This window comes from Streptomyces sp. NPDC056480, from assembly GCF_042795405.1.
Taxonomy (GTDB): Bacteria; Actinomycetota; Actinomycetes; order Streptomycetales; family Streptomycetaceae; genus Streptomyces.
This window is the reverse complement of record NZ_JBHTSA010000001.1, coordinates 168,778-281,348: the sequence shown is the minus strand read 5'-3', so window position 1 is coordinate 281,348 and position 112,571 is coordinate 168,778. Positions and strand designations below refer to the sequence as shown.

General features: G+C 71.4%; 108 protein-coding genes, 4 tRNA genes, 1 pseudogene and 1 riboswitch (2 of these 114 only partly in view). Of the genes and pseudogenes, 61 read left to right on the top strand and 52 right to left on the bottom strand.

The genetic code is table 11. The features are described 5' to 3' along the window. Nucleotides 1-476 carry the beginning of a helicase HerA-like domain-containing protein gene (locus tag ACFQ79_RS01355; RefSeq protein WP_383578671.1) on the bottom strand. 1,108 nt of this gene lie to the left of the window's left edge, so 476 of the gene's 1,584 nt are visible here — the first part of the coding sequence; its start codon is at nt 474-476; its stop codon lies off the left edge, out of view. Nucleotides 477-572: 96 nt separating this feature from the next. Between ACFQ79_RS01355 and ACFQ79_RS01350 the strand changes: the two genes are divergently transcribed. Together ACFQ79_RS01350 and ACFQ79_RS01345 are read left to right on the top strand one after the other, a co-directional pair. Beyond that, a complete protein-coding gene (locus ACFQ79_RS01350; protein ID WP_015034993.1) occupies nt 573-869 on the top strand; it encodes a type II toxin-antitoxin system VapB family antitoxin in 297 nt (98 codons plus the stop codon). A gap of 116 nt (nt 870-985) precedes the next feature. Next, complete coding sequence (locus ACFQ79_RS01345) at nt 986-1,615, top strand: LytR C-terminal domain-containing protein (protein WP_383578668.1); 630 nt, start codon at nt 986-988, stop codon at nt 1,613-1,615. Nucleotides 1,616-1,660: 45 nt separating this feature from the next. On the opposite strand, the gene upp is transcribed toward ACFQ79_RS01345, so the two are convergent. Further along, on the bottom strand, nt 1,661-2,296 hold the full coding sequence (gene upp / locus ACFQ79_RS01340; RefSeq protein ID WP_024756127.1) for a uracil phosphoribosyltransferase: 636 nt from the start codon (nt 2,294-2,296) through the stop codon (nt 1,661-1,663). A gap of 93 nt (nt 2,297-2,389) precedes the next feature. Here upp and ACFQ79_RS01335 point away from each other — a divergent pair, with 93 nt between their 5' ends. From ACFQ79_RS01335 to ACFQ79_RS01320, 4 genes are all read left to right on the top strand, one after another. Next, nucleotides 2,390-2,599 (top strand): hypothetical protein, encoded by a 210-nt coding sequence (locus ACFQ79_RS01335; RefSeq protein ID WP_266967309.1) that lies wholly within the window; start codon nt 2,390-2,392, stop codon nt 2,597-2,599. Nucleotides 2,600-2,939: 340 nt separating this feature from the next. Beyond that, nucleotides 2,940-3,473 carry a hypothetical protein gene (locus ACFQ79_RS01330; protein WP_319315034.1) on the top strand — a complete coding sequence of 178 codons (534 nt, stop codon included), beginning with the start codon at nt 2,940-2,942 and terminating at the stop codon, nt 3,471-3,473. Between the two features lie 62 nt (nt 3,474-3,535). After that, nucleotides 3,536-3,964 (top strand): tRNA adenosine(34) deaminase TadA, encoded by a 429-nt coding sequence (gene tadA / locus ACFQ79_RS01325; RefSeq protein WP_383578754.1) that lies wholly within the window; start codon nt 3,536-3,538, stop codon nt 3,962-3,964. Between the two features lie 55 nt (nt 3,965-4,019). Continuing rightward, nucleotides 4,020-4,104 (top strand) — tRNA-Ser (locus ACFQ79_RS01320). A gap of 85 nt (nt 4,105-4,189) precedes the next feature. Here the strand turns inward: ACFQ79_RS01320 and ACFQ79_RS01315 are convergent. After that, a pseudogene (locus ACFQ79_RS01315) lies at nt 4,190-4,741 on the bottom strand (GAP family protein); the annotation flags it as partial. Nucleotides 4,742-4,750: 9 nt separating this feature from the next. Further along, nucleotides 4,751-5,194 carry a hypothetical protein gene (locus ACFQ79_RS01310; RefSeq protein ID WP_383578666.1) on the bottom strand — a complete coding sequence of 148 codons (444 nt, stop codon included), beginning with the start codon at nt 5,192-5,194 and terminating at the stop codon, nt 4,751-4,753. Nucleotides 5,195-6,097: 903 nt separating this feature from the next. On the opposite strand from ACFQ79_RS01310, the gene ACFQ79_RS01305 reads away from it, so the two are divergent. The 5 genes from ACFQ79_RS01305 to ACFQ79_RS01285 all read left to right on the top strand — a co-directional run bounded on the left by ACFQ79_RS01305 (nt 6,098) and on the right by ACFQ79_RS01285 (nt 9,689). Then, entirely contained in the window at nt 6,098-6,262 is a 165-nt protein-coding gene (locus ACFQ79_RS01305) for a hypothetical protein (protein ID WP_167346861.1), read from the top strand. A gap of 9 nt (nt 6,263-6,271) precedes the next feature. Continuing rightward, on the top strand, nt 6,272-6,565 hold the full coding sequence (locus ACFQ79_RS01300; protein ID WP_055599441.1) for a Dabb family protein: 294 nt from the start codon (nt 6,272-6,274) through the stop codon (nt 6,563-6,565). A 223-nt stretch (nt 6,566-6,788) separates the two neighbouring features. Then, complete coding sequence (locus tag ACFQ79_RS01295) at nt 6,789-7,634, top strand: RNA polymerase sigma factor SigF (protein ID WP_030318136.1); 846 nt, start codon at nt 6,789-6,791, stop codon at nt 7,632-7,634. Nucleotides 7,635-7,869: 235 nt separating this feature from the next. After that, nucleotides 7,870-8,775: an RNA polymerase sigma factor SigF gene (locus ACFQ79_RS01290; protein ID WP_356549621.1), complete on the top strand. Its 906-nt coding sequence runs from the start codon at nt 7,870-7,872 to the stop codon at nt 8,773-8,775. A gap of 50 nt (nt 8,776-8,825) precedes the next feature. Next, nucleotides 8,826-9,689, top strand: a complete 864-nt coding sequence (locus tag ACFQ79_RS01285; RefSeq protein WP_383578663.1) for a hypothetical protein — start codon at nt 8,826-8,828, stop codon at nt 9,687-9,689. On the opposite strand, the gene ACFQ79_RS01280 is transcribed toward ACFQ79_RS01285, so the two are convergent. Beyond that, nucleotides 9,676-10,614: an oxidoreductase gene (locus tag ACFQ79_RS01280; protein WP_383578661.1), complete on the bottom strand. Its 939-nt coding sequence runs from the start codon at nt 10,612-10,614 to the stop codon at nt 9,676-9,678. The two genes, ACFQ79_RS01285 and ACFQ79_RS01280, sit on opposite strands and share 14 nt — an antisense overlap. A 101-nt stretch (nt 10,615-10,715) precedes the next feature. Between ACFQ79_RS01280 and ACFQ79_RS01275 the strand changes: the two genes are divergently transcribed. Further along, on the top strand, nt 10,716-11,450 hold the full coding sequence (locus ACFQ79_RS01275) for a TetR family transcriptional regulator (protein ID WP_383578658.1): 735 nt from the start codon (nt 10,716-10,718) through the stop codon (nt 11,448-11,450). A gap of 113 nt (nt 11,451-11,563) precedes the next feature. Here ACFQ79_RS01275 and ACFQ79_RS01270 read toward each other — a convergent pair whose 3' ends face one another. After that, on the bottom strand, nt 11,564-11,791 hold the full coding sequence (locus ACFQ79_RS01270; protein WP_383578656.1) for a hypothetical protein: 228 nt from the start codon (nt 11,789-11,791) through the stop codon (nt 11,564-11,566). A 190-nt stretch (nt 11,792-11,981) separates the two neighbouring features. On the opposite strand from ACFQ79_RS01270, the gene ACFQ79_RS01265 reads away from it, so the two are divergent. Beyond that, nucleotides 11,982-12,449 (top strand): MarR family winged helix-turn-helix transcriptional regulator, encoded by a 468-nt coding sequence (locus tag ACFQ79_RS01265; protein ID WP_383578654.1) that lies wholly within the window; start codon nt 11,982-11,984, stop codon nt 12,447-12,449. 15 nt (nt 12,450-12,464) lie between these two features. Then, nucleotides 12,465-14,084, top strand: a complete 1,620-nt coding sequence (locus tag ACFQ79_RS01260) for an MDR family MFS transporter (RefSeq protein WP_383578652.1) — start codon at nt 12,465-12,467, stop codon at nt 14,082-14,084. An 81-nt stretch (nt 14,085-14,165) separates the two neighbouring features. Here the strand turns inward: ACFQ79_RS01260 and ACFQ79_RS01255 are convergent, their stop codons facing one another. The 12 genes from ACFQ79_RS01255 to ACFQ79_RS01200 form a co-directional block, all read right to left on the bottom strand. After that, nucleotides 14,166-14,990, bottom strand: a complete 825-nt coding sequence (locus tag ACFQ79_RS01255; protein ID WP_383578649.1) for a TetR/AcrR family transcriptional regulator — start codon at nt 14,988-14,990, stop codon at nt 14,166-14,168. A gap of 35 nt (nt 14,991-15,025) precedes the next feature. Beyond that, nucleotides 15,026-16,552, bottom strand: coding sequence for an MFS transporter (locus ACFQ79_RS01250; RefSeq protein WP_383578646.1), 1,527 nt, complete (start codon nt 16,550-16,552; stop codon nt 15,026-15,028). 79 nt (nt 16,553-16,631) lie between these two features. Then, a complete protein-coding gene (locus tag ACFQ79_RS01245) occupies nt 16,632-18,845 on the bottom strand; it encodes an ArnT family glycosyltransferase (RefSeq protein ID WP_383578643.1) in 2,214 nt (737 codons plus the stop codon). Then, a complete protein-coding gene (locus ACFQ79_RS01240; protein WP_383578640.1) occupies nt 18,842-20,125 on the bottom strand; it encodes a glycosyltransferase in 1,284 nt (427 codons plus the stop codon). The genes ACFQ79_RS01245 and ACFQ79_RS01240 overlap by 4 nt, the downstream gene beginning before the upstream one ends. Nucleotides 20,126-20,151: 26 nt before the next feature. Continuing rightward, a complete protein-coding gene (locus ACFQ79_RS01235) occupies nt 20,152-21,660 on the bottom strand; it encodes a sensor histidine kinase (RefSeq protein ID WP_383578752.1) in 1,509 nt (502 codons plus the stop codon). 198 nt (nt 21,661-21,858) lie between these two features. Continuing rightward, nucleotides 21,859-22,602 carry a response regulator transcription factor gene (locus ACFQ79_RS01230; protein WP_383578637.1) on the bottom strand — a complete coding sequence of 248 codons (744 nt, stop codon included), beginning with the start codon at nt 22,600-22,602 and terminating at the stop codon, nt 21,859-21,861. A gap of 85 nt (nt 22,603-22,687) precedes the next feature. Beyond that, nucleotides 22,688-23,587, bottom strand: coding sequence for an amidohydrolase family protein (locus ACFQ79_RS01225; RefSeq protein WP_383578750.1), 900 nt, complete (start codon nt 23,585-23,587; stop codon nt 22,688-22,690). A gap of 46 nt (nt 23,588-23,633) precedes the next feature. Continuing rightward, nucleotides 23,634-23,969: an antibiotic biosynthesis monooxygenase family protein gene (locus ACFQ79_RS01220; protein ID WP_383578634.1), complete on the bottom strand. Its 336-nt coding sequence runs from the start codon at nt 23,967-23,969 to the stop codon at nt 23,634-23,636. 85 nt (nt 23,970-24,054) lie between these two features. Next, on the bottom strand, nt 24,055-24,969 hold the full coding sequence (locus ACFQ79_RS01215) for a DUF2797 domain-containing protein (RefSeq protein ID WP_383578632.1): 915 nt from the start codon (nt 24,967-24,969) through the stop codon (nt 24,055-24,057). Between the two features lie 47 nt (nt 24,970-25,016). Then, a complete protein-coding gene (locus tag ACFQ79_RS01210; RefSeq protein ID WP_383578630.1) occupies nt 25,017-25,841 on the bottom strand; it encodes a BRO family protein in 825 nt (274 codons plus the stop codon). 142 nt (nt 25,842-25,983) lie between these two features. Beyond that, nucleotides 25,984-26,349 (bottom strand): PH domain-containing protein, encoded by a 366-nt coding sequence (locus ACFQ79_RS01205; protein WP_030318096.1) that lies wholly within the window; start codon nt 26,347-26,349, stop codon nt 25,984-25,986. A gap of 302 nt (nt 26,350-26,651) precedes the next feature. Continuing rightward, nucleotides 26,652-27,176, bottom strand: coding sequence for a hypothetical protein (locus ACFQ79_RS01200; protein WP_383578627.1), 525 nt, complete (start codon nt 27,174-27,176; stop codon nt 26,652-26,654). Between the two features lie 237 nt (nt 27,177-27,413). Between ACFQ79_RS01200 and ACFQ79_RS01195 the strand changes: the two genes are divergently transcribed. After that, entirely contained in the window at nt 27,414-28,217 is an 804-nt protein-coding gene (locus tag ACFQ79_RS01195) for a hypothetical protein (protein ID WP_383578624.1), read from the top strand. Between the two features lie 2 nt (nt 28,218-28,219). Beyond that, a complete protein-coding gene (locus ACFQ79_RS01190; RefSeq protein ID WP_383578622.1) occupies nt 28,220-29,389 on the top strand; it encodes a helix-turn-helix domain-containing protein in 1,170 nt (389 codons plus the stop codon). An 85-nt stretch (nt 29,390-29,474) separates the two neighbouring features. Here ACFQ79_RS01190 and ACFQ79_RS01185 read toward each other — a convergent pair whose 3' ends face one another. Beyond that, the gene (locus tag ACFQ79_RS01185) at nt 29,475-30,149 is read right to left on the bottom strand and encodes an AAA family ATPase (RefSeq protein ID WP_383578619.1); all 675 of its coding nucleotides are present in this window, start codon (nt 30,147-30,149) and stop codon (nt 29,475-29,477) included. After that, the gene (locus tag ACFQ79_RS01180; protein WP_383578617.1) at nt 30,146-30,904 is read right to left on the bottom strand and encodes a GntR family transcriptional regulator; all 759 of its coding nucleotides are present in this window, start codon (nt 30,902-30,904) and stop codon (nt 30,146-30,148) included. Before ACFQ79_RS01180 ends, ACFQ79_RS01185 begins: the two co-directional genes overlap by 4 nt. A 503-nt stretch (nt 30,905-31,407) precedes the next feature. On the opposite strand from ACFQ79_RS01180, the gene ACFQ79_RS01175 reads away from it, so the two are divergent. The 14 genes from ACFQ79_RS01175 to ACFQ79_RS01110 all read left to right on the top strand — a co-directional run bounded on the left by ACFQ79_RS01175 (nt 31,408) and on the right by ACFQ79_RS01110 (nt 41,855). Further along, on the top strand, nt 31,408-31,674 hold the full coding sequence (locus ACFQ79_RS01175; RefSeq protein ID WP_383578615.1) for a DUF6284 family protein: 267 nt from the start codon (nt 31,408-31,410) through the stop codon (nt 31,672-31,674). Beyond that, nucleotides 31,671-32,009, top strand: a complete 339-nt coding sequence (locus tag ACFQ79_RS01170; protein ID WP_383578613.1) for a hypothetical protein — start codon at nt 31,671-31,673, stop codon at nt 32,007-32,009. Before ACFQ79_RS01175 ends, ACFQ79_RS01170 begins: the two co-directional genes overlap by 4 nt. Further along, complete coding sequence (locus ACFQ79_RS01165; RefSeq protein ID WP_383578611.1) at nt 32,006-33,004, top strand: DUF2637 domain-containing protein; 999 nt, start codon at nt 32,006-32,008, stop codon at nt 33,002-33,004. The genes ACFQ79_RS01170 and ACFQ79_RS01165 overlap by 4 nt, the downstream gene beginning before the upstream one ends. After that, the gene (locus ACFQ79_RS01160; RefSeq protein ID WP_383578609.1) at nt 33,001-33,330 is read left to right on the top strand and encodes an RRQRL motif-containing zinc-binding protein; all 330 of its coding nucleotides are present in this window, start codon (nt 33,001-33,003) and stop codon (nt 33,328-33,330) included. The genes ACFQ79_RS01165 and ACFQ79_RS01160 overlap by 4 nt, the downstream gene beginning before the upstream one ends. Before the next feature lie 14 nt (nt 33,331-33,344). Continuing rightward, entirely contained in the window at nt 33,345-33,560 is a 216-nt protein-coding gene (locus tag ACFQ79_RS01155) for a hypothetical protein (RefSeq protein WP_383578607.1), read from the top strand. A 70-nt stretch (nt 33,561-33,630) separates the two neighbouring features. Continuing rightward, entirely contained in the window at nt 33,631-34,080 is a 450-nt protein-coding gene (locus ACFQ79_RS01150) for a hypothetical protein (RefSeq protein ID WP_383578605.1), read from the top strand. Between the two features lie 17 nt (nt 34,081-34,097). Then, nucleotides 34,098-34,670 carry a plasmid transfer protein TraA gene (gene traA / locus ACFQ79_RS01145; RefSeq protein WP_383578602.1) on the top strand — a complete coding sequence of 191 codons (573 nt, stop codon included), beginning with the start codon at nt 34,098-34,100 and terminating at the stop codon, nt 34,668-34,670. Between the two features lie 17 nt (nt 34,671-34,687). Further along, nucleotides 34,688-36,730, top strand: a complete 2,043-nt coding sequence (gene traB, locus ACFQ79_RS01140; RefSeq protein ID WP_383578600.1) for a plasmid transfer protein TraB — start codon at nt 34,688-34,690, stop codon at nt 36,728-36,730. A gap of 169 nt (nt 36,731-36,899) precedes the next feature. Next, the gene (locus tag ACFQ79_RS01135) at nt 36,900-37,397 is read left to right on the top strand and encodes a hypothetical protein (protein ID WP_383578597.1); all 498 of its coding nucleotides are present in this window, start codon (nt 36,900-36,902) and stop codon (nt 37,395-37,397) included. A 55-nt stretch (nt 37,398-37,452) separates the two neighbouring features. Further along, nucleotides 37,453-37,806 carry a hypothetical protein gene (locus tag ACFQ79_RS01130; protein WP_383578594.1) on the top strand — a complete coding sequence of 118 codons (354 nt, stop codon included), beginning with the start codon at nt 37,453-37,455 and terminating at the stop codon, nt 37,804-37,806. An 85-nt stretch (nt 37,807-37,891) separates the two neighbouring features. After that, nucleotides 37,892-38,821: a bifunctional DNA primase/polymerase gene (locus ACFQ79_RS01125; protein ID WP_383578592.1), complete on the top strand. Its 930-nt coding sequence runs from the start codon at nt 37,892-37,894 to the stop codon at nt 38,819-38,821. Nucleotides 38,822-39,005: 184 nt separating this feature from the next. Next, nucleotides 39,006-40,199 carry a DUF3631 domain-containing protein gene (locus tag ACFQ79_RS01120; protein ID WP_383578590.1) on the top strand — a complete coding sequence of 398 codons (1,194 nt, stop codon included), beginning with the start codon at nt 39,006-39,008 and terminating at the stop codon, nt 40,197-40,199. A 175-nt stretch (nt 40,200-40,374) separates the two neighbouring features. Next, complete coding sequence (locus tag ACFQ79_RS01115; RefSeq protein WP_383578588.1) at nt 40,375-40,572, top strand: helix-turn-helix domain-containing protein; 198 nt, start codon at nt 40,375-40,377, stop codon at nt 40,570-40,572. Beyond that, entirely contained in the window at nt 40,572-41,855 is a 1,284-nt protein-coding gene (locus ACFQ79_RS01110; protein WP_383578585.1) for a tyrosine-type recombinase/integrase, read from the top strand. The genes ACFQ79_RS01115 and ACFQ79_RS01110 overlap by 1 nt, the downstream gene beginning before the upstream one ends. Nucleotides 41,856-41,935: 80 nt before the next feature. Here the strand turns inward: ACFQ79_RS01110 and ACFQ79_RS01105 are convergent. Both ACFQ79_RS01105 and ACFQ79_RS01100 read right to left on the bottom strand, forming a co-directional pair. Continuing rightward, a tRNA-Arg gene (locus ACFQ79_RS01105) sits at nt 41,936-42,008 on the bottom strand. Between the two features lie 233 nt (nt 42,009-42,241). Further along, nucleotides 42,242-42,332: transfer RNA gene (locus ACFQ79_RS01100), tRNA-Ser, on the bottom strand. Between the two features lie 389 nt (nt 42,333-42,721). Between ACFQ79_RS01100 and ACFQ79_RS01095 the strand changes: the two genes are divergently transcribed. Together ACFQ79_RS01095 and ACFQ79_RS01090 are read left to right on the top strand one after the other, a co-directional pair. Then, nucleotides 42,722-43,147, top strand: a complete 426-nt coding sequence (locus ACFQ79_RS01095; RefSeq protein WP_383578583.1) for an SSI family serine proteinase inhibitor — start codon at nt 42,722-42,724, stop codon at nt 43,145-43,147. Nucleotides 43,148-43,294: 147 nt separating this feature from the next. Further along, on the top strand, nt 43,295-47,308 hold the full coding sequence (locus ACFQ79_RS01090; RefSeq protein WP_383578581.1) for a PAS domain-containing protein: 4,014 nt from the start codon (nt 43,295-43,297) through the stop codon (nt 47,306-47,308). 98 nt (nt 47,309-47,406) lie between these two features. Here ACFQ79_RS01090 and ACFQ79_RS01085 read toward each other — a convergent pair whose 3' ends face one another. The 11 genes from ACFQ79_RS01085 to ACFQ79_RS01035 form a co-directional block, all read right to left on the bottom strand. Further along, complete coding sequence (locus ACFQ79_RS01085) at nt 47,407-49,059, bottom strand: long-chain fatty acid--CoA ligase (RefSeq protein WP_383578578.1); 1,653 nt, start codon at nt 49,057-49,059, stop codon at nt 47,407-47,409. A gap of 156 nt (nt 49,060-49,215) precedes the next feature. Further along, nucleotides 49,216-49,761, bottom strand: a complete 546-nt coding sequence (locus ACFQ79_RS01080; RefSeq protein ID WP_073908966.1) for a SigE family RNA polymerase sigma factor — start codon at nt 49,759-49,761, stop codon at nt 49,216-49,218. Nucleotides 49,762-49,886: 125 nt separating this feature from the next. Continuing rightward, nucleotides 49,887-51,119, bottom strand: a complete 1,233-nt coding sequence (locus tag ACFQ79_RS01075) for a DUF1906 domain-containing protein (RefSeq protein ID WP_383578576.1) — start codon at nt 51,117-51,119, stop codon at nt 49,887-49,889. 52 nt (nt 51,120-51,171) lie between these two features. After that, a complete protein-coding gene (locus ACFQ79_RS01070) occupies nt 51,172-52,338 on the bottom strand; it encodes a lipid-transfer protein (RefSeq protein WP_383578573.1) in 1,167 nt (388 codons plus the stop codon). Further along, nucleotides 52,335-52,742 (bottom strand): MaoC family dehydratase, encoded by a 408-nt coding sequence (locus ACFQ79_RS01065; protein WP_383578570.1) that lies wholly within the window; start codon nt 52,740-52,742, stop codon nt 52,335-52,337. Before ACFQ79_RS01065 ends, ACFQ79_RS01070 begins: the two co-directional genes overlap by 4 nt. Next, the gene (locus ACFQ79_RS01060) at nt 52,739-53,767 is read right to left on the bottom strand and encodes an acyl-CoA dehydrogenase family protein (RefSeq protein ID WP_383578568.1); all 1,029 of its coding nucleotides are present in this window, start codon (nt 53,765-53,767) and stop codon (nt 52,739-52,741) included. Before ACFQ79_RS01060 ends, ACFQ79_RS01065 begins: the two co-directional genes overlap by 4 nt. A gap of 1 nt (nt 53,768) precedes the next feature. Next, nucleotides 53,769-54,737, bottom strand: a complete 969-nt coding sequence (locus ACFQ79_RS01055) for a bifunctional MaoC family dehydratase N-terminal/OB-fold nucleic acid binding domain-containing protein (RefSeq protein ID WP_383578565.1) — start codon at nt 54,735-54,737, stop codon at nt 53,769-53,771. After that, nucleotides 54,734-55,900 (bottom strand): acyl-CoA dehydrogenase family protein, encoded by a 1,167-nt coding sequence (locus tag ACFQ79_RS01050; RefSeq protein WP_383578562.1) that lies wholly within the window; start codon nt 55,898-55,900, stop codon nt 54,734-54,736. Before ACFQ79_RS01050 ends, ACFQ79_RS01055 begins: the two co-directional genes overlap by 4 nt. A gap of 199 nt (nt 55,901-56,099) precedes the next feature. Next, the gene (locus ACFQ79_RS01045; protein ID WP_150161174.1) at nt 56,100-56,405 is read right to left on the bottom strand and encodes a hypothetical protein; all 306 of its coding nucleotides are present in this window, start codon (nt 56,403-56,405) and stop codon (nt 56,100-56,102) included. 434 nt (nt 56,406-56,839) lie between these two features. Continuing rightward, entirely contained in the window at nt 56,840-57,364 is a 525-nt protein-coding gene (locus tag ACFQ79_RS01040) for an O-acetyl-ADP-ribose deacetylase (protein WP_383578560.1), read from the bottom strand. Between the two features lie 164 nt (nt 57,365-57,528). Beyond that, entirely contained in the window at nt 57,529-57,738 is a 210-nt protein-coding gene (locus ACFQ79_RS01035) for an antitoxin (RefSeq protein WP_383578558.1), read from the bottom strand. 380 nt (nt 57,739-58,118) lie between these two features. On the opposite strand from ACFQ79_RS01035, the gene ACFQ79_RS01030 reads away from it, so the two are divergent. Next, nucleotides 58,119-58,310, top strand: coding sequence for a hypothetical protein (locus ACFQ79_RS01030; RefSeq protein WP_383578556.1), 192 nt, complete (start codon nt 58,119-58,121; stop codon nt 58,308-58,310). 117 nt (nt 58,311-58,427) lie between these two features. Here ACFQ79_RS01030 and ACFQ79_RS01025 read toward each other — a convergent pair. Together ACFQ79_RS01025 and ACFQ79_RS01020 are read right to left on the bottom strand one after the other, a co-directional pair. After that, nucleotides 58,428-58,515, bottom strand: a tRNA-Ser gene (locus ACFQ79_RS01025). 48 nt (nt 58,516-58,563) lie between these two features. Next, the gene (locus ACFQ79_RS01020; protein WP_383578554.1) at nt 58,564-60,066 is read right to left on the bottom strand and encodes a S1C family serine protease; all 1,503 of its coding nucleotides are present in this window, start codon (nt 60,064-60,066) and stop codon (nt 58,564-58,566) included. Nucleotides 60,067-60,272: 206 nt separating this feature from the next. On the opposite strand from ACFQ79_RS01020, the gene ACFQ79_RS01015 reads away from it, so the two are divergent. The 3 genes from ACFQ79_RS01015 (at nt 60,273) to ACFQ79_RS01005 (ending at nt 63,164) form a co-directional block, all read left to right on the top strand. Next, nucleotides 60,273-61,094 carry a glycerophosphodiester phosphodiesterase gene (locus ACFQ79_RS01015; protein WP_383578552.1) on the top strand — a complete coding sequence of 274 codons (822 nt, stop codon included), beginning with the start codon at nt 60,273-60,275 and terminating at the stop codon, nt 61,092-61,094. 102 nt (nt 61,095-61,196) lie between these two features. Continuing rightward, on the top strand, nt 61,197-61,799 hold the full coding sequence (locus ACFQ79_RS01010) for an ATP-binding protein (RefSeq protein ID WP_383578549.1): 603 nt from the start codon (nt 61,197-61,199) through the stop codon (nt 61,797-61,799). 387 nt (nt 61,800-62,186) lie between these two features. Beyond that, on the top strand, nt 62,187-63,164 hold the full coding sequence (locus tag ACFQ79_RS01005; RefSeq protein WP_383578547.1) for a DUF5926 family protein: 978 nt from the start codon (nt 62,187-62,189) through the stop codon (nt 63,162-63,164). 219 nt (nt 63,165-63,383) lie between these two features. Here ACFQ79_RS01005 and ACFQ79_RS01000 read toward each other — a convergent pair whose 3' ends face one another. Beyond that, on the bottom strand, nt 63,384-64,022 hold the full coding sequence (locus tag ACFQ79_RS01000) for a hypothetical protein (RefSeq protein ID WP_383578545.1): 639 nt from the start codon (nt 64,020-64,022) through the stop codon (nt 63,384-63,386). Between the two features lie 158 nt (nt 64,023-64,180). Next, entirely contained in the window at nt 64,181-64,861 is a 681-nt protein-coding gene (locus ACFQ79_RS00995) for a bifunctional DNA primase/polymerase (protein ID WP_383578543.1), read from the bottom strand. Between the two features lie 565 nt (nt 64,862-65,426). On the opposite strand from ACFQ79_RS00995, the gene ACFQ79_RS00990 reads away from it, so the two are divergent. Further along, the gene (locus ACFQ79_RS00990; protein ID WP_383578541.1) at nt 65,427-66,878 is read left to right on the top strand and encodes a PP2C family protein-serine/threonine phosphatase; all 1,452 of its coding nucleotides are present in this window, start codon (nt 65,427-65,429) and stop codon (nt 66,876-66,878) included. A 139-nt stretch (nt 66,879-67,017) separates the two neighbouring features. After that, nucleotides 67,018-68,478, top strand: a complete 1,461-nt coding sequence (locus ACFQ79_RS00985) for an aminopeptidase P family protein (RefSeq protein WP_383578538.1) — start codon at nt 67,018-67,020, stop codon at nt 68,476-68,478. Nucleotides 68,479-68,666: 188 nt separating this feature from the next. On the opposite strand, the gene ACFQ79_RS00980 is transcribed toward ACFQ79_RS00985, so the two are convergent. Continuing rightward, entirely contained in the window at nt 68,667-69,116 is a 450-nt protein-coding gene (locus ACFQ79_RS00980) for an ATP-binding protein (RefSeq protein ID WP_383578535.1), read from the bottom strand. Between the two features lie 213 nt (nt 69,117-69,329). On the opposite strand from ACFQ79_RS00980, the gene ACFQ79_RS00975 reads away from it, so the two are divergent. The 9 genes from ACFQ79_RS00975 (at nt 69,330) to ACFQ79_RS00935 (ending at nt 79,266) form a co-directional block, all read left to right on the top strand. Next, nucleotides 69,330-70,124, top strand: coding sequence for a hypothetical protein (locus tag ACFQ79_RS00975; protein ID WP_383578533.1), 795 nt, complete (start codon nt 69,330-69,332; stop codon nt 70,122-70,124). Between the two features lie 111 nt (nt 70,125-70,235). Next, on the top strand, nt 70,236-71,033 hold the full coding sequence (locus ACFQ79_RS00970; protein ID WP_383578531.1) for a YcnI family protein: 798 nt from the start codon (nt 70,236-70,238) through the stop codon (nt 71,031-71,033). A 47-nt stretch (nt 71,034-71,080) separates the two neighbouring features. Continuing rightward, a complete protein-coding gene (locus tag ACFQ79_RS00965; protein ID WP_383578529.1) occupies nt 71,081-71,812 on the top strand; it encodes an SCO family protein in 732 nt (243 codons plus the stop codon). Further along, nucleotides 71,809-72,276 carry a copper chaperone PCu(A)C gene (locus ACFQ79_RS00960; protein ID WP_383578527.1) on the top strand — a complete coding sequence of 156 codons (468 nt, stop codon included), beginning with the start codon at nt 71,809-71,811 and terminating at the stop codon, nt 72,274-72,276. Before ACFQ79_RS00965 ends, ACFQ79_RS00960 begins: the two co-directional genes overlap by 4 nt. Before the next feature lie 45 nt (nt 72,277-72,321). Further along, nucleotides 72,322-74,385 (top strand): copper resistance CopC/CopD family protein, encoded by a 2,064-nt coding sequence (locus ACFQ79_RS00955; protein WP_383578525.1) that lies wholly within the window; start codon nt 72,322-72,324, stop codon nt 74,383-74,385. Between the two features lie 3 nt (nt 74,386-74,388). After that, complete coding sequence (gene efeB / locus ACFQ79_RS00950; protein WP_383578522.1) at nt 74,389-75,660, top strand: iron uptake transporter deferrochelatase/peroxidase subunit; 1,272 nt, start codon at nt 74,389-74,391, stop codon at nt 75,658-75,660. 81 nt (nt 75,661-75,741) lie between these two features. Next, a complete protein-coding gene (pheA, locus tag ACFQ79_RS00945; protein ID WP_055602630.1) occupies nt 75,742-76,677 on the top strand; it encodes a prephenate dehydratase in 936 nt (311 codons plus the stop codon). Nucleotides 76,678-77,173: 496 nt separating this feature from the next. Continuing rightward, the gene (gene serS / locus ACFQ79_RS00940; RefSeq protein ID WP_329280882.1) at nt 77,174-78,463 is read left to right on the top strand and encodes a serine--tRNA ligase; all 1,290 of its coding nucleotides are present in this window, start codon (nt 77,174-77,176) and stop codon (nt 78,461-78,463) included. Then, nucleotides 78,460-79,266, top strand: a complete 807-nt coding sequence (locus ACFQ79_RS00935) for an HAD family hydrolase (protein WP_383578520.1) — start codon at nt 78,460-78,462, stop codon at nt 79,264-79,266. The genes serS and ACFQ79_RS00935 overlap by 4 nt, the downstream gene beginning before the upstream one ends. Nucleotides 79,267-79,369: 103 nt before the next feature. Here ACFQ79_RS00935 and ACFQ79_RS00930 read toward each other — a convergent pair whose 3' ends face one another. Together ACFQ79_RS00930 and lpdA are read right to left on the bottom strand one after the other, a co-directional pair. Next, complete coding sequence (locus tag ACFQ79_RS00930; RefSeq protein ID WP_383578517.1) at nt 79,370-80,029, bottom strand: rhomboid-like protein; 660 nt, start codon at nt 80,027-80,029, stop codon at nt 79,370-79,372. A 64-nt stretch (nt 80,030-80,093) separates the two neighbouring features. Then, nucleotides 80,094-81,497, bottom strand: coding sequence for a dihydrolipoyl dehydrogenase (lpdA, locus tag ACFQ79_RS00925; RefSeq protein ID WP_383578515.1), 1,404 nt, complete (start codon nt 81,495-81,497; stop codon nt 80,094-80,096). A 123-nt stretch (nt 81,498-81,620) separates the two neighbouring features. Here lpdA and ACFQ79_RS00920 point away from each other — a divergent pair, with 123 nt between their 5' ends. Together ACFQ79_RS00920 and ACFQ79_RS00915 are read left to right on the top strand one after the other, a co-directional pair. Continuing rightward, entirely contained in the window at nt 81,621-82,301 is a 681-nt protein-coding gene (locus tag ACFQ79_RS00920; RefSeq protein WP_383578512.1) for a FadR/GntR family transcriptional regulator, read from the top strand. After that, nucleotides 82,298-83,614 (top strand): CynX/NimT family MFS transporter, encoded by a 1,317-nt coding sequence (locus ACFQ79_RS00915; protein WP_383578509.1) that lies wholly within the window; start codon nt 82,298-82,300, stop codon nt 83,612-83,614. Before ACFQ79_RS00920 ends, ACFQ79_RS00915 begins: the two co-directional genes overlap by 4 nt. A gap of 84 nt (nt 83,615-83,698) precedes the next feature. Here ACFQ79_RS00915 and ACFQ79_RS00910 read toward each other — a convergent pair whose 3' ends face one another. The 4 genes from ACFQ79_RS00910 to ACFQ79_RS00895 are packed head-to-tail and all read right to left on the bottom strand — an operon-like array spanning nt 83,699 to nt 87,264. Continuing rightward, a complete protein-coding gene (locus ACFQ79_RS00910; RefSeq protein WP_383578507.1) occupies nt 83,699-84,418 on the bottom strand; it encodes an ABC transporter permease in 720 nt (239 codons plus the stop codon). Nucleotides 84,419-84,432: 14 nt separating this feature from the next. Beyond that, complete coding sequence (locus ACFQ79_RS00905) at nt 84,433-85,344, bottom strand: ABC transporter ATP-binding protein (protein ID WP_383578504.1); 912 nt, start codon at nt 85,342-85,344, stop codon at nt 84,433-84,435. A 49-nt stretch (nt 85,345-85,393) separates the two neighbouring features. After that, nucleotides 85,394-86,305 (bottom strand): ABC transporter permease, encoded by a 912-nt coding sequence (locus ACFQ79_RS00900; protein WP_383578501.1) that lies wholly within the window; start codon nt 86,303-86,305, stop codon nt 85,394-85,396. Next, nucleotides 86,302-87,264 (bottom strand): ABC transporter ATP-binding protein, encoded by a 963-nt coding sequence (locus ACFQ79_RS00895; protein ID WP_383578748.1) that lies wholly within the window; start codon nt 87,262-87,264, stop codon nt 86,302-86,304. Before ACFQ79_RS00895 ends, ACFQ79_RS00900 begins: the two co-directional genes overlap by 4 nt. Before the next feature lie 285 nt (nt 87,265-87,549). Between ACFQ79_RS00895 and ACFQ79_RS00890 the strand changes: the two genes are divergently transcribed. The 6 genes from ACFQ79_RS00890 (at nt 87,550) to ACFQ79_RS00865 (ending at nt 93,361) form a co-directional block, all read left to right on the top strand. After that, a complete protein-coding gene (locus ACFQ79_RS00890; protein ID WP_319315192.1) occupies nt 87,550-88,383 on the top strand; it encodes a M24 family metallopeptidase in 834 nt (277 codons plus the stop codon). Continuing rightward, nucleotides 88,383-90,176, top strand: a complete 1,794-nt coding sequence (locus tag ACFQ79_RS00885; RefSeq protein WP_383578498.1) for an SDR family oxidoreductase — start codon at nt 88,383-88,385, stop codon at nt 90,174-90,176. The genes ACFQ79_RS00890 and ACFQ79_RS00885 overlap by 1 nt, the downstream gene beginning before the upstream one ends. 134 nt (nt 90,177-90,310) lie before the next feature. After that, nucleotides 90,311-91,258 (top strand): MerR family transcriptional regulator, encoded by a 948-nt coding sequence (locus ACFQ79_RS00880; protein WP_383578495.1) that lies wholly within the window; start codon nt 90,311-90,313, stop codon nt 91,256-91,258. 122 nt (nt 91,259-91,380) lie between these two features. Next, a complete protein-coding gene (locus ACFQ79_RS00875; RefSeq protein ID WP_383578493.1) occupies nt 91,381-91,953 on the top strand; it encodes an RNA 2'-phosphotransferase in 573 nt (190 codons plus the stop codon). A 36-nt stretch (nt 91,954-91,989) separates the two neighbouring features. Further along, the gene (locus ACFQ79_RS00870; protein WP_383578492.1) at nt 91,990-92,442 is read left to right on the top strand and encodes a hypothetical protein; all 453 of its coding nucleotides are present in this window, start codon (nt 91,990-91,992) and stop codon (nt 92,440-92,442) included. A gap of 25 nt (nt 92,443-92,467) precedes the next feature. After that, nucleotides 92,468-93,361: an LLM class flavin-dependent oxidoreductase gene (locus tag ACFQ79_RS00865; RefSeq protein WP_383578489.1), complete on the top strand. Its 894-nt coding sequence runs from the start codon at nt 92,468-92,470 to the stop codon at nt 93,359-93,361. 83 nt (nt 93,362-93,444) lie between these two features. Here ACFQ79_RS00865 and ACFQ79_RS00860 read toward each other — a convergent pair whose 3' ends face one another. Beyond that, the gene (locus ACFQ79_RS00860) at nt 93,445-93,966 is read right to left on the bottom strand and encodes a DUF6083 domain-containing protein (protein WP_383578487.1); all 522 of its coding nucleotides are present in this window, start codon (nt 93,964-93,966) and stop codon (nt 93,445-93,447) included. A 259-nt stretch (nt 93,967-94,225) separates the two neighbouring features. Here ACFQ79_RS00860 and ACFQ79_RS00855 point away from each other — a divergent pair, with 259 nt between their 5' ends. Next, entirely contained in the window at nt 94,226-95,107 is an 882-nt protein-coding gene (locus tag ACFQ79_RS00855; RefSeq protein ID WP_383578485.1) for an HAD hydrolase family protein, read from the top strand. A gap of 79 nt (nt 95,108-95,186) precedes the next feature. Here the strand turns inward: ACFQ79_RS00855 and ACFQ79_RS00850 are convergent, their stop codons facing one another. Genes ACFQ79_RS00850 through ACFQ79_RS00835 form a run of 4 tightly spaced genes read right to left on the bottom strand, consistent with a single transcriptional unit; the run spans nt 95,187 to nt 103,086 of the window. Next, the gene (locus ACFQ79_RS00850) at nt 95,187-96,899 is read right to left on the bottom strand and encodes a GAF domain-containing sensor histidine kinase (RefSeq protein WP_383578483.1); all 1,713 of its coding nucleotides are present in this window, start codon (nt 96,897-96,899) and stop codon (nt 95,187-95,189) included. Nucleotides 96,900-96,947: 48 nt separating this feature from the next. Beyond that, nucleotides 96,948-100,538 (bottom strand): thiol reductant ABC exporter subunit CydD, encoded by a 3,591-nt coding sequence (gene cydD, locus ACFQ79_RS00845; RefSeq protein ID WP_383578481.1) that lies wholly within the window; start codon nt 100,536-100,538, stop codon nt 96,948-96,950. Between the two features lie 19 nt (nt 100,539-100,557). Further along, nucleotides 100,558-101,559, bottom strand: coding sequence for a cytochrome d ubiquinol oxidase subunit II (gene cydB, locus ACFQ79_RS00840; protein WP_383578478.1), 1,002 nt, complete (start codon nt 101,557-101,559; stop codon nt 100,558-100,560). An 18-nt stretch (nt 101,560-101,577) separates the two neighbouring features. Continuing rightward, nucleotides 101,578-103,086 (bottom strand): cytochrome ubiquinol oxidase subunit I, encoded by a 1,509-nt coding sequence (locus tag ACFQ79_RS00835; RefSeq protein WP_383578476.1) that lies wholly within the window; start codon nt 103,084-103,086, stop codon nt 101,578-101,580. A gap of 204 nt (nt 103,087-103,290) precedes the next feature. Here ACFQ79_RS00835 and ACFQ79_RS00830 point away from each other — a divergent pair, with 204 nt between their 5' ends. Then, entirely contained in the window at nt 103,291-103,671 is a 381-nt protein-coding gene (locus ACFQ79_RS00830; RefSeq protein WP_383578474.1) for a cyclophilin-like fold protein, read from the top strand. Between the two features lie 117 nt (nt 103,672-103,788). Here the strand turns inward: ACFQ79_RS00830 and hisC are convergent, their stop codons facing one another. Then, a complete protein-coding gene (gene hisC / locus ACFQ79_RS00825) occupies nt 103,789-104,892 on the bottom strand; it encodes a histidinol-phosphate transaminase (protein ID WP_356549651.1) in 1,104 nt (367 codons plus the stop codon). A 614-nt stretch (nt 104,893-105,506) separates the two neighbouring features. Between hisC and ACFQ79_RS00820 the strand changes: the two genes are divergently transcribed. The 3 genes from ACFQ79_RS00820 (at nt 105,507) to ACFQ79_RS00810 (ending at nt 109,260) form a co-directional block, all read left to right on the top strand. Then, a complete protein-coding gene (locus ACFQ79_RS00820) occupies nt 105,507-106,613 on the top strand; it encodes a LacI family DNA-binding transcriptional regulator (protein ID WP_041130217.1) in 1,107 nt (368 codons plus the stop codon). A gap of 273 nt (nt 106,614-106,886) precedes the next feature. Continuing rightward, nucleotides 106,887-108,440: a metallophosphoesterase gene (locus tag ACFQ79_RS00815; protein ID WP_383578472.1), complete on the top strand. Its 1,554-nt coding sequence runs from the start codon at nt 106,887-106,889 to the stop codon at nt 108,438-108,440. Between the two features lie 160 nt (nt 108,441-108,600). Continuing rightward, nucleotides 108,601-109,260: a hypothetical protein gene (locus ACFQ79_RS00810; protein ID WP_383578470.1), complete on the top strand. Its 660-nt coding sequence runs from the start codon at nt 108,601-108,603 to the stop codon at nt 109,258-109,260. Nucleotides 109,261-109,371: 111 nt separating this feature from the next. On the opposite strand, the gene ACFQ79_RS00805 is transcribed toward ACFQ79_RS00810, so the two are convergent. Next, the gene (locus tag ACFQ79_RS00805) at nt 109,372-109,863 is read right to left on the bottom strand and encodes a hypothetical protein (protein ID WP_383578468.1); all 492 of its coding nucleotides are present in this window, start codon (nt 109,861-109,863) and stop codon (nt 109,372-109,374) included. Nucleotides 109,864-110,013: 150 nt separating this feature from the next. Beyond that, complete coding sequence (gene thiC, locus ACFQ79_RS00800; RefSeq protein ID WP_383578465.1) at nt 110,014-111,813, bottom strand: phosphomethylpyrimidine synthase ThiC; 1,800 nt, start codon at nt 111,811-111,813, stop codon at nt 110,014-110,016. Further along, a riboswitch (TPP riboswitch) is annotated at nt 111,807-111,954 on the bottom strand. Its footprint overlaps the gene before it by 7 nt. A gap of 38 nt (nt 111,955-111,992) precedes the next feature. Here thiC and ACFQ79_RS00795 point away from each other — a divergent pair. After that, nucleotides 111,993-112,571: the 5' portion of a YibE/F family protein gene (locus ACFQ79_RS00795; protein ID WP_383578463.1), read on the top strand. Its footprint extends 936 nt past the window's final position; the window shows 579 of its 1,515 coding nt (coding positions 1-579); it begins with the start codon at nt 111,993-111,995; its stop codon lies off the right edge, out of view.

Below are 112,571 nucleotides of genomic sequence, written 5' to 3'. Positions count from 1 at the left end.
TGGTTGAGCTGGAGCACCTTCGACAGCAGCACGGGACCGAAGCCGGTCACCGTGGCGCGCACCGGGATGCCGGGGCCGGTCCCGCCGAGCCCGTAGAACTCGCAGGGGAAGCCCGTCGCCCGCCACTCCTGACCGACCTGGGCGGCCCGCTCCCGGACCTTCTCGCCGTCCACGCCGGGGGCGGAGACACCGGAGACGTCGCCCTTGATGTCGGCGAGGAAGACCGGCACTCCGTTCGCCGAGAGCTGCTCGGCGATCAGCTGGAGCGTCTTCGTCTTGCCGGTGCCGGTCGCGCCGGCGACCAGTCCGTGCCGGTTGAGCACGGGCAGCGGGATGCGGATCGGCGCGTCCGGGTGACATGCGCCGTCCCAGAGCAGTGCCCCCAGATCGAGTGCCGCGCCCTCGAAGGCGTACCCGGCGGCGATCTCGGCGGCAGGGCCGCCCAGCGCGGCCGGTGGCTGCTCGCTCACGCTCATCACGACACCCCAATTCCGGTTTGTCACGGTTCGCACCAGCATCCCACTGCCCGTGCATGGCTGCGCCGGGAGCCGCTCGCCCGGTAGGCTTTCCGTGTGATCTTCAAGCGCATCGGAAACGGAAAGCCGTATCCCGACCACGGCCGGGAAAGCACCCGGCAGTGGGCGGACGTCGCCCCGCGCCCGGTCCGCCTCGATCAGCTGGTCACCACCAAGGGCCAGCTGGACCTGGAGACGCTGCTCGCCGAGGACTCCACGTTCTACGGCGACCTCTTCGCGCACGTCGTGAAGTGGCAGGGCGATCTCTACCTCGAGGACGGACTGCACCGCGCCGTCCGCGCGGCGCTCCAGCAGCGCCAGGTGCTGCACGCCCGCGTCCTGGAAATGGACTGAGCGGCGCCGACCGGCCCCGCACGCGCTGACCCTTTCGGGGTCAGTTCGCCCCCATCCGGACGCGATCACATGATCATCAAGTAGGCATCGCCGACGGGCGGCATTACGCTGCGTTCATGAGCATGCTCACTCCCCCCGGAATGGGCGGAAAGTACCGCATCACGGGGGACGTCTACCCGCGCATGCGCCGCCCCCACCGCCGGCGCAGGATCATCCTCGCGTCCGCCGCCGCCGTGGTCGTGCTCGGCGCGGCCGGCTGGGGCACGCTCCAGCTCGTCGACGTCTTCTCCGGCGACGAGGGCACCAAGGCGACCGCCGGGAAACAGGCCGACTGCAAACCCGTCGCCCGCGCGACGACCGCACCCGCGGCCGCCCTCCCCAAGCCCGCCCAGATCACGGTCAACGTCTACAACGCGACCCCGCGCAGCGGGCTCGCCAAGACGACCGCGGACGAACTCAAGAAGCGCGGCTTCAAGATCGGCAAGGTGGGCAACGCACCCGCCGCCTACGACAAGAAGGTCCCCGGCGCCGGTCTGCTCCTCGGCGCCACCACCGCCACCAAGGGCGTCTTCCCGGTCCTCGGCACCCAGCTCGCGGGCGCCACGACGAAGACGGACACCCGGGGCACGGCGGACGTGGACCTGATCATCGGGACCGCCTTCAAGAACCTGGCCCCGAAGACGACGGCGGACGCGGCCCTGGTCGCCCTGACCAAGCCCGCGCCCGTACCGACAGGAAAGTGCTGACGTAGCTGCTGGGGGCCTTTCGGCGGGGCCGAGAGCCGGCGGCGACTATTCGGCGGAGCCGTACATGCGGTCGCCCGCGTCGCCCAGGCCCGGAACGATGTAGCCGTTCTCGTTGAGACGCTCGTCGACCGAGGCCGTCACGACGGTGACGGGGGTGCCCGCCAGCTCGCGCTCCATGATCTCGACGCCCTCCGGGGCGGCGAGGAGCACGACCGCGGTCACGTCGTCGGCGCCGCGCTTGATGAGTTCCCGGATGGCCGCGACGAGCGTGCCGCCGGTCGCCAGCATCGGGTCGAGGACGTACACCTGGCGGCCCGAGAGGTCCTCCGGCATCCGCGTGGCGTAGGTCGACGCCTCCAGCGTCTCCTCGTTGCGGATCATGCCCAGGAAGCCGACCTCGGCGGTCGGGAGCAGCCGGACCATGCCGTCGAGCATGCCCAGCCCGGCGCGCAGGATCGGGACCACCAGCGGACGCGGGTACGACAGCTTCACGCCGGTCGTGGGCGTGACGGGGGTCTCGATGTCCACCTGCTCGGTCCGGACGTCCCTGGTGGCCTCGTAGGCGAGCAGGGTGACCAGCTCGTCGGCGAGCCGACGGAAGGTCGCGGAATCCGTGCGCTTGTCGCGCAGCGTGGTGAGCTTGTGGGCGACCAGCGGGTGATCGACGACGTGGAGACGCATGACTCAACAGTAGCCCGCCCCGCACTGGCATCGACCCACGCCACTGGGGGAAGGTGGGTGGCACGGGGACCCAGCGATGGGGTGGAGTGGCCGATGCCCGACCTGGAAGAACCGGCCGACGGCGCCGCCGAGGGGGCGGCCCGGACACCGGCACCGGAGACCGACGCGGAGCGCCGCAGGCGCCGCGCCCAGTTCCTGCGTGAACTCGGCGAGGCGAAGGCGCTGCGCGAGCGCGTCCAGCCGCGACGCGCGCGGGCGGCCCGGATGCGCCAGGCCATGCGCATGCGCACGTTCCGCTGGTGAGGAGCCCGCCGGAGGCCGGCTCGAAGCCCGCCCGAAGCACCTCGGGATCCCGTCAGGAGCCCGTCAGGAGTCCATCAGGGGCCCGCGGAGTCCTCCCGGGCCCCCGGGCGGACTTCCGCCCGGTCCGCCCCCGGACGCGCCCCCGTCCCGTCCTTCTGTGCGCCCCCTGCGTGCGCCGGGGTCGCACGCCCGCCCGATAGCGGGGTCGTTCAGACTGATGCACGACGCAAGAGCCGAAGACCTCTCCTGTGGGCGCCGTATCTGTCACGATGCCGATTGGGCGGGGCATCAGGTGAGCGCCGCCGGATCGTCACACCTCTGATCAGTGGGAGAGAGTCAGGTGTACTTCGCCGCACTGCTCGCGCGCACCGAAGACGGGTGGGAAGCGAGCGACACGGAGCTCGACGACGTGGAGACCCTGTCGGATCTGACCGAGCTCGCCCGCGAGGCCTCGGACGACGACACGGTGATCGTCTTCATCGAGCAGGAGGACGCGTGGTTCGGGATCGTACGGATCGAGGGTGAGGAAGACCCTCGCATCTACGTCTCGGACGGCGCCGCCGCCGCCCGTTCCTCGTACGGGGAGATCCTCACCCGGGAGATCCTCGGCGACGACCTGGACGACATCGTCGACGAGCTCGAATCGCTGGACCTGGACGGCACGGAGGACGGGGAGCCGCTCGACGGCGACACGGACGACGACGAGGAGACGAGCGTCGCGGCCGAGGCCGTGCCGGCCGCTCCGGTCGGGGACCGGCTGATCCTGGCGGACCTCGGCATGTCCCCGGCGGATCTGCTGGCGCTCGACAGCGACGCGCTCGCGGAGATCGCGGACGCGCTGGGGGCCGCCGAGGTCCTGGAGGCCGTCCGCTAGTGGCACGCGCCGTACCTGTCGTACCCGAGCCCGACCCCGTTCGGGACCCGTGGGCGGACGCCATGCGGCTCGCCCTCGCCGAGGCCGACGCGGCCGTGCCGGCCGGTGACGTACCGGTCGGCGCGGTCGTGCTCGGCCCCGGCGGCGCCGTGCTCGCCCGCGGGCACAACGAGCGGGAGGCGACCGGTGACCCCACCGCGCACGCCGAGGTGCTCGCCCTGCGCCGGGCGGCCGCGGCGACCGGGGAATGGCGCCTGACGGGCTGCACGCTGGTCGTGACCCTGGAGCCGTGTGTGATGTGCGCGGGGGCACTCGTCCAGTCGCGGGTCGAGCGGGTGGTGTTCGGCGCGCCCGACGAGAAGGCGGGCGCGGCGGGTTCGCTCTGGGACCTCGTACGGGACCGTCGGCTCAACCACCGGCCCGAGGTGATCCAGGGCGTGCTCGGCGTGGAGTGCGCGGAGCAGCTCACGGCCTTCTTCCGCACCCGCTGACCTGCCACGGGATACGGATTTCATCGCAGCGCGAGTTTCGGCTAAGCTCTCTCTCGGTAGCGTGTCCGAGCGGCCGAAGGAGCTCGCCTCGAAAGCGAGTGTGGGGAAACTCACCGAGGGTTCAAATCCCTCCGCTACCGCCGGTAAGAACCCCCTCCGATCCGTGGAAACGGATCGGAGGGGGTTCTTCTTTTGCCGCCGGCCCCCTGACGCGTCCTTCGACCCCAGCCGGGCCAGGGTCACGAGCACGGCCGGGGCGACCATCACCAAGCAGTGGACCGCCAGGACGGCCGCCCGGGACGGCCACGGCAGCGCCGAGTCGTCCAAGATTCCGATGGCCGCCAAGTAGGGGAACATCGTCGCCGCTTCGAGGACGACGGCCAGGGCGGAGACGGTGATCAGGCCCTTCGCCGTCGAGGACCGGCCCACCGCCTGTTCCCGCCGGCGGGCGAGCCGGCCGGAGCCGGGCCTCTCCCGGCGCAGCAGTCCGTACCAGGCGGCGAGGAGCAGCAGGGCGCCGCCCGCCAGCCCCGCCGCCGTGTCGCCGGCCGGTGATTCCAGCGCGCTCCTCAGGTCCGCGCGGACCGCCGCCAAAGTGCTCAGGAGCACCAGGCCGAGCACGAGATGGCCGAGTGAGACGAGGGCGAGGTAGCCGAAGACCCGGTCGTACCGCAGCCCCGACGGGAGGAGCAGGAACCAGACGGGGATCGCGATCGTGGACACGCCGAGGGTGTCGAGCAGGGCCAGGGGAAGGACCTGGCCCAGGACGTCACCCACCGGCCGGGCTCAGAGGCCGGGGTGGCCGCGGTGCTTCCGCGCCTCCCGCTCCACCTCCTGGTCGGACTCCCGCACCATCTCCCGGTCGTGGTCGCGGTCCCGGTCCCGGTCACGGTCACGGTCGTGGTCGTGGTCCCTGCCGTGGTCCCGGTCACGGTCGTGGTCCCTGCCGCGGCTCCCGCCCCGGTCCGCGTCCCGGTCCTCGTCCCGGTCCTCGTCCCGGTCCTCGTCCCGGTCGCGGTTCCGCGAACCGAACCCGAGGTCGTCGCGCAGCTCCTCGACCAGACCCTTCGGCTTGCGGCGGCGCGTGCTCTCCAGGAGTTCGATCCCGCCGATGACGACCAGGACGATTCCCAACGGACGCCCCTTGAACCAGCCGAATTCGAGATCCGGGAAGAACAGGGCCAGCACTCCGCCCGCGACGATTGCCGCGAGGCCGAAAATTCGCTTCATACCTGTGATCCCCCTGGGGTATGTCTGCGCTCGGGTAAAGAAACCGCCAACTTGGCTCCACCGTACGTCATATGAGGTGCTCGACACCCGGACCGATGGCCGAATTGCAGAGGGCAGGCCGAAAACCGACTTCCTGGGCAGACCGATTCCCGGAGACCCGGCGAACACCGGGCAGGATCGTCACCTCGATGCCGCCGGAGCCCGTGACCGCCACGGCCGACAGGCGCCCTGCGGCTGGGGCTGGGGCTACGGCTACGGCCACGGCCACGGCCACGGGACGAACTCGGTGCGCAGGCGGGCGTGCTCAACGGAACCGGACGATGCGGGACGTCGTCCATGGCGGAATACCTCGATGGGCCGGGGAGGAATTCCCCCGATCCCGCGCAGTCGCCGCACGAGGTTCCGGCCGCGGCCGCCCTCGTGTCCGTCGGTGGAATTCCGCGAAGCGCTGTGCGGCGGTCCGAATCCGATCAGGGAAATGCCGCTCCGTCGACGGTCCGCGGCGCATTCCCCTCCGCGTCCCCTCCGCATTCCCCTCCGCATTCCCGCAACACCAGGGAATCGCCCTCTTCGATGAGGGCCTCGGGGCCGGACCGGGAAGGTCCGGCCCGGAGCTAGGACGGGGGGAGCGGCATCGGGGGGACAAGCCGCTCCCCCCGATGAGAACCGGTCCTACCGGCCCGCGCCGCAGTCAGGGGGAAGCTCGCGGCGCGGACCCCGCAGTGCGGGCCGGTTCCAGGAGCCCTTCCGATTCCTGCCAGATCCTCCGGGCTCGACATCCATCCTGCTCCGCCGTCACCCTTCCGGGGGACGGCGAAAGGCCTGGATCGCCGGGCCCTTGGTCCATAAAGCCTCGGTTAGAGTGGCGCGGTCGTACGGCGGGGGAACAGGGGAGGGCTGGCAATGGCGCAGGCGAAGAAGGTCGCGCTCTACGCGGTCTCGGTCTTTGTGCTGTACACGATCATCACGTCCCCGGCCCGGGCCGCCGATCTCGTGCAGGTAGGGTTCGAGGGCATTTCCAGCGCCGCCCAGGGTGTCGGCGAGTTCATGACCGAACTCATCAACTAGGAGCCCTTCGTGATCCGCCATCTGGTCCTCTTCAAGCTCAACGACGGTGTCGCACGCGACGAGCCGCGTGTCGTCGCCGGTGTCGAGGCGTTCCGCGCACTCGGCGACCAGATCCCGGAGCTGCGCTTCTGGGAGTGCGACTGGAACATCACGGACCGGCCGATCGCGTACGACTTCGCCATCAACTCGGCCGTCGAGGACACCGACGCGCTCCAGCGCTACCTGGACCACCCCGCGCACCAGGCGGGTGTCGCCCAGTGGCGCGAGTTCGCCACCTGGGTGATCGCGGACTACGCGTTCTAGTCCGAGGTCGACACCAGGCCCCCCGCCGTGGAGGTGGGGGGCTTTTCCGTGCCTGATTCCACGCGTGACCTCCCCTTTTTCCGTCAGTATGCCCTCAACACGTCAGTATGCGGTGCTTGCACACAGTGGACATGTCTTGTGATGCTATGACCGCTTTTGACGGATGAGTTGACCGTAGTTGACCCAGTCGACCAGCAAGACCAGCCAAAGGGGTGGCGTGAACGTGCCGGCCAGTACAGCGCCTCAGGTCCCGCCCCAGCACGAGGCAGGCGGCGCGGAGACCCCCCGCCCCCGGCCCCAGAGCACCCGTGGCGCCGACACCCGCGCCCTCACCCAGGTGCTCTTCGGGCAGCTCAAGAACCTGGAGCCGGGCACTCCGGAGCACCACCGGGTGCGCGGGGCCCTCATCGAGGCCAACCTGCCGCTCGTGCGGTACGCGGCGGCCCGCTTCCGCTCCCGCAACGAACCGATGGAGGACGTCGTCCAGGTCGGCACCATCGGCCTCATCAACGCCATCGACCGCTTCGACCCCGACCGCGGCGTCCAGTTCCCGACGTTCGCCATGCCGACCGTCGTCGGCGAGATCAAGCGGTACTTCCGCGACAACGTGCGCACCGTGCACGTGCCCCGCCGCCTGCACGAGCTCTGGGTCCAGGTGAACGGCGCCACCGAGGACCTCACGACCGCCCACGGCCGCTCCCCCACGACCGCCGAGATCGCCGAGCGGCTGCGGATCGGCGAGGACGAGGTGCTCGCCTGCATCGAGGCCGGACGCTCGTACCACGCGACCTCCCTGGAGGCCGCGCAGGAGGGCGACGGGCTGCCCGGACTGCTCGACCGGCTCGGCTACGAGGACCCCGCCCTGGCCGGCGTCGAGCACCGCGACCTCGTCCGGCACCTGCTCGTCCAACTGCCCGAGCGGGAGCAGCGGATCCTGATGCTGCGCTACTACAGCAATCTGACGCAGTCCCAGATCAGCCAGGAACTCGGCGTCTCCCAGATGCATGTGTCAAGGCTCCTCGCCCGCAGCTTCGCGCGTTTGAGATCCGCAAACAGAATCGAGGCGTAGCTGAATCGGGTAGACCGGTTCGGAGCAGTTCTGCGGCGCCCCAAATGCCGTACACCCCTTGTTTCCTGCGGATATACACCCTCGGCTTGTCGACAAGTCACTACAGCGTGTTGCCGACATGTGACATTCTGCTGGAACCGAGTTTGCCGCAGCCCCGCCGCCGGTATTCAGGTGGTGGCTGCGTTCCTCAGATGGTCGCGGCCACCGCGACCGTCCGCGACCTCAAGGGGGTGGCATGTCCACAGAACTGGGCAGCTCGAAGGTGCTCACGCTCACGCCCGTTCCCGTGCCCACGCAGACGACGGCGCCGACCGCGACCGACAGCGCCGAGGCCACGCCTCCGCCGATGGCCGTCACGTCGGGAGCCCTCGACACCCGCACCCTCTCGCGCTCCCTCTTCCTGAGGCTGCGCGCCCTCGACACCGAGGGCGCCGCCGCGGACAGCCCGGAGCGGACCTACGTCCGCGACACCCTCATCGAGCTCAACCTCCCCCTCGTGCGGTACGCGGCGGCCCGCTTCCGCTCCCGCAACGAACCGATGGAGGACATCGTCCAGGTCGGCACCATCGGCCTGATCAAGGCGATCGACCGCTTCGACTGCGAACGGGGCGTGGAGTTCCCGACGTTCGCGATGCCGACGGTCGTCGGTGAGATCAAGCGCTTCTTCCGCGACACGTCCTGGTCGGTCCGCGTCCCGCGCCGGCTCCAGGAGCTGCGCCTCGCTCTCACCAAGGCCAGCGACGAGCTCGCGCAGAAGCTCGACCGCTCCCCCACCGTGCCCGAACTCGCCGCCGTGCTCGGGGTGTCGGAGGAGGACGTCGTCGACGGCCTCGCCGTGGGCAACGCGTACACCGCCTCGTCGCTCGACTCCCCCTCGCCCGAGGACGACGGCGGCGAGGGCTCCCTCGCCGACCGCCTCGGCTACGAGGACACGGCGCTCGAAGGCGTCGAGTACCGCGAGTCGCTCAAGCCGCTGCTCGCCAAACTCCCGCCCCGGGAGCGGCAGATCATCATGCTGCGCTTCTTCGCCAACATGACCCAGTCGCAGATCGGCGAGGAGGTGGGCATCTCCCAGATGCACGTCTCCCGGCTGCTCACCCGCACCCTCGCCCAGCTGCGCGACGGCCTCATCGCCGACTGAGTTCCGCGAAGGGCTCCCTTGTTGACGGATCGTCAGACAGACTGGCGGTCATGAGGCGAAGGAAGCCCGGACTCGTAGCGGTGGCGCTCTGCCTCGGCGGGGCGCTGACCGCCTGTGGCGGCGGAGGAGACGGCGAGGGGTACGCGGCGGTGGGCGCCGGCCCCTCCCCGGGAGCGGCGGGCACCCCCTCGGGCTCGGTCACCCTGGTGCCGTTGGACGGCCCCACGACGAGCGACACGTCCAGCACGTCGTCCCCGTCACCGGAACCGGGCACGGACCCGGACGGGTCGGCCACGCCACCGCCGGCGGACGGCACCACGACACCCCCGGGCTCACCCGGGTCCTCCGACGCCGGATCGAGTACGGGGTCGGGCACGGGATCGGGATCGGGTACGGGGTCGGGCACGACCGCACCGGGCGGCTCGGGCACGGACTCGGGATCCGGCTCCGGATCGGGCTCCGGCTCCGGCTCCGGCGGTACCTCCTCGCCTCCCGGCGCCGGCACACCTCCCCGCACGCCTTCCGCACCGCCCTCGAAGCCCGCGCCCGGCTCCACCTCCCCCGCGCCCCCCGCGACCACGGCACCCACGCCGACGCCCGCCCCCGGGCCCGCCGTGGTCACCGTCTCCGCGCCCGTCCTCGCCGACGGCGACCGGCGCTGGTGCGAGAAGGTGACGGTCACCTTCCGGAACAGCGGGGGAACGGCGGCCCGCTCGGGCACGGTCTCCTTCGCCACCCATGTCATCGGGGCCCTCGGCGTCGACTGGGCGACGCTCACGTCCACCCAGCCGCTGCCCGCGCCGATCGCCGCAGGAGCGGCGCGGACGGAGACGTACACGGTGTGCGTGGACTCCTGGCGGGTGCCGCTCGGGATGCGGATCGACACCCGGAAGGTCTCCGCTACCTGGCGGTGACGGGGAAGTTCACCTCGGTCAGGCCCTCCGAGAGCTCCCACAGCGCGCGACCCGTCCCGGGGTCGGACGCCGCTGCCGAGAGACGTACCCGCGTGGGTGCGCCGCGCAGCTCGCCCACGCCGTCGGGTCCGATGAACTCGCCGCCCTCCAGGTCCGGTTCGGTCGCCGCGTACAGCTGCGGGAGCGCGCCCCGCTCGGGGCGCTGGGCGAGCAGCGGGTTGCCGATGCGACCGAAGACCAGCTTCACCAGGCCTGAGGTGTCCCGGGTCTGGAGCCGGGTCGCCGTGTAGCCGGGGTGGGCGAGGACGCTCAGGACCGGGCTGCCGGACGCGCTCAGGCGGCGGTGCAGCTCCTGCCCGAAGACGGCGTTGGCGAACTTGGACTGGTTGTAGAAGGCCATGGGCGCGTAGCCGCGCTCGCCGGTGAGGTCGTCGAGGTGGAGGCGGCCCTGACGGTGGTTGATCGAGCTGACCGTGACCACCCGGGGGTCCCGGCCGGCGGCGAGCAGGTCGAGCAGCAGCCCGGTGAGCGCGAAGTGGCCGAGGTGGTTGGCGGCGAACTGGACCTCGTGGCCCTGGGGGCTCAGCGTGCGGGGCGGCGCCATCACTCCCGCGTTGTTGACGAGGACGTCCAGCCGGGGATGCTCCTCGCGCAGCCGGCCGGCGAAGGCGCGTACCGAGTGGAGGTCCGCGAGGTCGAGCGGGCGTACGGCGAGCAGGCCGGGCGCGATCCCGGCCGCGACGAGCTCGTCGACGGCACGGCGTCCCTTCTCCTCGTCCCGTGCGGCGAGGATCACGCGGCCGCCCCGGCGGGCGAGCTCACGGGTGGTGGCGAGGCCGAGTCCGCTGTTGGCCCCGGTGACGACGAAGAGCCGCCCGGTCTGGTCCGGTATCCGGTCGGCGGTCCAGCGCTGCTTCTTGGTCATACGGCACACGCTGCCGCCTGTGTCACCGAGTGTCAAGCATGCACTTGGGTGCCATGGAAGTGTCCTGGTGTCGTCGAGGGCACCGCGTTACGATTCCGACCGTGAGCACCCGCCCCGACGTCACCCCCGGTCCCGGCCGAGCCGCCGGCCCCGCATCCGTCAGCCTGGCCCAGCGCAAGCGTCAGCTCGTCGCGACCGAACTCACCGAGGCGGCCCTCCAGCTGCTCGCCCTCAAGGGCTTCGACGCCGTCACCGTCGACGAGATCGCGACCACCGCCGGGGTCTCCAAGCGGACCTTCTTCCGGTACTTCGCGTCCAAGGAGGACGTGGTCGTCCAGTTCCTGGCCGACATGGGCGCCGACATGCGCGCGGACCTCGCCGCCCGGCCCGCCGGGGAGCGCCCCTCCGAGGCGCTTCTGCACGCCGTCTCCGTACCCCTGACGATCTGCGACGCCCACGCCGACCGCGCCCTGCCGGTGGTCCGGCTGATCCTGCGCACCCCGGCCCTGCTCGCCCGCTTCCTGGAGCACCAGGCGCGGTGGCGGGAGGACCTGACGGAGGAGCTGGCGGCCCGCCTGGGCCGCGACCCCCGGGCCGACCTCTACCCGCGGCTGGCCGCGGGCATGGCGCTCACCGCCTTCGACGCCGTACTGCACCGATGGAGCGAGGGCGAGGGCGTCCGGAGCGAGGGCGAGGGCGAGGACGTCCGGAGCGAGGGCGGGGACGAGGACGTCCGGACCGAGGGCGGGGGCGCCGGCCGCGCCGCGGACCCGGGCACCCTGATCGGAGAGGCCTTCGCGGTACTCGCGCCCGCCCTGGACTCCGTCACGCCCTGAGCACGCGAACCGGGCTCCCGGAAAGCGCCCGCCGAGCACGCGTAAAGAAAGGTGGGCCGGGTCCGCGTGACGCGGATCCGGCCCACCCGGGGGCTCGGTGAAGGACGGGTCGGTCAGCCCAGGGCCAGCCAGGCGACGGCCGCCAGGACGACGATCACCGCGACGACGCCGACGATCAGGCCGACCTTCGGGCCGCCCGACGTGGCCGCGGCCTGCGGCTGCCGCTGCTGCGGGGCGCCCTCGTCGACGAAGGCGCGGAACATCTGCGTGTTGCCGGCGGGGTCGTAGGAGCCCTCGGGGCCCTGGCCCTGGCCGTACGGTGCTTGGGGGTTGTGTGCCATGGGTCAGGACCCTAGCGAAGTACGGGTGAGGGTCCCAAGCCCCGTACCCCCACCTCTGCGGAACCGTCCGCGACCCACACCTCCGCTCCACCTTTGCCTATTCTTTAGCGCCGTTTGACCGATTTAGTTTGCCTGGAGCAACCATCCATCTCTATGGTTGCCCTAAGCAACAACATCTGTGGAGTGCCTGATGGACGACTCGATGGACAGCTCGACGGACCGGAGCAACCGCTACGAGAACCTCGCCCGCCAGGTGAGCGCCATCGGAGCGGTGAAGCGCGGACTCGCGCGGGTCCTGCCCGCCGAGTGCCCCGGCGGATCCGCCATCGTCCTCGCCCTGCTCAACCACCACGGCGACATGCGGATGGGCCGGGTGTCCGAGCTGATGGCCGTCGACATGTCGGTCAGCAGCCGGCACGTGGCCCACACCGTGGACCGCGGCTGGGTCGAGCGCCTGCCCGACCCCGCCGACCGGCGCTCCCGGATCCTGCACCTGACCCGGGCGGGCGAAGACATGCTCGCCGTCCTCGACCGACGGCTGACCGACATGCTCGCCCGCACCCTCGCGGAGTGGTCCGACGACGACGTCGAACTGCTCACCACCCTGCTCGCCCGCCTCCGCGATTCCTTCGGGGACTGCCGGGCCCACCACGCTTGAGAACGAAGGAACTTGATGGCTACGACCACCACACCAGAGACCGGTGTGAGCGGCGGGAGCGCCAAGCAGGGGGACACCGCCTCCGGCGGCGCCCCGATGACGCACAAGCAGATCATGGAGGCGCTGTCCGGGCTGCTGCTCGGCATGTTCGTCGCCATCCTGTCCTCGACGATCGTCTCCAACGCCCTCCCCCAGATCATCACCGACCTGGGCGGCGGCCAGTCCGCCTACACCTGGGTGGTCACCGCCGCACTCCTCTCGATGACCGCGACCACCCCGCTCTGGGGCAAGCTCGCGGACCTCTTCTCCAAGAAGCTGCTCGTCCAGATAGCCCTGATCATCTACGTGGCGGGCTCGGTCGTCGCCGGTCTCTCGCAGAGCACCGGCATGCTCATCGCCTGCCGTGTCGTGCAGGGCATCGGCGTCGGCGGTCTGACCGCCCTCTCCCAGATCATCCTGGCCGCGATGATCGCCCCGCGTGAGCGCGGGCGCTACAGCGGCTACCTCGGCGCGACCTTCGCCGTCGCCACCGTCGGCGGTCCGCTGCTCGGCGGCGTCATCACCGACACCGACTGGCTCGGCTGGCGCTGGTGCTTCTACGTGGGCGTGCCCTTCGCGATCATCGCGCTGGTCGTCCTGCAGAAGACCCTCAAGCTTCCCATCGTGAAGCGCAAGGTCAAGGTCGACTGGGCCGGCGCCTTCTTCATCAGCGCCGCGGTCTCGCTGCTGCTCATCTGGGTCACCTTCGCGGGCGACAAGTACGACTGGATGTCCTGGCAGACGGCCGCGATGGTGCTCGGCGCGATCGCACTCGGCGGGATCTTCCTGCTCGTCGAGTCGAAGGCGAGCGAGCCGATCATCCCGCTCCGCCTCTTCCGCAACCGCACGATCACCCTCGCCTCGCTCGCCTCGCTCTTCGTGGGTGTCGCGATGTTCGCCGGCACGGTCTTCTTCAGCCAGTACTTCCAGCTGGCGCGGAACGAGTCGCCGACGATGTCCGGCGTCCTCACCATCCCGATGATCGCGGGCCTGTTCGTCTCCTCCACCGTCTCGGGTCTGGTCATCACCAAGACCGGCCGGTGGAAGGCGTGGCTGGTCAGCGGCGGCGCCCTCGCCGCGGGCGGTCTCGGCCTGCTCGGCACGATCCGCTACGACACGACGTACTGGCACATCGCGCTGTTCATGGCGGTCCTCGGCCTCGGCCTCGGCATGATGATGCAGAACCTGGTGCTCTGCACCCAGAACCAGGTGGCCCCCGCCGACCTCGGCGCCGCCTCCTCCGTCGTCACCTTCTTCCGCTCCCTGGGCGGTGCGATCGGTGTCTCGGCGCTCGGCGCGGTCATGGCCCACCGGGTCACGGACTACGTCAAGGAGGGCCTGGCCGAGCTCGGCCCGAAGGCCGCGGCCGCCATGGGCCAGGGCGGCACGGGCGGTGGCATCCCCGACATGGACAAGCTGCCGGCCCCGATCCGCACGGTCATGGAGAGCGCCTACGGACACGGCGTCGGCGATGTCTTCCTCTACTCGGCGCCGTTCGCGCTGCTCGCCTTCGTGGTGACGCTCTTCATCAAGGAAGTCGCCCTGAAGAGCAGCTCGGTGAAGGCCGACGAGAAGCCGGTGGCCGCGGAGGCCTAGAAAGACTCCCGGCCGCGCTTCGAGCGGAGGCGCGGCCGGGTCCAGTACGGAGCGGCGGGCAGGGGACGGCCCGCCGCTCCGTCATTCTCCGGTTTCAGGGGTCCCAGCCGCCTCGGTCCCACCCGCCTCGGTCCCACCGGCCTTGGTTTCACGGGAAACCATCGTCTCGATGCCGGCGACCAGGACGTCCAGCGCGTAGGCGAAGTCGCGGTCCCAGATCTCGGTGACGCTGCCGTGCGAGGCCCGTTCGTCGAGGATCTCCGCCATGGGTTCGAGGGCGTCCGCGAACCCGGGGTCGTCGCGGAAGGCCTTGATCGACTCCACGTAGAAGTCGTCCTGCGACATCCCGGCCTCGGCCGCCCGCCGCCCGAACTGGGACTCGATCGTCCCGTAGCCGTAGACGAACTGGAAGACCGCCGACGTCGCGCTGGGCTGACGGTCCATCGGCAGACCGGTGTCCCCGATCGCCTCCTGGATCTTGGCACCGACGGCGATCGCATGCGGGCCGATGTTCAGGTACTGCCCGGCACTCGGGGACATCCACGGGTGGCGGACCAGCATCCGGCGGTATTCCAGGGCGAGCACCCGGATCATGTCCCGCCAGCCGTCCGCGGCCTCCACCGCCCCGAGGCCGAACTCGCCGTAGACGCTGTCCATGGCGAACTCGATGATGTCGTCCTTGGTGTCCACGTACCAGTACAGGGACATCGCGGTGACGTTCAGCTCGGCCGCCAGCTTGCGCATCGACAGCTTGGCCAGACCCTCCTCGTCGAGCATCCGGATCGCGGCGGCGACGATCCGGTCCCGGTCGAGACCGGCCGGACCGCCGCCGCCGCGCGGGGTCCGGGTCTCCAGCCAGACGCTGGAACGCGCCGGGTTCTTGGCCCGGTCGGCTGCCTTGACCATCGCGTTCCTCCGTCTGTCAGTTCTCCGTGACCATGCTAGGCAGCGATCGGCTGCTCGGGCGTCAGGGCCTTCTCCGTCCGCTCGGCCCGTCGGAGCAGGGCCGCCGCCACCAGACCGCCGGCGAAGACGGCGATGGCGCCGACCAGCTGGCTGGTCTGGAGGCCGGAGGCGAAGGCGTCCGCGATCTCCCGCCGCTCGGCCTCGCCGCCGGCTGCCGCCAGGGCGGCCGGGAGGGAGGTCGCGGTGACGGCGACGAGGGCCGCGAAGCGCGCGTTGAGGACGGCGCCGAGGACGGCGACACCGAGGCCGTTGCCGAACTCGGCGAGGGTGCCGTTGATTCCGGCGCCCACGCCCGCCTTCTCCGGCGGGATCGAGCTCATGATCGCGTTGGCCATGGCCGGGGAGGAGACGGCGATGCCGCCGCCCATCAGGACCAGGCCGAGGAGCATGCCCGCATAGCTGCCGTCCGTGCCGCCGCCGAGCAGCGAGATCGAGGTCAGACCACCGGCGACCAGGGTCATGCCGAGGACGACGGTGGGCGGGGTGCCGAGCTTCATGACGATCTTCGGGCCGATGCCGGTCAGGTTGAGACCGACGATCGTCAGCGCGAGCGGCGCCATCCGCAGACCGGCCTCGAGCGGCTCGTAGCCGAGCACGAACTGCAGGTGCTGGGTGAGCAGGAAGAGCGAGCCGCCCATGCCGAAGACGACCAGGATCGAACCGCCGATGGCGCCGATGAACTTCTGGTTCCGGAAGAAGTGCATGTCGAGCATCGGGTACGGGGTGTGCAGCTCCCACAGCGCGAACGCGCCGAGACCGAGCAGCCCGATCGCGGCCGGGACCAGCACCTGGGCGGAGACCCAGCCGTGCTCGGGGCCGCTGATGATCGCGTACACGACGGCGGTCATGCCGATGGTGGAGAGCAGCGCGCCGAGCAGGTCGGGGCGCTCGCCCTGCGGGTTCTTGGACTCCGGTACGAGCTTCAGGACGGCGACCAGGGCCACGACCGCGACCGGGATGTTGATCAGGAAGATCATTCCCCACCAGAAGTGGTTCAGGATCACGCCGCCGATCAGCGGTCCGCCGGCGAAGCCGAGGGAGGCGACGGTGGACCAGAGCGCGATGGCCTTGACCCGCTCCGAGTCGTCGAAGATCTGCATGACGACGGCGAGGGTGGTGGTCATCAGGAGCGCGCCGCCGACGCCCATGCCCGCGCGGGCGGCGATCAGCTGCGTGGTGGAGTCGGCGATTCCGGCGGCGAGCGAGCCGATGCCGAAGAGCGCGAGTCCGATCGCGAGCAGCTTCTTGCGTCCGTAGCGGTCGGCGGCGTTGCCCGCGCTGAGCAGCAGGCCGGACTGGACGAGCGAGTACGCGTTGATCATCCACTGGATGTCGGTGGTGGTCGCGTGGAGTTCGGAGGTCAGCGACGGGATGGCGACGCTGAGGACGGTGTTGTCGAGCAGCACGGTGAGCTGGGCGAGGCAGATGACGCCGAGGATCAGCCAGCGCTGAGGGTGACCGCCGGTGGCGGTCGGTTCGGTCGCGGCGGTCGTCGCCGTCATGGGCAGGGCTCCTTGTACGGTGTACGGGACTAGGTCTCGTACACCGTACAAGGACTCTCTTACGCTGTATAGCGCTTATCTACTTCGGGGCTGTCAGGTCGTAGAAGGTGGCGTTGCCGACCGTGACCTTCTCGAAGTTCTCCGCCACCCAGGCGGAGATCTCCGAGTTGCCGCCGGGGCCACCGCCGCCGCCCATGCGACCCCCGCCGCCCTCGCCGGCGCCGCCCTCACCGGTGCCGATGAAGTAGTGGATCCGCCCGTCGGCGACGTACTGCTGGAACTGCGCGAGCGTCGGGGACGGGTCGCTGCCGTTGAAGCCGCCGATCGCCATGACCGGCTTCTCGGTGGCGAGCTGGTAGCTGGCCGCGTTCTGGGCGCCGACCGTGGCCGCCACCCAGGTGTAGGAGTCGGCGTCCTCGAGGAGCGCGCTCTTCGCCTCCGTACCGACGCTGGCGCCGTTGAGCAGACCGCCCATGCCGCCGCCACCGCCACCGAAGCCCTCGCCCCGGGTCATGCCCGGCGGCGGGGTGCCGCCGGGCAGCCGGCCCTGAGCCTGGCCCCGGCCCTGGCCGTCGGGCAGCTGACCGCCGCCCTGACCACCCGGCAGCTGACCGCCCTGGCCACCGGGACCACCAGGCATCTGACCGCCCTGGCCACCGGGACCACCGGGCATCTGACCGCCCTGGCCACCGGGCAGCTGTCCGCCGCCGGGGAATCCCCCGCCCTCGGACATCCGCATGCCGCCACCGCCGCCGGGACCCCGGCCGCCCATCGCGCCGCCCGCCGGGCCCGCCGTGACGATCGAGCCCTGGTGCCCGGCGTCCACCGTCGCCAGGGTGTACGCGAACGGACCCGCGAGTCCCGCAGCCAGGCCGAGGCCCGCGACCCCGAGGCCGAGCCGCCGGTCCACCCGGCCCGCGAACAGCAGCCCGAGCGCGGCGACCGCGCCCGCGACCAGGACCGTCCAACGCAGCCACGGCAGCCAGTCCGGCGTCCGCCCGAGCAGGGTCCAGCCCCACCAGGCGGTCACCGCCACCGTCACCGCGAGGGCCGCCGAGGCGAGCAGCCTGCCGCGCTCCTCCCAGAGCACGGCCGCGCCCATGCCGACGAGCGCCGCGAGGTACGGGGCCAGGGCCACCGTGTAGTACTCGTGGAAGATGCCGGCCATGAAGCTGAACACGGCCAGCGTGATCAGCAGCGAACCGCCCCACACCAGGAATGCCGAACGTGCCGTGTCCGTCCTGGGCGCCCGCCAGGTGACGACGAGCCCCGCGACGAGCAGGATCAGAGCGGCCGGCAGGAGCCAGGAGATCTGGCCGCCGACGGAGTCGTTGAACATCCGGAGGACGCCGGTCTCACCCCATCGGCCGCCCCCCATGCCACCGCCGCCACCGCCGCCGACGCTGCCGGTCTCGTCGCCGTTGATGCGGCCGAGGCCGTTGTAGCCGAAGGTCAGCTCCAGGAAGCTGTTGTTCTGCGAGCCGCCGACGTACGGGCGGGAGGACGCCGGCCACAACTCGACCAGCGCCACCCACCATCCCGCCGACACCAGCATCGCGAGCCCGGCGAGGGCGAGACGCCCGGTCCGGCGCCCGATCCCGCCGGGCGCGCACACCCCGTAGACGAGGGCGAGCGGCGGCAGGATCAGAAAGGCCTGGAGGGTCTTCGCGAGGAACGCGAACCCGAAGGCCACCCCGGCCCACACGAGCCACTTCGCCGCGCCCCGGTCCTGTTCGAGGGCGCGCAGCACGCAGTACACCGCCACCGTCATGAGCAGGGCGAGCAGCGCGTCCGGGTTGTTGAAGCGGAACATCAGCGCCGCCACCGGCGTGAGCGCCAGGACGACTCCCGCGATCAGGCCTGCGCCCGCGCCGAACCGGCGCCGTACGGCCGCGTAGAGCACGGCGACGGTCGCGACGCCCATGAGGACCTCGGGCACGAGGATCTGCCAGGAACCGAGGCCGAAGAGGCGGACGGAGAGGGCCATCGGCCAGAGGGCGGCGGGCGGCTTGTCGACCGTGATGGCGTTGGCCGCGTCCAGCGAGCCGAAGAAGAAGGCCTTCCAGCTCTCGCCGCCCGCCTGGACGGCCGCGGAGTAGAAGGAGTTGGCGTAGCCGGAGGCGCTCAGGTTCCACAGGTAGAGCGCGGCGGTGACGGCGAGCAGGCCGAGGAACGCGGGCCGGACCCAGCGGGCGTCCTCGGCGCGGCCGCGCCACAGCCGGGTGAGCGGGCCGCCGCGGTTCGGCGCGGCATGGGCCGCGCCGACCGGTGCGGCCAGGGAGGTCGAAGTCATCGGTCGTTCCTTGGGTCGTTCCTTGAGGCGGACCGCTCGGGGAAGACCCAGAGCCGGAAGAGGAGGAAGCGCAGGACGGTCGCGGCGAGGTTGGCGACGACCAGGACGGCGAGTTCGGTGGAGTGCGCCGGATCGCCGGTCGCCGCGCCGAGGGCGGCGAGCGAACCGCTGGTCAGGGCCAGGCCGATGGCGAAGACCACGAGCCCCTGCGCCTGGTGGCGGACGGCCCGGTCCCGGCCCCGTACCCCGAAGGTGAGCCGCCGGTTGGCCGCCGTGTTGGCGACGGCGGAGACGAGCAGCGCGGCGGCGTTCGCGATCTGCGGGCCGACGCCGAGCCGGAAGAGCGAGTACAGGGCGATGTAGAAGAGCGTCGACAGGGCCCCGACCGCGCAGAAGCCGACCAGCTGCCGGGCCAGGCCGCCCGGCACACCGGCGAGTTCACGGTCTCGGGGGTCGTCGCCGAAGGGCCTGGCCAGCCGGTCGAGCGGCAGCGAACCCGTCGCGAGGGCCCGGCCCACCCGCCAGACGCCCTTCAGGTCGTCGGTGGCCGTGCTCACGATGTGCACGGTCGAGTCGGGGTCGTCGACCCAGTCGACGGGGACCTCGTGGATGCGCAGCCCGGCCCGCTCGGCGAGGACCAGCAGCTCGGTGTCGAAGAACCAGCCGGTGTCCTCGACCATCGGGAGCAGCCGCTCGGCGACGTCGCGCCGGATCGCCTTGAACCCGCACTGCGCGTCGGAGAACCGGGCGGCGAGCGAGCCGCGCAGGATCAGGTTGTACGCGCGGGAGATGAACTCCCGCTTCGGTCCGCGCACCACCCGCGAGGAGCGGGCGAGCCGGGAGCCGATCGCCAGGTCGGAGTGGCCGGAGATGAGCGGTGCGACCAGCGGGAGCAGGGCGTTCAGATCGGTCGACAGATCCACGTCCATGTACGCGAGGACGGGCGCGTCCGAGCCCGACCACACCGTCCGCAGCGCCCGGCCGCGTCCCTTCTGCTCCAGCCGTACGGAGCGCACCTCGGCCACCTCGGCGGCGAGACCGGCGGCGACCTCGGGGGTGGTGTCGGTGGAGGCGTTGTCGGCGACGGTGATGCGGAAGCCGTACGGGAAGGTCCGGAGGAGGTGTTCGTGGAGCCGGCGGACGCACGGCTCCAGGTCCTTCTCCTCGTTGTAGACGGGGATCACCACGTCGAGGACGGGCCGTCCCGCGATGTTCACCGGCAGGTGTTCCCGGGCGGGGAGGGCCCCGGAGGTGGGCCCCGCGATCGTTGGGGTTCGCATGCCACCGACACTCGCCGGGGCCGCTGTCACGGCTGTGTGATGAGCCTGTGGCCTGCCTGTGAGGGGGCTTCCGCCGGGGACGCGGCGGGCAGCCGGACGGTGAAGACGGTCCGGCCCGGGGCGCTCTCGACGCCCACCTCGCCCCCGTGCGCGCACACGACCGCCCGCACGATGGCGAGCCCGAGGCCGGTGGATCCGGCGTTGCGGGAGCGGGAGGCGTCGCCGCGCGCGAACCGTTCGAAGACGGAGGGCAGGAGCGCGGCCGGGATGCCGGGCCCGTCGTCCTCGATCCGGACGACCACCGCGCCGGGTTCGGTACGGACCCGCGCGATGACCTCGGTCCCGGGCGGGGTGTGCGTACGGGCGTTGGCGAGGAGGTTGACGAGGACCTGCTGGATCCGGGGGCCGTCCGCCCGTACGGGGCCGGCGCCGTCCTCGGGCAGTTCGAGGGACCAGCGGTGGTCGGGCCCGGCGGCGCGGGCGTCGCTGACGGCGTCCACGACCAGCGGGACGAGGTCGGTGGGCTCGTACGAGAGGGGGCGTCCGGCGTCGAGCCGGGCCAGCAGCAGCAGGTCCTCCACGAGGCCCGTCATGCGGGTCGCCTCGGACTCGATGCGGCCGAGGGCGTGCCGGGTGTCGGGCCCGCACTTCTCGCGGCCCCGCCGGGTCAGCTCCGCGTACCCCCGGATCGAGGCGAGCGGGGTGCGGAGTTCATGGCTGGCGTCGGCGACGAACTGCCGGACGCGGGTCTCGCTCTGCTGGCGGGCGTCGAGCGCGGAGTGGACGTGGTCGAGCATCCGGTTGAGGGCGGCGCCGACCTGGCCGACCTCGGTCCGCGGATCGGCCTCCGCGTCGGGGACCCGCTGGTGGAGCGCCACCTCGCCGCTGTGCAGGGGCAGCCGGGCGACCTGCCGTGCGGTGACGGCGACCCGGTGCAGCGGCCGCAGGGCGACGCGGACGAGCACGGTTCCGGCGAGCGAGGCGGCGAAGAGCCCGGCGCCGGTGACGCTCAGCTCGACGAGGACCAGGGTGGAGAGGGCGTCCTCGACCTCGGTGAGGGGGATTCCGGTCAGGAAGGCGCCGCGGCTGCCCTCCGCGTACTCGACCCGGTAGGAGCCCAGGCCGCCGGGGAGATCGACGGTGTGCGGCCGTCCGTCGCGGGGCACGGCGGCAAGCGCCGACCGCTGGGCGGCGTCGAGCTCCTTGATGGGGAACAGGGGCGGGTCCGCGCCCTCCTCCCCTGCCTCCTCCGTCGAGTAGCCGGCCGCGGAGACCTCCCCGTCGGTGAGGACCGCCCCGAGCGTCCCTATCGGCGCGCCGGGGTCTTTGAGGAAGCCGAGCGGCGGCCTCTCCCTGTCCGGATCGGGCAGGCCGACCCGGGCCGGCGGGCCGGCGGCCCGGGTGGACAGGCTGCGGACCTCGTCGTCGGCCTGGTCGTACAGGTACGAGCGGAACGCGATCGTCGTGACCGTGCCGATGACGGCCGCGACGACCGCGATCAGCGCGACCGCCGAGACGACGAGACGGGTCCGCAGCGACCACGGCCCCCGGGTCCGCGAGGACCGAGTCCGCGAAGACGGGGCCCGCGGAGGCTGTGCCTGCGAAGACCGGGTCCGCTGAGGCTGTGCCTGCGGAGACCGTGCCTGCGAAGACCGGGTCCGCTGAGGCTGTGCCTGCGGAGGCTGCGCCCGCGAGGACCGGGTCCGCCGCCCTGCGCCTCTCACCACGAGCCGCTACTCCCCCGGCTTGATGAGGTAGCCGGCCCCGCGCCGGGTGTGGATCATCGGGGTGCGCCCCGCGTCGATCTTCCGCCGCAGGTACGAGATGTAGAGCTCGACGACATTGGCCTGGCCGCCGAAGTCGTACGACCAGACCCGGTCGAGGATCTGCGCCTTGCTGAGCACCCGCCGCGGATTGCGCATCAGATAGCGCAGCAGCTCGAACTCCGTCGCCGTGAGGTGGATGGAGTCCCCGCCCCGGGTGACCTCGTGGCTGTCCTCGTCGAGCGTGAGGTCCCCGACGGCGAGCAGCGACTCGCTGCGCGCGAGGGCCGCCCCCGACCTGCGGATGAGCCCGCGCAGCCGGGCGACGACCTCCTCCAGGCTGAACGGCTTGGTGACGTAGTCGTCGCCGCCGGCCGTGAGTCCGGCGATCCGGTCCTCGACGGCATCCTTCGCCGTCAGGAACAGCACCGGTACGTCCGGCAGTTCGCGCCGGATCCGGCCGAGCAGGCTCAGCCCGTCGACATCGGGCAGCATGATGTCGAGGATGACGGCGTCGGGCCGGAACTCACGCGCGGAACGCAGGGCGGCGGCCCCGTCCCCGGCACTGCGCACCTGCCAGCCCTCGTAGCGCAGGGCCATGGAGAGCAGCTCGGCGAGCGAGGCCTCGTCGTCGACGACGAGAACACGGACGGCGGTTCCGTCGGCACGGAGCAGGTCGGCGCGGGTGCCGGTACGGCGTGTGGTGACGGTCATGGAACCCACGCTGTCGGCCGCCGCTGAGAGGCCTCTTGCTCTTTCCTGTGAATTCCCTGAGAAAGGGGCGGCGAGGCCGTGGCCCTCAGGGTTTCACGTGAAACAACGCGGCGCCGTTCTCGTACAGGACCCCCCGGAGCCAGTCGTCGCCGAGCCCGAGACGGTCGAGGGCGTGGAGCTGGTGCACGTACGGGTACGGGATGTTCGGGAAGTCGGACCCGAGGAGGATCCGGTCCCCGACGTCCACGAGCCGCTTGAGCTCCGCCCGGGGAAAGGGCGCGAGCCGCTCGCTGAAGTCGGTGAAGGCCATGGTGGTGTCGAGGTGGACGCCCTCGTACCGCTGGACGAGGTCGAGGAACTCGCCGTACTCGGGCATCCCCATATGGGCGACGATCACCCGGAGCCGGGGGTGGCGGGCGAGCAGCCGCTCCATGGGCCCGGGTCCGGTGAACCTGCCCGGGGTGGGCCCGGAGCCGCAGTGCACCACGACGGGGGTACCGGAGTCGGCGAGGGCTCCCCACACCGCATCCAACTGCTCGTCGTTCGGGTCGAAGTCACCGACCTGGAGGTGCACCTTGAAGACCCTGGCCCCCGCGTCGAGCGCCTCACGGACGTACCGCTCGGCGCCCGGCTCGGGGAAGAAGGTCGCGGTGTGCAGACAGTCGGGGGTACGGGAGGCGAAGTCTGCGGCCCAGGAGTTCAGCCAGGCGGCCATGCCGGGCTTGTGCGGATAGAGCATCGCGGTGAACGCGACCGCCCCGAAGCCCCGCAGGAGGGCGAGCCGGCGCTCCTCCTCCTCGCGGTAGGTGATGGGCCACTCCATACCGGTCAGCGGACCGACGGCGTCGAAGTAGGCCCAGACCTTGTCGAGGACGTTCTGCGGCATGAAGTGCGTGTGCACGTCGACGAGCCCGGGAATCCCGAGCCGCCCGACGAGCGCCCGAATGTCCTCGCTCTCGCCGCGCTCGCGGTTCTCGCCGCTCAGGGCGCTTCCGCGGTTGTCGCCGCTCCGGTCGCCTGCGCCGCTCTCGCTACTCGCGCTCAAAGCTGTAACTCCGCTCGACCTTGCCGATGTGGACGCTGTAGCTCTCGTACCAGTGCGCACGCCCGTGCGCCTTGGCGGCCCGGTGCTCGGCGTGCACCCTCCAGGCGTCGAGCCCCTCCAGGTCACGGAAGTAGGCGACGGTGATGCCGATGCCACCGGGAGTGCGGGCGGACTCGTGGCCGAGGAAGCCGGGCATCTCTCTGGCGAGTTCGTCCATCCGGGCGGCCGTCTCGGCGTAGCCCTCGGGGGCGTCGGGCCGGATCGAAGTGAACACAGCGGTGTAGTAGGGCGGTTCGAGGTCCGCCACCAGCTTGGGGGTCATGTGATCACCCTCGCCGGGCCGGGGCGCCGATGTCCACGGGGCCCGGGGAAAGGGATCCAAGACTTTACGAAGGGGCCGCGGGCCCTCAGAAGAGCTCCCCCTGGCTGCTCGGGTCGACGGCTGCCACCGCTTCCGACACCGGAGCGGTGAAGGCGTCCCCCTCCCCGGCGCCCTGGAGCACCCACCCGCCCATCAGTCGGGTGTCGAGCGCGACACAGCGCCCCTCGGGGTCGAGCAGGTGCAGGTCGGGCCCGGCCGCGGCGAGCAGCCGCCCGCTGACGACACCTCCGTCGACGAGCTCCGTGACCGTGCCCGCGAACGGCGGCAGTCCGTCGAGGGCGAAGGCCGCGGCGTGGTCGCGGGCGGCGAACTCCAGCGGCTCCAGGGTCTCCGTCCAGCCACCGACCTCCCGCGCCCGCCCGTACAGCTCCTGGACCTCCCGGGCCCGGTCCGGGGCGGGCGGCAGGGTGTGCCGGGCGGCGCGCTTCCGCTCGTACGCCACCCGGTCGGGAACCCCCAGCGCCTGCCGCAGCACCTCCTCGGTCCGCCGGGCGGCCATCAAGGGCCCCCGCCCGAGCCAGCTGAACGTGACGGCGCCCTGTTCGAGCAGCCGGGCCTCGCCCCGGGCCTCCGCGGTGATCCCGACCTTGGTCATCCCGGGCCCGAACCAGGCCAGGTAGACGCGGTACGGCTGGGGATCGTCCAGGAAGGTGTCGGCGGCGACGGAGTGGGCCCGGTCGAGCCGCGCGCACTCCGCGCACCGCCCTCCGGTGGACCGGCCGGGCACGACGGCCTCCAGCGGGCAGGGATTCCCCCGGGCCCCCGGGCACCGCCGCTCCCCCACGGCCCGGAAGGCGAGCCGCTGCCCGTACGCGAGGGCACTGACCCGCCCGCCCCGCCACCGCAGTCCGGGCAGGCCTCCGCTCCAGGTGATTCCCCGACACCGCCACTCCACGTCCGCGCCTCCCTGTGCTCCCCGGATGTCCAGTCTCCGGCACATCCGGTTCCGATTCCCGGCCCCGGGCCCGGGGGCAACCACGTCCCGGCTCAGGGCAGGACGTAGATCCGTGCCCCGTCGGGGTCGGGCCCGGCGACCTCCCGCATGTACCCGCGTTCGATCAGGAGACGCACGCAGTCCCGGACGCGCTCGCCGGAGAGGCCGGTGCGCCGGGTGATGTCCTGGGCCCGGTAGCGGACGCCGCCGCGGACCAGGGCGGGGGCGAGGCAGCTCGCGACCGTGCGCAGGTCCCCGGTGACGGCCCAGGACTCGACGAGCTGCTGCGGGGTGAGCGCGACGGCGGCGCCGGCGCGCTGGCGGGGCACGGAGAGCCGTTCAAGGGAGTCGGCGACCCTTGAGAGGCTTCGCCGGGTCTCGCGGAGCAGCTCCGCGTACTCGGTGTGCTCGCGGTGCTCGACGGCCCGCTCGTCGAACTGCCCGTCGAGCCGTACGAGGACGTCGACGAGCTCCGGCGGGAGCACGAACCCGCTGTGCACGGGAGAGGGTTCGAGCCCGTACCCGCCGTACCGCTGGACCGCCGCTATGACCTCGGCCGTCCACGCACGGAACGGCCCGGCCTCCGGTCTCCGGCAGGCCCCGACGAGCTGGACGAGCCCCTGCAGGCTCACCATCCGCGTCGACGCCCTGATCCCGCCCCGGCCGGCGAATTCCTCGCCCCCGGCGAGCTCCCGCGCGGACGCCAGGCACGTCCCGGGCAGCGCCACCGTCCGCAGCGCCTCCCGGCTCCCCGCGTACCCCAGCCGCTTCGCCACGTCCACGACGGGGAACCAGTGGGTCCCGTCGTACGCGGTCAGCCTCCGCAGGGGCGCACCGGTGGCGGCGTACACCAAGTCATCGATGTCGATCGCGTCCATCGATCATCACCTCCGCCTCGCAAGCTAGGACGAAGGCATATTCAACTGACATGCAAATCAGACAGGTTCACCCAAAAGGGGAGGGATTCCCGGGTATACCCCCGGAAATCCCTCCCCCACGCCTATGCGGGCGGGCTGCCGCCTAGCGGGCGACGAACTGCGTCAGGATCGCCTGCACCTCGTAGATGTCGACACCCTTGGTGAAGGTCTTCTGGACGGGCAGCTGGCTGCCCGAGATCCAGATCTTCAGCTCGGCGTCCAGATCGAAGGTGCCGGCGGTCTCGACCGCGAAGTGCGTGATGCTCTTGTACGGGATCGAGTGGTACTCGACCTTCTTGCCGGTGATGCCCTGCTTGTCGACCAGCACGAGACGCCGGTCGGTGAAGAAGATGGTGTCGCGGATCAGCAGGTACGCGGCGTGCACCTGCTCCCCCTGCCCGAGCAGCCGCGCGTAGTCCTGCTGCGCCTGCGCCGGATCAATCGCGTGCGCGTTCCCGAAGAGCGCCATGCCCCAACCCCCACATCGAAGAGAAAAGAACGATCATCCGACCCTAACCCCCCGCCCCCACAACGCCGAAGGCCCCGGACTCACGTCCGGGGCCTTCGATCCACTGTGCACTCGGCAGGATTCGAACCTGCAACCTTCTGATCCGTAGGCGCGTGCTGCAGATGCGAACACGCCTGAGTCTCACAGCCAGAGGGCGAGAGACGGCCTCAGCACGCCCACGCGCATGCCGTAGACGTCCATAGCTGTCCACCGATGTTGATGTCAGCCGTTGATGTCAGCCCGCTGACTGGAGACGAGTCCAACTACGCGCCCGCCTTGGCGATTCGGACCAGCTCGTTAGTTCGATCAATCGCCTTCACTACAAGGCTTCGACCACTCCGGGCAGCGTCCACCTGTTCTTGAACTCTTCCGAGGTCTACAGCCTCTGGAGAGCCAGCCAGAGCGAAGCACGACTGGTACTCGGCACGGGCCTGGCCAACAAGCTGATTCAAGTCGTCATCCATGATCAAACCTGCGTAGGCGGCGAGCATCTGCTCCTCTCTCCGCTGCTCCAGCGCCAAGAACCATGCGGACGGCTTACCTCCCTCGGCAATGATGTCCCCGAACCGCTCCTCCAGCCGAAGCAGGAAAGGCTGCAGCTCAGGAGAGGGAACACGGCTCATCAAACGCGCCTCCGCCCGTCCCTCGCGCTGCGCCGCAATGCTGATCCAGAGAGCCGCGAAGGCGGCAATGGTCGCAAGCGCGCTGACGATCCCCGCGATCGCTTGGATCCAGTCAGTTACGGATGGAGGGTCGGCCTGAGCTATGAGCCATTCCTGACGTGTCATGACAGAAGTCTGGCAGTCACGCCCTCCCCTCTTCGATACCTATGACCACCTTGGGGTGCGCGGGAGAGGACCTGCTTCTCAACCGGTGCGCAAGACAACAGAGTTCACAGCCAACGGACTGTCAGTGGGACGGCGTAGGCTGGAAGCAACCGTCGAGCACGGTTCAGTTCGAAGCCGAAACCCTCAACTAGGGTTCACTTTCACGCATCTGATACTGCAATCGGGTACAGTGTGGCCATGACAGAGCAGCTGGAGGTCATCGGCGACCTCTCTGAGTCAGGTGTGCTTGCTGGCATTACCTGGGCTGTGACCTCCGCGTACGCGGAGACGATGCGGGACTTCGACCCGCGTCGTGGGTACGGGCCGGGCTGGATCGGATACACAGCTCATGGCCTCATCTGTGATCGCATGAACCGAGTCTTCTCGTGCGGCGACTTTCACCTCCCCAGCGGCCTGCCTGCGGAAGCCGGGATGGACGCCGTCCGAGACGGCCTGCACGCCGACGACTTCCGCACGATGCCCCACCTCGACCCGGACCTCGTGTCGTACTCTCCGCTGAACAACTCTCCTGGCTGGAGACACCGTTCGACGCGCTGGCTCTTGCAGTCATACGAGTTCGGTCAAAGCCAGAGGATCCCCTGGGCAAGGAAGAGCGCCACCAAGCGCCGCGTCGCCTCCCACCCGAACCCGGACCAGCCCGGCTTGTTCACTCTCGGCGAGCTCACGCTGGACGTGGAGGCTGGACCTGCTCTTCTTTCCGCTCGGGACGACGAAGAAGCGGACACTTTCGTCCTCGGCCATAGCATCCACAAAGACCTTCGCGAGCGAGAGCTGTACTTCGGCCGGCCTAACCTCGTGAGTCAGCAGGCGTGGCACTGGAAGCACAATCTGATGACTCATCGCCAGGATCCCGGAGGGGGCATGCCGGTCGGCTACGACCCGCAGCCGTACACTCCGAACCCGAACGCAGTTGTCTCTGACGCTCCGGTGCGCCTGCGCACGACGCCCAAGGAGCACAACAGTAACGAAACGAGTGGTTGAGCATGAATTCCCGTCACCGATCCACAGTCCAGATCGGTGATGTCGCGCAGCTCTTCGACGGACGGCGACTGCGACTGGCCCGCCAACTGGCGGGCCTCCGCAAGAACGGTCTTGCCGACAAAGTCGGCAAGACGCCCACTGCGATCGCATCGTACGAGAAGAACACGAAGCGCCCAGCGCCTACCACCGTGGCACAGCTCAGTCTGGCTCTAGGGGTGGACCCGTCATTCTTCCTCCCCGGACGAGTTGAGCTTGAGTTCTCCGACGTTGTGGCGCACTTCCGCTCACTGCGCTCGACGACCCAGCTGGCCCGGGACCAGGCTTTGGCGTACGGACTGGCCACGGTCGAGGTTTCCGCAGCGTTGGAGCGCCACGTAGAGTTCCCGCCTGCAGAAATCCAGAACTTCGGCATGGAGGAGGAGAACGCTCCCGAGGAAGCCGCCAAGCGTCTGCGCGAAGCATGGGGCATGCCGGTCGGCCCACTCCCCCACCTCATCCGCAGCGCGGAGAACCACGGGGTCCTAGTGGTTTTCAGCCCACCCGGAAGCGCGAGTGTCGACGCCTACTCCTTCGAAGGAATGGCCCGTCCCGTAGTCGTACTGAATCCAACCAAACGCGACTACTACCGCCAAAGGTTCGACGCTGCCCATGAACTTGGACATCTAGCCATTCACGCGGACGCAGAACCGGGTTCAGCGAAGATCGAAGCACAGGCCGATCGTTTCGCTGCCGAATTCCTGATGCCGAGAGACCAAATCGTCGACCTTCTCCCCAGCAAGGTCGACTGGGGCCAGCTACAGCGCCTAAAGGAGGCATGGGGGGTCAGCCTTCAAGCGCTCTTGTATCGATCCCGAGCATTGGGCGTAATGTCTGACGTGACATACCGGAACGCCATGATGTTCCTGAGCTCAAAGGGATGGAGGCGGCAAGAACCAGGCGTGATGCCCATCCTGGAGCAGCCATCCCTATTGCCTGGCGCCGTCGCACTGCTTGAGGCCTCAGGAATTAGCCAGCGTGCACTGTCAGAAGAATCGAGAGTTCCCCTGAGCCTGTTCCAGCAGATCTGTTCGAGGTTTCCGGAAGCGGACGGGTTCAGCGACTCTCGGGATGCTCCTTCTGACCTGCCCGCCGGAGTTGTGTCGCTCTTTTCAGGACAGTCGCAGAACACCTAACAGAACGGGGCGGCACCCCTCTCAGGGACGCCCGGCGTCACGCGCCTAACGGAGCGTCCATGCCTCGACGCCCTCACGGACAGGCTCAGCGAGGGTTTTCCAACACTGAGATCACGGTCGCGGGGTCACCGGCGTACTGCACATGCGGTTCATCCGCCTGGGGAGGGAAGAACCGGGTGCGATACCGCTGCAGGTCGCTCTCAGAGAAGTAGATCGAGTTCGCGTCGTTTGAATGGAACTCGTTGCGCTTGCTGATACGCGCCCACAGCTCGTCGTGACTGGCTGCAAGGTAGACGAGCACAGGGTCTGCTCCCGCATCGGTAGCGATCGCGCGCCACCCCGCCCTGTCCTCCGGGGTCCAAAAACCGTGGTCAACGACGACATCCCGCCCGGCCCTCAAGTGCTCTTTGAGCTCGGCTGCAACGTCTTCGAGCACCGGCCGCTCCAGGGTGGGAAAGACGCCCCTCGGGAAGTCCACCCCATAGACCCCATGCCGGCGAAACATCTCCTCGTCTGGACACAGCCGCACGAACCCACGAGCAGTGAGAGCGCGAGAAAGGGTGGTCTTGCCGGAGCCAGGGAGCCCTGCCATGAGCACGCAGAACGGCGGGCGGGACAGTGCAGGGGTCGCTAGCGCTCGCCCGATGGCAGCCACCTCCGCCTTGGCATCAGGCGTGCTGTCCCCAGCCCTGCATGCCTCGAGCAGCGTGTTCAGGCGGCCCTCAAGCACGTGCACCAATGTGTCATCCATGCCGCTCACGGGGCGACCTCCGATTGCGTCCGCCACGTCCGACCGGGCCCCCCTAGGTCTACGCCGTACTCCACCACGTCGCCTTCGCTGTCGACGAACTTCGCTGTCATAACGACGACCGGCTCCGCAGGCGGGTTGTCGGGATCTAGCTCCAGGAGCCGCGCATACTCCGCTGTCAGGAAGGAGGCGGACGCCGTGTCGACACGGTGGCTGATCGGATGCCCGGTCGCCTGTGCGATGAGCTGCAGCGAGGTTCCCCCCGTCAGCCGCTCGCTCGCCGCCAGCTGAGGAATCAGCCTGCTGTACCGAGCGGGGATCCAAGACGTGCTGTGAGCCACGATTCCGTGCCGGTCCCGGTACACGCGGCTGCGGCGGACCACTTCGGCGCCCGGCTGGATGTCTAGCGCTTGCGCCACATCGGCGGGCGCTGGCACCACGGCCGCCTGATGCGAATCAGACCTCTCGCCGTCCCCCCAGCTGGACCCGGTACGGCGTCCCCGGTCCTGCCTCTGGGAACCAGACGACATAGAGGCGGGCTGGTCCAGGACCTCAGTTCCGATGCCATGGATGCCTCGGACGAACCCCTCGTTGCGCAGTTTCCGCAAGGCCTTCTCAGCTGTAGCGGTGCTCACCTTCCACTCTTCCGAGAGGTTCTTGATGCTCGGCAAGAGGGTTCCTGGCTGGAGCTGACCAGACGCAATCAGCTCGGCGTAGTGGGCGGCAATCCTCGCGTAGGGCGCCCGATTATCGGCCTGGCCTGCCATGTCGCTCGCTCCCTGTCGTCACTTGCCTGAGGTTCCCTAGCTTACTGCTTGACACCGCAGGGAACCCTAGGGAACCTTAGGGACGTGCTCATCGGGCAGCTCAACCGCCTATCGAGTGCGAAACCTCAACGTGCCCTAACTCAGGGGCTAGTCGGGGTCAAGGGGCCCGGGATAGAGCGGGCCGAGGATGCCGGGCAGCCGCAGTAGTTAGGCGGTCCTTGTCAGCCCGGACGGCAGGTCTCTGCCTAAGACGGGGCCCTAGCGGCTGTCCCTTGAACCGGCAGACGCGTCCCCGAAAGAGACCACTGATCTACCCAACTCCGCAGCCCTCTGGCTGCGGCCGGTTGCCTCCTCCGCCCGTCCGGCCCCCATACCTGGGGTTCCGTACGGGCGGGGTTGAGGGGAGCCGGAGGAGATGCCCCTGGTTCTAACGGCGAGACCCCCCGGTGTTGGAGCACCGGGGGGTCGTTTCGGGCCGTTCCTGGATGAGAGGAACACACCCAATGAAGTCCATCGCTGCACTTCAGGCCGTTGTTACGGCCAACCCGTTCGACGGTGAGCCGTCGGACGCGGAGCTGGACGCGATCGAGTGGGAGATGCCGCTGATCCTGGCGGACGTCGAGCTGCTCGACGTGGTGATCAAGACGCTGGACCGCCCGGCGACCAAGCTGGACGAGCGGCGGATCCGCCGGGCCCGTCACCGGGTCATGGCGGCCCGCCGAGACCTCACCAACCGTGTCGGCGTGGTGCTGACGGGCGGTGCCGCGTGAGCCCGCTGACGCTGGCGGACGTGTCCGCCCCGCTGATCGCGCTGCGGCTGCTCGCGGCGGAGTTCCCGCGTCTGCCGGCGCCGACGGTGGAGGTGTCGCCGATCTACCCGGAGCGGCTGGAGCTGTCGTTCCACGACAACTTCGCCGGTTTCGAGGCGTGGCGCGAGGCCTTGAACATCGCCTCCGGGTCGGTCGTTCACCGCGTTCAGGCTGGCGGTCAGACCGGCGTCCTGCGCGTTCACGCGATGTTCGGCGGGGCGGAGCTGGAGCTGGTCGGCTACGCGAAGGTTCCGGCCGTGGTGCCGGTGCTGGCGGGTTCGGGGGTCGGGTCGTGAACGATGTTCAGATCCGTTCAGCGGAGCGGGCTCTGTCGGTCGGGACGTGGCTGATCGTGGCGGGGGCGATGCTCTATTCGGTCCTCACGGTGACGCCGTTGGCGGCCGCTCACACCCCGGACGAGTGGGACTGGACGGCGCCGATTCTGCCGATCGTGGTGGACGCGGCGGTCGTCATCGTGGTCCGCCTGGACTCGGTCCTCGCTCGTCTCGGCGGGCACGGTGGCCGGTGGCCGGTCGTGCTGCGGTGGATGACCGGCGGCATGACGCTTGCGCTGAACGTCGCCGACTCTGCCCTCAAGAAGGACCTGGTGGGAGTGGCGGTCCACGCGGTTGCGCCGCTGCTGCTGATCGTCACGTCCGAGGCGGGGCTCGCCTATCGCAGCGCGATCACGAACGTGCTCATGGCCATGCAGGAGCGTGAACGCGCTGAGCGGGTCGAGCGGGAGAGGGCGGCGGTCGAGCGGGCTGAAACGGCCGAGCGGCGGGCCCGTGAGGCGCGTGAGTTCGAGGCCCGGATGGCGCGTGAACAGCGCGAGCATGAGGCCTCCCTGGCCCGTGAACAGTCTGAGCGTGAGGAGCGCGTACGGCGTGAGGAGCGCGAGCGGGTCGAGGCTGCTGAGAGGGCGGAGCGGGCCGAGCGTGAACGTCGTGAGCTCGAGCGTGAACAGCAGCGGATCGAGCGTGAACGACTTGAGCGCGAGGCTGCTGCGCGTGCCGAGCGTGAGCGTCGGGAGCTGGAGGCTGCGCGGCTGCGTGAACGGCGCGAGCAGGCCGAGCGCGCCGAGCGTGAACGCGCCGAGCTGCTCGCTGCCGGCCCCGCACCGGTGAAGCAGTCCGAGGAGCAGGCCCGCAAGACCGTGGCCGCCGCGTACACCTCCGGGGTCCCGGTGCGGCAGGCGGCCGAGCTGTGCGGCTGGTCGGTGGGGTGGGTCTCCACCCGCTACCAGGAACTCCGCGACACCACCCCTGCGCTTGAGGGGGTCGGGCAGTGATCCCGGTCTACCGGTGGCGTCTGGCCCCGGAGGGGTTGGCGACGTTCCGGCAGCTGCGGGCAATGGGGCTGCGGCCGGGCGGTCAGCCGGTCGTCGCGCAGCTTGAACGTCCCCGGCGTCGGCGCGGTCCGCTGGTCGCCTTCCTCTACCGGATCGACCTTGCCCGGCCGGTTCGGCCGATGACCCCCGCCCGGTGGGCCGCCCTCGCGAAGGCGAACGCGGCCCGTCGGGTCTGCCCGGAGTGCCGGAGGGACGCCGGATATCGCATCCCGTCCTCGCTCGGCATGTGCGTCCCGTGCGCTGACGCTCCCCAACTCGCTGCTTGACCTGGAGGTTTCCCGTGCAGAACAGCACGCCGCAGGGCTCGCACATGTACGTGCTGACCGTGCAGAGCGGTCAGCGGGCCGCGTGCACGATCACCGGTGCGTTCACCCCGCCCCCGGGGGCGACCCGGTACGACGTCCTGGCCCAGCTCCGGATCGACGCGGCCCGGCAGTACCCGGCGCTGGAGGGCGGCGTCGTCACCTTCTTCTCGCTGGAGCCGAACACCCTCTGAGTAAGGGAGCTGTGCCATGTCCAGTCGTTCCCGTTCCCGTTCGGTGAAGGTGCCTCCGGGTGCTGCGACCGTGCGTATCCCGAGGCAGCGCGGCTTCCGGTCCGGTGCCCCGGTCGTCGTCCTGATCCCCGAACAGCGCCCCTCGCTGACCGCCCGCGCCGCGTGGGCGGCCGGCCGGTGGGCGTGGCGTCACCGCACCGCGTGGGCCCCGTCCGCCGCCGCCGTGGGCGTCTTCGCCGTCACCGCCGCCGTGCACGTGATTGCCCCGTGGATGGTCTGGGTCCTCGCCGCCGCGGCACTCACGCCCACGGCCGGGCTGTGGTGGTGCCGTCGCCGCCGCCCGGAGGTCTTCGCCCAGCCCGCCCGGCTCGCCACCCTGGCGGGCCTGGCCACGGCCGCTTTCGCATGGGCCGCCGCCACCGTCAACTTCGGCCCGCTCACCGCTCCGCTGGCGTGGGTGTGGCTGCTGCTCGCCGCCGCGGCGCAGGTGTTCTGGCTCGTCGTCCGCCGCTCCCGCTGACCTGAGGAGATCCGATCATGGCTGAGACCCCCGGCGGCCCGCGCGTCGTCCCGCCCCGGCGCCCCCGCCCCCGTCCTCGCACCTCCGACACGGGCAACAAGTCGGACAAGTTCGCCAGTGCCGGTGCCGCCGTCGGCGGTTTCGTCGGTGCGGTCGGTGGCTCGTTCGCCCCGCCGATCAACGTCACCGTCAACCGCACCACCAACCGCGGTGGTGGCGGGCGTCGTCCGCACGCCGAAGCGCTGCTGCCCGCGCCGGACTTCAGCTCGCCGGCGCAGGTGCGGAACTACTGCAACAGCCTGCGGGCCGCCGCCGTCGCCCTCTCGATCGAGGTGGCGATGGGGACGGAGATCCTCAAGAGCGTGCTCGCGGCGGTCCCGGACCCGGAGGGCCGCATCGGCGGCTCCCGCATCCGCGCGGCGAAGGTGTCCCGCAAGCTCCGCAAGTCCGCCGACGACCTGCGCGACGCGGCGAAGAACGCCGCCGCCGCGTACGCCCTGTTCCAGCAGGAGTACCAGGAGGAGATCAACCGAGTCCGCCACCGCGCCCGTCCCCGTGCCACGCCGCGCATGGACTGGGCCCAGCAGTAGCCGAAGGGAGAACGGCCATGGCACGCAAGAACACGGAGTACGTCCTCGACGACCACCGCGGGGGTTCGGAGAGCGGGAGCATCAGCGGCTACCTGCTGCACCGGGCGAAGCCGCACCTGCCGCCGTGGCTCGGCGTCGCGGGCACCGGCCTCGCGGGGGTGCTGGGGAACATGCGGTGGGCCGACAGTGCCGCCGCCGGCGTCGGCCTCACCGTCGCCTCCGTCGCGCTGACCGGGGCGACGTGGTGGATCGGGAGGAACACCAGCCAGCAGCGGCGGCTGCACTCCGCGATCACGGTCGCGGCGGGGTCGGCGTGGCTGACCGGCGCGTGCCTGGCCGGACCGGCCGCCGGACCGCTCGGGGACCTGTTCCTGATGGGCGGGCCGGTGATCGCGCTGTCGTGGAACGTGCGCATGGTCATGCGCCGCAACGACACCGACGCCGCCGTCAGCTCCGACAAGGGGCTGTTGGAGAAGGTGGGTCTGGCCCGTGCGGCGATCGGTGCGGCGAAGGTCGAGCCGAACCGGGTCACCGCCCAGGTGGCGCTGGAGCCGGGCGAGCAGACCAACGACGACGTCACCAAGGTCCTCCCGCGGCTCGCCTCCGCGCTGGACCTGCCGACCACCGCCCTGCGGTACATGCCGGACGCCGGGTCGGCCCGGCGCGGCGAGCTGGTCATCGTTCCGGAAGACATGCTCGCCGAGGTCGTCGAGTACGAGGGACCGTCCCAGCTCGGCGGCTCCATCGCCGACCCGCTCATCATCGGCCGGTACGACGACGGCTCGCCCCTGATGCTGTGGCTGCCGGGCGACCCGGAGGCGGGCCGCAACGCCACCCACGTACTGATCGCGGGCGGCACCGGCTCCGGCAAAGGCGACGGCGCCCTCAACGTCCTCACCGAGATCCTCTCCCGCCGGGACGTCAACGTCTGGCTCTCCGACCCCAAGTCCTTCCAGGACTTCCGCCCCCTCCTCCCAGCCTTCGACTGGGCCGAAGAGGGCGGCGCGGGTACGGAGGCAATGGTCGAGGCACTCCAGGCCGTCATCCCGGCCCGGACGCGGTGGCTCGGCGCCCACCGCTACCGCCAGTGGCTCCCCGAAGCCGCCGAGCGGCAGACCGATCCGGCCCACTCGTGCCGCACGGACGGCACGGCATGTGGGTGCCCTGGCATGGCCTACCTGGTCGGCTGGTTCGAGGAGGCCGCCAACACCCTGCGCGCTCTCGGCGACGACGCGTTCACCGGGATCGCGCAGGAGGCCCGTGCGGCTGGCGTCTCCCTGGTCGTCTCGCTCCAGCGCCCGAGCTACGACCAGATGAGCACCAGCACCCGCGCGTCTCTCCCGTCGGTGATCGCGTTCGGCTGCGACCCCCGCGACGAAGGGTTCGCCCTCCCCGAGACGGTCCTCGACTCCGGCGCCCACCCCGGCGCATGGGGCAACCGGCGCCCCGGCTACTGCTACGTCGTCTCCCCGGGCATCCCCGAGGACCGCTACCCGGCCCCGGGCCGCACCCGCCGGTTCACGAGCCGGTCCATGGACATCATGGAGCAGCTCGCGGACTGGGCCGCCGCCCACGGCCCGGCCATGGACCCGGTCACCACCCGGGCCGCCGAGGGCACCGTCGGCAACGCCTACACCAAACGCCACCGCCACACCCCCGACAGCACCACCGCGCCCGCTGGCTCGGCGATCACGGACGGTGTGGAGGAGGACGACATGTTCGAGGACTCGTTCATCGACCCGGAGGACGACGGCATCGACCCCGAAGCCGACCTCCCCGACGACGAACCGGGCGACGACGAGCCCGTGTTCGGCACGGACTCTGGCCGTAAGCCGAGCCCGGATGAGGCCCGGCTCCTGCTCGCTCAGGCGCTGGAGGAGTTCGAGGAGGAGGGCCGGATGATCGTCGGCCCGAAGGACTTCACCGACTGGTGCGACACCCACGGCTACAGCCGCCCCTGGGTCTCCGCCCGCCTCAAGGACGCCGCCATGGACGGCCGCCTCCAGCCCACCAACCAGAGCGGCCGCTGGCGGATCGTGCCCGTCCTCGCCGCCGCCTGACACCCCGCGTGACGCCTGACACCGTCACGGGCCCCTGACACCCAAACCCTCAGGCGGACGGGGGTGTCACGCGCCCCTGACACCCTCGCGTGACACCCCCTGACACCCGCGCCCACGGGCCCGTGACACTCACCTGTCACGGGCCCGTGCCGTACCCCGAGGACTCGCCATGCCCTACCCCGAGCAGTCGCCCGTCCCCGTCGTCCACTACCCCGTCCCTCTCCACCAGCCCACCGCGAGCGCCCCGCTCGCCCCCACTCCGTCGGCCGGGCTTTCGGCTGTGCAGAGCGTCCAGCTCCCCGACGGCCGCATCGTCACCGGCTACGCCCTCGCCCCCATCGTGCCCGCCCCCGCGCCGGCCGCGCGGCCGGTCCCGGCGTGGGCGAAGACCACCGCGCTGCTCGCGCCCACCGTCGGTGGCGGGGTCGCCGCCGCCGGCATCGGACTCTCCTACGCCGCCCCGGGACTCATCGCCATGAGCCAAGCCCTCTGGTCCGCCGCAGCCCTGATCGTCGCCGCCGTCATCGCCGTCCCCGTCTTGATCCGCACCGCCCGCCGCGCCACCGGCGGAGGAGAGGGCGGGGTGCGGTCGTCGACGCACATCACGCAGAACATCACCGCGACCGGCCTGTTCGGCCGCGCCAACGGCACCATCAACTACCGCTAAGGAGCACATCTGATGGCCAGCATCCACACTCCCACTGGCCGGTAGGCCCGGGACCGTGGAACAGGTCCCCTCCCTCGACTGGCGCGACAACGCCCACTTCGACCACACCCGGGACCGGCCCTGCGGACTGTGCGGCAGACCCACCCCGATGCGATCCCACGCCGGAGAGCCCGTCCACAAGGTGTGCGCCGAGGACTGGAACGCCGCCCACCCCGGTGAGTCCCGCCGCTACACCCGGCCCGCCCCGGACCGGCCCCAGCACGACGTGGGCACCTGGCGGTTCCACAACGACGGCCCCATCACCGACCAGCGGGTGACCGTCCTCACCCCGGTCACCACCACCGCCTCCCCGCCCGCCGTCGTCGACATCGACGTCGAGCCGGGACAGCGCGGCCTGTTCGCCGCGTAGCAGCACGAAGGGCGGCCCCCGTCTCGCCAAAGCCTGAGGCCGCCCTCTTCTCCCGATCCGCTACAGACCTGTGGAGGTCTCCAGCATGACCCAATCCACCCCGATCCGGCGAGACGGCGAGCACCCGTCGACGCTCGACGCCGCACTCAGCGCCGCCGACCGCGGCTGGCACGTCTTCCCGCTCCGACCCGGAACGAAGCGGCCCGCGCTCCACGGTGAGGAGCAGTGCCCGCAGATCCGGGACTGCGCCGGAGGGCACCGCAAGTGGGAGGACCGTGCCACGACCGACCCGGACCGGATCCGGCGAGCGTGGGCGGACCGCCCGTTCAACGTCGGCATCGCCACCGGCCCCTCCGGGCTGCTCGTGGTCGACCTCGACCTGCCCAAGCCCAACAGCAGTCAGGACACGCCTGACGGCGCGACGACCTTCGAAGCGCTCTGCGAGCGCACCGGACAGCCCGTCCCCGCCACCTACCGGACGCAGACCGCGAGTGGTGGACAGCACCTCTACTTCACCGCCCCATCTGGCATCCGCATGCCCAACTCGGCTGGAAAGCTGGGCAAGTTCATCGACACCCGAGCCTGGGGTGGGTACGTCGTCGCCCCTGGCAGCCTCACCCCCACCGGGGCTTACACGGTCCTCGACGACCGAGCCCTCGTACCCCTCCCCGCGTGGCTGTACAGCCTGCTCACCCCGCCTCGTTCGACGGTGCCGTCGCGTGCGGCGATCGCCGACCGGGCGGTGCGTGCCCAGCGGTACGCCCTGCGCGGCCTGGAAGCTGAGACCGCGAGCGTGGCGCGGGCGGTGCAGGGAGAGCGCAACTCGACGCTGCTGTCGGCGGCGCGAGCGCTGGGGCGGTTCGTCGCATGGGGCGACCTTCCCCGGGACGTGGTTGAGGAGGCTCTTCAACAGGCGGGGGAGGCGGCCGGCCTGGCGCCGAAGGCCTGTGCGGCGACGATCCGCAGCGGTCTGAACTGGTCCATCGCCCACAACCCGCAGCGGCGGGCCGCGTGAACCACATGCCTCCTCCCCGCTTGAAGAGCCTCACCGGGTCCCCGATCCAGCCCGGCCCCGCCGAGCGGCCGGTAGCCCCGGTGGCCGTGGGCGCCCGAAGGGTCGTCGCCGAAGGCGTCCCCATCAGCTCTGACCCGCACCCCGTCGACCGCCTCCGCCCGCTCCTGTCCGAAGGGGAAGCCGCATGACCCCGCAGCCCATCGACGGCTCCGCCCTCCTCGCCGAGGTCGAGGCCTTCCACCGCCGGTTCAACGTCTTCCCCCGCGAGGCCGCCTACGTCGCCGTCGCCCTGTGGGACGCCCACGCGCACCTCCTCGACGCCTTCGACTCCACCCCGCGGCTCGCGTTCCTCTCCCCGGAGCCCGGCTCCGGCAAGTCCCGCGCCCTGGAGGTCGTCGAAACCCTCGTGCCGCGGCCGATGCTCGCGGTGAACGCGCGGGCCGCCGCCCTGTTCCGGTCCGTCTCCGACCCGGCCGGGCGGCCCACGATCCTCTTCGACGAGATCGACACCGTCTTCGGCCCCAAGGCCGGGGACAACGAGGAACTCCGAGGCTTCCTCAACGCCGGCCACCGACGCTCCGGCGTCACCTACCGGTGCATCGGCGACGGCGGCAACCAGACCGTCGTGGAGTTCCCCTCCTACACGGCCGTCGCCGTCGCCGGACTCGGCGGACTGCCCGACACCATCACCACCCGCTCCGTCATCATCCGCATGCGCCGACGCGCCAGGAACGAGCACGTTGAGCCCTTCCGGGCCCGCCTGCACGAAGCCGAAGGCAACGCCCTGCGTGACCGGCTCGCGCAGTGGGCCGACCAGGTTCGCGAGGACGTCGCCGGACGGTGGCCCGAGATGCCCGAGGGCGTCACCGACCGCCCCGCCGACGTGTGGGAGCCCCTGCTGTCCGTCGCCGACGCGGCCGGCGGCGACTGGCCCGAACGGGCACGCGCCGCGTGCGTCGAGCTGGTCGACGCGGCCCGCGCTGACGACAAGGGCTCGATCGGCATCCGGCTCCTCACCGATCTGCGTGACCACGTGCTGGTCGGCATCGACCGGCTGCCCACCGTCGCCGTCCTGGACCGGCTCTGCTCGCTCGACGAGGCGCCGTGGGCGGACATGAGCGGCCGGCCGCTCGACTCCCGGGGCCTCGCGAAGATGCTGGGGGAGTACATGACCAGCGACAACACCCCGGTCAAGGCCCGCAATATCAAGACCGCGGGGACCGTCCTCAAGGGCTACTACGCCGCCGATCTGCATGACGCGTGGCAGCGCTATTGCCCCCCACCCCTCCTGAGGGCCGCTACCTCCGCTACCTCCGCTACCCCGCAGGTCAGCGGCCCGGAAACGGTAGCGGAAGAGCTCTTCGCGTCCGCTACCTAAGCGCTACCCCGCTACCGGCCCACGCCCCGGCCGGTAGCGGACACATCCGCTACCGCTACCCCTATCCGCTACCTCGATCATGCCCCTGACCAGGGCGGTAGCGGAGGTAGCGGAAGTAGCGGACCTGACAGGAAGGGGCCGAGAGGCCCTGACCGAGCCCTTCAGGAGGCTTCTGGTGAGCATCGCGCTCCCGACCACCCACACGGCCGTGACCGTCCCGGAGGTCATGGCGGCACTCAAGCTCAGCCGCGGCAAGGTCTACGACCTGCTTCGCTCCGGCGCCTTGCCCAGCTACACCGAGGGCCGCGCCCGACGCATCCCGCTCGATTCCCTCCGCACCTACATCCACACCCGACTTGAGGAGACCGCCTGATGGCCAAGAGGCGCGCCAACGGCGAAGGCACCATCACGAAGCGCGCGGACGGCCGCTACCAGGCCGCCGCGTACGTCTACCGGCCGGACGGCACCCGCGTGCGGAAGTTCGTCTACGGCAAGACCCGCGAGGAGGTGAGCGACAAGCTCGTCGAGATGCAGAGCAAAACCCGGCAGGGCATCCCCGCCGCCACGTCGGCGATGCCGTTCGGGGACTACCTGACCTACTGGCTCGCCGCTATCGCCCCGACCCGGCTCAAGCCCTCGACGCTCAACAGCTATGAGGGGCTGACCCGGCTCTACATCCGGCCGGCCCTCGGGAAGAAGCGGCTCAACCGCCTCTCGCCCACGGACGTCCGGCTCTTCCTCGCCGCGTTCAAGGACGGCTGCCTGTGCTGCTTGCGCGGGGCGGACGCGGCTCGCCCCAAGGGGGAGCGGAGCTGCTGCGCCGTGAACAAGTGCTGCAAGCGCAGCCCCTCGGCCCGGACCGTGCAGTACGTCCACGCCGTCCTGCGTGCGGCCCTCCAACAGGCCATGCGCGAGGAACTCATCGCCCGCAACGTCGCCAAGATCGTGGAGACCCCCACCGTGAAGCGTGAAGAGGTTCGCCCCCTGGACGCGGGAGAGGCCCGCCTGCTGCTGAAGACGGCCCGAGACCACCGGCTCTACGCCTTGTGGCTGCTCATGGTCTCCACCGGTCTGCGACGTGGGGAGGTCCTCGCGCTCACGTGGTCGGACGTCGACCTCAGCGGCGGTCAGCTCCGGGTTCGCCGGAACCTCCAGCGGATCAAGCGGGAACTTCTCTTCGGCACTCCGAAGACGGCGCGGTCCATCCGTACGGTCTCGCTCCCGAAGCGGTGCGTGGACGCCCTCCACGCGCACCGGGCCACCCAAGAGCAAGAGCGGAAGGTGGCCGGCGGGAAGTGGAAGCCGCTGGACCACCAGCCGGGCGGGCTCGTCTTCACCACGTCGACCGGTCGGGCCACCGACCCCCGCAGCCTGAACAGGATGCTCACGCTCCTGTGCGCCAAGGCGAAGGTGCGCCGAGTTCGGGTGCACGACCTGCGGCACACCTGCGCCTCACTGCTGCTCGCGCAGGGGGTGGACGCACGGATCATCATGGAGACGCTCGGGCACAGCACGATCACGATGACGCTCGACACCTACGCGCACGTCATGCAGACGACGTTGAGGGCGGCAGCGGATCGGATGGATGACGCGCTGGGGATTGACGACCTCGGCGAAGAAACCGGTGAGGCTCCGGAGGAATCCCCGGCCGAGTGATCGGTTCGTACGCCCGCGTTGATGTCACCCGCTGATGTCAGAGGCCCCCTGGACGATGTCCAGGGGGCCTCTGATCTGTGTGCACTCGGCAGGATTCGAACCTGCAACCTTCTGATCCGTAGTCAGATGCTCTATCCGTTAAGCTACGAGTGCTTGTTCTTTTGTCTTGCCTCCGCTCCCCGGTCTTTCGACCCGCTCGCGGCGACAGACAGAACATTACATGACTGCCGCCGCCATGTGAAATCCATTGGCCTCACCCCTTGTGACCTGCGGAAACGCCGGACGGGCCATGAGTGCGGCCGGATGGTGGGGGTGGGCGGGGGCGGTGTGCGGCGGGCCGGAAACGGCCGAAGCCCCGGCCTGTGGGGCCGGGGCTTCGGTAGGGGCGGAGGCGGAGGGATTTGAACCCTCGATGGGCTTTAAGACCCAAACCGCATTAGCAGTGCGGCGCCATAGACCGGACTAGGCGACGCCTCCTCGCACCTCGCGCATACGCGAGTGGTGCGTGCAGATGATGACACAGGCGAACCGGCTGTCACCAATCGATTCTCACCGTACTAGCCCTTCGGGGTCGAGGGCAAAGCCCAGCGGCCCCGACATGGCGCCCGTCGAAGCCGCGGGGATCCGCCGAGATCCGCCGAAGTCGTCGAGATCCGCCGAAGCCGTCGAAGCCGTCGGAGCCGCCAAGGCCTCCGGGCTCGCCGGCGGCCGCCTCCCCGCCGCCCGCCCTTCCGGCGCACCCCGCTTGCGCAACGCCCCGGCGCCCGGAGCGTTAGACGGGGCGGGGGCACGTCGTGCGCCCGCGCCCGCGTCCGTCGTCCACCGCCGCTCCCCGCTCCCCTGCTCCCCCGCTCCTGGAGATCCGCATGCTGCGCCGTCTCGTCCTCGCCTCCCTCGCCACCGCCGCCGCCGGCACCGCGGGGTTCGGTCCGCTCCCGCCGCTGCCCCTGCTCTCGCCGCCCGAGAAGCTGACCGTGACCGTCTCCGAGAGCGGCCACCCGGAAGCCGACGGCACCTTCGAGCTGAGGTGCGACGACAGAACCGGCGGAGACCACCCGGCGCGCGAGAACGCCTGTGAGCGGCTCGAACAGCTCGCGAAGGAGGGCGCGGACCCCTTCAAGCCCGTGCCCGCGGACCAGGTCTGCGCGCAGATGTACGGCGGCCCCGCCCTCGCCCACATCACCGGCACCTGGCAGGGCCGCACGGTCGACGCCCGTTTCTCCCGCGCCAACGGCTGTGAGATCAACCGCTGGGAGAATCTGGAGCCGGTCCTTCCTCTTGTCCGGGGATGAGACGGGATGGGAGGGGATGAGACCGGGGTCACTCCCCGGAGGCTCCCTTAGACTCCCTTCCGTGACAGGGTGCGGCCCGAGGGGCAAGATGGGGCCGGCCGGCCGATAGGGCATGCACGTTGCAGTGCGTCAGGGAGGAACGTCGTCGTGAGCAGCAGGCCATCCCGGGGCGCTGCTCGCCTCGCAGCCATACTCGACGCCCTGCCCGACGGCCTCGTGCTCGTCAACTGCAACGGCACGGTCGTCAACGCCAACACCATCGCCCTCGGCATGTTCGAGACCCCGGGCACCGCACTCGTCGGACGCGGTCTGCTCGATCTCCTGCCCGGCTTCGACTCCCGCCTCATCCCCGGCTCCATGCGCCGGCCCGAGGGCACCGACGAGCGCGGCCGCACCAAGCCGACCCGGATGATCGCCCGCCGCACCGACGGCAGCGAGTTCGCCGTCGAGGTGACCAGCGCCAGCCTGGAGGACGGCCGCGAGGCCTACGACTCGTACGGCGGCTACACCGGCGACGAGCTCCTCATGCTGGTCGTCCGGGACCTCACCGGCACCCTCGACACCGAGGCCGAACTCGCCCGCTCGCAGCGGCAGACCGAGATGATCCTGCGCGCCGCGGCCGAGGGCGTCGTCGGCACGGACACCGACGGCCGCGTCGTCCTCGTCAACCCGGCCGCCGCCCAGATCCTCGGATACCGCGCCGGCGAACTCGGCGGCCAGGAGCTGCATCCGCTGATCCTCGCCAAGCGCCCCGACGGCGAGCCCTTCCCGTACGAGGAATCGCCGCTCGCCGACACCCTCAAGTCCGGCCGCAAGCACCGCGTCCGCGGGCAGGTCCTCTGGGCGAAGAAGGGCGACCGCGTGCCGGTCGACCTGACGACCGCCCCGGTCCGCGACGGCGACCAGCTCGTCGGCGCGGTCATGACCTTCACCGACCGCAGGCCGTACGAGCAGCTCGTCGAGGAACACGCCGCCGAGATCAAGGAGCTCACCGAGCGGAACGCCGCCGAACTCGCCGACCGCGCCGAGCGGAACGCCGCCGACCGGGAGGCGCAGCAGGAGCGGTACGCCTCCCTCGCCGCCCGGCACGAGCAGCTCACGGCCGTCCTCGCCGAGTCCCTCCGCGGCCCCCTCCAGGAGCTGCGCACCCAGCTGGGCGCGCTCGCCGCCGACGACGCCGGACAGCTCTGGCCCGAGGCCAACCAGGTCCTGCACCACCTCGCCGCCGGGTACGCCCGCATGACGGCGCTCGTCGACAACGTGCTGGGCTACCAGCGTCTGGACGCGGGCGCGGAGGCGCTGGACAAGCGCGTCGCGCTCCTCGACGGGGTCGTGACGGCGGGGATCGACGGGGCGGTGGACCTGATCGGTCCCGGCCGCGCGCAGTTCGCCGTGCACGCACCGCCCATCGAGGCCGAGGTCGACGCGCCCCGGCTCGCGACCGCGCTCGCGCACCTCGTCGCGGACGTCGCCGGCGTGGACGCGACCGGCAAGAACCGCGCCACCGCCCAGGGCTCCGGGCCGGCCGACTCCACCATCGTCGTCGCGGCGGCACAGCGCGGTGACGTCGTACGGATCGAGGTCCGCGGCCCGTACGCGGGCGGCGACCCGGTCCACGGGCCGGTCGTACGCGGCATCGTGGCGGCGCACGGCGGTGTCGTGCAGACCCACGAGGTGCCGGGGACGACCGGCGGCGCGTACGTCCTCGAAGTCCCCGTCGGTACGGGTCGGGGCACGGTCCCCGCCACGGAGACGGGTCATGAGGGGCCGGCGGGCGGATCGGGCCACACGCCGGAACTCGGACCGGGTGGCGGGCCGGGCGGTGGACCGGGCGGCGGCGGTCGGGAGGCGCTCGCGCTGCCCGCGCAGGCTTCCGGGCCCGTGTCGGCTCCCTCCTCCGGTTCGTCCAGTGGCTCCGGTTCGTCCAGTGCCTCCGGTTCGTCCAGTGCCTCCGGCTCGTCCAGTGCCTCTGGTTCCGCTGCTTCCTCCGGCTCTTCCGGTTCTTCCGGCCCTTCCGCTCCTCTCGCGCTCTCCGCCGACTCCTCGGAGACCTCCGGCGGGGGGCGGCGACGCGCCCGTCGCAGCTCCACGGACGCCTTCCTGGAGAGCTCGGTGGCCCCTGAGAGCGGTGCCGAGCCCAGTGGGCGTCGCCGTGCCCGTACGGCAGAGGCCGTCGGCGGACCCGCCGAACTGATCCCGGCCCAGCAGAACTCGGGCGTGGAACAGGCCGTTCCCGCCGCCGGCCCGGTCCCCGGCTCCCCCGGCGCCTCCGTCGTCGAGCCGACCGGGCGCCGGCGCGGCCGGCCCGCCGAGGGCTCCGTCGTGACCGCCGCCGAGGGCGCGCAGGGGCGGGCCGCGCTCGGCGCCGCCGTGCCGCCGCAAGGCGTCGCCGTCGAGCCCTCGGGGGCTCCGTCGGCTCCCGCGCTCGCTCGCGCCCTGCCGGCCGTGGCCTCCGCCGAGGTCGCGCCCGAGCCTCAGCCGAGCGGGCGGCGACGGCGTGCGCTCGCCGCCGCTCAGGAGCGGGCTGCGGCGGCCGAGGCCGGGCCCCGGACGCCGTTCGCGCTCCCGCCCGCCGATGCCGACCGTCCCTCGGAGCCGGGTACGGCGCCGTTCACGGGTCCGGGTGCCCCCGCTCCCGTCGCCGGGCCAATGCCGGTCTCCGACGAGGGACAGCACGAGGCCGTACGGGGTGTCCCCGGCGCCGATCACACGCCTCCGCAGCCCCATCCGCACGCACAGCCGCCGGTCGAGCCGACCGGGCGCCGCCGGGCCGTCACGCCCCCGCCGCCCGAGCCGGATTCGCTTCCGTCGCTGCCGTCGCTGCCGCAGGCGCAGGACCCGGCTCAGGCCGTCTCCCCCGCCCAGGCCGAGCCCCGGAACAGCACCGGTTCCGGATCAGGGACCGGCTCGTCCGGCACCTCCTCGCCCGGGACCGGGAACGGCACCGGCACCGGCACGGGTTCCGTACCGCTGCCGCCCGAGCTGCCCATGCCGAAGGACTCGACCCAGGGGCGGGCGTTCAGCGTGCGCACCCTCGGGCAGGGCGTTCCCTTCGTCCCGCCGCCCGCCCCGGCTGCCCCTGCGGCCCCTGCGCTCTCTCCCGTCCCGGCGGCCCCTGCGGCCCCGGGGGCGCCCTCGCACGGCGCCGGTGGCACGGGCGGCTCCAACGGCTCCGGGCGGCGGCGCAGGCTCGCCACCCCGCCGGAGGCCGATCCGCCGGTCCCGGCCGCGCTCCCCGTACCGGCCCACGGCGATGCCAGGCCGCACTCGCAGGCGGACACCCCGGCGCAGGCGTCGTCCCGCGCGCCCGAGGGCCGCGCGTACGCCATAGGAGCGCCCGCCGAGGGCTCCGACGAGGGTCCGGAGCCGCTCGACGGCCCCGGTGGCGCGGTCGAGGTCGCCAATCGGCCCGCGCCGCGCCCCGTCGACGACGAACTCCCCCCGGAGCCGCTCGACAACCCGCGCCGGCTGCTCGTCTGGCCCGCCCCCGACGTCTCCACCCAGCAGGCGCTGAGCGACCGGGGCTACCGGCCGGTGATCGTGCACTCCCGCGAGGAGGTCGACGCCCAGATCGCCGCCTTCCCGGCCGCGCTCTTCGTCGACCCGCTGACCGGGCCCATCACCCGTACCGCGCTCCAGTCGCTGCGCCAGGCGGCCGTCGCCGCCGAGGTGCCCGTCCTCCTCGCGGCCGGACTCGGGCAGGCGACCCGGGAAGCCGCGTACGGCGCCGATCCGGCCGTACTCCTCAAGGCGCTCGCCCCGCGCGACAGCGAGCAGCACCCGTCCCGCGTCCTCCTGATCGAGGAGAACGAGGACATCGCGGAGGCGCTCGCGGCCACTCTGGAGCGGCGCGGGATGCAGGTCGCACGGGCGGCCACGGACACCGAGGCGGTCACGCTGGCCACCCAGACGCAGCCCAACCTGGTGGTGATGGACCTGATGCAGGTCCGCCGCCGCCGGGCCGGGATCATCGACTGGCTGCGGGCGAACGGGCAGCTCAACCGCACCCCGCTCGTCGTCTACACCTCGGTCGACCTCGCGGAGGAGGAGCTGCCGAAGCTGTCCTCAGGCGAGACGGTCCTCTTCCTCGCCGAGCGTTCGAACAGCGCCGAGGTCCAGGCCAGGATCGTCGACCTGCTCGCGAAGATCGGCACCAACTAGCCGGGCACGGCTCCGCGTACGCGCAACGGGTGTGGGGAGGGCTTCGTCGAAGCCCTCCCCACACCCGTGTCCGTGTCCGGCCGGTACGGAAACCGTGACTACAGCTCCGTCACGTCCAGCTCGCCCTCCGCGTACTGCCTGCGGATGACCTTCTTGTCGAACTTGCCGACGCTCGTCTTCGGCACCGCCGGCACGATCGCCCAGCGCTCCGGGAGCTGCCACTTGGCGATGCCGCCCTCGTCTGCGAGGAAGGCCTTCAGCGTCTCGTAGTCCGCCGTGGCACCGTCCTTGAGGACGACGGTCGCCAGCGGGCGCTCGCCCCACTTCTCGTCCGGCACGGCGACGACGGCGGCCTCGGCGACCTCCGGGTGCGCCATGATCGCGTTCTCCAGCTCGACGCTGGAGATCCATTCGCCGCCGGACTTGATGACGTCCTTGGCACGGTCGGTGAGGGTGAGGAAGCCGTCGGGGCTGATCACGCCGACGTCGCCGGTCTTGAGCCAGCCGTCCTCGCTGAACTTGTCCGCCGGGCGGATGGCCTCGCCGTCGATGCCGCCGAAGTACGAGCCCGCGATCCAGGTGCCGCGCACCTCCAGCTCACCGGCGGACTCGCCGTCCCAGGGCAGGTGTTCGCCGGCCGGGCCGACCAGGCGGGCCTCGACACCGGCCGGGAATCGGCCCTGCGTGACGCGGTACGGCCACTCCTCCTCGGCGGTGAGGCCGTGCGGCGGGTGGGCCATCGTGCCCAGCGGGGAGGTCTCGGTCATGCCCCAGGCGTGACAGAGACGGACGCCGAGCCGGTCGTACGCCTCCATGAGCGCAGGCGGGCAGGCCGCGCCGCCGATGGTGACCTGGGACATCGACGAGAGGTCACGGGGGTTGGCGGTGACCTCGGCGAGCAGGCCCTGCCAGATGGTCGGGACGGCGGCCGCGTGGGTCGGCTTCTCGCGCTCGATCATGTCGGCGAGCGGGGCCGGCTGGAGGAAGCGGTCCGGCATGAGCATGTTGATGCCGGTCATGAAGGTGGCGTGCGGCAGGCCCCAGGCGTTGACGTGGAACTGCGGGACGACGACCAGGGTCGTGTCCCTGTCGGTGAGGCCCATCGACTCGGCCATGTTCACCTGCATCGAGTGCAGGTAGATCGAACGGTGCGAGTAGACGACGCCCTTGGGGTCGCCGGTGGTGCCGGAGGTGTAGCACATGGCGGCGGCCGAACGCTCGTCCAGCTCGGGCCAGTCGTACGTGGTCGGACGGCCCGCGATCAGCTCCTCGTAGTCGTGCACGCGGGGTGCCACGCCGTCCAGGACGGAGCGGTCGCCGGGGCCCGCGACCACGATGTGCTCGATCGTCGGCAGGTGCGGCAGCAGCGGGGCGAGGAGGGGGAGCAGGGAGCCGTTCACGAGGACGACCCGGTCGGCGGCGTGGTTGACGATCCACACCAGCTGCTCGGGGGGAAGACGGAGGTTGAGGGTGTGCAGGACCGCGCCCATGGAGGGGATCGCGAAGTACGCCTCGACGTGCTCCGAGTTGTTCCACATGAGGGTCGCGACGCGCTGGTCGCCGATGACCCCGAGTTCGTCGCGCAGGGCGTTGGCCAGCTGGTGCGCGCGTGCTCCGGCCTCCGCGAACGTGCGGCGCTGCGGCTCGGGCTCGCCCGTCCAGGTGGTGATGATCGACTTCCCGTGAATCGTCATTCCGTGCTTGAGAATGCGGCTCACGGTCAGCTGTACGTCCTGCATGGTGCTGTACACGGGGCGTCCTCCCGGTGGGCGCTACGTGGCAGAAAGGGTGTGGCGATTCTGCGCACGTACCGCTCGGTATGTCACTACCCGAGAGTACGGAAAATGCCAGTGATCACTGGCACGAGTGGCGTTCTATGTCGATTGGAGCCGTTCTGTCCGTGCCGCCTATCGGACGGGGGTCAGTTCCGGGTCCTCACGGAGCTTCCCGAGCGCCCTCGACACCGCGCTCTTCACGGTGCCGACGGACACTCCCAGGACCTCGGCGGTCTGTGCCTCGCTGAGGTCCTCGTAGTACCTGAGAACCACCATCTGGCGCTGACGCTCGGGCAGCTTCAGCACCGCGCGCCACATCGCGTCGTGCAGCACCTGCCGCTCGGCCGGGTCCGGCTCCGGGACGCCGGAGGGCTCCGGCAGCTCGTCGCAGGCGAACTCGTCGACCTTGCGCTTGCGCCACTGCGACGTACGGGTGTTCAGCAGCGCGCGGCGGACGTAGCCGTCCAGGGCGCGGTGGTCCTCGATGCGCTCCCAGGCGACGAACGTCTTGGCCAGCGCGGTCTGCAGCAGGTCCTCGGCGTCGCAGGGGTTGGCGGTCAGGGAGCGCGCGGTGCGCAGGAGCACGGGCCCACGCGCCCGTACGTACGACGAGAAGGTCGAGTACGACGCGTACTGCGAGGCACCGGCGCAGACGGGGCCAGAGGGTGGCGGAGTCATGACTCCACGCTATGAGGGGAGGGGCACCCGGCGGATCGGCCCCAGGTCCCGACCCGCAGTCCGCCTCAGGTTGTAGGGGTGGGGACGGCCCGACCTCCTCTGGGTGGAGAGCCCTCGGGGCGGCCTCAGGGTCGGGGGACGGGGGACACCGCCTCCCCGGCCCGGCCGGGAGCCCCGCCCGGGGCGGGAACACCGGCCGCGCCGAGAACACCGCCCGAGCCGCTGAGCCGGGCCGATTCGGGAACCCCTGCCGAGCCGAGAAGCCCGGTCGAGCCGGTGATCCCTGCCGAGCCGGGAAGCCCGGTCGAGTCGGCGATCCCCGGCGTGCGGGCGGCCAGGGGGATGACGCGGGCGACGGGTGCGTCCATGGCGTTCCGGTCGATGGAGAGGCTGCGGCCGCCGTACGCCTCGGTGACATTGCCCGCGTACTGGTGGATCCGGGCGTGCGGCGTCCAGGCCTCCGGCTGCAGCACCGGCTCGGTGTACAGGGCGGGCCGCCCCAGCCAGCGCGCGAACCACATCACGGCCGGCAGGTCCTGCGTCCCCGCCCGCCGCTCCGCCTCGATGTCCTGCACCCCCGTGTCCGCGCTGCTGTAGTACCCGGGCACGTAGCCGAGGCGGCTCACCTCCCGGTTCCAGGCGCGGACGAAGGCGAGGGTGGTCGCGGCGCAGCCCGCGTCACCCGGGTCGTACGCCTCGATGTCGAGGTAGAGCGGGCTGCTCACGTCCAGACCCAGGGCCTGCGCGGCCCGTACGGCCTCACCCCCCTCGCGGGTGCCCTGGCTCACGGGGCTGCCGCCGATGGCGAACGGCCGCTTGGCGGCGGCGTTCACACACGGCGCCTGCGACCCGACGAACAGCGGGAGCAGCCGCCAGCCCATGGCATCGACGGAGGCGACCCAGGTGGGGTTCAGCTCCCGCTGGGTCGGGCAGCCGCGACCCCGTCCGCCGAAGTAGATCCCGACGGCCCCGTACGGCGAGCTCCGCCAGGCCTTCATCACCGTGAGGGACGGCGCCTCACAGGTGTCGAAGGCCCGCCCGACGTAGTGCACGAGGGCGGGGGCGGCGGCGTCGCCGCCGGATGCGGGGGCCGGGGCGGGAGTGGTGACGGGAGTGGTGGCGCGGGCGAGGGGACCGGCGGCGGGTGCGGGGGCCTCCGCCGCGGCGCGGTCGGGAGCGACGGCCGGCGCGGGGGCGCCGGCCAGGGCCGCCCCGGCCAGCGCCGCGACGACGGCCGCGACCATGATCCGCGCCCGGCGCCAGGTGCGGGACGGGGCCGCGCGTGCGGGAGCGGGCGGGGGAGTGGGCGCGGATGCGCGGGCGGGAGTGGGCTCCCGTCGTGGTGCGTGTGTGCTCATGGCGCGAGTGAAGGACCGCCCGCCCCGCACGGCCACCGCAGAGGCCGTCTCCTCAGCCGTCCGTGCCCAGGATCAACCCGGACGTGGGAACCCCCGTGCCCGCCGTGACCAAGGTCCGCTCCGCCCCGGGTATCTGGTTCACGGAGGTCCCGCGCAGCTGTCGGACCGCCTCCGCTATGCCGTTCATGCCGTGCAGATAGGCCTCACCGAGCTGCCCCCCGTGGGTGTTCAGCGGGAGCGCGTCCGCCGCGACGAAATCGGCGGCTTCCCCCGGACCGCAGAAGCCGAACTCCTCCAACTGCATGAGCACGAACGGGGTGAAGTGGTCGTAGAGGATGGCCACGTCCATCTCGCCCGGCGCGAGGCCGGAGCTCCGCCAGAGCTGCCGGGCCACGACCCCCATCTCCGGAAGTCCCGTCAGCTCGTCCCGGTAGAAGCTGGTCATCGCCTCCTGCTTCCGGCCGGCGCCCTGCGCCGCCGCCAGGATCACGGCCGGCGGACGCCGCAGGTCGCGGGCGCGCTCGGCTGAGGTGACGACGATCGCCTGGCCGCCGTCGGTCTCCTGGCAGCAGTCGAGGAGCCGGAGCGGTTCGACGATCCAGCGCGAGGCGGCGTGGTCCGCGAGGGTGATCGGCTTCCCGTGGAAGTAGGCCGCGGGGTTGCGGGCGGCATGGCGCCGGTCGGTGACGGCGACATGCCCGAAGGCGTCCGGGGTCAGCCCGTAGGTGTGCAGATACCGCTGGGCGATCATCGCGACCCAGGAGGCCGGGGTGAGCAGCCCGAAGGGCAGCTGCCAGCCGAGTGCGACGCCCTCGGCGGAGGGCTCGCGCTGCTGGACCCCGGAGCCGAAGCGCCGCCCGGAGCGCTCGTTGAACGCCCGGTAGCAGACGACGACCTCCGCGACCCCGGCGGCGACGGCGAGCGCGGCCTGCTGCACGGTGGCGCACGCTGCCCCGCCGCCGTAGTGGACGCGGGAGAAGAAGGACAGCTCGCCGATGCCGGACGCCTGGGCGACGGTGATCTCGGGGTTGGTGTCCATCGTGAAGGTGACCATGCCGTCGACGTCGGCGGGGGCGAGCCCGGCGTCGTCGAGGGCCGCGCGCACCGCCTCGACGGCGAGCGAGAGCTCGCTGCGGCCCGAGTCCTTGGAGAACTCGGTGGCCCCGATGCCCACCACGGCCGCCCGGCCGCCGAGGCCGTCCCGGGTGCGGAGGCTCATCGCGGCACCTCCACGGTGACCGTCCCCGTGACGTGGTGTCCGAGCCCGTTCGCACCGACGACCCGGACGTGTGCGGTGTCCCCGTCGACCTCGGTGACCGTGCCGGTCAGCACCATCGTGTCGCCGGGGTGGTTGGGGGCGCCGAGCCGGATGGCGACCCTGCGGAGGACGGCGCGCGGGCCGAAGTGGTCGGTGATGTAGCGGCCGACGAGGCCGTTGGTCGTGAGGATGTTCATGAAGATGTCCGGGGAGCCCTTCTCCCGGGCCAGTTCGGCGTCGTGGTGCACGTCCTGGTAGTCGCGGGAGGCGACGGCCCCGGCGACGATCAGGGTGCGGGTGATCGGGATCGTCAGCGGCGGCAGCTCGTCCCCGGGCTCCACGAGCTTCTCCGTGCCGGGCTTCATGAGAGGTCTCCTTGAGCGAGCAGGTCGCCGAGTTCGGCGAGGAGTTCGGTACCGCAGCCGAGATGGGCGTCGAGCTGTCTGCCCCACAGGAAGTGCCGGTGCACGGGGTGGTCGAGGTCCGCGCCCATGCCGCCGTGCAGATGCTGCCCGGCGTGCACGACCCGCTTCCCCGCCTCGGAGGCCCACCAGGCGGCGGTCAGGGCCGCCCCGCGGACGTCCAGGTCCTGGTCGTGGCGCCAGGCGGCCTCATAGGCGGTGACCCGGATGGTCTCGGTGTCCATGTGCGCGTCGGCGGCCCGCAGCTGTACCGCCTGACGGGTGGAGAGCGGGCGTCCGAACTGCTCCCGCACGGAGGTGTACTCCACGGCCCTGGCGAGCGATCCGGCGCAGACACCGGCCTGCAGTCCGGCGAAGGCGATCCGGGCGGAGGCGAGCACGTCCTCGTAGGCGCCGCCCGCCCCGAGCCGCTCTGCGGCGGCCCCGTCGAGGACGAGCCGGCCGGCGGACCAGGGCGCGGTGAGCTCGACGGGATCGACGCGGGCCGCGTCCTCGGTGCGGACCAGCCAGAGGGCACGGTCCTCGTCGGGGACCAGGACATGGGTGGCGTCCCTGAGCCACGGCACCCAGTCCACGGCCCCGCCGAGCCGCCCCCCGCGCGAGGTGACCGTCCCGGTCGCCGGGAAGGCTCCCGTCACCACCGTCGTACCGTCGCGGAGTCCGGGCAGGAGCCGGGCGCGCTGCTCCTCCGTGCCGTGCCGGGCGACGGCGAGGATCCCGTACACACAGGTCGCGGCGAACGGCACCTGGGCCGTCACGCGTCCCTGCTCCTCCAGGAGGAGGACCAGGCCGAGCAGACCGGTCTCCTCGACGGAGCCGGGCAGCCCGGCGGCGCAGAGGGCCTTCCAGAGCTCCGCGTCGCTGCCGGTGCCGGCCGTCCTGAGCCGCTCGTGGGTGGCGAGGTCGGCGAAGATCCGGGCGGCCAGCTCGCGGGCCGCCTCCTGCTCCTCGGTGGGGGTGAAGTCCATGTCAGTCCTCCCCTCCCGCGCGGAAGACGGGAAGCTCCAGCTCCTCGTCGACCCGCAGGAACTCCAGCCGCACCGGCATCCCGATCCGCACCTTGTCGTACGGCACCCCCACCACGTTGCTGATCATCCGTACGCCCTCGGCGAGTTCGACGAGACCCACCGCGTACGGCGGGTCGAAGGCCGGGAAGGACGGGTGGTGCATCACCACGTACGAGTAGACCGTCCCGGCGCCGCTCGCCTCGACCGTGTCCCACTCCGGCGAACCGCAGTCGGCGCACCCCGGCAGCCAGGGGAGACGGAGCACGGCGCAGTCGCCGCAGCGCTGGATGAGCAGCCGGTGCGCGGCCACGCCCTCCCAGAATCCGGCGTTGTCCCGGTTGACCACGGGCCGGGGCCGCCGGGGCTTCGGCTGCTTCGCCCCGCTCCCCGCGGTGGGGTCCGGCCTGCGCGGGCGGGTGACGGGCGCGTACTTGAGGATGCGGAAGCGGTGGGTGCCGGCCAGTTGCCCGCCGGCACGGACGTCGGTCCGGGTGGTGACGAAGTGCCCCGACCCCAGCTTGGTGGTCTTGAGGGCCGACACGGACTCGATGACGGTGTCGAAGGTGACCTCGTCGCCGGGGCGCAGCGGCCGCAGGTACTCCTGCTCGCAGTCGGTCGCGACCACCGACGTGTATCCGGCCCCGTCGAGGAGGGCGAACAGCTCCTCGTGGGCGGAGGAGCGGTCCGTGTGCCCCGAGAGACCGCCCATCGTCCAGGCCTGGAGCATCGTGGGCGGCGCGACGGCGTCGGGCCCCCGGTAGGCGGGGTGGTCGTCCCCCATGGCCTCGCACCAGTGCCGGATCATGGGCAGGTTGACCGGGTCCTTGCCGGTGCCGGCCGTCGCGGCGGACCGCCCCGCGAACTCCGCGAGCCGCTCGTACAGCCCGTCCGGCGACGGGTCCGGCCCGTCCTGGCTCCGTGTGAGGGTCATCGCCGGCCCCTCGCCTTCATGCCGAGCCGCATCCTCGCGACGATCTCGCGCTGCACCTCGCTCACCCCTCCCCCGAAGGTGTTGATCTGCGCGGCCCGGTTCATGCGCTCCAGCTCACCGCCGTCGAACTCCCCCGGCGACCCCGCTCGCACCGTCCCCGGCCCACCCGCGATCTCCTGACATATTCGATACACCTCCACCGCCGATTCGGTTCCCACGAACTTCACGCCGCTCGCGTCCCCCGGGGCCAGCCGGCCGGCCCCCACATCTGCCACCAAACGCCAGTTCAGCAGGCGTGTCGCGGCCAGCCGGGCATGGGCTTCGGCGGCTCGGATCCGCACCCACGGCTCGTCAATACGACGCCTGCCCGTCACCGGATCGGGGGTACGGGCCCGGTCGAGCACGGCGGCGAAGAAGTCCTCGGCCTGCATGCCGATCGCGGCGAGCGCGACCCGCTCGTGGTTGAGCTGGCTGGTGATGAGCCCCCAGCCCCCGTGCTCGGGCCCGACGAGGTTCCCGGCGGGGACCCGTATCCCGTCGTAGTAGGTGGCCGTGGTCGTCAGTCCGCCCACGGTCGCAATCGGGGTCCAGGAGAAGCCGGGGGCGTCGGTGGGGACGAGGACGATCGAGATGCCCCGGTGCGGAGGCGCGTCGGGATCGGTGCGGCAGGCGAGCCAGATCCAGTCGGCGTTCTGGGCGTTGGAGGTGAAGATCTTCTGGCCGTCGATCAGCCAGGACTCGCCGTCGCGGACGGCGCGGGTCCGGAGGGAGGCGAGGTCCGTGCCGGCCTCGGGCTCGCTGTACCCGATGGCGAAGACGGTCTCGCCGCGCAGGATCCGGGGCAGGAAGAAGGCCTTCTGCTCCTCGGTGCCATAGGCCATGAGGGTGGGGCCGACGGTGTTGAGCGTGACCATCGAGACGGGGGCGCCCGCGCGGTACGCCTCGTCGAAGAAGACGAACTGTTCGTCGGGACCGCGGCCCTGACCGCCGTACTCCTCGGGCCAGCCGAGACCGAGGAGCCCGTCGGCGCCGATCCGGCGGAGCAGCCGGCGCTGGGCGTCGGCGTCGGCGGCGGGCGGCGGACCGTCGGGCATCAGGTCCCGGAAGTACGCGCGGAGTTCGGCGCGCAGCCGCAGCTGCCGCTCGGTCGGGGCGAGGTGCACGGCGACGGCCTCCCGTGGAACGACTGAGGTTTCTGACTGTCCGTCAGATTCGGCGTTCCTGTCAAGGTCGACGACCGACCGCGCGCGCCCGTGGACGCACGAAGGACGGCCCGCGCGCCGGTACCGAAGTACCGCCGCGCAGGCCGTCGTTCACACCGCGGTCACGCCCCCCGTCGGGCCGGCTGCCGTGCTGGGGTGGTCACCACCACGGGTGGAAGTTGACCACCGCGTTGTTCTGGGCGATGTGGGTGAAGGCGGAGCCGTTCACGCTCGCCGTGTTGTTCTGGTTGGAGGCACCGGAACCGGTCGCCACCTGCTGCGTCGTGGTCGAGTTGCCGAAGTTGTCCCCGCCCACGCCGCTGCCGATGATCGTGGCGACGCTCGTGTTCGATCCGTCGTCCGCGAAACCACCGTTGTCGGCCTGGGCCACCCCGGTGAAGAGCGCGGCGGCGAGGGGCAGGGCGGCGGCAGCGGCGAGGATGCGGGCGGTACGGATGCTTGCCATGTCTGTTCCTCCGGGAACTGAAAGCTGGTGCTGTGCACGGAACTGCTCTGAAGTGCTCTGAAGTACGGCCATGTCCAAGGCAGTTGGCCGACCGCCCCGGTCGTTCGTGCTCGACGTCGCGAATCCAGAGTTGCCCACCGAATCCCCGGCGAACCACCCCGGACTGCCCGATTCCCCCGCAAGCGTGAGGACAAGCAGATAAACCCGGCGGCATCGATCAAAGGCCCAGCTCACCCGGGGGGAAGGGCATTCAGGACAGCGGCAGCCGTACGCCCCAAGAGAGGAAGCGTTCCGGCAGATTTTCCGCCAATCTCCCCGCCCGAAGATCGCGGCGGCGCGTCCCCGGCACGCAGAAACCGAACGCACGGACAGAACGAGAAGAAGGTTCGACCTACGGAGGCCCGGGAGCAGAGGCCGGGAGCGGAGACTCGGGGCTACGGAACGTCCCGCTCCCCCGCAGCCGCCTCGAAGGCCGCGTAGGCCGGGGCGTCGAAGAGGACGAACCGGACTTCCTCCACGTCGGTGGGGGTGGCTCGTACCGTCCGCACGGCGATCCTGGCGCCGTCGTCGATCGGCCAGCCGTAGATCCCGGTGGAGATGGCGGGGAACGCCACCGTGCGGTCGCCCGACTCGTCGGCGACCCGCAGGGATTCGCGGTAGCAGGAGGCCAGCAGCTCCGACCGGTCCTCGTCGCGCGACCAGACGGGGCCGACCGTGTGGATCACGTGCCGGGCCGGCAACCGCCCCGCCGTGGTCGCCACGGCCTGCCCGGTGGGCAGCCCCTTGCCGTAGTGCGAGCGGCGCAGGTCCTGGCAGGCGGCGAGGATCTCGGGGCCGCCCTTGCGGTGAATGGCGCCGTCGACCCCGCCGCCGCCCAGCAGCGAGGAGTTGGCGGCGTTCACGATCGCGTCGGCGGCCTCGGCGGTGATGTCCCCCTGCACGAGCACGATCCGCACCACGGCCACGCTCCTTCGTCCGGCCCCCGCCACTCCGACGCCCCATGAAACCCGAGGAACCCGCCCCACCGCATCCCGAGAAGTGCGTCACGGCCGCGGGTCCGGATCCCGAAAGGGCGCCCCGGATACCGACCCGGGGCGCCCTGACGGTCGCTTCGCGCCTCTCGCTACTGCTGCGGCGGGGGCTGGGGCGGAGAGTCCGGCTGCTGTCCCGTGCCTCCCAGTTGCTCCTTGAGCTTCTCCTGGGCGGTGTCGACCTGGCTGCTGTACTTGCTCTGCGTCTTCCCGTCGACGTGGTCGCCGGCCTTGTCGATGCCCTTGGAGGCCTGATCCTCGTGGCCCTTCAGCATTCCCTTGAGCTTGTCGAACACAGACATCCTGGCCCTCCTAGCCACTGTTCCAGCTCTTCCAGCATCACGGCACCACCCGGGTCCCGCATCCGCAGAGACGGCCCGGAAGGACCCCACAGGATGAGAAAGAGTGCTGTTGTCAGGCCGGGCTGCGTACCCCCGCCGTCACGGACGACGGGTGCGTGAGGCGACCGCAATGCCGGGAATGGGCTGGCGGGGAGCAGCTGCTACCGCGATGGGACGTCGGCCGGTGTGGTCGCGCCGCTCGGTACCGGTCTCGTCGTGGCTGATGACCGCGTCGTTCAAAGGAAGTGCTCAATGCCCCGACGGCGCCGGAGGGCACTGACAGCTCAAGGCCCAGACCCTCCACCGAACTCAATCCGCATGCCTCGGGCTACATTCGCCAGATGAGCACCGAGGAGCGAGTGAGCTGCGCGTTCTGCATGGAAGCCACTGACGTCGGCCCTTGTGGTGATGGCGTCACATTGGAGATCACGCGGGCCGGGGAACAGAGCACGCAATTCGTCTGGTCCCACCTGAGCTGTCTGGACGAGCACCTTCACAAGCAGATCACCCGGGGCCCATGGCTCGACGACTAGAAGCGTGCCACTCCCGTGCCCGATCGAGCAGGGAACCTCGGGGAACACCGGGCGATCACGGTGCGCAGACACCGAAGCGGCCCCCGACGAAGTTTCCTGGTCAGGGGCCGTTTCATCTGGCGGTGGGTGTGGGATTTGAACCCACGGTGACTCGCGCCACGACGGTTTTCAAGACCGTTCCCTTAGGCCGCTCGGGCAACCCACCCCGCGCCGGCGGTGTGTCCACGTGCGGCGCGGGGGACAGCCTAGCCGGTCAGCTGTCGCCGGTGCGTTCGCCGAGGGTGACCGTGGCCGTGGAGGTCTTGCCGTCGCGCTCGTAGGTGATCTTGACCTGGTCGCCCGGCTTGTGGGTCCAGATCTCACTGATCAGGGAGGGACCGCTGTCGATCTGGTGGTCGCCGAAGCCCGTGATCACGTCACCGGCCTTCAGCCCCGCCTTCGCCGCCGGACCGTCGGGGGTCACCGACGGGGTGCCGCCCGAGCCCTGGGAGGCGATCGTCGCGCCCTCGCCCTGCTCCTGCATGTTCACCGTCGCGCCGATCACCGGGTACACCGGCCTGCCCGTCCTGATCAGCTGCTGGGCCACGTTCTTCGCCTGGTTCACCGGGATCGCGAAGCCCAGGCCGATCGAGCCCGCCTGGGACTGGCCGAAGCCGCTACCGGTGGACTGGATGGCCGAGTTGATGCCGATGACGGCGCCGCTCGCGTCGAGCAGGGGCCCGCCCGAGTTGCCCGGGTTGATCGACGCGTCCGTCTGCAGAGCGCTCATGTACGAGTTGCTGCCGCCCGAACCGTCGCCCGAGGCGACCGGGCGGTTCTTGGCGCTGATGATGCCCGTGGTCACCGTGTTCGACAGCCCGAAGGGCGCGCCGATCGCGATCGTCGAGTCGCCGACCGCCACCTTGTCGGAGTCGCCGAGCGGCAGCGGCTTCAGCCCCTTCGGCGCGTTCGTGAGCTTCAGTACGGCCACGTCGTAGCCCTCGGCCCGGCCGACGACCTCCGCGTCGTACGACTTGCCGTCCGGGAACGTCACGGACAGCGTGCCGCCGTCCGCCGCCGACGCCACCACGTGGTTGTTGGTGACGATGTGGCCCTCCTGGTCGTACACGAAGCCCGTGCCCGTGCCGCCCTCGCCCTGCGAACCGCCCGACTTCGCCTGGATGGTGACCACGCTCGGCAGCGCCTTCGCGGCGACCGCCGCGACCGTCCCGGGCTCGCGCTTGAACGACGCCGGGGCCTCGCCCGAGGAGACCGTCGTGGAGCTCACGCCCTCGTCACCTCGCTGGGCGGCCCAGTAGCCGATGCCACCGCCGATGCCACCGGCGACGAGCGCCGCGACCAGGACCGCCGCCACCAGGCCGCCGGTCCGCCGGCGCGGCGCCGCGGGGGCGGCGGGCGCGGGCGGGAGCGGGGCGCCCCAGGCGGGCACGGTCGGCGGGGGCGGCGGCCAGCCGGCTCCCGCGGCGGCCGGGGTGGGGGTGGGGGTGGGCACGGTCGCGGTCGGTTCCGGCGCGGGGGCCGGGGCCGGGGCCGGGGCCTGGGCCTGGGCCTGGGCCTGGGCCGGGGGCGCCTCCGGGACCGGGGACTGCGCGACCGTCGGGGCGTCCGACGGGGTGGGCGCGGGGGCCGGCTCGGCGGCCGGCACCGACGCCGAGGGAGTCGTCGGAGGCGTCGGAGGCGTCGGAGGGGTGGACGGAGTGGACGGGGCAACCGGGTGGTCCGCCGGTACCGCCGTGCCCTCGTTCTCGGTGCTCACAGCTCGCTCTCCTCGTTGACTGCGCGGGGTGGGGTGGTGGTACCTACTGGTCACCTACGGGATCCAGGGTGCTGCACCAGCTTTTCCCACAGGACGTCAGGCCGCTGTAAGGCGGAGCTGTGCGTTCACCCCCCTACCTTTATATACGGACAGAACGGACAGCTTCCGGTGTGCCCGCTCCGCCCCGCCAATGGCACCATGACGCCGTGACTCACGCACGGCAGCACCCGAACAGCGTCCCCCTCCAGGTCGTCGCCCACCGTGGAGCCTCCGAGGACGCACCGGAACACACTCTGGCCGCCTATGTGAAGGCCATCGAGGACGGCGCCGACGCCCTGGAATGCGACGTCAGGCTCACCGCCGACGGCCATCTCGTCTGCGTCCACGACCGCCGCGTCGACCGCACGTCGAACGGCCGCGGCGCCGTCTCCGCCCTGGAACTCGCCGATCTCGCCACCCTCGACTTCGGCACCTGGAAGGGCCGCGACGACTCCGGAGAGAGCCCCGACTGGCGCGACCCCGGGTACACCTCCGTCCTCACCCTGGAGCGGCTCCTGGAGCTGGTCTCCGACGCCGGGCGCCGGGTCGAGCTGGCCATCGAGACCAAGCACCCCACCCGCTGGGCGGGCCAGGTCGAGGAGCGGCTGCTCCAGCTCCTCAAGCGTTTCGGCCTGGACGCGCCCGCGTCCCCCGCCGAATCCCCCGTACGCGTCATGAGCTTCTCGGCCCGCTCGCTGCACCGGATCGCCGCCGCATCCCCGACCCTCCCCACCGTCTCCCTCGCCCAGTTCGTCTCGCCGCGGCTGCGCGACGGACGGCTCCCCGCGGGCGCGCGCATCGCCGGGCCGTCGATCCGGATCGTCCGCCACCACCCGGCCGTGATCCTGCGGCTCCAGAAGGCCGGGCACCAGGTTCACGTCTGGACCGTGGACGAGGCCGAGGACGTCGAGCTCTGCGAGCGCCTCGGTGTGGACGCGATCATCACCAACCGCCCCAAGCAGGTGCTCTCCCAGCTGCGCCGCGACTGAGCGTTTCAGCGTCTCAGGCCCCCTCTTTCCCTTGCGCCACAAAGCTTCACAGGGCTTACAGGGAGTGCACCGGCGCGTTCCGCGCGTACGCGATCGTCACGAGTGCCTCATCGCACACGGACTGGCCGGTTTCCGGTCCAGGCCATTGGGGCATTCACACGGTGGCGTGGGGCAAAGGAGGTCTCGGGGGTGGCGTTGGTGGTGGCACAGGAGGTGCCCACGTCGTCGAGCATGGCCGTACCCCATGGCCCTGCGGGCGTGGGTGAGGCGAGACACCGGATGCGGGACGAGCTGTACCGCAGCGGGGTGTCCGAATCGGTCGTCGACGACGCGGTGCTGATCCTTTCCGAGTTGCTCAGCAACGCCTGCCGGTACGGCAGGCCGCTGGGGCACGCGGATCGGGGCGACGGGGATGTACGGGCGGCGTGGCGGGTGGACCCGGCGGGCGGCCTCAGAGTCGAGGTCACGGACGGAGGCGGTCCGACCCGGCCCGTTCCGGCGACGCCGTCGGTCACCGCACGAGGCGGCCGCGGGCTGAACATCATCAGCGCGCTGGCCCAGGACTGGGGCGTACGGGACAGCGCGACCGGCGAGGTCACGGTCTGGGTGGTGGTGACCGAGGGCCACCGCCGCGAGGACTTCGCGTCCCGCGTCGGCGGCGGCTCCCGCTTCGACATCCTGGACGCGTACGACGACCTGGATTGACGACGTACGACGGCCGGATCGGCTTCGCACGCCACCCGGATCGGCTTCGCATGACAACCGGATCCGCCTCGCACGACAACCCGGATCGACGTCATACGAGATACGAGGATCCCGACCGCGGCCGCTGAGCCAGGCGCCGTACGAGGATCCCGACCGCGGCCGCTGAGCCAGGCGCCGTACGAGGATCCCGGCCGCAGCCGCTGATCCCGGCGCCGTACGGGGGTTCCGGCGGCGCACGGCGATCGGCGGTTCCGGCCCCGCACGGCGCCCCGTGGCCGCGCCCCCTCCCAGGGGCAGCGGCCCGCCTGAAGGGCGTCGGTGCGCGGTGCGGCTAGGCTCGCGCCCGGAACAAGCACCGCACCGCCGCGATCGGGAGAAAGCCACACCATGGCCAAGAAGCGCCCCCAGACGAAGGCCGGCAAGACCGGTCAGGCACAGGTCACGAACGGGGAGATCCCGGTCGTCGGGGCGCGCGAGCCGTGCCCGTGCGGTTCGGGCCGCCGCTACAAGGCGTGTCACGGCCGGGCCGCCGCGCACGCCGTGACCGAGCTCGTCCAGCGCCCCTTCGAGGGCCTGGCCGGTGAGTGCGACTGGGTCGCGCTGCGCGAGCTGGTGCCCGCCGCCACCGTGCCGCTCACCCTCAAGGGCGGGCTCCCGGAGGGCGTTCCCTCCGTGACGCTCGCGACCGTGCTGCCGATGGCGTGGCCCGCGCTCCGCCGTGACGACGGCTCCGTCCTGCTCGCCCTGCAGAACGACTCCACCTCCGGCGACCTCGCCCGCGACCTCGCCGACACCCTCCAGCGCGCCCTGGAGACCGAGCCGGGCACCCCGGTCCCGCCGCGCCGCGTCCCGGCGGAGGGCCCGCGTCTGCAGGACCTGCTCGACGCGGACGCCGCGTTCGCCCCGGAGGTCCACTCGGGCTTCGAGTTCTGGATCCCGCAGTCCTCGGACGGCGCAGACCCGGAGGTCGCCGCCTCCCTGGAGCGGGCCAACGCGGCCGCGATCCCGACCGTGAAGCTGGCGAGCGTCGACGCGGCGTACTGGTGCGAGACCCCGGACAAGAACCACCTGCGCTGGGTCATGCCGTACCCGGAGGAGAAGCTCCTCGACGCGCTCGCCCGCCTCCAGGCCGCCGGCGGCACCTCCATCGGCGCGGGCACCCGCCTCGTCGGTTCGTTCCGCGCGCACGGACTGATGGTGCCGGTCTGGGACCTGCCGACCGCGATGACCGCCGAGGAGTGCGAGAAGCCGGCCGCCGAGTTCGCCGAGCGGCTGACCGAGGCGCTCGCCTCGGACGCTCCGCTCACCGCGGAGGAGCGGCGCGCGCGTGGCGGCCTCACGAACCGTCAGGTGACTCTCAGCTGATACCCCGCGTGGTATCGGTGACTGACAGACCGACCAGTCGGTGACTTCCGCCACAACCCGGTCTGCGGACGGGTAAATCCCTGTCCGAATAACCGAGATCGAATTTGCGAACAGCAGATCTCTTGTTACCGTTCTGGAAGCCCGGTCGCTGGTGCATCCCCCGTCGCCAGCGATCGGGCCTTTCCATGTCCGCCTCCGGCAGGTCCGGGGCGCCGACGCTCAACTTCCTTCGCTGCCCGCCGTGTTGCTGCCCGCCCGCAGCAGCAGCGGAGTGTTGCCCCCCTCGCCGGCACCGGCGAATTCCGCTACCGCCGTATAGGCCGTGGCCACCCCTTGGCCCCGCTCCCTTGGTGTTTCACAGGTTCCCGGTTCGTCCTGCGCGGCGACCGGGCAGCGGACCTGTACGGTCCGCCCGCCGGGTGCCATGAGGGTCAGAAACGCGTCGAGATTCTGGCCGGTCGCGTTCCGGTAGTACGTACGCCCCCAGGTGTCGGGACCCTCCGCCAGGACGCAGGTCTGCGCCTCGACCCCCTCGGGAGAGGCGAGTTCCGGCCCACAGTTCGTGACCCGCTCCGGGGACGCCGGAGCGGCGGCGGCGTTACGGGGAGTGACGGGGGTGTTGGGGGAGTCAGGGGTGGCCGGATCGGCGGCGGGCTCCGAACGGGAACCCAGGCCGAGCCCCTTCAGCAGGTCCCCGGGCTTCGCGTCGGCGTCGGCCGCGCCGGCCTCACCCGCCTGCCGTGCGGACCCACCCGCCACGGGCTCGCCCGTCGGCCCCGCCATCGCGACCAGCGGCAGCAGCACGGCGACCGTGACGGCGGCCCCGAGTCCCACCACGCGGAGGTTCACCGGACCCATGCGCCCCACCTGCTCCTGCTCGGCTGGAGATCTTGAACGGTGGGGTGAACATAGCGGCGGCAGACGGGCGCGCGGCCGGCCGCGCGCCCGTTTCCCGTACAAGTCGGACCAGGACACACCCGTTCGGGTGAAGGGCGTCCCGCTCGGGACGCCGCCCCTCAGTACGCCAGCCGGCTCCCGCCGCCCGGCGTGCTCGTGCTCGCCTCCACCAGGGCGTCGACGACCGCCTCCACGTCCGGCAGCCACGGCCGGGCCGAGCCCGTGAGCGGGGCCCGCTCCCAGCGGACCTGTCCGGTCCCGGCGACCGAGGGCGGCAGGAGCAGATAGCCGCCCTCCCCGTGGAAGCGCAGCGAGCTGGGGACGCTGTCCTTCGCGTACAGCAGCTCGCCGAGCCGTTCGAGGCCGTACGGGGCCACGAGGATCGACCATCGCGTCGGGGTCGCGACCACCGGGCCGAGCCGCATGCCCATGGCGTCGAGCGCGGCGAGCGCCCGCGCTCCCGCGACCGCGGGCAGGCTGACCGCGCAGGGCGCGCCGCCGCCCGTGGCGAGCACCACCGGGGCGTCCGGGCGCCGGGTCCACCACCAGCGGATCATCCGCTCGTCCGTGGTGGCCGCGAGCAGTCCGGGGTCGTAGGGGTGCGCGCCGGGCACCACGCACTCGGGGTCGGGGCAGGAGCACGCGGCCCCCGCGGACGTGCGGGTCGTCGCTCTCAGGCCCGCTCCCGGCAGGACGGGCCAGTCCCATTCGACGGCGAAGGTGATCGCCGCGTCGAGCCGGGCGGTCCTCGCCTTGCGCCGGAACCGGAGCCTGCGTCGCCTTCCGAGGATCTCGCGCATGAGCGCTCGTTCCTTTCCGTTGAACGCCGAATCCACATCACACCATGTGCAGGACACTTCACCGTGCGTATCAGCGCGTACCGGGTCGGCGGGATGGCGGGCCCTGTCGGAGCGGGGCCGGCCGTGCCGGAACCAGGTGGAACCACGTGGAAACCAGATGGAGCGGTTCAGTACCAGGTGGAGCCAGGTCAGAACGAGGTGGAGCCAGGTCAGCACCAGGGGCGGGTCAGAACACGTTCCCCGCCACTCGGTGACGGGCTGCGGCCTGCGGCATGTAAGACGCCGGGGTTCCGCGTCGCGTTCCGGGGCAGCTCCAACTGCCCCTGCCTGTCACCGATTACGTACCCAGCACGCTCGGAATGACGCGCTTTCAAACGACGCCAGTCGACCGCAAAAGGTGCACACCGGGGACAATTTTCGGCCAACTTCGCCAGGACTTCAACCCTCTCGCACGAGCTCACGGACACCACAAGTCCCGTGGGGACAATGCTGGACATCGTTCCTCTTGTGCGTGTACATGTGGATGCATCGAGCGGCTCAGAATGACATGGGGGTTTGCGATGCTATGGCGTCAAACGCACCGGTCGGAAAGCCGACTGACATGAGCGCCCCACACATGCCGAAAGTGGCCGGAATCGATTCCACGGTTCCCGGGCCCCCGCACACTACGGCGCCCCTCCCCGGGGTCCCCGCGGCGGCAGCACCCTCCGATCCGGTCTCCCCACCGGGAGCGCTGATCCAGGACCGGCTCGCCGCCTGGGTCTCCGACCTCACCACCCTCCACGAACTCACCGAGCGCCTCATCAGGACCGCCTCCCTCGACGAGGCCCTCCGCGAGGTCCTCGGCGCCGGCGCCGCCCTCGTCGGGGCCCGCCGCGGCATGGCCGTCCTCGAACCGGCCGACGGGCTCGGCCCCGCCTCCACCATCGGCCTCGGCCTCGCCCACTCGGACCTCGGCACGATCGAGACCGTCCCGCGCGGCACCAGCAGCTACGGCCGCCTCCTCGACGGCCTCCCCGATCCGGTGCATCCCGAGCGGGTCCCCGATCCGATCGCCATCCGCGACGTCCGCACCGAGGAAGGTCTCGACCCGCGCCACCGCGAGGTCGCCGCCCGCCTCGGCTACGCCGCCAGCTACGCCCTCCCCCTCGCCACCGAGGAGGCCGGCCGGCTCGGCGCCGCCGTCTGGCTCTACGACGAGCCCGCGGAGCCGACCGACCGCCAGCGCCACCTCATCGGGCTCTACGGCCGCTTCGCCACCGAGCACCTCGCCCGCCTCCTCCAGGTCGAGCGCGCCCGCGTGCAGGTCGCCACCATCGCCGAGGAACTGCTCCCCAGCCGTCTCCCCCGCGTCCCCGGCGTCCAGCTCGCCGCCCGCCACCGCACCGGCCCCCGGGGCGGCGGCGACTGGTACGACGCGCTGCCGCTGCCCGAGGGCGCCCTCGGTCTCGCCGTCGGCTCGGTCTCCGGCACCGGACCGAGCGCGCTCGCGGCCATGGGGCGGCTGCGCGCCTCCCTGCGCGCGTACGCGGTGATGGAGGGCGAGGACCCCGTCGCCGTCCTCTCCGACCTGGAGCTCCTGCTCCGGCTCACCGAACCGGCCCGCTCGGCGACCGCGCTCTTCGCGTACGCCGAACCGGCGCGGCGCCGGATCGTCCTCGCCGGCGCCGGGCACGCGCCGCCGCTGGTCATCGGGGAGCGGCGCACCGAGTTCGTCGAGACCTCGCTCTCGGCCCCGCTCGGGATGCTGTCCTGCTGGGAGGCGCCGAGCGTGGAGCTGTCCCCGGAGCCCGGAGAAACGGTGCTTCTCTACACCGACGGGCTGCTTCGCCGTACCGGCGACGCCATGGACCGGGCTTTCGCTCGGCTCCACGCGGCGGCGTCGAGCGTGCCGAAGGCGGACCGGGGCGACCCGGGCGCCGTCGCCGACCACGTCCTGCGGACCATGCTGCCCGCAGGCCTCGACACCACCGTGGACGGGGAGGACGTGGTCCTGCTCGCCGCCCGCTTCGACTGAGCGGCGCGGGGCGGCCGCGCGCGTGGGTACACGTAAGCGGAGCGTGACATTCCGGTAATGGGTCTTCCGGCCCTGGGCCCCCTTCCGTACGACCGTACGATGGTGGGGGTTCAGTGTCGTACCAAGAGGAGGCAGACCCGTGGCCGAGGAGCTCACGCCGGAGACCCCGGAAGAGACTGAGGAACAGGCGATCAAGCAGCGGAAGAACGGCCTGTACCCGGGCGTCTCCGACGAGCTGGCCGAGAACATGAAGTCCGGCTGGGCCGACACCGAGCTGCGCGGTCTGGAGCCGATCGCCCAGGCCGGCAAGACCGCCGAGCGCCGCGCGGCACTGTCCGCCCGCTTCCCGGGCGAGCGCCTGGTGATCCCCGCCGGCAAGCTGAAGACCCGGTCGAACGACACCGAGTACGCCTTCCGCGCCTCCACCGAGTACGCGTACCTCACCGGCGACCAGACCCAGGACGGCGTCCTCGTCCTGGAGCCGACGAAGAGCGGCCACCGGGCGACGATCTACCTGCTGCCGCGCTCCGACCGTGAGAACGGCGAGTTCTGGCTCGACGGCCAGGGCGAGCTGTGGGTCGGCCGCCGCCACTCCCTCACCGAGGCCGAGCAGCTCCTCGGCGTCCCCGCGAAGGACGTCCGCGAGCTGGCCGAGGCGCTGCGCGAGGCCACCGGCCCCGTCCGCAACGTCCGCGGTCACGACGCCGGCATCGAGGCCGCGCTGACCGACAAGGTCACCGCCGAGCGCGACGAGGAACTCCGCGTCTACCTCTCCGAGGCCCGCCTCATCAAGGACTCCTTCGAGATCGCCGAGCTGGAGAAGGCCTGCGCCTCCACCGCCCGCGGCTTCGAGGACGTCGTCAAGGTCCTCGACAAGGCCGAGGCCACCAGCGAGCGCTACATCGAGGGGACCTTCTTCCTCCGCGCCCGCGTCGAGGGCAACGACATCGGCTACGGCTCCATCTGCGCCGCCGGCCCGCACGCCACCACCCTGCACTGGGTGCGCAACGACGGCGACGTCCGCTCCGGCGACCTGCTGCTGCTCGACGCCGGCGTGGAGACCACCGAGCTCTACACCGCGGACATCACCCGCACCCTGCCGATCAACGGCCGGTACACCGAGCTCCAGCGCAAGATCTACGACGCCGTGTACGAGGCGCAGGAGGCCGGCATCGCCGCGGTGAAGCCCGGCGCCGCCTACCGCGACTTCCACGACGCCGCGCAGCGCGTCCTCGCCGAGAAGCTCGTCGAGTGGGGCCTCGTCGAGGGTCCGGTCGAGCGCGTCCTGGAGCTCGGCCTCCAGCGCCGCTGGACCCTGCACGGCACCGGTCACATGCTCGGCATGGACGTCCACGACTGCGCCGCCGCGCGCACCGAGGCCTATGTCGACACGACCCTCGCGCCGGGCATGTGCCTGACCGTCGAGCCGGGTCTGTACTTCCAGGCCGACGACCTGACCGTGCCGGAGGAGTACCGCGGCATCGGCGTCCGGATCGAGGACGACATCCTCGTCACCGAGGACGGCAACCGGAACCTCTCGGACGGGCTGCCGCGCCACGCCGACGAGGTCGAGGCGTGGATGGCCGCGCTGAAGGGCTGACGTCCGCGTACGTTGGAACCGAAGGGCCCTCGCCGACCGACCGGCGGGGGCCCTTCCCCGTACGGTCGGCGCGGGGGAGCGCGTCCCTCACCGCCACCGGTGCGGCAGGGGTACTCACGCCATGAGCAGCCACCGGTGCGGCTCGTGTGCTCACGCCATCAGCACCGCCACCGGTGCGGCACGTGTGCTCACGCCATGAGCAGGGAAGGGCTGTCCTTCCACTTCAGGATCTTGTCGAAGCTGACCACCACGCCGCCCCGGCCCGAGCGGTTGCCGAACTGCACGTGGTCCGCGAGCTCCTCGATCAGGCGCAGCCCCCGGCCGTGCTCGGCGTCCGACGGCGCGGCGGGCAGCTCGGCGCCGGGGAAACCGGGACCCGAGTCCGCCACCTCGATCCGGCAGGTCTCGCCGTCCAGGTACGCCGTCACCCGATAGGCCCTGCCGGCCGCGCCCGACCCGTCGGAACCGTCGCCGCCGTGCTCGACCGCGTTCGCGCACGCCTCGGTCAGCGCGACCGACAGCTCGTACGACACGTCGGGATCGACACCCGCCGTCTCCATCGTGCCCATCAGAAGCCTTCGGGCGAGGGGCACGCTCGCGGCTTCGCGCCGCAGATGGAGTGACCACCAGATGCTCATGCTCCAGCCTCCCGGCAGCGGCTCGACATACCGATACCTATTGCCGGGCAGACCCCTTCGTAAGCACAGGAACGCGTCAAGAGCGCTCGATCGGCGGATGCACCGGGCCCGTGCGCCGGTGTATGTCACCTCGAAGACCCGCAAGAGCCCCAAGAACGACCTTCTGGACCTGCCTCATACCGGTGGGGCCCGTGGTGCGATGATGGGCCCGCCATGAATGCCCCCGCGCTCGCTCCACGGCTGCTGAGGGCCGCGGTGTTCACCGCGGTCTGCGTCGTGCTGTCCGCGCTCGGGCACGCCATCGCCGCCTGTGCGGGCATCGCCCTGTGGACGCTGCTCGCCGGATTCCTCGGCGTCTTCGGCATCATGGTCCTCTTCGCCGGACGGGAACGCTCGCTCGGCTTCGTCGTCGGCGCCCTCGCCGGCGGACAGCTCGGGCTGCACGCCCTCTTCGGCCTCGGCCAGCGCCAGCTCGGCCTGAGCGCCCAGGCCGACGACGCCCTCGTACGGATGGCGGCGCGGCTCGTCTGCGGCGCGGGGACCTCGTCCCTCACCTCCGCCGACGCCACCAGGGTCATCCGCGACGCCGGGCTCGACCCGGCCACCGCGCAGTCCGGTGCCCACGCCCACCTCGGACACACGGCCGCCGCGGCGACCGCGCCCGCCGGTGAGCTGCTGCCCGGTCTGCCCATGCTCCTCGGTCATCTGCTGGCAGCCCTGGCCACGGGCTGGCTGCTGCGCCGCGGCGACCGGGCCCTCGGCCGACTCGTCGAACTCTCCGAGCAGGGGGCCACGGAGCTCGCCGAGTGCGCCCTCGTCCGCTCGCTGCGGGCCGCGCTCCGGCTCGTACGGGCGCTGCTCAACGGTCTTGCGGCGGCACCCGGCACGGGGCCGCGGCGAACGGTCCGCACGGCCTTCGACTCCTCGCCGCCACCGGTGGCCGAGGCACTCCTGCACACGGTGATCAGGCGGGGCCCGCCGGCCGCCGACTGCGTTCTCGCAGCCTGACACGGACCGCTCACCGGGAGCGGGGCCGTGCTCGTCCGCACGCCGGTCCAGGGTCCGTCCCCCGGCGCGCCGGACTCCCTCGTCCTTCTCCGAGCTGGAGTGTCTTCTGCCATGACCGTTTCCCGTGTCTCCTCCCGTGTCTCCGCCACCCGGGTCGCCCTCGCCGGTGGCATCGCCCTCTCCTCCGTCGTGCTGCTGTCGGGCACGGCGTTCGCGCACGTGAGCGTGCAGCCGCAGGGCGAGGCCGCCAAGGGCGGCTACGCGACCGTCAACATCAAGGTCCCGAACGAGCGCGACAACGCCTCCACCGTGAAGCTCGAGGTCAACTTCCCGCTCGACCACCCGCTGGCCTCCGTCATGCCGCAGCCCGTCCCCGGCTGGAAGGCCGAGGTGACCAAGAGCAAGCTCAGCAAGCCGCTGGAGCTGCACGGCAAGACGATCAACGAGGCCGTCTCCAAGGTGACGTGGACCGCCGACGGTTCGAAGATCGGCCCCGGCCAGTTCCAGCAGTTCCCGCTCTCCCTCGGCCAGCTGCCCGAGGACACCGACCAGCTGGTCCTCAAGGCGATCCAGACGTACGACAACAAGGAGGTCGTGCGCTGGATCGAGGAGCAGAAGGAGGGCGCGGAGGAGCCGCAGAACCCCGCCCCCGTCCTGAAGCTCTCCGCCGCCTCCGCCGACCACCACGGTGGCGCCGCCGCCCCGTCCGCCTCCGCCTCCACCGCGACGGACGAGAAGGCCGGGCACGACGAGAAGGCCGGCCACGACGACAAGGCCGACGCGAAGAAGGAGACGGCCGCCGCCGACTCCTCCGACACCACGGCCCGGATCCTCGGCGTCATCGGCATCCTCGTCGGCATCGCCGGCGTCGCGTTCGGTGTCCTCGCCGGCCGCCGCCGCTCGGCCTGACGGCCGCACCCCACCAGAGAATCCGGAAAGAAGCGGAAAGAACCAGCATGTCCGCAGAGAAGACACCCTCTCCGAAGCCCGGGGACGGCCCCGCCCGTCCCGGGCGCCGCACCCCGCTGATCGTCGCCGCGGTCGCGATCGTCGCCGCGATCGGCATCACCGCGGCCGTCGGCCTCGGCGGCGACGACGGCACATCCCCGGCCGGCGGCTCCGGCTCGGTCGCCGTGGTCTCCGGCGGTGACGACACCACCAAGGCCGCGACCGTCCTCGACCGGCCGTTCACCAAGCCCGGCCTCGTCCTCACCGACACCAAGGGCCAGAAGTACGACCTGCGGGAGCGGACCAAGGGCAAGCCGACGCTCATCTACTTCGGCTACACGCACTGCCCCGACGTCTGCCCCATGACGATGAGCAACATCGCCATCGCCAAGAAGCAGCTTCCCAAGGCCGACCAGGACAAGCTCCAGGTCGTCTTCGTCACCACCGACCCCGAGCGGGACACCCCGGCCGAGCTGGCCAAGTGGCTGCCCGCCGCGGGCGACCCCTCCTTCACCGGTCTCACCGGCTCGTTCGCCACCATCCAGGCGGGGGCGCGGCAGATCGGCATCGGCATCGACCCGCCGAAGAAGGAGAACGGCAAGGTCGTCTCCATGCACGGCGCACAGGTGATCGCCTTCTCGCCGACGACCGACCAGGGCTACGTCCTGTACGGCGAGGACACGAGCGTCGACGACTACGCCAAGGACCTGCCGAAGCTCATCAAGGGGGAGAACCCGTGAACCGCCGCACCACCACCCTGTCCGCCGCCGTGGCGCTCGCCGCCGCGCTCGCACTGACCGGGTGTTCGTCCTCGTCCGAGGCGTCCGAGGACGGGAAGCCCGATCTGAAGGTCAGCGGCGCGTTCATGCCGCAGCCGGTGATGGACATGGCCGGCGGCTTCCTCACCATCAAGAACGACAGCGGCACCGCGGACAAGCTCACCTCGGTCACCAGCGCCATCTCCGACGACGTCACGATCCACGAGACGAAGAACCAGAAGATGCAGGAGGTGAAGTCCTTCGACATCCCCGCGAACGGAGAGCTGAACCTCGCCCGCGGTGGCAACCACATCATGTTCATGGAGCTGAAGAACAAGCCCAAGCAGGGCGAGAAGGTCAGCATCGAGCTCCACTTCGAGAAGTCCGACCCGATCAAGGTCGACCTTCCCGTCGAAGCCGCCAACCACAACCCGCAGCAGCACTGAGCGCGTTGACGGAGTTCTCACAGAACTGACGGAGTGAACCGGAAGATGACAACCACCGCCCCGCGCCTCGGTACCGCCCTGGCCCGGCTGCTGATCCTCGCGGCCGCGCTGCTCGGCACGCTGCTCGCCGGTGCCGCCCCCGCGTCCGCGCACGCGGCGCTGACCGGAAGCGATCCGAAGGACGGGGCGGTGGTCGCCACCGCTCCCAAGGAGGTCAACCTCACCTTCTCCGAGCAGGTCGCCATGAGCGCCGACTCGATCCGGGTCCTCGACCCGGCGGGCCGGCGGGCCGACACCGGCGAGATCCTCGACCTCTGCAGCGGCTCGATCGTCCGCTACGGGGTGGCGCTCCGGGCCGGGCTGCCCGACGGCACGTACACCGTGGCCTGGCAGACCGTCTCGGCCGACAGCCACCCCATCTCCGGCGCCTTCACCTTCTCCATCGGCGCCCCCTCCACGACATCCGTCGCCCTGCCCGACCGGACGGCCGGCGGCGGTCTCGTCGGCACGCTCTACGGCATCGCGCGCTACGTCTCGTACGCCGGGTTCGCCGTCCTCGTCGGCGGCGGCGCCTTCGTCCTGGCCTGCTGGCCGCGCGGCGCGAGCGTCCGCCCGGTCCAGCAGACCGTGGTCCGGGGGTGGCTGACCCTCACCGGCGCCACCCTCGTCATGCTGCTGCTGCGCAGTCCGTACACCGGCTCCGGTGAGCTCTCCGACGCCTTCGACCTGGCGGGTCTGAAGGCCGTCCTGGAGACGAAGACCGGCGCCGCGCTCACCTCCCGGCTGCTGCTGCTCGGCGCGGCCGCGCTCTTCGTGGCCGTCCTCTTCGGCGCCTACGCCCGGCGGACCGACCCGAAGGAGCGGAAGGACCTCGCCTTCGGGCTCGGCCTCGGCGGCACCGTCGTCGCCGCCGGCATCGCCGGTACCTGGGCACTGGCCGAGCACGCCTCGACGGGTATCCAGCCCGGGATCGCCATGCCCGTCGACATCCTGCACCTGCTGGCCGTCGCCGCCTGGCTCGGTGGTCTCACGGTGCTGCTCGTCTCCCTCTACAAGGCGCCGTCCGTCGACCGCTCGGCGATCGAGCGCTTCTCCAAGGTGGCCTTCGGCTCCGTGGCCGTCCTCGCGGCCACCGGGCTCTACCAGTCCTGGCGCCAGGTCGGCTCCTGGTCCGCGCTGACCGGCACCCGCTACGGGCAGCTGCTGCTCGTCAAGATCGGCCTGATGTGCGTGCTGATCGGCATCGCCTGGATATCGCGCCGCTGGACCCAGCGCCTGGCCGACCCGAAGCCGGCCGAGGAAGCCGAGGAAGCCGAGGAAGCCGAGGAAGCCGAGCAGGCCGAGCAGGCCGAGCAGGCCGAGCAGGCCGAGCAGGCCGAGGCATCGGAACAGGCCGGGGCCGAAGAGGCCGACAAGGCCGACAGCGCCGAGGGCTCCGACGAGGCCGACAAGGCGGGCGCGGAAGCGGCGGACGCGACCGGGGCCGGGCGGACCGCCGAGGACGCCGAGACCGCCGATCCCGCCGACCCCGAACGGGCCGCTCAGCTCGCCCGGCAGCGGGCCGCCGTCGCCACCGCGCGGCGCAAGCGGGAGCGGGACGCCGACCCCGAGCGGGCCGGTCTGCGCCGCTCGGTGCTGACCGAGGCCGCCGTCGCCGTCGTGCTCCTCGCCGTCACCACCGTCCTCACCTCGACCGAACCCGGCCGCACCGAGGAGGAGGCGGGGCGGGGCGGGACCGCCGCCTCCGGCCCGGCCGCCGTGCCCGACCGGCCCGTCGACATCCGGCTGCCCTTCGACACCGGCGGCGTCGACGGCAAGGGAATCGTCCGGCTCAGCCTCGACCCCGGCCGCACCGGCGCCAACGCACTCCACCTCTTCGTCGAACGGCCCAACGGAAAGCCGCTGGACGTGCCCGAGATCAAGGTCGCCCTCACGCTTGAGGCGAAGGACGTCGGCCCGCTGCCCGTCGCCCCGGACCGGATCCAGACCGGGCACTGGAGCGCCAGTGGCGTCCAGATCCCGATGCCCGGCGAGTGGCGTATCCAGGTCACCGTCCGGACGTCCGAGATCGACCAGACCACCATCGAGAAGAACGTGAAGATCGGCTGATCCTTGACCGAGAACAACACTCTTGAGATCTCCCGGCGACGACTGCTCGGCACCGTCGGCGCGGCGGGCGCCGCCGGACTCGTCATCGGTGCGGCAGGCGGCGTCGGCGTCACCACGGCCGGCTCGGACGGCGGGACCACCGACGGGGCCGGAACCGACGGCACCCCGGCACTGACCACGGTCGGCTCGACCCAGGTGATGTTTCACGGGAAACATCAGGCGGGCATCACCACGCCCTCGCAGTCCCGCGGGCATCTGATCGCCTTCGACCTCGCCCCGGGCGCCGGCCGCAAGGAGGCGACGGCCCTGCTGCGCCGCTGGTCGGTGACAGCGGAGGCGCTGATGGCGGGCAAGGCCCCGGCCGGGGACACCGGAGTGGCGCTCGACGCGGGCCCCTCCTCCCTGACGGTCACCTTCGGCTTCGGCCGTACGTTCTTCGACCGGACCGGGCTCACCGCGCGCCGCCCCTCCGCGCTCGACCCGCTGCCCGCCTTTTCCGCCGACGCGCTGGACGCGCGGCGCTCGGAGGGCGATCTGTGGGTGCAGATCGGCGCCGACGACGCGCTCGTCGCCTTCCACGCGCTGCGGGCACTCCAGAAGGACGCGGGCGACGCGGCCCGGGTGCGCTGGCAGATGAACGGCTTCAACCGCTCGGCCGGTGCCACCGCGAAGCCGATGACGGCCCGCAACCTGATGGGCCAGATCGACGGCACGGGCAATCCGAAGGCGACCGATCCCGACTTCGACCGGCGGATCTTCGTTCCGGCGGGCACCGGGGACGCGACGGAGTGGATGGCCGGCGGCTCGTACGCGGTGGTGCGAAGGATCCGGATGCTGCTCGACGACTGGGAGAAGCTGCCGCTCGACCGGCAGGAGAAGGTGATCGGGCGCCGGAAGTCCGACGGGGCACCGCTCACCGGCGGCAGCGAGAGCAGCGAGCTCGACCTGAACATGCGCGGCCCGGACGGGACGACGGTCATCCCGGACAACGCCCACTCGCGTATCTCCGCCCCCGAACAGAACGGCGGGGCGGCGATGCTGCGCAGGCCGTTCTCCTTCCACGACGGGATCGCTCCCGACGGGACGCCGGACGCCGGTCTCCTCTTCGTCTGCTGGCAGGCCGACCCGCTGCGGGGCTTCGTGCCCGTGCAGCGCAAGCTCGACCGGGGCGACGCGCTGTCCGCGTTCATCCGGCACGAGTCCAGCGGCCTCTACGCGGTCCCGGGCGGCCCCGCCGAGGGCGAGTACGTGGGACAGCGGCTCCTGGAGTCCTGACCTGCCGGGTCGCCCGCCGGCGGGCACGCGTGTCCCGTCGGGCGGGCGGCCCGCGGCTCCGGGGCCCATTAGGGTGACGGTATGTCCGCCACCCGGTACACGTATCTCGGCCCCGAGGGCACCTTCACGGAGGCCGCGCTGCGTACGCTGCCCGAGGCCGCGACGAGGGAACTCGTCCCCATGGTCTCGGTCCCGGCCGCGCTCGACGCCGTACGGAACGGGGAGGCGGCCGCCGCTCTCGTCCCGATCGAGAACTCGGTCGAGGGCGGGGTGACCGCGACCCTCGACGAGCTGGCCTCCGGCGAGCCGCTGATGATCTACCGCGAGGTGCTCCTGCCGATCGCCTTCGCGCTGCTCGTGCGCCCGGGGACCAAGCTGTCGGACATCAAGACCGTGACGGGCCACCCGGTGGCCCAGCCGCAGGTCCGGAACTGGCTGCGGGCGCACCTGCCCGAGGCGCTGTGGGAGTCGGCCGCGTCCAACGCGGACGGGGCCCGGCTGGTGCAGGAGGGCCGCTTCGACGCCGCTTTCGCGGGGGAGTTCGCGGCGGTGACGTACGGCCTCGAGGCGCTGGTCACCGAGATCCACGACGCGGAGAACGCGGAGACCCGGTTCGTCCTGGTGGGCCGGCCGGCCCGGCCGGCGGCGCCGACCGGCGCGGACAAGACCTCGGTGGTGCTGTGGCTGGGTGACGATCATCCGGGTGCCCTCCTCGAACTGCTCCAGGAATTCGCGGTGCGCGGGGTGAACCTGATGCTGATCCAGTCCCGGCCCACGGGGGCGGGGATCGGGAACTACTGCTTCGCCGTGGACGCCGAGGGCCATATCTCGGACAGGCGGGTGGGCGAGGCGCTGATGGGGCTCAAGCGGATCTGCCCCAAGGTGCGGTTCCTCGGCTCGTACCCGCGGGCGGGCGTGGCGGTCGAGGACGTGGCGGCGCTGCGGCGCGGCACCTCGGACGGGGAGTTCATGGCGGCCTCCGACTGGCTGGCGAGGGCCCAGGACGGTCGGGCCTGACCCGATGGTGACCGAACGCTCCCGGCGGCGGGAGCGTTCGTCCACAGGTGCGAACCACTAGTCCTACCTGCGTATTTTCACTTACCCACAGCAGTTATCCACAGGCTCGGGGCTCGACCTGGGGACAAGTCGACAGCTTGCCCCGACAAGGTCGACAAATCGCCCTAGCAACTCACCGACCCCGCCCGACTGTCCACAGCGCAGGGAAGAAGCCCTCGTCAGCACGGTTCGCTCGACCAACTCTTTGGAGCGAGCAATTCCCACCCAAATGAGTGCCTCAATGGCGTTTGATCACGGAATTCCCAGGGCCGGGACGGGAAATCCACGCGATCTTCCCCGTAGTCCACAGATCTTCCGCACAGCCTGTGGATAACTAAATGCAGAGCCCGGCTCCCGGCATTCTCACAGGTATCAATTCGGGCATAACGTCATGCGTGACAACACGCGTGACGTTATCCGGTGGGGGCGGGCGAACGCGCACCGGTAGCCTGGTGGGGTGATTGACCTTCGCCTGCTCCGTGAGGACCCCGACCGTGTTCGCGCCTCCCAGCGCGCCCGTGGAGAGGACGTCGCGCTCGTCGACGCCCTGCTCTCCGCCGATGAGCGGCGCAGGTCGTCCGGCGTCCGCTTCGACGAGCTCCGATCCGAGCAGAAGGCGCTCGGCAAGCTGATCCCCAGGGCCACCCCGGAGGAGCGCGCCGAGCTCCTCCAGAAGGCCGAGCAGCTCAAGACCGACGTCAAGGCCGCCGAGGCCGAACAGAACGACGCCGACGAGACGGCCAAGCGGCTGCTGCTCCAGCTCGGGAACATCGTCCACACCGACGTCCCGGTCGGCGGCGAGGAGGACTTCGTCGTCCTCGAGACGCACGGCACCATCCGCGACTTCGCGGCCGAGGGCTTCGAGCCCAAGGACCACCTGGAGCTCGGCGAGGCGCTCGGCGCCATCGACGTCGAGCGCGGCGCCAAGGTCTCCGGCTCGCGCTTCTACTACCTGACCGGTGTCGGCGCCCTGCTGGAGCTCGCCCTGGTCAACGCGGCGATCGCGCAGGCCACCGAGGCCGGCTTCATCCCCATGCTGACCCCGGCGCTGGTCCGTCCGCGCGCCATGGAGGGCACCGGATTCCTCGGCCAGGCCGCGGAGAACGTGTACCACCTGGAGAAGGACGACTACTACCTCGTCGGCACGTCCGAGGTGCCCCTCGCGGCGTACCACATGGACGAGATCATCGACGCGGACAAGCTGCCCCTGCGGTACGCCGGTTTCTCGCCCTGCTTCCGCCGCGAGGCCGGCACGTACGGCAAGGACACCCGCGGCATCTTCCGCGTCCACCAGTTCGACAAGGTCGAGATGTTCTCGTACGTCGCGCCGGAGGACGCCGAGGCCGAGCACAAGCGGCTCCTGGAGTGGGAGAAGCAGTGGCTGACCGGTCTGGAGCTGCCGTTCCAGGTCATCGACGTCGCCACCGGTGACCTCGGTTCGTCCGCCTCCCGCAAGTTCGACTGCGAGGCGTGGATCCCGACCCAGGGCAAGTACCGCGAGCTGACCTCGGCCTCGAACTGCGACAGCTTCCAGGCCCGCCGGCTCTCGGTCCGCATGCGCGACGAGCAGGGCGGCAAGAAGACGGTGCAGCCGCTCGCCACCCTGAACGGCACCCTGTGCGCCGTACCGCGCACGATCGTGGCGATCCTGGAGAACCACCAGCTGCCCGACGGTTCCGTGCGCGTCCCCGAGATGCTGCGGCCCTACCTCGGCGGCCGTGAGGTCCTGGAGCCGATCGCCAAGTGAGCCCCTTCCCCTACCGCCTGGTCGCGACGGATCTCGACGGCACGCTGCTGCGCGCCGACGAGTCCGTCTCGGCCCGCACGCGGGACGCGCTCGCCGCCGTCACGGAGGCGGGCGCCGCGCACATCGTCGTCACCGGCCGGGCGGTGCCCTGGACCCGGCACATCCTGGACGACCTCGGCTACGAGGGGATCGCGGTGTGCGGGCAGGGCGCGCAGGTCTACCACGCGGGTGAGCACCGGCTGCTGACCTCGCTGACCCTGGACCGGCAGCTCGCGGGGCTGGCCCTCTCGAAGATCGAGGCGGAGGTCGGCCCGCTGGCGCTGGCCGCGAGCCGCGACGGCCTGGAGGGCGAGGTCCTGATGGGCCCGGGCTACCGGGCGCATCCGGGGCCGCTGCCGTACGTGCCGTACGAGGACCCGGCGGAGCTGTGGGCGGCGCCGCTGACCAAGCTCTACCTCCAGCACCCGACGCTGTCGGACGACGAACTGACCCACGCCGCCCGGGCGACGGTCGGCAGTCTCGTGGACGTCGTCATGGCGGGTCCCGGTGTGGTGGAGATCCTGCCGCTCGGCCTGAGCAAGGCCACCGGTCTCTCGCTGGCGGCGCGCCGGCTGGGGGTGAAGGCGGCGGAGACGATCGCCTTCGGCGACATGCCGAACGACATCCCGATGTTCGGCTGGGCTGCCCACGGCGTGGCCATGGGCAACGCGCACGCCGAACTGCGCGCGGTGGCGGACGAGGTGACCGCCTCGAACGAGGAGGACGGCATCGCCGTCGTCCTGGAGCGCCTGCTGTCGGTCTGACCGGCCGCGGGGAAAAGAGAAGGGGCGGCCCGCGTGGACCAGGTCCACGCGCTCGAAGCGGCCGCCCCCTCTTTTCGGGGGATCCCCCGTGTCCCCCGTACAACTAGTGTGCGCCGGTGCCCTGTTCGGGGTCGACTGGTTTTCCGCGGGTGAGCGGGTAGCAGGCGAGGCCGATGGCCAGGGAGATCGCGTGCCCGAGGTCGGTGTACGTGCGGTCGGCGAGCAGCGGTACGACGAAGAAGGCCACCGCTCCCGCGAGGTAGAGCCAGCGCCAGGGCCGGGCGAGCCGGTACGTGAGGATGCCCGCCGAGGCGGCGAGCCCGTAGCTGACCCCGATGTCGACGACGTGCGCCATGCTGCGCGGCACGTCGTGGAGGCGGATGGCCACGAGGACGACCTGCTGGCTGATCAGCGTGGCCGCGACATGGGCCGTGGCGACGACGAAGAGCCATTTCGCGGTGCCGAGCCACCGCTCCACGGGCGCGTGGATCAGCTCGAACAGCGCCGCGTACAGGAGCAGGTCGGCCGGGTCCTCGATCCAGAACGCGCTGCCGAGCAGGGCCCTCAGCGGATGGTGGGACAGCTGGTGGAGATTGCTGCTGTTGCGGTGCAGCAGATAGCTGTCGAGGCCTTGGGGGGACAGCGCGATGACGAGGCTGGTGATCGCGATGACCGCGAGCCAGAGATGCGTACCGGGTGACGAACGCACCCACGACCTGATCGGTCGGGACGGTTCGCCACCCGGGAGGGTCTCGGGAGGCACGTGTCCGTGCCTATCACCCCGAAACGGCAGAAACCTCTAGAAACCTCTAGAACCTCTGGAAACCTCAGAAATTGATCATGTGTCCGGCAATGCCGTGGATCGCTTCCTTCACGGCCTCGCCCAGCGTCGGGTGCGCGTGGACGTTCCGCGCGACCTCGTGCACGGTGAGGTCCCACTGCTGCGCCAGGGTCAGCTCGGGGAGCAGCTCGGTGACGTCGGGGCCGATCAGGTGGGCGCCGATGATCTCGCCGTGCGTCCCGTCCGCGATGATCTTGACGAAGCCGGTGGCGTCGCCGAGTCCGTGCGCCTTGCCGTTCGCCACGAAGGGGAACTTGGCGACCTTGACGTCGTAGCCCTTCTCGCGGGCCTGCGCCTCGGTCCAGCCGAAGCTGGCGATCTGCGGCTGGCAGTAGGTCGCGCGCGGGATCATCGGGTAGTCGAGCTCCATGGTCTCCGCGTCCCCGATGGTCTCGGCGGCGATGACGCCCATGGCCTCGGCGGTGTGCGCGAGCATCAGCTTCGCGGTGACGTCGCCGATGGCGTAGATGTGCGGCACGGAGGTGCGGCAGCGGCCGTCGACGTCGATCGCACCGCGCTCGGTGAGGGCGACACCGGTGGCCTCCAGGCCGTAGCCCGTGACGTTCGGGGCGAAGCCGATGGCCTGGAGGACCTTGTCGGCCTCCAGGACCTTCTGGACGCCGTCCTTGCCGGTGACGGTGACGCGGACCTGCGGGCCGGACTCGTCGATGGCCTCGACGCGGGTCGAGGTCAGAACGTCGATGCCGAGCTTGCGGTACTGCTTCGCCAGCTCCTTGGAGACCTCTTCGTCCTCCAGCGGCGCGATCCGGTCGAGGAACTCGACGATCGTGACCTTGGTGCCGTAGTTGTTGAGGACGTACGCGAACTCGATGCCGATCGCTCCGGCGCCGGCGATGATGATCGACTGCGGGGCGTCCTCGGCGAGGATCTGCTCCTCGTAGGACACGACGCGCTCCGTGCGGGCGGTGCCCGGGAGCAGGCGCGGGGTGGCGCCGGTGGCGATGATGCAGTTGTCGAACTGGATCGTCTCCGAGGTGCCGTCGGACTTGGCGACCTGGAGGGTGTTCGCGTCGAGGAAGGTTCCCCGGCCGTCGAACTCGGTGATCTTGTTCTTCTTCATGAGGAAGTGGACGCCCTTGACGCGGCCGTCCGCGACCGAGCGGCTGCGGCGGAACGCCTCGGTGTAGTCGAAGGAGACGGTGCCGTCCACCTTGATGCCGAAGGTCTTGGCCTCGTGGTTGAAGATGTGGGCCAGTTCGGCGTTGCGCAGCAGTGCCTTGGTGGGGATGCAGCCGACGTTCAGGCAGACACCGCCCCAGTACTTCTCCTCGACGACCGCGACCCGCTTGCCCAGCTGGGCGGCGCGGATGGCGGCGACGTAGCCGCCGGGGCCAGCTCCGAGTACGACGACGTCGAAGCGGTCTGACATGACTGACTCCCGAGGGTGGTGAGGGTGTTCGGTCCGCGTACGGGCCCACAGTAGTCCGGTGTCCCGCCCGTGGTCAGTTGTAGGATGACCGGGCAACCGGGCAAATGGAGAGGTCGGAACGGCATGGCACTCAGGGCGACGGGGCGGACCTCGCTGGTGGACTCCGTGGTGGACCAGCTGCGGACGCAGCTCGCGGACGGCGAGTGGGCGGTCGGCGACCGCATCCCGACCGAGCACGAGCTCGCCCAGCAGCTCGGTGTGGGCCGCAACACCGTCCGCGAGGCGGTCAGGGTCCTGGTCCACGCGGGTCTGCTCGAATCCCGTCAGGGCAACGGAACCTTCGTCAGGTCGACCGCCGACCCGGCGGCCGTGCTGCGCGGGGTACGGCACGCGGGCGCGGGGGACGTCCTCGAACTCCGGGTCGCCCTGGAGGCCGAGGCGGCGCGGCTCGCGGCGGCCCGGCGGGACACCCACGACCTGCTGCGGCTCCGGGCCGCCCTCACCACGCTGCGCGAGGAGGGCGACCGTCACGCGGACGCCGACCTCGCCTTCCACCTCGCGGTCGTCGGCGCCACCCACAACGCGGCCTTCGTCGAGGTCTACCGCTTCTTCTCCGCCCAGGTGCACGAGGTGCTCGTGGAGGCCCTCGGCGACCGGGAGATGCCGCCGGTCGACATCGACGCCCACGAGGCCCTGGTCACGGCCATCGAGGCGGGCGACCCGGAGGCGGCGGAGAGCCAGGCCCGCGAACTGCTGCGGGTCCCGATGGAGACGGTCGCGGCGCTGACGGAGAGCTCCCGATGAGCGCCGAGACCCGTACGACGGGGTCCGCCGCACCCTCGCCCGTACCGCCGCCCCCGCCCGTACCCCCGCCCGTGCTCGTCGACGCGGAGGCCGGGGTCGCGGCGTCGGCCGCCGGGGCTGCGGCGCGGCGGGCGCTGCTCGGGCGTCCGGCGCTGCTCCTGACCGGGATCGTGCTGGCCTCGCTGAACATGCGGGCCGCGCTCGCGAGCGTGGCGCCGCTGGTCGGCGAGATATCCGGGGCCTTCGGGCTCTCCTCGACGGCGAGTTCGCTCGTGACCTCGGTGCCGGTGCTGTTCCTCGGCGTGGGGGCGCTGGTCGCGCCCTGGCTGGGGCGTCGCTTCGGCGCCGAACGCGTGCTCCTCGCGGCCCTGCTGCTGCTCGCCGTCGGCATCCTCGCGCGCGTGCTGCCCTCCGTGTACGCGCTGTACGGCGGCGGCATCCTCGTCGGCACCGCGATCGCCCTGCTCAACGTGCTGATGCCGGGCCTGATCAAGCGTGACTTCCCGGACCGGGCCGCGGCGATGACCTCGGTCTACACCGGCGCGATGATCGCCGGTGCGACGGTCGCGGCGGCGGCCGCGGTGCCGCTGGAGAAGGCGCTCGGCGGTGGCTGGGAGGGCTCGCTCGGCTTCTGGTCCCTGCTCGCCGTGGTCGCCGCGGTCGCCTGGCTGCCCCAGGTGCTGATCGCCCGGGGCCGCACCGGCCACGAGGTACGGGCGGTCCCGGCCGCCGCCGCCCGCCCGGTGAGCGTCTGGCGCTCGGCCCTCGCCTGGCAGGTCACGCTCTTCATGGGCCTGCAGTCGCTGTGGTCGTACGTGCTGATCGCCTGGATGCCGACGATCTTCACCGACCACGGGATGAGCCGCTCCACGGCCGGCGTCGTCTTCGCCTTCAACAACCTGATCCAGGTCGCGGGCGCCTTCGTGGTCCCGCTGCTCGCCGGCCGGATGCGGAGCCAGCGTCCGCTGATCGTGCTGGTCACCACCCTGGTCGCGGCCGGTTACGCCGGTCTGATGGTGGCGCCGGTCGAGGGTGCCTGGCTCTGGTCGGCGGTGCTCGGGGTCGGCCAGGGCGGGGCGGTCGGTCTCGCCCTGACCCTGATCGTGCTGCGCTCCGGGGACGCGGTGACCGCGGCCCGGCTGTCCGGGATGGCCCAGACGGTCGGCTATCTGCTCGCCGCCGCGGGCCCGCTCGCGGCCGGCGCCCTGCACCAGGCCACCGGCTCCTGGACGCTGCCGATCTGTGTGGTCCTCGGCGTCTGCGCGGCGGCCCTCACCGTGGGGCTCTTCGCCGCCCGGGATCGGACGGTGTGAGGGGAGGGGGGTTGCGGTGCGGCTCCGGGGTGGGGCTCCCGGGGTGGGGCGCCCGGCCTCGGAGCCGTACCGCTTCCGTGTCTTCTACTCTTCGCCCGCCAGCTTCAGCGTGCGGAGCTTGAAGCCGGCGAACCAGGTCGCCGCGATCGTGACCGCGGAGAGGAGCACGACCGCCGTGGTGAGGCCGACCTCCGAGGTGATCAGGCCGTCGCCGGTGACCTTCTCGGCGAGGGCGAGCGCCCACTGCTGGACGCTCAGGGTGCGCGCCCCCTCGATCAGGGAGCCGAACAGGGCCTCCCACACCAGGGCGTAGACCAGGCCGATGACCACCGCGTGGCGGCTGATCGTGCCGAGCAGCAGGAACAGCGCGCTGTACGCGATGGAGGCCACGAGCGCCGCCACCGTGTAGGCCACGGCCACCTGCTGGCCGTTGCCGTTGAGGATGAAGCCGGCGATGAACGTCGGTACCGCCGAGAAGACCATCGTCACCGCGATCGCGACGATCAGCTTCGTGAAGATGATCGAGGGCCGCTTCACCGGCTTGGACAGCAGGTAGACGATCGAGCCGTCGTCGATCTCGGGGCCGATCGCGCCCGTACCGGCGATGACACCGATCAGCGGGACCATCGTGGCCAGCGCGAAGCCGCCGAGGACATCGGCCGCGACCTGATCGTCCGCACCGTTGAAGGCGCGCACCGCCGCGGCGATGAGCAGCAGCATGCCGGGCAGCAGGAAGAGGATCAGGGCCCGGCGGCGGCCGAGGAGGGCCCGGTAGGTGAGCCGGGCGACTGTGGGGTTGTACATCGGTCAGGCTCCTTTCAGGCCGCGACGAGGTATGAGAAGACCGATTCGAGGGACTCGTCCGAGGGCGAGACCGTCAGCAGACGGATCCCCCGCTCGCGCGCGACCTTCGGCAGCAGCTCCGTGAACCGCCCGAAGTCCACCGCCTGGATGCGCAGTCCGCCCTCCACCTGGTCGACCTCGATGCCGGCCGTGGACGGGTCGGCGATCAGCGCCGCGGCGAGTGCCCGGTCGTCGCTGGAGCGGACCAGGTAGCGGTGCGGCCGGTCCGTCATCAGCCGGCGGATCTTGCGGAAGTCGCCGGAGGCCGCGTGGCGGCCGGCCACGATCACCTCGATGTGGGAGGCGAGCTGCTCGACCTCCTCCAGGATGTGCGAGGAGAACAGCACCGTGCGGCCGTCCGCGCCCATCTGCCGCAGCAGGTCCATCAGCTGCATGCGCTGGCGCGGGTCCATGCCGTTGAACGGCTCGTCCAGGAGCAGCACCGACGGGTCGTGCACGAGGGCCGAGGCCATCTTCACGCGCTGCCGCATGCCCTTGCTGTACGTGGAGATCTTGCGGTCCTGCGCGTACTCCATCTCGACCGTGGCCAGGGCCTGCTGGGCCTCCTTGGCGCCGAGGCCCTGCAGCTCCGCGTTCGCCACGACGAATTCGCGGCCGGTGAGGAAGTCGTACATCGCCTCCCGCTCGGGCACGACGCCGATCTCGCGGTAGACCGACTCGTTCCCCCAGATCGTCTGCCCGTCGAGGGTGACGCTGCCGGTGGAGGGGTCGAGGAAGCCGCCCATCATGTTGATCAGGGTGGACTTGCCCGCGCCGTTCGGCCCGAGGAGGCCGGTGACACCCGGTCCCACCGTCATCGTGACGTCGTTCACGGCCACGACGTTTCCGAACCAGCGGGAGACGTGGTCGATAGAGAGGATGCTCATGGGCGCAGCCCATTCCTTAGAGGGGTGGTGGCGGGCGACGGGAGGGCTGTCACAGCCCGACCTTTCGGTAGCGGCGCATCAGGATGCCGTACGAGCCGGCGACGAGCGCGAGGACGACCAACAGATAGACCGCGCCGACACCGGCGCCCGGTCCCTCGCCTCCGGGGAAGGAGGAGGGCGCGCCGAGGAAGGCCGTCTGCACGCCGTCGATGAGCGTGATCGGCGAGAACAGGCCGAGCCAGGAGATGGCGCCGAGGTTGTCCGTGCCGTACGCGATGCCCTGGAGCGTGGAGACGGCTCCGTACGAGATCGTCAGCGCGCCGATCACGGCGGCGACGCCGAAGCCGCGGCGCGGGGTGAGCGCCGCCATCACCAGTCCGACGCCGCCGAACAGCAGCGAGAGCAGGGCCACGGAGACCAGTCCCTGGCCGAACATCTGCGTCTGGGTGCCGAAGTCCATCTTGGCGAGCAGGGAGCCGATCCAGAGGATCACGAGGGGGACCGCGGTCAGCAGGAAGAGCGCCGAGGCCATCGCGCCGAACTTGGCGAGCACGTAGTCCGCGCGCTCGATCGGCCGGGAGAAGTACAGCGGCACGGTCCGGAACCGGAGGTCGCGGGAGACCGACTGCGGCGCCTGGGAGGCCAGGTAGATGCCGATGACGACCTGGAGGAAGATCGCGTACTGCGTGTACTCGATCGACAGCTTGGACTGCTTGGTCACGACCGCGACCGCGACGATGATCAGCGCGGGGACGCACATCACACCGAAGAGCAGCATCGGCAGCACCTTGGACTTGGCGCTGCGGCCCAGCCCGTACGCGCCGCGCAGGGACTGCGAGAACAGCGACCTGCGCGCGTACGCCCGGCCCAGACGCGGGCCGTCGTAGGAGCGGTAGCCGATGTTGTGGATGCGGGTCGTGTCGGGAGCGGCCTGGGAGGGCTGCGGGATCTGGGTGCTCATCGGGCCGGCACCTCCTCGTGCTGGGGCGCCTCGGGACGGAAGACCTCGGCGATGTGGTGGCGGCGCTGCTCCATGCGGACGAGGCCGAGGCCGAGGTCGGCGACGGTGTCCCGCACGAGGTCGTACGTCTCCTCGCCCGCGGCCTCCATGAGAAGGATGTGGCCGGCGCCGGGCAGGCCCTCCTCCACGCCCGCGTGGAGCGTGACGCCCGCGGCGGTGAGGGCGGCGCGGAGGGCCGCCGTACCGTCGGTGTGGGTGTCGGAGTCGGTGACCTCGACGGCGAGGGTCGTCGTCGTCCGGGTGAAGTCGCTGGTGGAGCTGGAGCGGAGGAGCCGGCCGCCGTCGATGACGACGACGTGGTCACAGGTGCGCTCCAGCTCGCCGAGCAGGTGCGAGGTGACGAGGACCGAGATGCCGAAGTCGGTCCAGACCCGGCGGATCAGTCCCAGCATCTCGTCCCGGCCGACCGGGTCCAGACCGTTCGTCGGCTCGTCCAGGAGGACCAGCTTCGGGTCGTGGACCAGGGCCTGGGCGAGCTTCACGCGCTGCTTCATGCCGGTCGAGTAGCCGCCCATCGGGCGGTACCGCTCCTCGTACAGACCGACGTGCCGCAGGGTGTCGGCGGTCCGCTCGCGGGCGGCGGTCGCGGGCAGCCCGGACATCCGCGCCATGTGGACGACGAACTCGGTGGCCGAGACGTCCGGCGGGAGGCAGTCGTGCTCGGGCATGTAGCCCACGCGCTCACGGATCTCGGCGCCGTGCGTCCGCACGTCCATGCCGAGGACCTGAGCGGTGCCCTCCGTGGCGGGGGAGAGTCCGAGCAGGATTTTGATCATGGTGGACTTGCCGGCTCCGTTGGCACCCACGAGTCCGGTCACACCGGGTCCGATGTCCAGGGAGAGCCGGTCAAGAGCGGTCACCCGGGGGAACCGCTTGCTGAGGCTTTCGGTCGCGATCACAGTCACGCCTTCGACGGTAGTGGCCTGCGCCACAGCGGTCGTCAGCCCAACGGCTCGATCCTTGTCCGACCAGAGGAGTACAAGCCAGTAGGGGGGCTCGCGACGAAAGTCTTTCTCCACAGGCCCGCGGCTGCTCGCGGCGCGACGGGACGGCCACTTTTCCACAGGGCGTCGTCCGACCCCTTGACGCAGCCGCCGAGCATTGTCACATTCATCGGTGTCAAGTTACGGACGCGTAGCGCAGTCGGGCGCTCACACGGGACGGCGGGTGGCATGGCCTCAGCGATGACAGGCGAACTCTCCGCGGAGCTGCGGGGGTTCAGGGAAGTACAGCGGCTCTCCTACGCGTGCGCGGAGGCCGTCGCGGCCCAGCTGAAGCCGGGGGTGACCGAGCGCGAGGCCGCGCGGATGCAGCGCGAGTGGCTGTACGAGCGGGGGGTGCGGGACTGGTTCCACCGGCCGTTCGCCTGGTTCGGGGACCGCACCGCCTTCGTCGACTTCAAGATCCCGCTGCAGTTCTTCCCGACGAACCGGCGTCTGGAGGCGGGGATGCCGTTCATCCTCGACATGGCCCCGGTGTTCAAGGGGTACACGGCCGACATCGGTTACAGCGGCTGCCTGGGGCTCGACCCCCTGCACGACAAGCTGCTCGCCGATCTCCAGGACCACCGCGAGCTGATCCTGCGCGAGGTGCGCGAGCGCCGCACGCTCCGCGAGATCTACCAGGACGTGGACCGGCTCATGGTCCGCCAGGGGTACGCGAACCGGCACCGGGCCTATCCCTTCGGCGTCATCGCCCACAAGATCGACCGGGTGAAGGAGCGCCGCTGGTCGCCGACCGTCTTCGGCTTCGGCACGCAGGCGCTCAAGGGCCTCGCGAGCGACGCCCTGCACGGGCACCGGGACGGCTGGTCGCCGCTCTGGTCGCCGTACACGTTCTCCGACCACCCGCCGCAGCCCGGCCTGTGGGCGGTCGAGCCGCACCTCGGATTCCGGGGGACGGGCGCGAAGTTCGAGGAGATCCTGGTCGTCACCGACTCCCGGGACCCCGAGCAGAGCGCGTTCTGGCTGGACGACGATCTGCCGCACGTGCGGCGCTGGAACGAGGGGGCGGTCTGATGGCGGGGCTCAACGGAGCGCGGGAGCGCTGGGTCCGTACGGGCGGGATCGAGCTGTGTGTCGCCGAACTCGGCGAGGAGGGCCGGCCCACCGTGCTGCTCGTGCACGGCTACCCGGACTCCAAGGAGGTGTGGACGGAGGTCGCCACCCGGCTCGCCGCGGACTTCCACGTCGTCCTCTACGACATCCGCGGCCACGGCCGCTCGACCGCGCCGGCACCGCTGCGCGGCGGCTTCACCCTGGAGAAGCTGACGGACGACTTCCTCGCGGTCGCCGACGCCGTCAGCCCCGACCGGCCGGTCCACCTCGTCGGCCACGACTGGGGTTCGGTGCAGTCCTGGGAGTTCGTGACCGTCCCGCGCACGGAGGGCCGGATCGCCTCCTTCACCTCCATGTCGGGGCCCTCCCTCGACCACTTCGGGCACTGGATCAAGCGGCGGATGACCCGTCCCACTCCGCGCAGGGTGGGCCAACTCCTCGGCCAGGGAGCCAAGTCCTGGTACGTGTACATGCTGCACACGCCCGTGCTGCCGGAGCTCGCGTGGCGCGGCCCGCTCGGCAGGCGCTGGCCGAAGATCCTGGAGCGCGTCGAGAAGGTCCCCGCCGGCGACTACCCGACGCCCTCGCTGCCGAGCGACGCGGCGCACGGCGCCTGGCTCTACCGGGACAACGTCCGGGCCCGCCTCGGCAGGCCGCGCCCCGACGCGTACGCGCACGCGCCCGTGCAGCTGATCACGCCGACCGGGGACGCCTTCCTCTCCGAGCGGCTCTACGACGACCTGGGCGACTGGGTGCCGGAACTGACCCGGCGCACGCTGCCGGCGAAGCACTGGGTGCCGCGCACGCGGCCCGACCAACTGTCCGCCTGGATCGGCGATTTCGTCCGGACCCACGAGGAGCCGGCGACCAGGGCTCCCGCGCCGGTCGCGACGACGGTGGCGAAGAGCGGCGTCAGGCCTGCCCACGCGGAGCGGTTCGGCGGCCAGCTGGTCCTGGTGACCGGGGCGGCCAGCGGCATCGGGCGGGCCACCGCCTTCGCGTTCGCCGAGGCCGGAGCGCGGGTCGTCGCCGTCGACCGGGACACCGAGGGCGCGGTCCGCACGGCCGAGATGGCCCGGCTGATCGGCGCCCCGGAGGCCTGGGGCGAGACCGTCGACGTCGCCGACGAACAGGCGATGGAGAAGCTCGCCGCCAAGGTGGCGAGCGAGTACGGAATCGTCGACGTCCTCGTCAACAACGCGGGCATCGGGCTCACCGGCTCCTTCTTCGACACGACCAGCGAGGAGTGGAAGCGGGTCCTCGACGTCAATCTGTGGGGCGTGATCCACGGATCCCGGGTCTTCGGCGCGCAGATGACGGCCCGCGGCCAGGGCGGCCACATCGTCAACACCGCGTCCGCCGCGGCGTTCCAGCCCTCCCGCGCCCTGCCCGCGTACAGCACGTCGAAGGCGGCGGTGCTGATGCTCAGCGAGTGCCTGCGCGCCGAGCTGGCCGACCAGGGCATCGGGGTGTCCGCGATATGCCCCGGCATCGTCAACACCAACATCACGGCGACCGCGCGGTTCGCGGGGGTCACCGACGAGGCGGAGGAGAAGCGGCGCCAGCGGAAGGCCTCCCGGCTGTACGGCCTGCGGAACTTCCCGCCGGAGAAGGTCGCGGACGCGATCCTGGGGGCTGTCCTGGACAACCGCGCGGTCGTCCCGGTGACACCCGAGGCGCAGGGCGCGCACTTCCTGTCCCGGCTCAGCCCGGGGACGCTGCGGGCCTTCGCACGGTGGCAGCCGCCGGCCTAGGGCCTGTCCGACCCTGATCCGGCCTGAGCGACAAGACACCCCCTGGGGCGGGCCGGAGCGGCGGTCGTACGATCGGTCCCCTGCAGGAGGGCCCCGCGGCGGCGGGGTGGAGCGAGCGGTCGGTGGGAGCGGGTTTGTCCGAGCAGTCAGCACAGCCGGAGTACCGGATCGAGGATCTCGCCCATCACAGCGGGGCCACGGTCCGGACGATCCGCGCCTACCAGGACCGCGGGCTGCTGCCCCGCCCGGAGCGGCGGGGCAGGTCGAACGTGTACGGGGACGCGCACCTCGCGCGGCTCCGGCAGATCGCCGACCTCCTCGACCGGGGCTACACCCTGGCCTCGATCAAGGAACTCCTGGAGGCCTGGGACACCGGTCGGGGACTCGGCGGCGTGCTCGGTCTCGTCGCCGAGGTGCACGGCCCGTGGACGGACGAGGAGGCGGACCGGATCTCCCGCGCGGAGCTCGACGCCCGCTTCGGCGGCACACCGGACGAGGCGGCCATTCTGGAGGCCGTCGAGCTCGGCGTACTGGAGCCGCTTCCGGACCGGGAGTCGGAGGAGTACCTCGTACCGAGTCCCCAGGAGCTGGCGGTAGCGGCCGAGTTGTACGCGGCGGGGGTGCCGCTCGCGGCAATCACCGGTCACCTGAGGGAACTCAGGGACCAGGTGGAGCACATAGCGTCCCGTTTCCTGGAGTTCACGACCGAGCACGTCTTCGCTCGCTATCTGGAGCACCGGCCTCCGACGGACGCGGACGCGAGCGAGGCGGCGACGATGGTCCGGCGTCTTCGGCCGCTGGCCCAGCAGACGGTGGACGCCGAACTGGCTCGGGCGATGCGGCTGTTGGCCACCCGGCATCTGCAGCTCCATCTGTCGCCGCACGCGCCTCCGGTGAAGGACGACGAGCCGCGGCCGGTGGCGCTACCGGCCGGGACGGTGCGGGCCGTTCAGAATCTGGTGGGACCGGAAGGGGTCGCGGCCTTCGTCGCGGCAGCCACCGAACGAGAGCTCCATAAAAGGACATTGGACTCTCTTGCCTCAAGTCACCACATTGGTGGTGAATTTACTCAATCCACTTGAAAATCAAGGAGTGTTGTCCACAGAATCGCCAACTAGCCTGTGGATAACTCACTTTGGCTGTGGATCAAACCTGTGTACCAAAATCAATGGCCCGCCGATGCCGGCTCCGCCATCCTGACGGAATGACCCGACGACAGCCCCCACCACAACCACCGGACGAACGCCGTACGGTGAGGATCTCGAAGTACCTCTCCAAGCATCTGCGCCACCAGCCCGAGCGCATCGGCCTCGTCCTCGACGCCCAGGGCTGGACGGAGATCGACGCGCTGCTCGCGGCGCTCGCCCGGAACAACTTCCCGATCACCCGCGCGGAACTCGACCACGTCGTCGCGACCAACGACAAGAAGCGCTTCGCCGTCGAGGGCACCCGCATCCGCGCCAGCCAGGGCCACACCGTCGAGGTGGACCTCGACCTGCCGCCCGCGGAACCGCCCGCGTACCTCTACCACGGTACGGTCGCCGCGGTGCTTCCCGCGATCCGGACGGAGGGGCTGCGTCCCATGGCCCGCCACCACGTCCACCTCTCCCCCGACCGGGAGACCGCCACCCGGGTCGGCGCACGCCGCGGCCGGCCGGTCGTGATCGCCGTCGACGCCGGAGCGATGCACCGGGCCGGACACGTCTTCCGTGTCAGCGCCAACGGGGTCTGGCTCGCGGACGGCGTCCCGCCCGAGTTCCTCCGCTTTCCCGGCTGAGACCGGCCCGCGACCCGTTGAGGCATGATCGTTCCCATGGCTCACCCGCACCTGCCCAGCACCGAAGCAGCCGTCGTCGCGATCCGCGAGCTCGCCCGGGAGTTCAACCTGGAGATGACGGTGACCGACGACATCGGCGCGGACCAGACGTCCCGGCGTACGTCCTCCGGCGCGTTCGCCGTCGTCGACGAGGACGGCTCGCTGCCGCACGAGGCCTATGTCGAGCTCGGCGGCTCGCCTTCCGTCACCGTCCAGATCTTCCCCGAGGACGACGCCCGGATCATCGTCGACGGCATCGAGTTCGCGGACGTCCCCCGCGATTCCGTCCCCGCCTTCGTCCGCGCGGTCCACGGCGGCATCGCCCACGTGAAGGGACGTTTCTTCCCGCCCGGCTGGTGGCTGGTCGTCCCGCTGCCCGGCGACGAGACGTACAAGGAGCTCGTCCCCGGCCCCTCGCTCACCCCCTGGATGAACCGCAACGTCCGCTGATGCCCCCGCGCGTATCGTGGCAGTCATGCGCTTGAGTACGGTGATCCTCCCCATCCACCGATGGAGCGAGGGGCAGAAGACCTGGCAGCGAGCCGAAGAACTCGGCTTCCACGCCGCTTACACCTACGACCACCTGTCCTGGCGGACCTTCCGGGACGGCCCGTGGTTCGGGGCCCTGCCCACGCTCACCGCGGCGGCCGCGGCCACCGAGCGGATCCGGCTCGGCACGCTCGTGACCTCGCCGAACTTCCGCCACCCGGTGACACTCGCAAAAGAGCTGATGGCCCTCGACGACATCTCCGGCGGACGGATCACGCTCGGCATCGGGGCGGGCGGCAACGGCTTCGACGCCACCGCGCTGGGGCAGGAGCCGTGGACGCCGAAGGAGCGCGCCGACCGCTTCGCCGAGTTCGTGCCGCTGCTCGACCGGCTCCTCACCGAGGACGCGGTGACGCAGCGCGGCACCTTCTACTCGGCGGACGAGGCCCGGAACATCCCCGGCTGCGTCCAGCGCCCCCGCCTGCCGTTCGCGGTCGCGGCGACCGGTCCGCGCGGACTGAAGCTGGCGGCCCGGTACGGGCAGGCCTGGGTGACGACGGGTGACCCGAAGATCTTCGAGGAAGGCACCCCGGAGCAGTCGGTGGCGGCGCTGCGCGGCCAGATCGAGAAGCTCGGCAAGGCGTGCGCCGAGACCGGACGCGAGGTGGCCGAGCTCGACAAGATCCTGCTGACGGGCTTCACCCCGGACCGCGGCCGGCCGCTGGAGTCCGTGGACGCGTTCGTCGACTTCGCGGGGCGCCACCGCGAGCTGGGCTTCACCGAGATCGTGATCCACTGGCCGATCCCGGACTCGGACTTCGCCGCCGACCAGCGGGTCTTCGAGCAGATCGCCACGGAGGCGCTCGGCCGGCTGGGCTGACGGCACGACGCCCGCGCCCGGACCGACTTCTCCGACGCCCGGGCCGCCGACCCGGTGTGTTCGAGTGGTGTCCGCCCGGTGGATCAGGCGATCCGCCGGGCGTGGGCCCGCCACAGGGCCAGCAGGACGAGGGAGCCGACCGGTTCCGGACCTGCCGCGCAGACGTCGAAGTGACTGACTCGGCACGTGTCGGACGGCACGGCGGAACCCAGGTTGACCGCGGTCCCGTCCCCCGCGACACGCCATCGGCTGCCCGCCGGGACGGTGGAGGTGGCCAGCTCCCCGGGCTCGATCATGATCCAGCGGCCCCGCACCGTCCGGTGCCAGACGCCCCGGCCCCCGCACCGCCGGCAGGCGGAGGTGGCCGGCCCCGCCGCCCTCGGTACGGCGGGTGTGGACCCCCCGGAACGGGGCTCCGGTACGCCGACGGCCGCCCGCCGCACGTCCCGTATCGCCTCCCCGAAGCGGACGTCCCGTACGGCGCCGCCGCCGCGCACCGCGAACGACGCGGCGTCGACCAGACCCGCCAGGACGTCCCCCACCAGCACCGGGTCCCGGACGGGATGCGCCGCGCCCGCCCCCTCGCACCGCGGGCAGAGGAGCATGCCGAGACTCGGGACCCACGTCCCGTACGGCGCACCGCAGGAGTCGCACTCGTCGTTTCTCCGGCCCGAGCCCATGCCCCGCCCCCTTGAGACGTCATCAGCTCTCAGAGATCTTCCCCGTCAGCCCGAAAACGAACGGACGTTTACGGCCACGTCGGGGCGTAAGCACCCGGCCGCCGGGGAAGGGTCCGCCCGAAACCGGCCACTCATATGTGCGGCTCCCCGCACGCCCGTGCGTTCGGTGCGGAAGAATGGTGCGGTGACCACTCCCCGTTCCCCGCGCACGCCCGCCCCGACGGTCCGACTGATCGCCACCGACCTCGACGGCACGCTCCTGCGTGACGACAAGTCCCTGTCCGAGCGCACGGTCGCCGCCCTCGCCGCCGCCGAGCAGGCGGGGATCGAGGTCTTCTTCGTGACCGGCCGCCCGGCCCGCTGGATGGATGTCGTCAGCGACCACGTCCACGGCCACGGCCTCGCGATCTGCGCCAACGGCGCCGCCGTCGTCGACCTCCACTCCGGAGGCACCTTCGTCGAGGTGCGCCCGCTGGAGCGGCCGGCCGCCATGGACGTCGTCGTGGCCCTGCGCGCCGCCGCGCCCGGGACCTCCTTCGCGGTCGAGCTCACCACCGGCATCCACTACGAGCCGCACTACCCGCCGTTCCACCTCGACCCCGGTGCGACCGTCGCCACCGCCGAGAAGCTCCTCTTCGAGGAGGCGCCCGGCGCCGCGGCCCCGGTCCTGAAGCTGCTCGCCAAGCACCCGGACCTCGACCCCGACGTCTTCCTCGCGGTGGCCAGGGAGGCCGCCGGAGACCGGGCCTCGTTCACCCGCTCGGGACCCTCCGCCCTCATCGAGATCAGCGGCCTCGGCGTCTCCAAGGCGTCGACCCTGGCCCGGTGCTGCGCCGAGCGCGGGATCACCGCCGACGAGGTCGCGGCCTTCGGCGACATGCCCAACGACATCGAGATGCTGAGCTGGGCGGGCCGTTCGTACGCGATGGGCGAGGCGCACCCCGATGTGATCGCCGCCGCCTCCGGCCGTACGGTCGGCAACAACGAGGACGGGGTGGCCGTGGTCGTCGAACAGCTGGTGGCCGAGGCACTGCGCGCGGCCGGAACCACGGCACCGCAGGGCTGAGCCACAGCCCGGCAGCCGCGGGTCTCAGGCCTCGGGCCAGACGCCACAGGTCCCAGAGCACAGGCCCGAGACCGCGCCCCTACAGCGGCGCCTCCCACACCACCGTCGTCCCGCCGCCGTCCTCCCCGATGCCCGGGCCGCACCAGCTCGCACCGCCCAGCGACTCGGCCCGGCGTGCCAGGTTGCGCAGACCGCTGCGCCGCCCGCCCGCCGGGATGCCGATGCCGTCGTCGGCCACCTCGAGCCGTACCCCGGCGGAGCCGTCGGGCAGGGTGACGCCGGCGTCGACGACCACCTCGATCCGGCTCGCCTCCGCGTGCCGGAAGGCGTTGGACAGCGCCTCGCGCAGGGCGGCGATGAGGTTCTTGCCGGTGAGTTCGCCGACCGTCGCGTCGATCGCGCCGAGGAAGCGGTGGGCGGGCTTGAAGCCCAGCGGCACGGCCGCCATGTTGATCTCCCGCAGTACGCGCGTGCGCAGCCCCGACGGGGCCTCGGCGGGGCCCTGCTGGAGCGCGAAGATCGCCGTACGGATCTCCTGGATGGTCACGTCCAGCTCGTCCACGGCCTTGCCGACGCCCTCGCGCACGGCCGGGACGATCGACCGGCGCTGGGCGCTCTCCAGCATCATGCCGGTGGCGAAGAGCCGTTGGATGACGAGATCGTGCAGGTCACGGGCGATCCGGTCGCGGTCCTCGAACACGGCGAGACGCTCCCGGTCCCGCTGCGCGTCGGCCATCATCAGAGCCAGCGCCGCCTGCGAGGCGAACTGGGTGGCGAGCGTCCGCTCCGTCTCGGTGAACTGACGCCCGCCCCGCACCCGGGGGGTGGCGAGCGCGCCGAGCACCCGCCCGCCGCTCTGCAGCGGCAGCATCATGCTGGGGCCGTAGGGGGAGGTCAGCCGGCTGATCATGCGGGGGTCCGACGAGGCGTCCGCCACGAAGACCGCCTCGCCCTCCAGGAGCCGGCGCACGACGGCGCTCTCGGGAGGGATCACCACTCCCAGCGACTTCGTGGGCCGGGGCGAGGAGACGGCGACGATCTCCAGGCCGCCGTCCTCGGCGGGCAGCATCACGATCCCCGCGTCGGCGTCGGCGAGACGGCGGGCCTGCTCGGCGACGACCGTGAGGGCGTCGTCCGCGTCCCCGCCGGAGAGCAGGGCGGTGGTGACGGCGACGGAGCCGTCGATCCACCGTTCGCGCTGGCGGGCGGCCTCGTACAGGCGGGCGTTGCCGATGGCGATGCCCGCCTCGGTGGCGAGCACCCGGACCATGTGGACGTCGTAGTCGTTGAACTCGCCGCCGCCGTTCTTCTCCGCGAGGTACAGGTTGCCGAAGATCTCGCCCTGGACCCGGATGGGAACACCGAGGAAGGTCCTCATCGGCGGGTGTCCGGGAGGGAAGCCGGCGGATCGCGGATCGGCGGAGAGATCGGCGAGGCGGATCGTCCGGGGGTCGCGGATGAGCGCGCCGAGCAGGCCCGCGTGGCCGTCGGGGCGGTGCCCGATCCGGCGGGCCACCTCCTCGTCCACGCCGAAGGTGACGAAGTCGGACAGGCCCTTGCCCTCCTCGTCGACGACGCCGATGGCGGCGTAGCGGGCGTCGGCGAGTTCGGCGGCGGTCTCGCAGATGCGGTCGAGGGTGGAGTGGAGTTCGAGCCCGGTGCCCACCGAGCGCATGGCTTCCAGGAGCTGTGGCACGCGGGCCGTGAGCTCCGTGGACAGCCCCTGGAGGCTGCGGGTGGCCTGGGTGGCGGCTTCCAGGGGGTCCGGGGCGTCGGACGCTGCGGCGGTCATGGGCTTGAGCCTAGTAAGTCCTATTTGGCGAGAAAAGTCAGCCGGGGCCTACGGTCGCGGCTCCAGGTGCTCCCGGTCGCTCCCAAGGGTCGTCTCCGCGCCCGCTCCGACGGCCAGCAGGTCGGTCTCCCGCTCCTGTTCCAGCATCCGGCGCAGGGGTCCGTCCGCCTCGGCGAGTTCCGCGTACGGGCCGCGCTGCACGGTCCTGCCCTCGTCCAGGACGAGGACCTCGTCGACCGCGTCGAGTCCGTGCAGCCGGTGGGTGATGAGGACGGTCGTACGGCCTTCGGTGGCCCGGAGCAGATCGTCGGTGAGCGCGTCGGCGGTGGCCAGGTCCAGGTGCTCGGCCGGCTCGTCGAGGACGAGGACGGGGAAGTCGGCGAGCAGCGCGCGGGCGAGCGCCAGGCGCTGCCGCTGACCGCCGGACAGCCGGGAGCCGTGCTCGCCCACGAGGGTGTCGAGCCCCTCCGGGAGTCCGTCGACCCAGTCGAGCAGCCGGGCCCGGCGCAGCGCCTCGCGCAGTTCCTCGTCGCTCGCCCTGGTACGGGCGAGCCGCAGGTTCTCGCGGACGGAGCTGTCGAAGAGGTGGGCGTCCTGGGCGCAGAGGCCGACGAGCCGCCGCACGGCGTCGCCTTCGAGCTCCCCTGCGGGCACCCCGCCGAGCCGGTACACCCCGGACTCCACGTCCAGGAACCGCAGCAGCACCTGGGCGAGCGTGGTCTTGCCGGAGCCCGAGGCACCGACGACGGCGACCCTGCGTCCGGCCTCCAGGGTGAGCCGGAAGTCGGCGAGCGCCTCCCGGTCCTGCCCGGCGTGCCGGGCGGAGAGCCCGGACAGTTCCAGGGGGAACGGGCTCGCCGGGGGAGTCGCGGGCCGGTCGGGCTCGTGTACGGGGACGGGGGCGTCGAGCACCTCGAAGACCCGCTCGGCACTGTGCTTGACGCGCTGCCGGTACTGGACGGCGAGCGGCAGCCCGGTGACGGCCTCGAAGGCGGCGAGCGGCGTGAGGACGACCACGGCGAGAGCCACGCCGTCGAGCCGCCCGTCCGCCACGGCCCGGACGCCGACGACCGCGGCGGCCACGACCGTCAGGCCGCAGACCAGGGCGGAGAGTCCGGCGCCGAGCGCGGCGGCCGCGGCCTGCCGGGAGGCGATGCCGGTGAGGGTGCGGTCGGCGGCCCGCGTCCGGTCGATCCGGTCGCGCAGGGCGCCGGCGACGGTCAGCTCGGCGCAGCCGCGCAGCAGATCGGCCACGGCGGTCGCCAGGGCGCCGCGCGCGGGGGCGAGCCGCCGTTCGGCGCGGCGGGCGAGCGCGCCGCTGACCGCCGGCACGAGGACACCCGCGACGAGCAGGCCCACGGCGAGGACGGCACCGGCCTCGGGCAGCAGCCAGGCGGTGAACCCGGCGGAGGCGACGCCCACGACGAGCGCGGCGCCCGCGGGGAGCAGCCAGCGGAGCCAGTAGTCCTGGAGCGCGTCGACGTCCTGGACGAGCCGGGAGAGCAGGTCCCCGCGGCGGGTGCGGCGCAGTCCGGCGGGTGCGATCCGCTCCAGGCGCCGGTAGACGGAGACGCGGAGCTCGGCGAGCATCCGGAGGACGGCGTCGTGCGAGACGAGCCGCTCGGCGTACCGGAAGACGGCCCGCCCGATGCCGAACGCGCGCGTGGCGGTGACGGCCACCATCAGATAGAGCACGGGCGGCTGTTCGGAGGCGCGGGAGATGAGCCATCCGGAGACGGCCATGAGTCCCACGGCGGACCCGAGCGCCAGACTCCCGAGCAGCAGCGCGAGCCCCATCCGCCCCTTGAGCTCGCCGGCCATGTCCCGCACCCGTGTGAGAACGGCCGCCGGACCCGTGGTGGGTGCGTGTTCCGCCTCGGACGGAACCGCTGGGCGCGACCCCACAGCGGCGCTGCCCTCCGGCTCCGCACCCGCGCCACCGGCGCCCGCGCTGCCCGCAGCCGCACGACCGGCACCGGCGCCCTCGCCCGACGGTGCCGTGCCGACCTGGACCACCCGGTCCGCGACCGCGAGCAACGCCGGCCGGTGCGCCACCAGCAGCACCGTCCGTCCCGCCGCCAGCCGCCGCACCGCGTCGACGACCCCTGCCTCCGTCTCTCCGTCCAGCGCCGCCGTCGGCTCGTCGAGCAGCAGCACCGGCCGGTCGGCGAGGAAGCCCCGCGCCAGCGCGAGCCGCTGCCGCTGGCCCGCCGAGAGTCCGGCCCCGTCCTCACCGAGCGGGGTGTCGAGCCCCTGCGGCAGCCCCGAGACGAACCCGTCCGCCCCGGCGTCCCGCAGCGCCTCCCGTACCGCCTCGTCCGAGGCGTCCGGACGCGCGAGCCGTACGTTCTCGGCGATCGTCCCCGCGAAGAGGTACGGCCGCTGCGGCACCCAGGCGATCCTCGACCGCCAGGCCTCCAGGTCCAGCGCGGCGAACGGCTCGCCCCCGATCCGTACAGAACCGCCCTCCTCCGGCACGGCGAACCCGAGGACGACGTCGAGCAGCGTCGACTTCCCCGCCCCGCTCGGCCCGACCAGGGCCACCGTCTCCCCGGGCTCCACCGTCAGGGACATCGCGTCCAGCGAGGGCTCGGTGCGCCCGGAATGACGTACCGTCACGCCCTCCAGCTCCAGCCGTACGGACGCCGGAACCGCGCTCCCGCCCCCGTCCCGTACCGGCTCCTCCAGGACGTCGAAGATCTCCTCCGCCGCCGCGAGCCCCTCCGCCGCCGCGTGGAACTGCGCGCCGACCTGCCGCAGCGGCAGATAGGCCTCGGGCGCCAGGATCAGGATGACGAGCCCGGTGTACAGGTCGAGCTCACCGTGGACGAGTCGCATGCCGATGGTCACGGCGACGAGCGCGACCGAGAGGGTCGCCAGGAGTTCCAGGGCGAAGGAGGAGAGGAAGGCGATCCGCAGCGTGCGCATGGTCGCCCGGCGGTACTCCGAGGTGATCGCGCGGATGGACTCGGCCTGGGCCTTCGCCCGCCCGAAGATCTTGAGGGTGGGAAGCCCGGCCACCACGTCCAGGAAGTGCCCGGAGAGCCGGGAGAGCAGCTTCCACTGCCGGTCCATCCGGGCCTGAGTGTACCAGCCGATGAGGATCATGAAGACCGGGATGAGCGGCAGGGTGACGACGATGATCGCCGCCGAGACCCAGTCCTCGGTGACGATCCGGGCCAGCACCGCCACGGGCACGACGACCGCGAGCCCGAGCTGGGGCAGATAGCGGGCGAAGTAGTCGTCGAGGGCGTCCACACCGCGCGTGGCGAGGGCGATCAGCGAGCCGGCCTTCTGGCCGCTGAGCCAGCCCGGACCGAGCGCGGCCGCACGGTCGAGAAGCCGGCCGCGCAGTTCGGACTTGACCGCCGCGCTCGCCCGGTGCGCGGCGAGCTCGGTCAGCCAGGAGACCAGCCCCCGTGCCGCCGCGATGCCCGCGAGCAGCAGCAGGGGGGTGGTCAGGGCGGAAACCGACCGGCCCTGCTGGAAGGACCCCACCACGATCTCGGCGACGAGCATCGCCTGGGCGATGACCAGCGCCGCCCCGACGAGGCCGAGCGCGACCACCGCGATCAGGAAGACGCGGGTGGCCCTGGCGTACCGGAGCAGGCGCGGATCGATCGGTTTCACGTGAAACATGCTCCCTGGAGAGGGCCGGCTAGTGGGTCCCGGCGATGTGCTGCGTACCGATCCGCTTGCGGAACACCCAGTAGGTCCAGCTCTGGTAGAGCAGCACCAGCGGGGTCGCGATCGCCGCGCACCACGTCATGATCTTGAGCGTGTAGGGGCTCGACGACGCGTTCGTCACGGTAAGGCTCCACTCCGGGTTGAGCGAAGACGGCATGACGTCCGGGAAGAGCGCGAGGAAGAGCATGGCCACGGCCGCCGTGATGGTGACGCCCGAGAGCGCGAACGACCAGCCCTCGCGGCCCACCTTGATCGCGGCGATCGCCCCGACCAGGGACACCACGGCGATCAGCATCGCCACGAGGCTCCAGCTGTCCCCGGTGTCGAGCTGGGTCCAGATCAGGAAGCCGAGCGCGGCCACCGCCGTGACGAGCCCCAGCTTGAGCGCGAGCGCCCGTGCCCGGACCCGGATGTCCCCGACCGTCTTGAGCGAGACGAAGACCGCGCCGTGGAAGGTGAAGAGCGTCAGCGTGACCAGGCCGCCGAGGAGCGCGTACGGGTTGAGCAGATCCCAGAAGCTCCCGACGAACTCCATGTCCGCGTCGATCTTCACGCCCCGGACGATGTTGCCGAAGGCCACGCCCCAGAGGAACGCGGGGATCAGCGAGGTCCAGAAGATGGCCTGCTCCCAGTTGCGCTGCCAGTCCTCCTCGGGCCGCTTCGCCCGGTACTCGAAGGCGACACCCCGGATGATCAGGCAGACCAGGATGATCAGCAGGGGCAGGTAGAAGCCGGAGAACAGCGTCGCGTACCACTCGGGGAACGCGGCGAAGGTCGCGCCGCCGGCCGTGAGCAGCCACACCTCGTTGCCGTCCCAGACGGGTCCGATGGTGTTGATGAGGACGCGCTTCTCGGGCCGGTCACGGGCGAGCAGCTTGGTGAGGATCCCGACCCCGAAGTCGAAGCCCTCGAGGAAGAAGTAGCCGATCCAGAGGACGGCGATGAGTACGAACCAGACGTCGTGGAGTTCCATGCCTCGATCTCCTGAGCCTCAGTACGAGAAGGCCATGGGGCGGTCGGGGTCACGAGAGTCCCCGCCGATCTTGGTGGGCGGGTTGAGGTCGTCCTCGGTGAGCTCCGGAGGGCCGGCCTTGATGTACTTCACGAGGAGCTTGACCTCGATCACGGCGAGCACGGCGTAGAGCGCGGTGAAGACGATCATCGAGGTGAGCACCTCGCCCGTGGTGGTGCCGGGGGAGACCGCGTCCCGGGTGCGCAGCACGCCGTAGACGACCCAGGGCTGACGGCCCATCTCGGTGAAGATCCAGCCCCAGGAGTTGGCGATCAGCGGGAACGCCATGGTCCAGAGGGCGACGATCCAGTACCACTTGCCCAGGCGGGGGCTGAGCGCCTTCCGCTTGAACAGGACCAGGTTCGGCACTTCGTCCTCACCGGTCCGCAGCCCCGGTGCCAGCATGAACTTCTTGCGGGTCAGCCAGAGGCCCAGCATGCCGATGGCCAGCGAGGCCATGCCGAAGCCGATCATCCAGCGGAAGCCCCAGTACGCGACGGGGATGTTGGGCCGGTAGTCGCCGGGGCCGAACTTCTCCTGCTCGGCCTTGTTGATGTCGTTGATGCCCGGGACGTACGAGGTGAAGTCGTCGTTCGCCAGGAACGACAGCAGGCCCGGGATCTCTATGGCTACCTTGTTGTGGCCCTTGTCGACATCGCCGTACGCGAAGATCGAGAACGGTGCGGGTGCCTCACCGTCCCAGAGCGCCTCGGCGGCGGCCATCTTCATGGGCTGCTGCTTGAACATGACCTTGCCGAGCAGGTCACCGCTGATGGCGGTGCCGAGGCCGGCGATGATCAGGGTGATCAGGCCGAGCCGCAGCGAGGTCCGCATCACCGGGATGTGCTTCTTGCGTGCCAGGTGGAAGGCGGAGATGCCGACCATGAACGCGCCACCGACCAGGAAGGCCGCCGTCATGGTGTGGAAGAACTGGGTGAGGGCGGTGTTCTGGGTGAGCACCTGCCAGAAGTCGGTGAGCTCGGCCCGGCCGCGCTCCTCGTTGATCCGGTAGCCCACCGGGTGCTGCATCCAGGAGTTCGCCGCGAGGATGAAGTACGCGGAGAGGATCGTGCCGATCGACACCATCCAGATGCAGGCGAGGTGGATCCGCTTGGGGAGCTTGTCCCAGCCGAAGATCCACAGACCGATGAAGGTCGACTCGAAGAAGAAGGCGATGAGCGCCTCGAAGGCGAGCGGCGCACCGAAGATGTCACCGACGAAGCGCGAGTAGTCGGACCAGTTCATGCCGAACTGGAACTCCTGCACGATGCCGGTGACGACACCCATGGCGATGTTGATCAGGAAGAGCTTGCCCCAGAACTTCGTCGCCCTGAGGTACTTCTCGTTCTCCGTGCGGACCCATGCGGTCTGGAGACCTGCGGTGAGGGCGGCGAGGGAGATCGTCAGGGGGACGAAGAGGAAGTGGTAGACGGTGGTGATGCCGAACTGCCAGCGCGCCAGGGTCTCTGGCGCCAGAGCGAGGTCCACGTCGTTTTCTCCTTACATCGCCGTGGTCACATCGGCAGTTTGCCCGGATAATCCCATCGAATACGGGAGGAACCAGGACACGCTTGTGAACGCGTTCACATTCACAAGCATTATTGCTCATACGAAATCCGTACCGTCAGCCGGGGTCCCCCTGTCGAAGGCCGCCCCTTCCCAGGACCTTCAACATATTGTTGAATCCGGTGCATGACCCTTCGGATACGCATCGTCTGGCCGGCCGGACACACCACGGCCACCCTTGAGGAAACCCCCACGAGCGCAGCGCTCGTGGGGGCTCTCCCGATCTCCTCCACCGCCCGGACCTGGGGCGAGGAGGTCTACTTCGACACACCGGTCTCCGCCCCCGTCGAGGACGGGGCGCGGCAGGTCGTCGACGCCGGCACGGTGGCCTTCTGGACCGAGGGCGACGCGCTCGCCCTCCCCTACGGCCCCACCCCGATCTCACGGGGCGAGGAGTGCAGGCTCGCGAGCCCCTGCAACGTCCTGGGCGCGCTCGACGGCGACCCCCGGATCCTGGCCACCGTCCGGGACGGCGACCCGATCCGGGTGGAACGCGTCGACGGCTGACCGGCCTCGGTGCCGGCCGTCGGCCATGGCCGATCGGCGACCGTGGCAGCCGGCCTCAGGTCAGGTCGACGTCACCGGCCGGGTCGACGTCACCGGCCGGTCCGCGTCGGCGTGTGCTCAGCCCTCCTTGCGGAAGCCCTCCGCCGCCTTCAGGAACAGGTCGTTCGCCTCGGTCTCGCCGATCGTGACGCGCACGCCCTCGCCGGCGAACGGCCGCACCATCACCCCGTGCCGCTCGCACTCCGCCGCGAAGTCCAGGGTCCGCTCGCCGAGCCGGAGCCAGACGAAGTTCGCCTGGGTGTCCGCCACGGTCCAGCCCTGGGCCACGAGACCGGCGTGGACCCGCTCGCGCTCGGCCACCAAGGAGCCGACCCGCCCGAGCAGTTCGTCCTCGGCCCGCAGCGAGGCCACGGCCGCGTCCTGCGCCAGCTGGCTCACGCCGAACGGCACGGCCGTCTTGCGCAGCGCCGCCGCCACCGGCTCGTGGGCGACCGCGAAGCCGACCCGCAGCCCCGCAAGGCCGTACGCCTTGGAGAAGGTCCGCAGCACGGCGACGTTCGGCCGGTCGCGGTAGAGCTCGATGCCGTCCGGGATGTCGGTGTCGCGGACGAACTCGCGGTACGCCTCGTCGATCACGACCAGGACGTCGGAGGGCACCCGGTCGAGGAAGCGCTCCAGCTCGGCCCGGCGCACCGCGGTGCCCGTGGGGTTGTTGGGGTTGCAGACGAAGATCAGCCGAGTCCTGTCGGTGATCGCCGCGGCCATCGCGTCGAGGTCGTGCACCTCGCCCTCGGTCAGCGGCACCTGCACCGAGGTGGCCCCGCTGATCTGCGTGATGATCGGGTACGCCTCGAAGGAGCGCCATGCGTAGATGACCTCGTCGCCGGGGCCGGAGGTGGCCTGGAGGAGCGACTGCGCGACGCCGACCGAGCCGGTGCCGGTGGCCAGGTGCGAGACGGGCACGCCGAAACGGTCCGCCAGTTCCTCGGTCAGACCCGTGCAGGCCATGTCCGGGTAGCGGTTGAAGTTCGCGGCGGCGGCCAGCGTGCTCTCCATGACCCCCGGCAGCGGCGGATACGGGTTCTCGTTGGAGGACAGCTTGAAGGCCACGGGCCCACCCGAGGCCGCCGGCCTGCCCGGCTTGTAGGTGGGGACGCCGTCCAGCTCGGCGCGCAGCTTCGGGCCCGTGCTCGTCCCGCTGGTCCCGCTGGTCTCGCTCACTCTGTGGCCTCCTCGACCGTCCGTACCGCCAATACTCCTCACTTTAAGAGGATTCCCCTCCGCTGCGAATGGGCTGTGGACAACAGGAGGGACACGCTGTGGACACGACCTCCGGAAACGCCACCCGCGCGACCCCGTAGCGACCCCCCGGCACGGCGTCCGAGCAACCCCGTAGCGACCCCCGGCGCGGCGTCCGGGCAACCCCGGTGCGATCTCCGGCGCGCCACCCGCGCGACCCGGCGGCCGCCCCCGGCACGCCACCCGGCGCGCCACCCTGAACGGGCCCCCGGAGCCGCCCCGGGAGCCGCCTCGCGCGCCGTCACCGGAGCCGTCCCCGCCGGGGCCGCGAACCGGGGGAGCGCGCGTCCGGGTGGCGCGCGCCGGTGGCGGGCGCCGTGGCGCGCATCCCCCGTAGAGGTGAGTTGAGACCTCTTCGAGACCTCGCCCCCACGCCAGGCCTACACCGTTCGGCAACCACTGGTCCCATGGTGAAGACCCTAACTACCTTGGATTCCTTGCCGATTGACGCCTTTCAGCCATGCAGAAACGTGCCTGTCAATGCCTGCATATGCGACCGGCCCAACCGCCCCTCATCGCCCTACTATCGGCTCGCCATGACAGCAGCAGGGAAGCACCAGGTGAGCCGGGCACAGACCCGGGGAAGCCGGCAGGGCCGGGCAGGCATCCGGGACGTGGCCGCCGCCGCCGGGGTCTCCATCACGACTGTCTCCGACGCGCTCAACGGCAAGGGCCGACTCCCCGACGCCACCCGCCGTCACGTGCGCGAGGTCGCCGACCGGCTGGGCTACCGCCCGTCCGCGGCGGCCCGCACGCTCCGCACCGGGAAGTCGGGACTCATCGGCCTGACCGTGACCACGTACGGGGATGAACCTTTCACCTTCACCGAATTCGCGTACTTCGCGGAGATGGCCAGAGCAGCCACATCGGCGGCGCTCGCGCGGGGCTACGCCCTGGTCATCCTCCCCGCCACATCCCGCCATGACGTCTGGTCGAACGTCGCCCTCGACGGCACCGTCGTCATCGACCCCTCCGACCACGACCCGGTCGTCACCGAACTGGTCCGGCAGGGCCTCCCCGTCGTCTCCGACGGACGCCCCGCCGGCACCCTTCCGGTCACGGCCTGGGTCGACAACGACCACGAAGCCGCCGTTCTCGATCTGCTCGACCACCTCGCCGATGCCGGCGCCCGCCGCATCGGTCTCCTCACCGGAACCACCACCGACACCTACACCCGTCTGTCCACCACCGCGTACCTCAACTGGTGCGAGCGGGTGGGCCAGGACCCCGTCTACGAGGCCTATCCGGCGCACGACCCGTGCGCGGGCGCTGTCGCGGCCGACCGGCTGCTCGCCCGACCGGACCGGCCCGACGCCGTGTACGGCCTCTTCGACCCCAACGGAACCGACCTCCTCGCGGCCGCGCGCCGCTACGGGCTGCGCGTCCCGGACGACCTGCTGCTGGTCTGCTGCAGCGAGTCGACCGTCTACGCCACCACCGAACCGCCCATCACGACGCTCTCGCTCAAACCGCGCCGGATCGGCACGGCCGTCGTCCAGCTCCTCATCGACGCCATCGAAGGGATCGACACCGACGGCCCGGTCGAGCAGGTGATACCGACGGAACTCATCGTCCGCACCTCCTCGCAGCGCCGTTCACCGCGCACCACCGTCAGCCCGCCGCGCTCACCCGCGAAGGACTGACATCCCGCCAACCGGCGCCACCGAATCCGCCGTCCCCGCCCCTGCCCGTGGGCCGGGACGGCGAAACCGGCCACCCAACCGGCCTCAACCCTGGACTGGACCTTCTCAATTCGGGCGAAACAACCGGTGAACCCGGAGTGGACCCGGATTCACCACCCCTGGTGCGTCACACAGGAGGACCCTCATTCCTATGATGGGCGCACGACATCGTGGACCACCCCGACCAGGCCGGTCCGCGATGTGCAGGGCATCGCGACCGTGGTGGAGGGGTCCATGACTCAGGGGGCCGGGCAGGAGCCCGTGGTGCGCACGGCGACATTGCGCGACTTCCGCGTACCGCCGTACGCCCGCGTGCCCGTACAGGGCCATGCCACCGATCCGACGACCACGGAACCTCTGCCGGTGCCACCACCGGCCGAACCCGCTCCCCCGGAGCACACCCCCGTGGCCGCACCCACCGCGTCCGCCACACCGGTCGCGTCCGCCGCACCCACCGCGGCCGCCGCACCCGTCGCGCCCCCGGCCGTCGTTGGCACGGCCGCACCCGCGGCCTCGGTGTCCGCGGCCTCGGTGCCCGCGGCTTCAGTGTCAGCGGCCTCGGTGTCCGCGGCCTCCGTACCCCCGGCCGCCCCCGCCGTACCCCCGCACCCGCCCGTCGCGCCCGTGCCCGTGCCGATGGCCGGTCCGTCCGCGCCCGCGCCCGCCGAGCCGACCCTGCACCTGGGACGCCGCACCGCTCCCGCGTACGCCCCCGCCCCGGCCCCGGCCCCTGTCTCGGCCCCGGCCCCGGTCTTGGCCTCGGTCTCGGCCTCCGCCCCGAGCGGCTCCTCCATCGTCTCCGTCGCCACCGGCCACCCCGGGAACGCCTTCCCCGAGGGCGGCATGCCCGAGGGCTACACCCCGACCGAGCGCGACCTCCCGGTCATCAACCGCGGGGACACCGTCCAGGTCCCGATCGCCGCCGAGCCCGTCCAGGCCGCCGAGCCCGCCGCCGCGAACGGCGAGGGCCCGGGTCCGCTCTACGTCGTCGGCGACGTCCACGGCTATCTCGACGAGCTCGTCGAGGCCCTCCGCGCCCAGGGACTCATCGACGAGAACGGCAGCTGGGCCGCCGGCAACGCCCGCCTCTGGTTCCTCGGCGACTTCACCGACCGCGGCCCCGACGGCATCGGCGTCATCGACCTCGTCATGCGCCTCTCCGCCGAGGCCGCCGCCGCCGGCGGCTACTGCAAGGCCCTCATGGGCAACCACGAGCTGCTGCTCATCGGCGCCAAGCGCTTCGGCGACACCCCGGTGAACTCCGGCGCGGGCACCGCCACCTTCCAGGCCGCCTGGCTGCTCAACGGCGGCCAGAAGCACGACATGGACCGGCTCCAGGACGTCCATCTGCAGTGGATGTCCCGGCTCGACGCCGTGGTCTGGGAGGACGACCACCTCCTCCTGCACTCCGACACCACCGCGTACCTCGACTACGGCCGGACCATCGAGGACGTCAACGACACGGTCCACGAGATCCTCAACCGGAACGACGCCGACGAGGTCTGGGACGTCTTCCGCAAGTTCACCAAGCGCTTCGCGTTCCGCGACGAGGGCGGCCCGCAGGCCGTCCAGGAGCTGCTCTCCACCTACGGCGGCTCCCGGATCGTGCACGGCCACAGCCCCATCCCGTACCTCCTCGGCCAGGTCGGCACGGAGGACGGCGAGGGCAACTCGGGGCCGCTCGTCGACGGACCGCACGTGTACGCGGACGGTCTTGCGATCGCCATGGACGGCGGAGTGACCATGGCCGGAAAGCTACTGGTCGTCCAACTCCCCCTGAACGGCTGACGCATAACCCTCCGCATCCGGGGAAGTCGAATTCCGGAAACACCCTGTCAGCGCGTGGCACCACGGCCATACCATCGGGTCCATCCGTAGCAGGCTCTCCTCCGTTTCTGCCCAACCGACCGTTTCCCACGGCTGATCCGGGCCTACGGAGCATCGGGGGATGCACATGAACGTGGCTCCGCACCTGCTGACCGAGGACCGTGCCGAGTACGAGCGGGTCCTCGACGACGCACTGAGCACCGCCCACGCACGTCCGGATCTCGCCGGAGCGGGAACCCGGCTCACCCTGTCCCAACTGCGCTCTCTGACCCTGAACGCGACAACCCTGGTCACCAGCGCCGCGGCGAGCGAGTACGACCACTTCGTGAAGGTCCGCGAGCAGCACCGCGCGGCCCTCGGGACGAGGGCACCGGCGTCCCCGGACCGTCCCGGCCCCGGTCCCGGCGTCGTCGCGATCCTCACCGTCATGGTGCCCGTCCTCGCCGGCGCGGCCGCCGTCATCTTCCTGCTGGTCGGCGCGGTCCTGCACGCCGTCGCCCCCACCGTGGCGTTCGGGGCGACCCTGCTCACGGCCGGCCTGGTCTTCGGCACGGTGGCCGCCGCCGGCCTGCTCGGCGCGGCCGCCGGGCTCCTCGTGACGGCCCTGCGCAACAGCCCCGCCGAGGTGAGCGGGGGCGGTGCGGCGGCCGCCGCACCGGACGACGAACTGTCCCGCGCCCGCGAGGCCTGGCGGCGCGCCCTGCTCGAGCGGGGCATCCTGCCCTTCCTCCGCGACGTCCTCGCCGCGACCGCCCCGCCCACCGGCCCGCCCGGCACCTGACACACCGCCGGCCCGCGACTCCCCCGGGGTCGCGGGCCGTTCATCGAAGACAACTTCGGCCCGGAAGCAGCACATCAACCGCCCGATCAGCCGTTTCTCACTGCCGGGCCGTCAGCACCACGCCGAGCCGTCGTGGCTCGCAGTCACATCCAGGCCGTACTCCATGGCGTTCGCCCGAGGCTCCCCCTCGATGTCGTAGGAGCTGGGGAACCACACCGACAGATAGGCGGTGACAGTGCCGTACGGCTTGGAGAAGCACAGGCCGTCATCGCGCGTGTCACGGCCCGGCTGCCATCCGTCCTTCGCCGCCATGGCACGGTAGAAGGCGAGCAACTCCTCACGGGTACCCGTGTGCTCATAGTGCTGGCCGGCGTCGGCGAAGCCGTCGTCCTCGTCACAAGACGAGTAGCGCTTGCCCACCTTCCTCGCATCCGGCTGGCGGACATCGAGGATTGCGAACGTCGCCAGCTCGTCTGCCAACTCCTCGTCCCTGAAGGTGCAGCCATAGAGCCCCCCGGAGACGGCCCAGACACCAGTCACGCCACAACCCGCTAGGACGGTCAGACCCAGCAGCCCCGAAACGATCGCCTTCCGAACCTTCATGACGCGGAGCCTAGCGATCACCTCCAGACCCGCGGTGCCAGGCAGAGCGACCAGCGGGCCGGCGGGCGACAGGACCCGGACCAGTGACGACGTGCTGCTCTGGGAAGCCCCTCCCCTCCCAGAGCAGCACGCTCGTCGGTCTACTCGGTGTCAGTCCGCCAGCGGCAGGTAGACCCGGTTGCCCGAGGCCGCGAACTCCTTGGACTTCTCCAGCATCCCGGCCTCGATTTCCTCCGGGGTGGCGTCCGCGTCGCCACCGAACTGCTCTGTGATGCTTCTGCTGATCTTCATCGAGCAGAACTTCGGGCCGCACATCGAGCAGAAGTGCGCGGTCTTCGCGGGCTCCGCCGGCAGCGTCTCGTCGTGGAACTCGCGCGCGGTGTCCGGGTCGAGCGCCAGGTTGAACTGGTCCTCCCAGCGGAACTCGAACCGCGCGTCCGAGAGCGCGTCGTCCCATTCCTGCGCGCCCGGGTGGCCCTTGGCGAGGTCCGCCGCGTGGGCCGCGATCTTGTACGTGATGACACCGGTCTTCACGTCGTCGCGGTTGGGCAGGCCCAGGTGCTCCTTGGGCGTGACGTAGCAGAGCATGGCCGTGCCCCACCAGGCGATCATCGCGGCGCCGATGCCGGAGGTGATGTGGTCGTACGCGGGCGCGACGTCCGTGGTCAGCGGGCCGAGCGTGTAGAACGGCGCCTCCTCGCAGATCTCCTGCTGGAGGTCGATGTTCTCCTTGATCTTGTGCATCGGGACGTGCCCGGGGCCCTCGATCATCGTCTGCACGTTGTGCCGCTTGGCGATCGTGTTCAGCTCGCCGAGCGTGCGCAGCTCCGCGAACTGCGCCGCGTCGTTGGCGTCCGCGATCGAGCCGGGGCGCAGCCCGTCGCCGAGCGAGTACGTGACGTCGTACGTCGCGAGGATCTCGCAGAGCTCCTCGAAGTGCGTGTAGAGGAAGTTCTCCTTGTGGTGTGCGAGACACCAGGCGGCCATGATCGAGCCGCCGCGCGAGACGATGCCGGTCTTGCGGCGCGCGGTGAGGGGCACGTACGGCAGGAGTACGCCGGCGTGCACCGTCATGTAGTCCACGCCCTGCTCGGCCTGCTCGATGACCGTGTCCTTGTAGATCTCCCAGGTCAGGTCCTCGGCGCGGCCGTCGACCTTCTCCAGCGCCTGGTAGAGCGGCACGGTGCCGATGGGCACGGGGGAGTTGCGCAGGACCCACTCGCGGGTGGTGTGGATGTTGCGGCCAGTGGACAGGTCCATGACCGTGTCGGCGCCCCACTTGGTCGCCCAGGTCATCTTCTCCACCTCCTCCTCGATGGAGGAGGTGACGGCGGAGTTGCCGATGTTGGCGTTGACCTTCACCAGGAACCGCTTGCCGATGATCATCGGCTCGATCTCCGGGTGGTTGACGTTCGCCGGCAGCACCGCGCGCCCCGCGGCGATCTCCTCGCGTACGACCTCGGGGGAGACGTTCTCCCGGATCGCCACGTACTCCATCTCCGGGGTGATCTCCCCCCGGCGGGCGTACGCGAGCTGGGTCACGGCCTGGCCCTCGCGGCCGCGGCGCGGCACACGGGGCCGGCCGGGGAAGACCGCGTCGAGGTTCTTCAGTCCCCCGCCGCGCGGCGAGGTGTGCTTGATGCCGTCGTCCTCGGGGCGGGCCGGGCGGCCCGCGTACTCCTCGGTGTCGCCGCGCGCGATGATCCAGTTCTCGCGCAGCGGCGGAAGGCCCCGCCGTACGTCGGTGTCGACGGTGGGGTCGGTGTACGGGCCGGACGTGTCGTACAGCGTGACGTCCTTGCCGTTGGTGAGGTGCACCTGACGGACCGGCACCCTGAGGTCGGGGCGCGAGCCCTGGACGTACCCCTTGTGCCAGCCCGGCGTACGAGCGCCGTCGGCAGAGGTGTCGTCCTGCTCGGAGGCAGGCGTGCGTGCATCCTGAATGGTCATGAGACCGATCTCCCTACGCCGGCATTACCCGGTAACAGGTTCGGCGGTCGGCGCAGCCTCCTCCCGTACGTACATTCAGTACGCGCGTACGGTGATCAGCGCCCTCTCAGCCCGGTGCTCCGAGCTCCCGCGTGTGCAAAGGTGTCACCACGCTAGCGTCATCCCTGGCGTGCTGAACAGTGGGCCCCCGCCGTTCTTGCGATGATCGGTCGGTGACTTCCCCCCAACAGACTCCCGAGCCGCACGGCCACGACCAGGATCGCAGCCCCCACGGGCATGGTTCCGCGCACGGATCCCAGGGATCGCACGGACCCGAGGGATCGCATGGATCCCAGGGATCACATGGATCGCACGGGCACGGTCCGGCGCACGGATCGCATGGATCGCACGGTTCGCACGGGCACAGCCACAGCCATGGGCCCGCCACCCCGGTGTCCCGGCATCTGCGCAGGGTCATCGCCGCGATCCTGATCCCCTTCGCCACGGCGGTCGTGGTCGGGCTCGTGGTCCTGTGGCCCGGTGGCACCCCGGCGCACGAGCGCACCGGCGTCGGCTTCGACCGGCAGACCGAGCAGGGCAAGGTCGTCGCCGTCCAGCAGGTGGACTGCGCCTCCGTGAACGCGGGGCAGGTCCCGCCGACCGGTGACACCTCGACCCCGTCGGGACGCGAGGCGGTCAACGCGCAGCAGGGGGAGTGCGCGAAGGCGACGATCGAGGTCACCAGCGGTCCGGAGAAGGGGCGTACGTTCACCGAGATC

Bases quoted from the DNA above. Each gene is read 5' to 3' on its own strand.
- ACFQ79_RS00850 (WP_383578483.1), bottom strand. From the start codon at position 96,899: ATGACCGCCGCAGCGTCCGACGCCCCGGACCCCCTGGAAGCCGCCACC.
- ACFQ79_RS00865 (WP_383578489.1), top strand. From the start codon at position 92,468: ATGCGCTTGAGTACGGTGATCCTCCCCATCCACCGATGGAGCGAGGGG.
- ACFQ79_RS01045 (WP_150161174.1), bottom strand. From the start codon at position 56,405: ATGGCAAGCATCCGTACCGCCCGCATCCTCGCCGCTGCCGCCGCCCTG.
- ACFQ79_RS00920 (WP_383578512.1), top strand. From the start codon at position 81,621: ATGGCACTCAGGGCGACGGGGCGGACCTCGCTGGTGGACTCCGTGGTG.
- ACFQ79_RS00955 (WP_383578525.1), top strand. From the start codon at position 72,322: ATGACAACCACCGCCCCGCGCCTCGGTACCGCCCTGGCCCGGCTGCTG.
- ACFQ79_RS00890 (WP_319315192.1), top strand. From the start codon at position 87,550: ATGACAGGCGAACTCTCCGCGGAGCTGCGGGGGTTCAGGGAAGTACAG.
- ACFQ79_RS01125 (WP_383578592.1), top strand. From the start codon at position 37,892: ATGACCCAATCCACCCCGATCCGGCGAGACGGCGAGCACCCGTCGACG.
- ACFQ79_RS01240 (WP_383578640.1), bottom strand. From the start codon at position 20,125: ATGCGAACCCCAACGATCGCGGGGCCCACCTCCGGGGCCCTCCCCGCC.
- ACFQ79_RS01060 (WP_383578568.1), bottom strand. From the start codon at position 53,767: ATGGACTTCACCCCCACCGAGGAGCAGGAGGCGGCCCGCGAGCTGGCC.
- thiC (WP_383578465.1), bottom strand. From the start codon at position 111,813: ATGACCATTCAGGATGCACGCACGCCTGCCTCCGAGCAGGACGACACC.
- ACFQ79_RS01345 (WP_383578668.1), top strand. From the start codon at position 986: ATGAGCATGCTCACTCCCCCCGGAATGGGCGGAAAGTACCGCATCACG.
- ACFQ79_RS01270 (WP_383578656.1), bottom strand. From the start codon at position 11,791: ATGGCACACAACCCCCAAGCACCGTACGGCCAGGGCCAGGGCCCCGAG.
- ACFQ79_RS00820 (WP_041130217.1), top strand. From the start codon at position 105,507: ATGACAGCAGCAGGGAAGCACCAGGTGAGCCGGGCACAGACCCGGGGA.
- ACFQ79_RS00810 (WP_383578470.1), top strand. From the start codon at position 108,601: ATGCACATGAACGTGGCTCCGCACCTGCTGACCGAGGACCGTGCCGAG.
- pheA (WP_055602630.1), top strand. From the start codon at position 75,742: ATGTCCGCCACCCGGTACACGTATCTCGGCCCCGAGGGCACCTTCACG.
- ACFQ79_RS00885 (WP_383578498.1), top strand. From the start codon at position 88,383: ATGGCGGGGCTCAACGGAGCGCGGGAGCGCTGGGTCCGTACGGGCGGG.
- ACFQ79_RS01070 (WP_383578573.1), bottom strand. From the start codon at position 52,338: ATGAGCCTCCGCACCCGGGACGGCCTCGGCGGCCGGGCGGCCGTGGTG.
- traA (WP_383578602.1), top strand. From the start codon at position 34,098: ATGGCTGAGACCCCCGGCGGCCCGCGCGTCGTCCCGCCCCGGCGCCCC.
- ACFQ79_RS01250 (WP_383578646.1), bottom strand. From the start codon at position 16,552: ATGACGGCGACGACCGCCGCGACCGAACCGACCGCCACCGGCGGTCAC.
- ACFQ79_RS01180 (WP_383578617.1), bottom strand. From the start codon at position 30,904: ATGGCAGGCCAGGCCGATAATCGGGCGCCCTACGCGAGGATTGCCGCC.
- ACFQ79_RS01035 (WP_383578558.1), bottom strand. From the start codon at position 57,738: ATGTCTGTGTTCGACAAGCTCAAGGGAATGCTGAAGGGCCACGAGGAT.
- cydD (WP_383578481.1), bottom strand. From the start codon at position 100,538: ATGTTTCACGTGAAACCGATCGATCCGCGCCTGCTCCGGTACGCCAGG.
- ACFQ79_RS01135 (WP_383578597.1), top strand. From the start codon at position 36,900: ATGCCCTACCCCGAGCAGTCGCCCGTCCCCGTCGTCCACTACCCCGTC.
- ACFQ79_RS01310 (WP_383578666.1), bottom strand. From the start codon at position 5,194: ATGAAGCGAATTTTCGGCCTCGCGGCAATCGTCGCGGGCGGAGTGCTG.
- ACFQ79_RS00860 (WP_383578487.1), bottom strand. From the start codon at position 93,966: ATGCTCCTCTGCCCGCGGTGCGAGGGGGCGGGCGCGGCGCATCCCGTC.
- ACFQ79_RS01220 (WP_383578634.1), bottom strand. From the start codon at position 23,969: ATGACCCCCAAGCTGGTGGCGGACCTCGAACCGCCCTACTACACCGCT.
- ACFQ79_RS01055 (WP_383578565.1), bottom strand. From the start codon at position 54,737: ATGACCCTCACACGGAGCCAGGACGGGCCGGACCCGTCGCCGGACGGG.
- ACFQ79_RS01005 (WP_383578547.1), top strand. From the start codon at position 62,187: ATGGCCAAGAAGCGCCCCCAGACGAAGGCCGGCAAGACCGGTCAGGCA.
- ACFQ79_RS01335 (WP_266967309.1), top strand. From the start codon at position 2,390: ATGCCCGACCTGGAAGAACCGGCCGACGGCGCCGCCGAGGGGGCGGCC.
- ACFQ79_RS00805 (WP_383578468.1), bottom strand. From the start codon at position 109,863: ATGAAGGTTCGGAAGGCGATCGTTTCGGGGCTGCTGGGTCTGACCGTC.
- ACFQ79_RS01075 (WP_383578576.1), bottom strand. From the start codon at position 51,119: ATGAGCACACACGCACCACGACGGGAGCCCACTCCCGCCCGCGCATCC.
- ACFQ79_RS01255 (WP_383578649.1), bottom strand. From the start codon at position 14,990: ATGGTCAAGGCAGCCGACCGGGCCAAGAACCCGGCGCGTTCCAGCGTC.
- ACFQ79_RS01290 (WP_356549621.1), top strand. From the start codon at position 7,870: ATGTCCACAGAACTGGGCAGCTCGAAGGTGCTCACGCTCACGCCCGTT.
- ACFQ79_RS00990 (WP_383578541.1), top strand. From the start codon at position 65,427: ATGGCGTCAAACGCACCGGTCGGAAAGCCGACTGACATGAGCGCCCCA.
- ACFQ79_RS00995 (WP_383578543.1), bottom strand. From the start codon at position 64,861: ATGCGCGAGATCCTCGGAAGGCGACGCAGGCTCCGGTTCCGGCGCAAG.
- ACFQ79_RS00975 (WP_383578533.1), top strand. From the start codon at position 69,330: ATGAATGCCCCCGCGCTCGCTCCACGGCTGCTGAGGGCCGCGGTGTTC.
- ACFQ79_RS01285 (WP_383578663.1), top strand. From the start codon at position 8,826: ATGAGGCGAAGGAAGCCCGGACTCGTAGCGGTGGCGCTCTGCCTCGGC.
- upp (WP_024756127.1), bottom strand. From the start codon at position 2,296: ATGCGTCTCCACGTCGTCGATCACCCGCTGGTCGCCCACAAGCTCACC.
- ACFQ79_RS01195 (WP_383578624.1), top strand. From the start codon at position 27,414: ATGACAGAGCAGCTGGAGGTCATCGGCGACCTCTCTGAGTCAGGTGTG.
- ACFQ79_RS00830 (WP_383578474.1), top strand. From the start codon at position 103,291: ATGACCCTTCGGATACGCATCGTCTGGCCGGCCGGACACACCACGGCC.
- ACFQ79_RS01210 (WP_383578630.1), bottom strand. From the start codon at position 25,841: ATGGACGCGATCGACATCGATGACTTGGTGTACGCCGCCACCGGTGCG.
- ACFQ79_RS01120 (WP_383578590.1), top strand. From the start codon at position 39,006: ATGACCCCGCAGCCCATCGACGGCTCCGCCCTCCTCGCCGAGGTCGAG.
- traB (WP_383578600.1), top strand. From the start codon at position 34,688: ATGGCACGCAAGAACACGGAGTACGTCCTCGACGACCACCGCGGGGGT.
- ACFQ79_RS01215 (WP_383578632.1), bottom strand. From the start codon at position 24,969: ATGTGCCGGAGACTGGACATCCGGGGAGCACAGGGAGGCGCGGACGTG.
- ACFQ79_RS01030 (WP_383578556.1), top strand. From the start codon at position 58,119: ATGAGCACCGAGGAGCGAGTGAGCTGCGCGTTCTGCATGGAAGCCACT.
- ACFQ79_RS00900 (WP_383578501.1), bottom strand. From the start codon at position 86,305: ATGAGCACCCAGATCCCGCAGCCCTCCCAGGCCGCTCCCGACACGACC.
- tadA (WP_383578754.1), top strand. From the start codon at position 3,536: ATGCGGCTCGCCCTCGCCGAGGCCGACGCGGCCGTGCCGGCCGGTGAC.
- ACFQ79_RS01080 (WP_073908966.1), bottom strand. From the start codon at position 49,761: ATGACTCCGCCACCCTCTGGCCCCGTCTGCGCCGGTGCCTCGCAGTAC.
- ACFQ79_RS01110 (WP_383578585.1), top strand. From the start codon at position 40,572: ATGGCCAAGAGGCGCGCCAACGGCGAAGGCACCATCACGAAGCGCGCG.
- ACFQ79_RS01260 (WP_383578652.1), top strand. From the start codon at position 12,465: ATGGCTACGACCACCACACCAGAGACCGGTGTGAGCGGCGGGAGCGCC.
- ACFQ79_RS00875 (WP_383578493.1), top strand. From the start codon at position 91,381: ATGACCCGACGACAGCCCCCACCACAACCACCGGACGAACGCCGTACG.
- ACFQ79_RS01245 (WP_383578643.1), bottom strand. From the start codon at position 18,845: ATGACTTCGACCTCCCTGGCCGCACCGGTCGGCGCGGCCCATGCCGCG.
- ACFQ79_RS01095 (WP_383578583.1), top strand. From the start codon at position 42,722: ATGCTGCGCCGTCTCGTCCTCGCCTCCCTCGCCACCGCCGCCGCCGGC.
- ACFQ79_RS00915 (WP_383578509.1), top strand. From the start codon at position 82,298: ATGAGCGCCGAGACCCGTACGACGGGGTCCGCCGCACCCTCGCCCGTA.
- ACFQ79_RS01200 (WP_383578627.1), bottom strand. From the start codon at position 27,176: ATGACACGTCAGGAATGGCTCATAGCTCAGGCCGACCCTCCATCCGTA.
- lpdA (WP_383578515.1), bottom strand. From the start codon at position 81,497: ATGTCAGACCGCTTCGACGTCGTCGTACTCGGAGCTGGCCCCGGCGGC.
- ACFQ79_RS00905 (WP_383578504.1), bottom strand. From the start codon at position 85,344: ATGAGCATCCTCTCTATCGACCACGTCTCCCGCTGGTTCGGAAACGTC.
- ACFQ79_RS01065 (WP_383578570.1), bottom strand. From the start codon at position 52,742: ATGAAGCCCGGCACGGAGAAGCTCGTGGAGCCCGGGGACGAGCTGCCG.
- cydB (WP_383578478.1), bottom strand. From the start codon at position 101,559: ATGGAACTCCACGACGTCTGGTTCGTACTCATCGCCGTCCTCTGGATC.
- ACFQ79_RS01230 (WP_383578637.1), bottom strand. From the start codon at position 22,602: ATGACCGTCACCACACGCCGTACCGGCACCCGCGCCGACCTGCTCCGT.
- ACFQ79_RS01265 (WP_383578654.1), top strand. From the start codon at position 11,982: ATGGACGACTCGATGGACAGCTCGACGGACCGGAGCAACCGCTACGAG.
- ACFQ79_RS01305 (WP_167346861.1), top strand. From the start codon at position 6,098: ATGGCGCAGGCGAAGAAGGTCGCGCTCTACGCGGTCTCGGTCTTTGTG.
- ACFQ79_RS01175 (WP_383578615.1), top strand. From the start codon at position 31,408: ATGAAGTCCATCGCTGCACTTCAGGCCGTTGTTACGGCCAACCCGTTC.
- ACFQ79_RS00910 (WP_383578507.1), bottom strand. From the start codon at position 84,418: ATGTACAACCCCACAGTCGCCCGGCTCACCTACCGGGCCCTCCTCGGC.
- ACFQ79_RS00980 (WP_383578535.1), bottom strand. From the start codon at position 69,116: ATGAGCATCTGGTGGTCACTCCATCTGCGGCGCGAAGCCGCGAGCGTG.
- ACFQ79_RS00815 (WP_383578472.1), top strand. From the start codon at position 106,887: ATGACTCAGGGGGCCGGGCAGGAGCCCGTGGTGCGCACGGCGACATTG.
- ACFQ79_RS01000 (WP_383578545.1), bottom strand. From the start codon at position 64,022: ATGGGTCCGGTGAACCTCCGCGTGGTGGGACTCGGGGCCGCCGTCACG.
- ACFQ79_RS01280 (WP_383578661.1), bottom strand. From the start codon at position 10,614: ATGACCAAGAAGCAGCGCTGGACCGCCGACCGGATACCGGACCAGACC.
- ACFQ79_RS01190 (WP_383578622.1), top strand. From the start codon at position 28,220: ATGAATTCCCGTCACCGATCCACAGTCCAGATCGGTGATGTCGCGCAG.
- ACFQ79_RS00870 (WP_383578492.1), top strand. From the start codon at position 91,990: ATGGCTCACCCGCACCTGCCCAGCACCGAAGCAGCCGTCGTCGCGATC.
- ACFQ79_RS00965 (WP_383578529.1), top strand. From the start codon at position 71,081: ATGTCCGCAGAGAAGACACCCTCTCCGAAGCCCGGGGACGGCCCCGCC.
- ACFQ79_RS01205 (WP_030318096.1), bottom strand. From the start codon at position 26,349: ATGGCGCTCTTCGGGAACGCGCACGCGATTGATCCGGCGCAGGCGCAG.
- ACFQ79_RS00970 (WP_383578531.1), top strand. From the start codon at position 70,236: ATGACCGTTTCCCGTGTCTCCTCCCGTGTCTCCGCCACCCGGGTCGCC.